Source organism: Mesorhizobium sp. M0698, assembly GCF_040320455.1.
In the GTDB taxonomy this organism is placed as follows: domain Bacteria; phylum Pseudomonadota; class Alphaproteobacteria; order Rhizobiales; family Rhizobiaceae; genus Mesorhizobium.
On the sequence record NZ_JAMYPQ010000006.1, the window covers coordinates 1 to 112,986 of the forward strand.

A 112,986-nucleotide genomic window follows, 5' to 3' on the forward strand; every position below is an offset into this window, starting at 1 on the left:
AATCGGAACACCGGCCGGAATGAAATCGGAATGACTGGCCGGCTTCAAATCGGAATCGATGGCCGGCTTCATCGGAATACGCAGTTAAAAACGGCGCTGGAGTGAACCGCCATGCCTTGACCAGCGGCACGGCGTAGGGAAAGCGGAAACGGCCATCGGCATCGAAATCGCGTGGGTCAAGGTCTTGACGATCAATGAGGTCGAGCGTGCGAAGGGGTTCAAAACCGATCTCCCCCATACCAAGCAAGCGCCCTCGGTTTTCTTCGTCGGTCCGCGCTGTCTGTGTGCCGACAAAAACGAGGCGGTCTCCGCGATCTGCCAGTCGCAACAGTCGTTGCTGATGCCCCTCCATCGTAAACGTCGCAAGCGGTATGCGCCCGAAGCTCGTTCCCCAAACTCTGGTTGCGAAAAGTCTCATCGCCATTCTTTACGCGAAATAGGTTTCTAACCTCTGATACACCTCACATATCGGAGCCTACCAAGCCCCTCTTCCTTCCGTCAGAAACCGGAACGGCCGGCGGATTTTGGAAGCTCTTGGCAGCGCCGAAATCAACCTCATGGTGAGTAGCTGGGGCAATGTCCCGATCTTTGTCCTTGCCCCACTTGGCGCAGCTACAGTCCGAGCAAAGCAGGAAGCCCGACAAGGCGGCTCGGTTCGTCCGCATTCTCTGCGAACGCTTCAAGGTATTTCAAACAAGTCTTAGTAGGTTGAAATCGAAAGGTCGTCGCGGCTACGCGCCGCCCGATGTCTAAGGTGTTTTGGAGAAAGCCCTGAACGTCGCGTCAAACCAGTGGCAGATCGTCCGAAATCAGGTCTTGGAGCGCGACGGCTATCGTTGCGTGTCGTGTGGTGTTGCGTTGCGCTCGGCGGACACAGACATTCATCACCTGCTTCCCCGATCCATGGGCGGCACTGACGAAATGTCGAATTTGGTCTCGCTATGCGACGGCTGTCACGCGCGCCACCATCCAACCTTGGCTGGCGGGTTGGCGCGGCGCGCAATGGAGAGGTGGGCCGTGCGGTTGGCGCGATGGCTCGACCGCGTAGGCATCGTCAACGAGGCAACCGGAAACTTCGGTCCCGCCTTGCGCCTGTTCGGCTTGGAGCGTTTTCGGCATGGCCAATTGCCAATAGTCCTCGCGGCGCTGTCGGGGAAGTCCGTGCTGGTTGTCAGCCCCACCGGCTCCGGTAAGACCCTCTGCTTTCAGCTCCCGGCGTTACTGAGAAACGGAGTGACGCTAGTCGTTTCGCCCCTCAAGACCCTGATGTCCGAGCAGGTGTCAGACCTTCTCGGCAAAAAAATACCGGCGACCTTCATCAATAGCGATTTGAGCCGGGAAGAAAAGGAGAGGCGGTTCGCACTCCTTGCGCGCAGTGCGATCAAGCTCCTTTACATTGCGCCGGAACGATTTTTCGTACGCAGCGAGGACGAGCGCAGCCGTCTGAAGCGCAGTCAGCCGTCGTTTCTGATCGTGGATGAAGCGCATTGCGTCGATCAATGGGGACAGGACTTCCGGCGCGAATACGGGCGTTTGCGGGAGGTCCGCGAAAAGCTCGGCTCCCCGCCGGTGTTGGCCTTTACCGCAACCGCCGGGAAAGAAATGCAGGACCGCATTTTGGCGTCGCTCGGCATCCCCGACGCGATAGTTTTCGTTCGCGATGTGGACCGCCCCAACATTGCGTTGCTCCGCTGGCGCTGCGATCCAGAGCGTCGAGCACAGGAAATCGCGTCGATGTTGTTATTGCCCCAGTTGAAGGGGCAGAGGGTCATGATCTTTGTGCCATCGGCGAAAGTTGGCGACGAGCTGAAAGGCAACCTCGCAGAGTTGGGATTAGAGGTCCCGTTCTATCATTCGAGGCTGGGCACGTCTTGGGAACGGCAGGAACTCGTGAAACGCTTTCTCGGCCAGAGCCGCCCGGTGGTCGATCACATCATTTGCACGAACGCCTTTGGCATGGGTCTCGATGTTCCGAACGTGCGGCTCGTCGTTCATTGGCAGCAGTCTGCATCAGCCGAAGACCTTTTGCAGGAGTTGGGTCGGGCAGGGCGAGACAGAAAGCCATCCGTGTCGGTGATCTTCCATGACGGGCCGGGTCGTAGCGACACCGGGCGGCTCAGGTTCATGGCAAAGAAAACTGTCGAGGCCGCTCCCCTAGATGAGCGCGAGAAGGCCACCATGCTGGAGCAGCGGTCGCGGCGGATTGATCAGGTTGCGGCGATGCTCCGCTCCTCATCCTGTTTTCGAGCTTCGGTCCGTGGCTATTTCGGTGGCGGGAACGCTCCGCAGAAACTCAGCCTTGCCCAGCGCATTCTCGAGTGGGTTTTCGGAACACGCGCGCCGTCAACACGACGCATGGCTTGTTGCGACCATTGTGACGCCGAGCTGGTCAAGAAACATGGCGCATTGACCTATCTGGCTTGGATAGTGGGCGGCAAGAGCGCTCAGCTATGAAAAGCCTACATGAACAATCCGGCCAAAGCCCCGACAGCAGTGGGCGTGTGTTGCTTTACGAACCTGATGCCCGACTTTATCCGTCTGTGCCGTTTGATGGCTTCCGTTATGTCGGAACGATACTCTTGCGGGTCTGATCGACCATCGCGGTAGTGATCCATCACAATGTCGGCCATGCTGCCGATCAAGGCGATTGTCTCGTCCTCGGAAAGGCCCGCAAGCGAGACATAGAAGTAGTCGTCCTCGCCCTCGTAGTTCTCAAACAGGATGACGGGCAGGTCCCCCGACCCGATCCCTTGCTGATCAATCACGTGGCGGGACAAGTCGATACCGTATCCGTCCTTAGAAAGCGGAAGGTCGATTGCATAGCCGCCGCTCATATAGGGGATCAGCATGTGCCAAGCACTGCCAACATGTCGGTCAAATCCGCGTTTCGCTCCCAAGACAAGTTCGATGTTCTTGGTTGTGTATCCGCTATCGAGAAACCACGTCACAAGCGCACGTTGTTTCTTGAAAGCCTCCAATTGTTTGACGTTGGAAATCGTCAGCATCGCATCCCCTCCGCTCGACCACTCGTAAGCAAGACACTCCCGAAGAACGCTGCCTGCGTCAAGCTCATGGGACCGGGCGCATTCCAAAGTTCTCCCGTCAGCGGTGACCGGCGCGCGGAGCAGCAAAACACATTTTGAAGGGGCATTGTCGTCACGCTCCCCAAGGTTGAAGACGATCAGGAGAGACGGGCAGAAAACCATCCCCTTGAACGGGGCTGCATTAGCGATTCTGGCAACGCTGAGAGAAGCCTCGGCGGGCAAAGGATTTGTATTTCCGGCCGCCACGGGTGAAGGTCATTATGTAGGCACTCCACGGATATGGTCATCATTGCGAAAACGCATTGGCCTTTCGGAAGTACGGCTGCATGACCTGAGGCATTCCTTCGCAAGCGTCGGGGTGACGGCTGGCACACCTCTTATAATTGTAGGAGCGCTGCTTGGGCATAGCGACCACGCCACGACATTGCGATACGCTCATCTGGCGGCGGACCCAGTTAGTATGTCAGCCGAAGATATCGGTGTTCTGCTCGCAGAAGCGCTGAATCCGGCCGCTCAAGTTACGGCCGAGTCAATACCAGTTGCGCGGCCCAGTCCGACCCTGACGGTCACCTCTTTCACCTCTTCTTGAATCTCTATCCGTCTGAAAACTCCGATGGGCTCTGCGCGGCTTGAAAAACCGGCTCGCCGAGTTCGGGCGCACCTTTGTGTCAGATCCGAATGTGGCACCCAATCATGACTGGCGGCATCGCTTCAAAACAATTGGCATGGAAGCTGGAATTGCACTCCGCATTCTCGATGCGATTCAAGGTCAGGCCGCTAGGACGGTTGCCGATACTTATGGGGAAGTAACGCTGAGGACAATGGCTGGCGAGATCGCGAAATTGCCCTCCTATTCATTAGAAACTCAATGACCGGTGGCTGTGATTTGCTCAGGAGGTCGCCCCTCGTGTTCGAATACCGCTCTCTCCGCCAGATTTGCAGCCCAGTCTATTGTTTTTGCTGGGAAATATGAAATGACGCCGGATTTACTTGCACCTTGCCTTGCACCTTCGGCGTGGGCTGTCGTGACTTCAGTCCTCGACGCCTCTTCGCGGCATTCGGCTCCGAGCCACCATCAGCCGTCAAGAAATTCCGCACTCAGACTGCCTTGATGGGCTTCCAACCACGCCTTGGAAGCCTCGAAGTCAGGGACGACGGTCCGGAGGAAATCCCAGAACGCAGGACCATGCGAGCGATGCCGGAGATGGGCAAGTTCATGGGCAACGACATACTCCAACACCTTCCTCGGCGCGAAAACGAGATGCCAGTTGATGAGGATGTTACCCTCGGGACCACACGATCCCCAGCCGTTTGCGAAATCGGCGACGCGGATGAAGCGCGGCGAGAGACCGAACCGCGTCTTGTAGCCTGCGGCGATCTCCGTCACGTCACGCCGAACGCGCCGCTTCAACCACAGTTTGAGTTCGCTGGCGACGAGGTGGTCGGTATCGTCGCCTACCCATGACGGAAGATCGACGATGAAGCCGTTGTGGTAACTGGTCTCGATCCGCTCGCCATCGCTGCGTCGAACGGTGAGCCGCATCCGGCGGCCCCGGAAGGGTATCTTCGAACCAGTGATGAAGCGCGGTACCGCATGCCGGTCGGCGGTGATCCGCTCCATCTCGCGGACGGTGTTGAATACCCATTGCCGCTTGCGTTTGAGAAACGAGTTGATCGCCACATCGTCATCTGTGGAAAGAGCCAACACCTCGACGCAGCCGGGCGTCACGGTGATGCGGCGCTCCGACGCCGTTGCCGAGCGGCGAAGCTCATAGGCGATTTCGGCGCAGCCAATGCGCAGCGATGGCATCAATGGCCTCCGACATACGCGTGGACGGCGAACTCCTCCACCGCCTCGCGGATGGCCTTGCTTTCGCCAATGCCATGCTCGGAAAGGATGCGTCGAACCTGCTGACGCAGACTGCGCAGGTATTCGGGCATGAAGGTGAAGGCTGGCTGGCTCGCCTGCGCCCCGGCATAGATCGTTCCAATCCCAATGGCGGCGTCCTGTAGTGTGCCGTGGCCGGTGTCCGGTGCCAGTGCTTCCATGATGCGCAGGATCGAGAAGGCGCGCTCGTCCATGCCCAGTTCGGCATGAGCGCCCTGTTCGTCATTGATGCCGCCGGTCAAGTCTTCGAACTCGCGCAGACCCTCGGCGGCAGCGATCTGCCCTTTCTCGAAGCGGCGGATGATCTCCAGCACGCGCTCGGAGAAACGGCCATATTGCGCCGGGTTCTTGTCTACCAGTTCGCGCGTGACACGGCGAAGCTCGGCGGATTTTCGGACGAACGCTTCCTGCAACTCCGCGTCCGTCTTCTCCTCGGTCACAAAATCGTCGGCGAAGTTCGGATCGGTCATCGAGCGCAGCCGGATCGTGGTGGACAGGCCAGTCGCATGGACATGAGCTTCCAGCATGTCCCTGATTTTGCCGGTGTAGTGGCGATGATCGAGGCTCTCGTCCTTGGCGATCACCTGTGTGGCAAGCCGGAGGAAGGCAGCTGCCCATTTCACTTCGTCCGTGAAATCGAGAATTGCCGGGTCGGGTGAGAGATCGCCATAGACGCGGATGAAATTGCGTGCGAGCCGCTGAAGATCGAACCATTCATCCTCGCGGCCATCGGCGGCGAGCTTGCCGACGGCATAGGCCGCCGCCTTCTCGTCCATGCCTTCCAGCCCCATAGACCGTTTCTGAGATCGGTAGCGGGCGTGCGCTTCCTTCAGATCGTTGCGCAGGATGGCGATGTCGCGCAGCGCATTCTCGACATCCTCGAAGCGATAGGATTGCAGCGCCTCGTCGAGATGGTTGGTGACGCCGATATAATCGACGATCCGGCCATGCGGCTTGGTGATCTCGATCCCGTTCGGGCGCTTCAGCGAGCACGTGCGATTGGTCCGGGCAATGGCCTGCAGCAGACCGTGCTCCTTCAGCGGCTTGTCGAGATACATCACCGCCTCAATCGGAGCATCGAAGCCGGTGAGCAGCTTGTCGCAGACGATCAAGAAGCTGGGTTCCTGCCCGAACGCCTTGAACGCCTTCTTCGCTTCCTTCTCGGCGGCGTCATCCAAATACTGCTGTTCAAGCACGGTGCGCAGGGCGGCGACGTCCGGGTCCTCGGAAGGCTTGTTGTCCTCTTGGCTCTTGGAATAGACGCAGGCAATCATCGCGTCGGCCTTGGCTCGGGCAGGCTCGGTGTCCATTCCGCCCTTCGCCAGATCGGCGGCGATCACGCTCGCAAGCGCGGCGCGGTAGAGGATCACCGCCTCGCGGTCCACGGCGACGATCTGCGCCTTGAAGCCGTCGGGTGCGCAGACCTGCTTGAAATGCTCCCAGATGTCCAAGGCGACCAGCCGGACCCGCTCAGGATGCTTGGCGATGGTGGCGAGCGTCAGCCCCTTACGCTTCAGTTGTTCCCGCTTGTCGTCGGGCAGATCGACGAACCAGCGGTCGAACAATATATCGATCTCGGCCTCGTTGATTGCCCAGTCGGTTTTTCGGCCCTCGTAGAGGATCGGCACGGTCGCGCCGTCGCGCACCGCATCGTCGATACCATATTTGTCGAGATAGCCCTCGCCCTCGATGCTGAACCGGGCATAGGTGTCCTTGTCGGTGCTCTTGATCGGCGTGCCGGTGAAGCCGAAGAAGACGGCGTCGGGCAGCGTCGCCTGAAGATAGGCCCCAAGGTCTTTTTCCTGCGTGCGGTGGCATTCGTCGACCAGCACGATCCAGTTCTCGGAGTTGGGGATCGGATCGCGGGAGCCTGCGAACTTGAAGATGGTCGACAGCAGGATTTGTCCGTTGCCGCCGCGCGCCACGGCTTGGCGAAGCTCGGCGACCGATCCCGCCTGTTTGGGATTGGGCAGGCCACAGGCGACGAAGGTGCTGCTGATCTGGGTGTCGAGATCGATCCGGTCAGTCAGCACCAGAATATTGGGATTGGCGAGGGCCGGCGCGTCGAGAGTCAGGTGGGTCTTCAGCTTCACAGCGAGGAACACCATCGTCAGGCTCTTGCCCGATCCTTGCGTGTGCCAGACCAGCCCCTTGCGGTGGACGCCCTCCGCGACCCGCTGCACGGCTTTGTTGACCGCTCGGAACTGCTGATAGCGGCAGACCTTCTTGATCTTGCGCCCTGTCTCCGGGTCAGTCTCGAAAACGATGAAATGCGCGAGAAAGTCGAGCAGTCGGGACGGGTCGCACAGGCACCACAAATCCTTGGCGAGATCGTCGGCGAACTCGGCGCGGACACGCGGCCATGCATCGGGCCACGGCGCATAAAACGATGACGGAGCGCCGGTCGCCCCATAGAGCGTGACGATGCCGTCCGTGACGATGTTGAAGGCGTTGGACGCGAACAATCGGGGAATGTCGCGCTCATACTGCTTGATTTGCTCGAACGCCTCTCCGGCCTTGGCAGTGGCCTTCAGCGGCGATTTGGCTTCGAGTACCACCAAGGGGATGCCGTTCACGAACAGCACCATGTCGGCGATGCGCGGGCGCTGGGCGGCAACCCGGAACTGACGGACGACGTGAAAGCGGTTGTTCGCCGGAACCTTGAAATCGATCAGCGCGATGGGCTGGTCGCGGTTCTTGCCGGCGAGGCGGCGCGAGTAACCGCCACGCAGCTTTCTCTGCCAGTCCTCATTGTCGGACAGGGTGGCGAGGTCGTTGTAGATCGCCTCGGCGTCGTCCAGCCCGATGCCGTTCAGGGCCTGCACCGCCTCGATCAGTAGCGGCTTCAGGATGACGCGGTTCTCTTCCTGCCGCATCGCCAACGCCGCTTCGGGTGAGAGCGGCTGGTATCCCAGCGCCGCCAGCACATCGAGCGCAGGCTTTTCGGCGAGGCGATACTCGCTCACGCAGGCACCCGAACGCGACCGGAGAGAAGGTCGGCGCGAAGCATTACCTTCGAGCGTTCAATATGGTGCTGACCATGCCGGCTAGCTTTGATGGCGGACTGAATAGCCGACATTTCATCGGCGAAGTCCTGTTGATCGCTCAAAGGGGGCAATGGAATTTTAGTAGTTCGAACTATGGTCTGGGAAATATTGGTCTGAGAAGCCGCCATGCCGGATTTTGTTCGATTGAAATTCTCTTGTGCCAGAGTGCTACTAAGTAACTCGCTAACATAAAGCGGCACCGCTTTCTCACGATCAACGCGGATGCGTATGAGCTTATCAGACAACATTCGGCGACCGGCTGTATTATCTACAATCGCAACAACGCCAGTTCTTTCGACGGGCCCCGCTCGTGTGATCAGTATGTCGTCGGTCCGAACCTCGAGGTTTGGACGTGGTTCCAGTTGATCGGGGAGCCGCTTGTTTTCAGTGTCATCGTAGCCATCCCAAACGACTGAGCTAGTCTTGAGGATTGACCATTCGCCTTCAGAAGCTGGCGAGGTTTCACAATCCGGGCTCCACCCAGCATCTATGGTATCGATGATGGTATTGACTTCGATAAGAGCATGTTCTCGGAACCGCTCCACAGCCGCTTCCCGACATAACACCTTGGCATTCTCAAGCTCTTCGAGTGCAGTGCGAGCGGTAGCAATTGCCTCATCCACCGACCGCAGCACCTCAGCGATGCGTCGCTGTTCGTCGATGGGCGGTATTTTGGTCTTAAACTTAACGAGTTCAGATTTCTTGATGTGAACAAGGCCGCCACCTCCGTGGGCTTCCGCCTCAATGGCAGCGGTCATACCCTCCAGTAGAAAGTAAGCATAATCAAAATCAAGACTATTCGAGACGACACAACGAAAAATGTGCTGATTTAAATAGCCTAATGGTCCGTTCCATCTTCTTGCGCCAAAGGATGTCCCACGGCTTCCAGACCAACAAAATAGTAGATCGCCCTCCCTGACATGATACCTCGCCGGGATCATCCCTTGGAAGAAGTTAAAAACACCTGATCCGTTCAGATTTTGGATGCGGATGATAGGAGTGCCCCTATCTTCCCAATCCTCCGGCTTGAAGGGATAGCCATTTACGAAATCGATCAGTGAACCAAGATTTGTCGCGGTCCACTCATCAGGCGCTTCACGAAACATAGCCGAGCCTCTTGAGGTGCCCGAACATCATCGCCTCGGCCTCGTTGCGCTTGGCGATCAGGTCTTGCAGCTTGGCGACCTCCTCGGCAACATCGACCGCCTCGGCATCGCCGTTGGTCTGTACATAGCGGCTGATGTTGAGATTAAACCCGTTGGCTGCGATCTCTTCGACCGGAACGAGGCGCGCCAACTTGTGGATGTCGGCAAAGCCATGCACCGCGTCGGCGAGCGTCTTCAAATGGTCGTCGGTCAGGAAGTTCTGCGCCTTGCCGGGCTGGTATGTGGCGTCGCCATTGACGATCAGAACCTTGCCACGCCGATCTTGCGGCTTGTTCTTCCGTGCGATCAGGATCGCCGCCGGAATGCCCGCGCCATAGAATAGGTTGGGCGCAAGGCCAACGACAGCCTCGACCACGTCAGCGTTCAGCATGCCTTCGCGAATGCGCCCCTCGGCCCCGCCACGAAACAGCACGCCGTGCGGCACGACGACGGCGAGCATTCCGTCTGACTTCAGGCTCGACAGCATGTGCTGGACGAAAGCAAGGTCGCCATAGCCCTTGGGCGGGCAGCCGTACTTATCGCGTCCGAACGGATCGCCATTGGCCCAGACCTCATAACCCCAGACTTTTTCGGAAAAGGGCGGATTGGCGAGCACGCGGTCATAGGCCCCGACGCCCTCGACGAATTCTCTGGTTTTGGGATCGTATCGCTTGGGCGACAGGATGGTGTCGCCCTTAGCGATGAAGGCGTCGTCCACGTCGTGGAGGAACAGGTTGATCTGGGCGATGCCCCATGTGCCGAAGTTCTTTTCCTGCCCGTAGAGCGACAGGCTCCGGGCATCCTCGCCCCGATCCTTGAGATATTGTACCGCCTCCAACAACATGCCGCCTGACCCGCATGTCGGATCGTAGATCGACATACCGGGGCGCGGCTCGACAATTTCGACCATCAGTCGAACGATCTGGCGTGGTGTATAGAATTCGCCGCCCTTTTTGCCCGCGCCCTCGGCGAACATCTTGATAAGGTAGAGATAAGCGTCGCCGAGCATGTCGGCAGGCACGTCGGCATTGCGCAGGCGATGCTTCTCGAAATGGGCGAGCAGTTTTTCCAGCAGCGCATCGGAGAAACGGTCCTGATTGGCGAAGTCGACATCGCCGAACACGCCGCGCAGCCGCAGGTTCGCATCTTCGATAGCTGCCAGCGCGTTGTTCAGCCGCTGACCGATCTGGGTTGATTGCTTGCGCACCGCGTCCCAGCGATGCTCGGTGGGAATGTGAAAGCGATGCTCGTCCGGGTCAGCGGCCTCCTCGCGGTCGCCAGTCTCGGCGAGGAGCTTTTCATACTCCTCGGCCCAAACGTCACAGAGACGTTTGTAGAAAAGGAGGCCGAAGATGTATTGCTTGTAGTCTCCGGCATCGACGGTGCCCCGGAGGATGTCGGCAGCTTGCCATAAGTGACGTTCGAGGGTCTGCTGGGAAAGGGTGGGCATGAATTGGTGCTACACTTTCAAACATCCGCCAACCTGACGGCGACGTCCTCTCTCATAGGCGGGTAGCCCCCGTTTGGTCCAGATTGCAGAGCGACAAACTCACACCTTATGTGCGTTGGCAACTCGCGCACTGGGCGCAGTTGTCATCCAGAACGAACGTTGACATTGAGCAAGAGCACTTGCAGAACCTCCGGCTCAAAACTGCTCAACTTGCGAAGGCATAATGACTGAACCGGCCCCTACGACCCGCAAAGCGCTTTGCTCCGAGTGCGGAGGTTTACGGAATTGCGATGTGCTCGCACATCACCAAGAAAGTGGTCAAGAGGGCGACGGTTACATTCATTGGTGGGTAGACTGGTACATTCTGCAATGCCGTGGTTGTGAATACATCTTTGTACAAAAATCTTCCACTAACTCAGAGGATCTTCATCAATATTATAATGAGGCCGGCGAAACAGAAAGCGAACTAATTGAGACGCTTTCATATTGGCCTGCGCCGTCCAAAAGGCCTAAGCCCGAATGGTTGGGTGACTTCGGTGTTCACATTGCGACGCAGATCAACTGGAGCAGGCCATACGGGAAGTTTATGGAGCGCTCGATGCTGACCTTCCCATTTTGGCGGCCATTGGCATGCGTACATGTTTCGACGTGGCTGCAATTTTGCTCGGCGTCGAGGGCGACCTTCCATTCACCAAAAAGTTGGACGAACTGGTCCAGCGTAAAAAGATCGGCGGCGTCGATAAGGACCGCTTGGCGCTGCTGGTGGATGCGGGAAGTGCGTCTGTGCATCGCGGATGGAAACCAAAGCCCAAGGAACTGGATACCTTGGCAGAGATCTTGGAACACTTTGTGTTTGAGGCGTTTGTAGCACCATCCCGCCGCGGCCGCCTTGATGCAGATGCGAAGAAGCTCGAAGGAAACGTGCCGTCTCGGAAGCGCAAGATCGTTAAGGATGGTGCCAAGGCTCCGTGATCGTGCCCTCTGCCGCTATGACAAGAACGGGATCGAGTGGGATCAATTTCTCGGTCTTGCTGGTCCATCGGCCTTGCCGGGCGGGGCCGGGGCATCGCAGCGCCGAATGACGACGGAAGGCGGTGGACGGGAGTTTCGCTTCGCCGGTTGTTCCTGGCGCTGAATGCCTCCTCCTAAATTTTGTGCGTCAGCGTCTTGCGCGCTGCTTTCGGCGCAGGCATCAGAAGGATCAGAACTCGGATAGCGGGCAAATGATCGTGCATCAACCACCTGAGCCCCATCCGCTGGATTTCGATTGGAGGTATACGCCCGACACAATCGCCGCTCTCTCTAAGATGCTGCCGGTTGAGGGGCCTGTCCTCGCGGTCGGCGCTCCGAATTTGGCTCGGCATTTGTCTACCCTTGGCCGGAACGTGATGCTGATCGACAGGCAGCCGATGCAACAAGTCTCCCAGCATCTTGCAATCGATATCGACGTGAGCACGCCTCTTCTTAAAGGGTATAGGGCGGCAATCGTGGACCCACCTTGGTATGTTCAACATGTCCGCTGCTGGCTCGCTTGGACGGCCAACTGCTTGGGGCTTGACGGTGAGATTTTGGCGACGATCTGGCCGGCTGGAACGCGACCCGATGGTGAGATAGAGCATCAATTCGTAATGGAGTGGTTGAGCCAATGGGCAACTGCTCAGCAGTCCTCATTCAGCCCAACCTATGAAACGCCAATCTTCGAGCAACACGCAGAAATCGCAGCGACAGGAGGGGAGTTGTCGCGCAGCCCTCGTCGGGGCCGCTTACTAAGCATCCGAGTTAAGAAACTGCCAAAAATTCCCTCCCTCGAAGAGCCACCTCGGCAATGGTCAAGGTTCGTCCTAAATGACTATCAACTCGCTCTGAGAATGCATCCAGAGAATGGGGAACCTCTTGAAGTTCTGCCACATCCCCAAGCAATCGGGTGGACGTGGCCATTCGTGAGCAGGCGAGCGCCGGGTCGCGGAAATATTGACCTATGGAGTTCGCGCAACGAGGTGGCGTTAGTTAGAAATCCTGCTGCTTTAGCCAGAGTTCTTCGGAGATTGGCCGCGTCCGACAACTCTGCATCGTTCAACTCTGAGATTGATCGGCTTCCCCAGCTTGCAGAATGGGCCATTCCAAAGCCCCCATATTGGAGATTTCTCGAATGGTCTCACCAGCAATAGCGCTACGGTTTCGGGACACGACACCGGACGTCGATACAATTCAATCTCACCTTGAGATCTTGAAAAGAGAGGGGGCGGTTTGGTGGGGATGGTGGAAAAAAGGCTTCGAGGACGACCATATTGATTTCTTCAAGAGCTTGCCCGAGGGGCACGAACTGAATGTCCTGATACTGGATCGTTCAACTCAGCGGATGTTCCAAGCAACATCAATAGCTCAACAGATCGGAGAAGGTGCCAAGCCTGATCTTGAGCTTGTGCCCTCCTATTATCGCGGCAATTCGCACAAGATCTTCGGCTGGTTCTTACTAACCTCGCTCGAACAGATCGACTATATCGATGGGATTGGGGAGAGGTTCGGCGACAGCAGTTTGGTTGATTTATCTAATAGGCAAGACCAATCAGTCCCAGCGGTTGGTGAGGACAGTAGTAGGAGTAAAAAGTCGAGCATCCTGCACCTTTCTGATCTGCATTTCGGGGCTCACTACGGCTTCCTAGTTCAAAATTCCAGACCAGAAATTGGTGATCCGAGAGGGACCCTAACGGACTGCATCCTTGCCGACTTGGCACGGCTAGGGCTAGACGACGACATCTGCGCTATCCTCGTCACAGGTGATTTCACGTCAAATGGCGACTGGAGCGATAAGCTCGTTGGCGATGTGGTGAATGAGCTTCAAGCGTTGCAGAGGGCGCTTGGTGTCGAGGCGACCCACATAATTGCCCTCCCGGGAAATCACGATGTCGAAAGATATCCTGAAGGGGTGCAGATAAATATTGCTGAAATTTCGGTTGGCAATCAGAGCACATACCGGCACGAAGATCGGTTTCGTTTGTTCATTGACAGGTTGACCGGGAGGTCTTGGAAGGAACCTCTCGATTATATCCAACGGATTAAGCTCGCCGAAGCTGACGTGATCGTTGCCGTCCTTAATTCCTGCCGCATCTTGGCGACAAAGTGGACGGAGTACGGATATGTAGGCCCAACTGGCCTAGACATTATCAAGGCACTTGGGAACGAACCTGTCGAAGTGCCGACGTTTCGGCTCATGGCATTGCACCACCATTTGCTTCCTGTAACGGATGTCGAAACCCCGAACGAAAAGGGCGTTACCTTGTCGCTTGACGCGGCCAAACTGCTTGATATGGCGCAAGAGGCAAGGGTTCATTTGGCGGTACACGGACACCAGCATGTGCCTCGGTTGTCCCGCTACCAAACTGTCCCGCTGATGGGGGGCGCATTGAACGCTCCAATGACGATAATTTCGAATGGTAGTACTGGCGTTTCGGCGGATCGTCGCCCCGCAGGCGAACGAAACACCTACTGCGTTTTTTCCTTCACCAAGAGCGAAGTGCTGTTGCGAATGAGAGAGTTGCGCCCTGACAAACGCTCTGGCGCTGAACTCTACAGTGGTCCGTTGGAGACGGGTCCTGCTCTTCCCGCGCAGTACAAAGGGAACTAATAGATCCGGGCAGGCCGGGTCATACTGCCCTTCAGCGTCGTAGTTCAGTCTTCCAAAGGGCGAATAAAGGCGAATGAAGGAGACGTTACCCGAGGGGCCCACATTGCGGGACGTGAACTGTGCGCTGAGTCTCGTTAAGTATCGAGTCCCGCGCACAGAGGAACGGCCATCCCCTTATTCAGCCTTGTTGAGGCGAGCTTATTCGCTCAAAGCCTTGGCATCCATGGGCTTGTTTTTAAAGGCGGGATGAACAACCCATCAGGGTATGCCCTGAAGTGACACAACATGATCCGCTTTGGGCGATGTAACATCTGGGTTGACAGCGACTATTTGTGACAGTGTAGCCTCGGGCCTAAACCTTAAGGTGACACCACATGAGCCGGATTGGGTACGCCCGCGTCAGCACCGTTGATCAAGATCTCGAAACTCAAATTGCCAAGCTGAAGGCCGAAGGGTGCGGCATCATTCGCTCTGAAAAGGTCTCTGGGGCGAGCCGCGATGGTCGAGCGGAACTTGCGACGATCATCGACTTTCTTCGGCCAGGAGACGAGCTGGTGGTCACCCGGCTTGACCGGCTCGGCCGCGACACCCGCGACGTTCTCAACTTGATCCATGAGTGCGAGCAGAGGGGGGCTTTCGTCACCGTCCTGGACCCGCATGTATCTACCCGCGGCGAGATGGGGCACATTGTGCTGACGGTGCTCGGGATGGTGGCGCAGATGGAGCGCCGCTTCATCAAGGAGCGGCAGCGTGAAGGGATTCAAAAGGCGAAATCGGCGGGGACCTACAGAGGGGGCAAGGCGCGTATCGACCATAGCCGAGTTGTAGAGATGCATAGAAAACAGGAAGGCATTTCGGAGATCGCCAAGGCACTCGGGTGCTCGAGGATGCAGGTATATCGCATTCTTAACGGCCAGAACCGCTCGGAGTCTATTGTGGCGAGATAGGCGACGACTCGGTCCTACCAAGTAGGCCAGCGCTGGTACCCGTTCGATGATGATATCCAGTTCTAGATGTTGACGACGCCAAAGCCAAAGCCGATTGGATTGCCGCCGAGCAAGCGTGGTTACCGCGCACTTGGCGGCAAAGGCTTTGCGAGAGAAGGCCGACAAAGCCTTTGCGAGGACGCGGAGCGCGCTTCGCTTTCGAGCCGCCCGCAGACTTCTCCATCTGCGCTTCGATGGCCGCCACGCCGGTTTCGATCTCGTCGAAGACCAGAGCATACTGTTCCTCGCTCAGCGCGCCGGTCCGCAACCTTTCGGAGCGGCTGCCGAAGCGCGCCCGCTCCAGCATCTTCACGACCGCCGTCAGTCGTGCGATCCGCTCATCGGCGCTCTTGTTGACCAGCTCGAGATGGAGGTTGCGCTCCTCGAGAAGGGCGGCCTTTTCGGCCATGGCAATAACCATCGCCTTGAGCGCGTCAACGTCGTCCGGGAGCGCGAGTTCGGGTGCCGACATGGCCAAAATCAGAGCATATTCGCGGGCAATTTTCCCGCTTTTTCAGCTCCCTGATTCATCATGCCGCAGGGTTTTACCCAACCGATTGCGGCCGCCTGACGGTCTCCGTCCGAACCCGTTTCCAGTCCATTCCGTCGACCAGAGCCATGAGCTGAGCATGATTGAGCTGGACCCGGTGGTGGCCGATCCGCGGCCAGCAGAACTTCGCGTCGTCCAGTCGCTTGGCATAAAGACACACGCCGCTGCCGTCCCACCAGACGATCTTGATCCTGTCCGCTCTTTTCGCGCGAAAGACATAAAGCGCGCCGTTGAACGGATCCGAACCGGCATCGCGCACCAGTGCCAGAAGGCCGTCGGGACCTTTTCTAAAATCGACGGGATGACTGGCGACCAACACCTTCACGCCGGCCGGGATCATGCCTGGCGGACCGCCCGGATAATCCTGGCCAAATGATCCTGGCCGACGTCGGCGCCGGCCCGAATGACCACATCGCCCAAACAGATCTCCACTGCCGAAGACGCCGCTTGGGTGACCTCGACAAAGCCAAGCCGATCCGCATCTCGCCGCGGCGTGACCGCACCGCTCTTGATCGCCTTGCTCCGCCAGCCGAACAGCTGGGCTGGCGCCATCCCCGCTTGTCTGGCGATGGCCGATACATTCGCGCCCGGCTTCAGTGTCGCCTCGATCAGCCGCGACTTCGCTTCCGCCGACCAGCGCCGCCGCGGACGCTGCGGGCTTGCCTCCAGCCGGTTCGGGACCGCCTCAAGGACATGGAAACTTCTATCATCAGGCTTAGGCGCAGACATAGAAATTGACACTGTAAGCTCCTCGGCTTCTTCAGTGTCACTATCTCTCGCTCATCACCTCAAGCCGCGCCAGATGGGGTCGGCTTGGCGCTTACGCTTAACCTGTCGATGCTGACGGTCCAACCTTGGCGTAATGTCCGGTACGTAACCGGCGTTGCGATATCCGGCCCACTCGTCGCACTGCTGATCGGATCGCTGATCTATTGGGCGGCATCCGGCTTTGGTGGACCTAAACCGGCCGCCCCCTCACGCGAGTCTCAGCGCTGACCCCATACCTTTTCGAGCAGGTGAGCCGCACAACTTGACTGCCCCAGCCCTCTATGGCCTTGGTTCGGACGCGCTGCTTGTGGGTCAACACCAAGTGTGGTTACTTCCGGCCGGGTTCCAACCGGGAGGGTGTCAATGGATATCAGCAAGCTCAGTGAGAACGGCCTGAAGGCTTTTCACCAGTCGGTCCGGACAGTCGCCGCAGCCGACGCCGCAAACCCGCAAAAGAACGACCCGTACTACGGGGTAGCCGAATATCCCGATTGGGCACAGCACCGCGACGAAATCGAGGCTGAGCTGAAAAGCCGCGGAATCCCGTTCAACCCTGTTCAATGGTAGGAAAAACTCTCCCTCTGCCTTGCCTCATGCTAGCGCATAGAGAGTCTGGCGTCAGGAGCACCTAACCCGATTCCGAAGGGACGCATTTTGGCAGCCGACATCACAGAACATGAATTTCACGACGTTCTTGAACATCTTGCCCAACGCCCTTTTTCCACAATGCAGTTCATCAAAAAGCTGGGCCAATGCTATCCAAGCAAGTGGAGAGCGATTGAGGCAGAGTATGGGGCGGGCGGCGTCGGGGCGAAAACCTACTTCAGCGCGTATTCTCGAATAGCTCACACCTTGGCGAGATTTGCCCGGGCGAACATCGTAGAGAAATTAGATTATCGACCGGCTCCGAGAGGATGGGGTAGTCCGGTCATCCGCTACTGGACTGATCAAATTGGATCGGCGGGTCAGCTTTTCCCCGATCAAGTTGGGGACGAAGACGGGTTTTGGGAGGGCGCGCGAACGAAGGTCTTCGTAAATGCGTACGAACGAAATCCTGAGGCAAGAGCGAAATGCTTAAGACTGTTCGGGCTGGCTTGCATGGCCTGTGGAGAGGATTTCTCGAAGAAATACGGCATCCATGGCAGGGGGTTCATCCACGTCCACCACCTTACCCCTCTGAAGAAGATCGGCCGGGCTTATCAGGTGAACCCAGCTAAGGACCTGCGGCCGGTGTGTGCCAACTGTCATGCCATGATCCACCGTCGCGAACCCATGCTTACAATCGAACAGCTAAGGGCATTGGTCCAAGCCGCGGTAGAACGTTGAGGGCACCGACATGGCAGTAATTCGACCGCTTCTCAGACTACGGGTTGCGGCCGTTGGGCTGCTGCAGACCAAAGCGCGGACACGCTGCCTTTGTCAATGTCGCAGTAGTGATACCAAGTCTGCCTGAGCCGTATGAGCATATAGGAGTGCTCAATGCTGTAGCAGACGCGCTTGACCACGCTGCTGTCCAGTTCGCCGGTGCACTGAAACAGCTAAGTCCATCGGCGCGCGATTTTCACGTTCGCTGTCTCGGCGAGGACAGGCCCGGGGTCATTACAAGCCCGCGCAGCGAGGTAGCTAATGGCCTGCCTGCGAAGTGTAGCCGAATGGCGCTGTCGGAAAGGCAACCGCCCAATTTTACAAAGAGCCCTAGGTGTGCAACCTCTACAACATCACCACCAGCCAGGAGGCGATCCGCGAATGGACCCGCGCCTTGCGCGACATCCTGGGCAACCTCGAGCCGTCCATCGACATCTACCCCAACCAATTCGGCCCGGTGGTGCGCAATGCACCGGATGGCGCGCGCGAGCTTGCGAACCTGCGGTGGGGAATGCCGATGCCGTTAGAGGATAGGCCCAACAAAGGTATTAAGCCGGGGTAAGCTTCTTCGGATCGTCTTTCGATAGACGGCGCTGCCACATGGCGTATTCAGCCTTTGCGTGGTTTATGGCCTTGTCCCTGAGATAGTCCTTGTAGCCTTTAAAAACCGGGTAGTCGTTGACCGATAACAGGCTATCCAGCTTGGTTGTCAAATCTGCCATTCTTAGCGTCTTACCGCGAATGGCGCTGGATTCGGCATAGAGCAGAAACTGTTCACATAGAATATGCAGGATATAAAGCTCGTCACTGTCGAGGTAATTCTTGCCTATCTGCGCTTCGGTAATAGACGGCATGTTCCCTCCGAAATGTACCACGCCCATGTTGGCGGTCTTCCGGTCGGCACGGCCCAAAATAAGCTGAGACGCGGTGCTCTGAGTAACCGCATACAGGAACTTGTCCTGCATCAACGCGAAAAACGAGCGACAGGCAGAAGACTGGTTGTCGTAATCAGAGGAAGCCTCTTTGAAGCATTCGCGGACAGCAGCATATATGTTCTTTTCGTCGGAACGAAGCTCACGGATTCTGGCGGCCAGCTTGCGCAACGCTGCCGGGCTGTCCTTGAGACGGGCTTCGTTGATCGCATAGCCATCAACGATATAGGAGCGCAGGGTAGCTGTGGCCCATTTGCGGAACTCTGTGGCCTTTGGCGAACTGACGCGGTAGCCGACCGACAGGATCATATCGAGATTGTAATGGGTGACTTGGCTGGGTTTCCCGCTTGGACCAATTTGTGCAAATTTTGCACAAACTGCGCTTTCCTCCAGTTCGCCTTCCTCGATAATTTTACCAACATGCTTGGAAATGACGCTGCGCTCGCGCTCAAAAAGCGAAGCGATCTGGTCCTGTGTCGCCCAGATAGTTTCGTGGTCAACGTCAAGGTTGAAGCTGATCGCGGTTTTGCCGAGCTTGAACTGCACTAGTTCAAGCTCCAACTGTTTGGCCGCTTCTTTGGTTTTCTGCGCAATGGTCTTCTTCGGTGGGGTTGCCATCAACGATTCTCTCCGATTCGAATTACGCAACGTAACACGACCGGAGCGTTCTTGTTATGATCTGCTAAAATATCTCCAAGCTGAATTCCGCCCATTCCCCTACGGCTGGCTGTATTTGTCTTTGATCCTGGCTAGCCTGTCAGCCTCTTTTCGGGCGTATTCACGCTCAAGTTCCTCTTTGCGCCGTTTTGCCGTTGATTGTTCAATGTGAAGCCAGAGAAGAAACCCGCCGAAGAGCACCGCCCCGATGATGGTTGACATCGAAATGAACACGTAAGTCTCCTAGGGCTGGGGTAGCGCCCCAGCATGGAATTAGGGGTATTTGCTTCCTGCAAGCTGTCTGGCACGGCCTTCGGCAGTTGCCGATTTGCGCGTGAGCGGGTTACACCTGATCACCGTTTGCCCGGTAGCATCAGAATACATCATGCAGGATTTATTTGGTGTGTCTGGGATACAGGCATTAATGTTGATTTTTATCCACTTGCCCCCTCCGCTGAACGCGGCATAGCTGGGGTAGTTCTTGCAAGTTCCCTTGCTCGAATAAGGAACATTCGCTTGGCTAGTGCATGCGGTTGCGCTAGCGGCAATGGCTACAACGATTGCTATGCGGATCATGTTTCCTCCAAACACCTCGCGGACAGGTAGCATCGCGAGACCTTTAGGGGAAATCGGGTTTGTCAAATATATAATCGCCCAAGATTCATTTTCCGGTTGCTACGCAGCCGATGGCGCTTATGACGAAGGTTCAAGGTACCCGCCATGACCGAGCCTTTTGCCGCTCGGGGCCAATGCCGACTTTCGTCGTCAGCGCGGCCGAAAGCTTGGTTTTGCCGGGCGCGCCGCGCTACCAAGTGGCTGGCGCGCGCTGGCGGCCCCTGTGCGGCCCGAAAAACAGCTATTTGAAGGCCGCGCCGGGGTAGCTTCGGCAGTTAAAACTGTTTTTAGGCCCGCCGGGCACGGCTCGCTTGTGGCAAACGCGGATTTCCGCCCACGAGCATCATGCACCGATGATCAAGTCTCGCATCCGCTGAAACTGCTCCTTTTCGATGACCCCGTCATCGAGCAACTTCTTCAGCCGCTCCAGTTTCTCAATAGGGTCATGGTGCGCCGGTGCGGGAGAGAAAGGTGGCGGCAACATCGATGGATTTTCCAGCCGCACCCGCTGAACGTCGTTGGCAAGAAGGTTCAATCCAGATTCGCCCCCATTAGTGCCATTTGGATCGTCGGCAATATGGACCGCTTTGAACGCCCAGATAAGGCAGCCCAGCCAGACGATACCCGTCCCTGCAAGTGCCGTGCACAGCACCAGGATCAACCATCGGTTTGGATGCCCGCGGAGAAACGCAATGATCGCTGGCAGTTCGTAGATTATCGCAACGAGAAGCAGAAAGATTCCCATTATCGCGTAGCCAGCAGTAGCATCGTCATTAGCTGCATAAGCAGAAGTCGACAGCAGAACGACCGGCGTCGCCAGAGCCCACATCCGCCACCCTCTGAGCAGCGTCGGTCTCATTGTGTTGACAACGCCCCTGCGCCCATCGCGTAAACGACGACGCTCACCAACCATATCCAAAGTGGCGTCAGCGGTGTCGCGGCGACATACCAACGGCGGAGGAAATAGCCGACGGGCATCAACAGCATGAAGGGCAAAAGCCATCGGTGTTGCGGGTTGCGTCCGGCAGCGTTGATTGTGCTGGCGTCTTTATAGGCGAGCACGAAACTGCCAATTCCGCACCACAGCGTGGCACCTCGGGCTTGGGAACTTCCCCCATAGGGATCAATTCCAACCGAGGCGAGGATAATATCCACCGCCAAGAAAATCAGTGGCGAGCATGCCAACCACATGGCCCATTTTTCGGTGAGGGTATTCGAACAGACAATGGCTGCCTGACCGCTTGCGACAGGCGGCGCTACCGCCGCGACAGGGTGTGGTTGTGAGTTTGCACCCTGCGGAAGGGGTGGTGGCGTAGTTGGGGCAGGCATCTGCAGCTGCGTCTCGAACGCGTGCTTCCAAGCTTGGCCGAAGCTCGCGGTCCATACTCGGGTGCTCGGATCAATTAGGCGATTCGCAAGCATCACGTTGAGGTCGACCTCGGCGACCGGCCCACGATGTGTCCCATCCTGCTCGTAATACCACTCTGCCATTGCTACCCGCCTCCCTCTCGTTTTCGATTTACATACTATAGTTGATAAACTCAACGCTCGAATTCCTAGATTGGTGGTCGCATGGAGATGCGAAAACTGGTCGGGGAGAACTTTGCGCGGTTACGTGCGGCCAGCGGCCTGACGCAGGAGCAGGTGGCCGAGCGGTCAAACCTCAGCCAGCAGTATTTGAGTGACCTCGAAAGGGGTAAGAGAAACCCGACGATTGAGACCTTGCAGGCCATCGCTCGTGCGCTCGGGGTCAGTCATCTCGATCTCGTCAAACCGACAGATCAAGAGATTCGACCGCCTGATGCTGTACCTCCCGGGTCATCGACAACAGGATAGCCGTCACCAGTTCGGACTCAGGATCATTGCCTTCAAAGATGCCAAGCAGGTAGGTTGCCTTGTCATGGCGCTCGGTATCGTTCGCGGCAGAATGGTGGCACAGCGCAAGTAGCAACTGCTCCTCAAGATCAGTCGCTGCATCCAGGCGGCTGAGTTCGTCGACGGTCGCCGGTCGACCAATAGCCACAGCGTCAGTTTCGCGAGAGATTTTGCGCAGGCCTGCGTAAGCGGCGCAGTGAGCGCAAATAGTTCTGATCAACTCAGGCGAAACATCATCGGAGCCAAGGTGAGCTACGTCGCCGTCTGGCCGGTCCGATGCATCAGTAACCGAAGGCATTCCAGGCGCAATCGCAAGGGCGGGCAAAGCGGCCAGCAGAGTCCGGCGGGAAAGGGCTCGCCCCAGCATCAGTATTCCTCGCCGAGCATGATGGTCAGAACGCGAGTGGTGACCGACGGGTCGGCTGGATCATCTGACCCAAAGGACATCGCCAGATCGTAGTAGTCGACTCTCCAAATCACGATGATACCTCCGACCTCCAGCACAGCGCAGTCGTGTTCGCCGTGCGGGTCGTTGTCGGCATCGAAAGCCTCGAAGGCAGCCACCGCCGCCAAGATCCCAGCAATGACGGTCGCGTTCATCGCGGCAATTCCGGCCGTCATCACGAAGCGCCCGCCATGACCTGTTCTGCGCAAACTGTCGTTCAGTTGCGCGATGCGCTGCTGGCGACTGCCAAGCGCACATTTATCAGCCAAGCTGCATTCCAAACCCATTTGCGAATCCTTCATCCAGGCCGCCACAGCGACCGTTTTCAAACGATGAATTTTGAGAGGGTGGGCGGCTGCCTGAGCTGCGCGCCCGAGGCCAAGCAGGCGTCAGTCGGTATGCTCGGGATGAAGCAGGGCAATGTGGATCAGCTTGCGGGTGAACACCGGCATGTCGAGCCAGTCACGCCAACGAAGGGTGTAGACGCCCTCAGGGCTGATCTTCACGACCTGCGCCTCGAACCAGCCTTGATAAGCACCTTCGGTGGCAAGGACCAAGCTGCCGATTTCTATCTTACTCCAGTCAGTCGGCCGCGATGGTTCGGGGCGCTTGGGACCGCTTTCGGGCGCGCCGGTGGCGTTGGCCTTCTTCGACTTGGCAGCAGGCGGCCGGTCGTCGGCGACGCGAACTGGGAATTTGTATCCGGCAGGAAGATGCGTCGCGATAGCCTCATAGAGATCGCGCTTTACAAACGGCACGAAGGCACGGCCACTTTCGAATACCTTTCCCCGCGGCAAACGCCCGGCCAGCTGCCTCAGATCGTCAGCATCGACTGGCAAGGCAGCCATGCCCATCATGCCAGCCGCCTTTTCGGCTAAGCCGGTATCATTGTCACCGAACCATGAGGCGTGGGCTTTGCCGCCGTCATCGAGGCCCAGAACGATGACGGCAGGCGAGGCGAATCCCGACGAGGCGGCAGAGGGTACTCCATTGGTCATTCAGGTCTCCATAAAGATAAAGGCCCCGAATTGGGGCCTCAGTGGCTGAATTTTCAGAAGTGGCGAAATAGCTCACTCACCCACCTTTTCGGTCGTTTCGACGGCGAAAACCGCTCATCTGAACAACCGCACTATATCGGGCGGCAGGCCTTTTGTCAAGAGATTTCTCTTTAAGATCAAAGAGTTACCTTTTTAGAGCACTTGGAAATCACACCGCAGCCCTCCATTGAGACCTGCTGGTTTGAAGGCTGACTGCGGGCTTTCGCGGGCGAATCTCGATGGTTTGCGCGCTGAATTCACCTCTCGACGGTTCTTGTCGGGAGGCTGCGGCCGCGCGGTGCTCACATGCGGGCCGCACCCCGTCAACGCATACTTTGGGGCTCCCAAATGGCCCTCACGCTATCAGCGATGATGGCAGCAGAGATACGCTTTTCAAATCGCGGCGGCAGCGGACAGGAGGGCCGCAGTGACGTCGCGCGCACCTTCCTCGGCCCAGACTCCATCATCTAAAATGAACCGCCAGCTGTTTGTGTGCTCAACCCGCTTTGAGCGACGCGCTACGACGGCATGAGGAATCACGATGGCCTTGGTGACCCGGTAGCTTTCGTTGAACAGCACGGCAGCCAAGAAGTCAAAGGTGTCCTCAGGCAGACGCCGGATTGCGCTAAGCTGGCGGGAGGCATTCCTGAGCGTCACCCGACGGCTCTTTATCTGGTATCGCAGGCCCGCGGCATCCGTTGCATCGTGACCGTTAGAGGAATTGTTTTCCAACGACCAACCAAACGCCGTTGCAAACAGAAGCTCAGCATAGTCACCAAGAGGCGCGTTGGCGGTGCGCACGATCTCCCGATCCCGCAGCTCGTCCATGATCTGGCTGTGAAGGATCAGCAGCTGTGTCACGCCTGCTGTTCGAATGATTTCCGGTCGGTCGGACACGGCTGCTTGCTCGATAATCTGAGGGACAGCCAAGCCGATTTCGTACTCTACCGCTGGAACCACCCGCCGCAACATATTGCCGATGATCATCCGTTGTTGGCCGGGGTTCAGATGCGAATATCGAGTTTGTTGGTCGATCCCATAACGCCCAGCCACCTCGTACAACCGAGCTAGATCAAGCTGACCGTCCGGCCCTCTAACAAGCGGGTCAAGCCAGAGGTTAAAGGGGCTTTGGGCTGTGTTCTTAAGCCAAGCGTCACGTTGCTCGGATGTAATTCGCATTAAGGCTTGCCCCCAAACAATGAACCTGCCTGCTATGGCACCTCTAATAGAGGCGTTCCATCCTACGCCGAAATCTCTCGTCGGCGCGCTTGATTCTCGCTCGTGTGAGAGCCAGTGCTTTCCTCCAAACGGCGGTACCTTCACCGGCAGAGAACATCAGCATAGGCAAACTCCGCTTTCCCATAACGGTCGCCATCTTGACGGCCTCGCCGGGTCGAAGACGTTCCTTTTTTTGGATCCACTCTCCTGTCGCGCCTACGGTGATTTCCCCGGTGTCGGGGTCAGATGTTTCCCCTTTTCTTGGATACACGCGATAGTTTTCGAGGGCTATCTTCAGCATATAAAAGATCCGCTTGGCGGCCGTATGGCCCGTCATACGACGAGCATGAGCGGGAGGTCGGCCCGGGATCAGTGGTTCGCATACCGCGTTAACTCTGTCGGCCAAAGTACCTATCCGGCGGTCTGAACATCCCCACACAATTGCATGGACGTGCCAAGAGACCATTGCGCTCCGGCGGCCGGGAACCGGGTTGTAATTGCTGTAGTAGGCAGCCTCGATCATCCCCACGTAGTTGAAGCCCCGTAGCTGATCCTTCGCCCAAGCCTTCAGCGTTTTCTGTTCAAACGTTGGCGCTATCGCGATGGGGACTGCGAACTGTTTCGGGGCCAGCGTGACGAAATAGAAGGCGTCGTCGGGGCGGCGTGAAACGACCTTGTCAAATTCGCGATCTGCGGCACTCGCCAACTGAATTCGGCTGCGGACATTTATGGCGAAAAGTGAGATGGCTTTCCGTCGTTCCATGCGTTGCAACATTTCGGCGTCAAGCGCTTTCCGCCCTCGCGCTGTCGTTGAAAAATCGCGAAGCATAGTTTCGAATTTTCGATGCACTTTTCGGAAAACTGCGAGGCTAAGTATCCTCATGACGCACGCTATCTTTCAGTTGGTTGTGGGGTTGTGGAGCAGGCGCGCGTTATGCCGAAGGTCGCTTTAAGCGACCCAGCTGAAACTAAATTGCGGTGTTGACGACGCGCGTAGTGCGCCGCCAACTCCTGTTCACATCGGTCTTGAAACACGCGCTCTTGAGCTGTGGCCCAATGCCTATCGTGGTTTCACCACCTTCCGGTGGTTGCCCATGCTCTCACTGCGTTTCGGTTTCGCCGCCGGTAATCTCGGTTGGGTACCGTCGTCGTTTGCAGGCTTGCTGCGGTTTGACAGCTTTTGCGGTGCAAACGGTGTGTTACAAGGGTTCGGGCGCATCCAAGCGATCAACTTCTTACTCGCTCGCCAACCAATCAGCTGAGCATCAACACGGTTACCAGTGACTTTCCGGACTTCCAGTTTCACGTTCATCTGAAATGGCGTGTCTCGATCCAAGAATTGATATGTGCGGTCCAAGGGGAGCCGAAATGTCACATAGGCCTGCTTATCGGATTTGGCGCTTCTCCTGACCTCGGCGTTCGCGCTTTTCAGGCTCTCAAATCCACCGCCTTCCCGAAGTTTCCTAGGTATGTCGGCGGGCGATACGCCCTCAGCGAAAAAAGATTTCAGCGCGCCATAAAGCCTGTCAACCCGCCTGTTCTTGGCCTTTTTTGCCTTGGGATTGTCTGCAAATCCAACGGCAAAACGTATGGCATAGCGAAGGGCATCCGATCTGTCAGAATCTTTTGGCCTGTTCCTAAAAGACCCCCAATCGGTGTGGTGGCAAAACGTCAGCCACTCATCCTTATCGGCTCTCAAAACCATTCCGACGGCGTAAGCCCGACTGACCTCCTGGTACAGAGTCTTGCGGTGTTCACTTGCCAGCGTGGAGAGACCTCTGCGCACTTCGGCCAGTACGTTCGCAGCGCCTTGCTTAATGACATCGGCGGGGTCAGGAATTTCCGGACGCTGATCGGTCATTGCTTGATTTGCTGCAACGGGCTTTCGATAGGTCCGGTCGGTTTTCCGACCAGTGCTGTAGCCGCTTTTTGTACGCCCAATGGGTTTCCTGGCCATCATATGCCTCCGCAGTCGCTGGTGCTCTTGCGAACACGCGCGTTTACGAAAGACTTGAGTTCGCTGAGACGGTACGAGACGGTTCCCACGCTTCGGCAGGGGTGGTCGCCCACGAACCGCTGCGTGGAGGACTGGCGGCGTTCCTCCCAAACCATAGATTTTTTTGGTGTGATCATTGTGTGCTCCTGGAAAGGAGCCGAACTGACAGCGGGGGTGGTTTTTCATACCGCCCGCCACAGTCCGACTCTTTATTGAGTGGACTTTCGTGGCGGAACGGCCGGTAGACCACCGGAGCTCACCTTCCGATGAGCGTTGATTCACCACTCGCCGGTCGCGCGATTAGTGGTGGACTCGCTGTTCCTGAGCGGTCCCGAAGGCCGCCGAACAAGCCAATGACACTGTGTCTATGACAAGGCGAGCCATGCGTGGCTCACAACAAACAATTGTTAATTGGGGAAGCGAATTGCAAGAGCCTGAGTTACGAAGTATGAAATTTTGTTTCTCGAGCTCGGCCTAGTGCCCGTCGTCAGACCCAATCTCCCATAATAGCCGGACCTCATATCGCAGCAGCGCTTACTGCTTTACCCGAAGACGTTCCGCGCCTCTGCCCTCAATCCGATCAGGCCGCCAACAGTCCGTAATGTTCCAAATTGTAACCGGATGCCAGCAACAACAAGGCGTGGCGACATCGCGCGTCTCGACTATGCCCCACGCTGGTGCTACACAGGCGGCGCAAAGTGGTTAGCCTTGTCGCTGATTTCGTTGTCTTTTTTAAGCGATCTGCCCATTCCTCTTCTGGGCACCAAATTCCCGTTTCGAACCGATTGATGCGGTTTCAGAGACCCAAGAAAAAGCCCGGTTTGCCGGGCTTTTTCTTGATCCAATGCTCTAGGCTGCCCTACCGTCAGCCATGGCATCCACAAGATATCTAACAATTATCCGTCCGGGTTAGGCAGCGATCTGTCATTGCGGCAGCGCAGCAGCGGAAGGACTTGGCCCGAGATCACTCTGGTGATCTTCTGTTGCTTGGCGTTGGTTACGACGTTCATGCACGCACATCCGTAGCCGTGACCCGAACCAGGTACATTGGTCTCGACGAATTGCCGCTCGTCAAAGGCCGGCACATTGTCGATGCCTTCGGGATCCGGGCGTCCCTGCATCTGGATCCACCAATCCCCGTCACTGTCGGTCAGGACGAGGTTGCCGGGTGTCGGGCTGGAGTACCAACCACAACGGCGCTCGGCATGGGCGGTCGCAGGCAAGGACATGATGACCAGGCCGAAACAGATAGCGAACAGCGGGCGCATGAGAATCTTTGCCTCCCTGAAGTAAGCAGGTCATGCCGCGAGTAATGTACGTTGGCGCCGGTGGCGAGGCGCATGATTTGTAAGTCTTATGGCTTCAACTTCGTGTCCACATGTTCTTCGATCAATCCGCAATGAAGCGTCACAGGCTTCCTTTGGACATCACTTAGTGAACCGTCGATGAAGTCGCAGCTGAGCAGATTGTCCGGACTGCTCTTGCGCGCCGACGCAATGTTGACGTTGACGTTGGCCGGCCCGGCAAGCCAGTCGAGACGCTTCGCGTCGACCTTTGCGCCGCTGACGTGGGCGTGGCCCGCTGTGCCCGCTATCTCGACCTCTTCGTCCTGCGGCGTGAGATCGATCTGGCCGACTTCGTTGGCATGCTTCTCGGCGCTCCGCTTCGGGTCACCGTAATAGGAGGCGAAGACAACGATCCTCTCTTTGTCAGCCGCGAGCTTGGCGGCTGCTTTCTTGGAAAGCGTGACGTTAACGTCGAAGCTCATGTCAGTCTGGGCTGTTGCCGGCACGGCACATGCCAACAGTACAGATGCCGCAATTGTCATTGCGAGCGACGATCCATAGCGTTTCACAATCCACCTCCCTCAAGTCCCTCACGCAATGATGATGCCCCTCGCATCCTTTCATGTCTGGCGGCGACGTCACGCTCGCCGCCGGCTTCATCGTGATCCGATCAGCTGTGGCATGTGTCAGTTCGCGGCCGGAACAGGGCAGCTCATGTCACCTTCCTGGCATTTCAGATAGCCTTCGAAACCTTTGACACGGGATTGTGTCAGGCCGTCCTTGCACTGCGCGATGAGCATTGGCATCATGCTTCCTCCGGCCGCGCCTGCGGTCTGGAAACTGCACTCCGCGTCGCGAAACTTGCCCCAATCCCGCTGTGCCTGAACAAGAAGCTTCTTGGTATCCGCATCGTCCTTCAGGCGGGCTTCGATCTGCTTGTAAAGCTCATTGAGCTTCTTGTCGGATTTCTGGAACTCGGCACCGAAGCACTGGTTCATGGTGGCCTGATCCTTGGCCTCGGCGCACTTGTCCTTGGCAAGGGCGAATGTCGGCGCAGCCAGAACCGCGGCAGCAGTCAGTATCGCTATTTTCATCGATTTCCCTTTCCGGTTGCAGTCAAGCTCTTAAGTTGCTCAGCCCCGCCCTATGTTCTCTTCAGCTATCCGTCATTGCCACGGTCGGCCGTGCCCATGGCCTGATTATCTGGTTTTCATTGGATCAGCTTTGCCACCTTCGGCGACCGTGACGCTGCCGACCTTTCCTGAGCCGGTCAGTCTGCCGCCCTCCTTGACCGTGACTTTGCCGGAGACCTCCCCGTCAACGACAAGCAGTCCCGAGACGGAAACGTCACCAGTCAACAATCCGGTCACGCGCAACTCCGCCCCAGACGCCACTTCGGTTATGCCCGAATATTTGTTCTTTCCGCTCAGGGTCAGCTTGCCGCCGGCGACCACGAGGCCGCCGCTGTCGCCGGCGTCATCATAGTTCGCGATGGTTCCATCAAATTGCCCGTCGGCTTCTGTCAGGATCAGTCTGCCCGCACCCAGATAGACCTCGCCTTTACCGCTAAGGTTGCGAATGGCCGTATCGTTCAGGGAGTGCGCCACCCCCCAGGGCTTCAGATAGTTTCCTTTCTGATCGATGTTGAGCACACCGTCGACCATGACGCGCGAGGAATGCTCGATGTTGCCCGGCCCGGCCAGAGTAAGATACCCATCGGCCGCGATATGGGTTGTGCCGGTGTAGGTATTGGCCCCGGTCATGCGCACGTCCGCGTCCTTCTCGATCGTGAAGTCGCCGGCGCCGGAGATTATTCCGGCCAGTCCGAGCCAGCCTTTGCTTCCACCATCGCTGGTCGCGCGATTCAGCTGCACTTGATCCTCGGCAGCCGCGTCTGTCGTAAAGTTAGCAGCGCTGACAAAATAGGGTGAATATGCGGTCGTCTTGTTCTCCAGATCATACATTACGGAATTTGACTGGAAGAAGGGTAGCCCGACAACAACTCCATTGCCCCCCTCCTCATCGCTTTGTCGATCCATAACGACATCGCTGTATTCCTTGTTGTTGAAACTATCTTCAAATCCCAAAATCCTAAAATCGACTACCGTATAATCATATTCATCAAGCTTAAATCCTTTCGAGCGAAGCTTATTAAAAAAGCCTTCTGTGGTGATACCGAGAAAGGTCGACGATCCAGTATCCAATAAAACAGGTCCACTGAAATCAACCGATTGCTTCTTTCCCTTATGATCAAAAGAAATTGTATAATGGTAAGACCCTTCGTAGTGATTGGATGCGTTCGCGCCTGATCGCGGGAATCGTCTCTGGCGGAATTCATAATCCAGTTCGCCCCAGGGCATCAGGGCCGTAAACTGGGATCTCAGACTGGGGGACAAATTCAGCGTCAGGCAGGGAGCGCAGCCCGGTGTCGTCTTCTTTCCAAGATTTGCATTGGCCGAGACCACATAGCCGCTTTGTGTCTGACTGGCGGGAGCGGCGGCCTCGTCCCCCTCATCGAGAAAATCGCCGGCTCCAAAGACACCGTAAAACGTCGTCGAACCACCGGGTTCGCCATTCTGCATGCTCTTGCGCGCATTAAGATCCGCATAGACCGGCGTATCGCCGCGGTGGCCAACGGGCTTTTGCGTCAATTTCATATCCTTGAGATAGCCGAAACCCTTGGTGAAGACGTAATCCACCACCCGACCGGCGCCATAGCCACCGTCGAAGGTTACGACAGGCTGCGAGGGATCATCCGGATCGTAATAGGACAGGCTGTCGAACCGGACCTGCTGTACCCAATCTCCATAGGTGCCGTCTCCATAGGCGTACATTTCGGGCTTGCTGCCGTGCACCGGCTCTACGCCAGGGACACTCGAATCGATCTCGGCGTTGAATTCATCCGACCCGGTGTCGAATTCGAACAGACGAGGCTTGGCACCATTGATGCCCAGCGCAATCCCGAGATTGTGATAAACGACGTCAGCGCTTCCGTGGCCCCTAACATGTTGCAACGGAATAGGTATCGGGTCGGCAGCCTGGGCAAGGCCGGTCTGGCCGTTCTCATCGGCCACGGCAGGTACCGCATGTGATGTGTTCGCTGCCGGAACGGGGCAGCTCGCATCGCCTTCCCTGCATTTCAGGTAACCCTCGAAATCTTTGACACGGGATTGCGTCAGGCTGTCCATGCACTCCGCGATGAGCGTTGGAATTACGCTTTCTCCGGCCGCTCCTGCGGTCTGGAAACTGCACTCCGCGTCGCGAAATTTGATCCAATCCCGCTGTGCTTGAACGAGAAGCGTCCTGGTATCCGCATCGTCGTTCAGGCGAGTTTCGATCTGCCTGTAAAGCTCGTTGAGCTTCTTGTCGGATTTCTTGGACGCGGCATCGGCGCACTCGTTCGGGCCGGCCTGATCCTTGGCGGCGTCGTAGCACTTGTCCTGGGCAAATACGAAAGCCGGCATGCCCAGAACCATGGCAGCGCTTAGTATCACGGTTTTCATCGATTGCCCTCTGTCCAGAACTGCCGGCACGGTCGGCCGCTAGTTGGCATCGTCATCGTCCGATCCGTCAGCGTCGTTACTGTCATCCGACGCATCGTCATTACTGTCGGTGCTGTTTTCGTCTTCACCATCTGCCGACGGGTCGTCATCGTCATTCTGATCGCTGGAATCGTCCTGATCGTCGGAATCATTGTTGTCAGTGCTGTCATCCGACGCATCGTCATCCGTGCTATCGTCGTCGGTGTCGGTGCTGTTCTTGTCATCATCACCGTCCGTTGAGTTTTCATCGTCGTTCTGATCGCTCGAATCGTCCTGATCGGAACTGTTGTCGTCGGTACTGTCGGCCGGGCTATTGTCGTCAGTATCGGTGCTGGTATCGTCGTCGTCAGCATCGGGAGAAGACACATTTGCGTCCGGATTGGCGTCGCCAGGCTGCGAGTCGTCCTCGCGATAGCTCGTATCATTGAGGCCCGTCTCCATCTCGTCGTCATACTCATCGACGATCTGCGTCCACTCCTCTCGATTGTCGACGCTCGTCCATTGCGAAATATTGTCGACCGAGATGTTGGTGTTGAAGTTGTTGACGGTGATGTTGGTGTTGACCTCGACGACATCTGCGACTTCTGTCCCGCGGTTCACGCCAAACAGGAAACTGGTGGCACTCACGGCAAGGGCGGCCCAAACGAGTCTGTCGACATCAACCGGCGTCGAAATCGGTTGATGCCGCACTGTGGCAAGCACGTCACCCGGTCGGATACCTTGCCGCGCGGCAATGCCATGGGGTGCAACAGCCAGGACATACACCCCGCGAAGTTTTGGCGGGATCTGGTAGCGGTGCCGAGAGGCGTGATTGATCGGTATCAGAACCGCATCAAGAGCCCGGGAGACGTAGGGTTTCGGCAGATCATACTTGCTGGCATGCGCAATATTGATCGTTTGCGGGACGGTTACGCTTACGACGGCCGTCATTTTCACTGACGTTGCCAATGCACGGGCGAACTGCACGATCAGTCTGGATTTTCGAAGACTTTGCATTTTGCACATCCTGCAGCTGATGATTGGAGTCGATCTCAGAGCCCCGGCGCCCCGGAGCGCTCACCAATCATTCTCCCCCTGCACCAACGGTCAGCGGCAATTTCCAGCGATCATCACCGTCGTTCCGTAACTTCCTCGGCAAAACACTTTGCCAGGTCTTGCGGCGCTCCGAGCTTCTTCGCCCAGGATACCAGTTCAGGTTTTTCCGACGGCTCGGCATAGCCGCCCCACACGTCGCGAAACTGCTTCTTTCCGTCGACTGTCTGGAAGAACATCACGCCGTCGTCGCTCACCGGCGTGGAGACGTAGGCGGCGCTCCAGCTGCCGCTCTCCATGATCGAGAAGAACTTTGCCTGAGCGGGCTTGAACTTATTGGTCATCGCCGAGACGACGAGAGGGGCATATTCCTGCTTGCGCGCCTTCGTCACTTCGACCTTTATACCGTCACAGGCGTTATTCGCAGCGAAAGCGGACGTCAGCGCCATTCCCAACCCCGCAAGGCCGACCATGACGATTTTGACACGTCGACGGATGAGACCGTTCAATTCAGACATGAGTGGCTATCCTCTTCGTTGTTCGCTGCAGGGGCCATTAATCGGAATCGTCGTCGTCTGATGAATTGTCATCGTCCGGTGTATCGACCTCGCAGCCGATGCCGCGGCAGCCTTGGTAGTTGCCTTGCGTATCGAAGTTCGGATTGCCTTCTTTGTCGTACTGCGGTCTGTCGTCGATGCTTTGATCCCCGTCATCAGGATCGTCGACTTTACATCCGAGCCCATGGCAGCCGATGTAACGGCCCCTGGTATCGAAGTTGGGATTGCCGTTCCTCTCGAACTGCGGCCGGTCGTCTATCTTCCGGCTCCCTTTATGGGACCGATCAACCAGGCAGCCCTTTCCGCGACAACCATCGTAGTCGTCGGTGGTACAACCGACGATCGCCATCAAAGCAGTGGCCAAGGCCGCACAGATTACGAGTTTCCATGATTCATTCCTCCGACTGGCTGGCGGCGGACATCGTCCATATCGGAAGGCCATTGCAGGCGGCGATCCTCGCTTTTGCCGCGAAGGCTGGCGCCAATCGGAGGAGGGCAAAGCTTCGCCGGCCATCAAACGAGAGCCAGGCTGTGGGCGATGCATTCGACGACTTAGCCGACGGTTGCCGTAATCTCTTACGTGGGAGGGAACGCTCCCAGCGGGGGCCGCCGCATTAGCGAGTGTCAATATTCCTCTCCATGCTTAGTGCCCCGTCCGCCCAAGCATGTTTCAACGATCCGCTGACGCGGCTGTGCTTCCAAGAAATGCATCCGAGGCAGCCTATGACAAGGACAAATCCAAATATCGCAGGATTGAATTTTGCAAATGCTTAATAATTCGGAATCAGCACGGGCTATCTTAGCAGATACTGAAATGTGATCAGTAGCAAGATTCAGGAATTCTTCCTTAGTTTTGTTCTCATTAAGCCGAGCTAGTACAAGTAATATTCTATGTTGTTGTGAATTTTGCGCCAGCTCTACAAAAAAGGCGCGACGATACCACATCTTATACAATCTCCCTAATCGCGATCTATTGTGGTATTTTTTCAAACCCAGCCAACCGTTGCGAGGGCCGAAAGAAACGCGCCCCTTTGCCCGACTTTTCAACGCTGCGGCGTGCCAAATAGGGGCGCAGTGGGGGCGCCGCGGCCGCGTTGTGGGCATCTTCCCAGTCGGATTGTCATCGGGTAGCGTGCAGGGGCGGCACGTGAAGGCGCTCTCTTTGGCGAATGCACTGCTGCACCTTCAGCAGTTGCCCGTCAGAAGATGGGGCTGGTGTCACAACCAGGTGCTTGCCGCGACAGATTGTTCCCGTCGCGGTTCATTTCAGCACCGAAGCGAGGGGGAAGAGATGCAGAACCGATTTCGGCAGTGCTTGCGGAAAGTGTCGCTGGCGGCATTGACGATGCTGGCGCTAAACATCCCGGTCCACGCGGCTGATCTCGTCATTGCAATGCCGAACTGGCCGTCGGGCCAGGCGACGGCAAATATCCTCAAGGTCAGCCTGAAGGAAAATTTCGGGCTCGATGCCGACGTGCGCGAGATGGGGACGCTTATTGCCTTTGCCGGTCTCAATTCGGGTGAGGTGGATATTCATCCCGAAATCTGGCTGCCCAATCTGGACAATCTGGTGAAGAAGTATGTGGACGGGGCCGGCACGGTGGCCATCAGCCCCATTGGAGTGCCGGCCTGGCAAGGCATTTGCGCGACGCGTGAGGCAGCCGACAAATTTGGAATTCACGACGTTTCCGACCTCAGCGATACGAAGAAAACCGCCGCGTTGGATACTGATGGCGACGGACGTGGCGAACTCTGGATCGGCGCTGAGGGTTGGTCCTCGACCGCTATCGAGCGCGTCCGCGCCAACAGCTATGGTTATGCCAAGACGATGACCTTGCTGGAGACGCCCGAGGATGCCGGAATGGCGGCTGTCGATGCCGCGGTCGCCACGGATCATCCAATGGTGTTTGCCTGCTACGCGCCGCACTACGTCTTTGAGCTGCACGACATTGTCCGGCTTACCGAGCCGCCCTTTGATCCGGCAAAGTGGAAGATCGTACTGCCGTCAGAAGATCCGCTCTGGGTCTCGAAGTCCAGCGCGCCGGTGGCATGGGATACCGCACATTTTCATATCGCCTACGCCACCTCGCTGCGCAAAAAATATCCGAAGGTTGTGGCGTTCCTGGAACGGGTCGACCTGAGGCCCGAGGAAATCACCAAGATGAGTTATGCGCTCCAGGTAGAGCGTCAGGATCCTTACGAATACGCCAAACAATGGGTTGCCGCACAAGGCGCACGGGTGCACGGGTGGGCAAATCCATGAGCGGAAATCCTATGTTCGCGGAACGCGGCACCGTCCGGCGGCGCTCCCTCACGGCAGTCGTCGCCGCGGCGTTCGGTCTTGTCGCGGTGGCGGCGCTGGCTGCGGGAACACAGGTTTTCGACCCGAAAAGCCACAAATGGGTGGACTACGATCGCACCAAGGCACGCAAATACTACGCCGCGCATAATGAGGTGCCCGAGGCATTTCGTCCGCAGATGGTCAAATTCCGCACCGCGGAAGTGCCAGGCACGATCATCATCGATGGCAATCAGCACTTTCTCTATCTTGTGCAGCCGGGTCAGCGGGCCATGCGCTACGGCATCGGCGTGGGCCGGGAAGGGTTTGGATGGGCCGGCATCGTGCGCGTCGGCCGCATGGCGGAGTGGCCGACCTGGACACCTCCGGCCGAAATGGTCGCTCGCGATCCGAAGGCGGTGAAATACGCTGGAGGCATGGAGGGAGGGCCCGACAACCCGCTCGGCGCAAGGGCGCTCTATCTCTATGAGCGCGACCAGGACACGATCTACCGGATCCACGGTACCCCGGAGCCTTGGACGATCGGGCTCGACGTGTCATCGGGGTGCATCCGTATGAGGAACGACGACATCGTCGATCTCGCATCCCGCGTCAAGGTTGGGGCCAAGGTCATCGTTCTCATGCAGGGGGCCGCCCTCTACAAAGGTGTATGAAGCGGCATTCGGAGAGGGACAAGCAATGTCGGGAAAAAATGCAGTGAGAACTTCGATCCGGGGGACAGCAATCGGATTCCTGGCTGGAGCCGTTAGCGCTTGTGTCAGCACGCCACCGCCGCCGCCTCAGGACCAGATGTCCAGGACCAAGGTCGAGACGGCCCCGGCGGACCTTCAACTGCTTTGCGCCAATGCGGTCGCCAAGGCGAGCGGTGTCGACAGCACGAAGATACTTCCGGTTTCATCGAGCAAGCTCGATTCCAAGACCTATCAGGTCGAACTCGATGCCCGTGGCAAGAAGACAAGCTGCCTCGTGGATACCGACGGCAACGTCAAATCGGTTGAGCCCGTCTGATCCGCTCTGGTTGACGAATTCGCAACCAACCTGACGATGCGCCCTGGCTGCAGACATGACGATGTTTGGGGCGGCCAGCCGCGATGAGCGGTTTGGAGAGCCTGGCAAACCGCGCGCCTGCCTCACCCCAGCCCGATCCGCTTGGCGCCTTGCCGGAACAGCGCCTCGGCGTCCGGCTCGAAGCGGAACGTGCCGATGAAATCGTCGGCGCAGTAGTTCGGCAGCATCTTGCGCAGCGCAGCGGCGAAACTTCGTGCCTCGTCCAGCCGCCCCGCCAGCGCAAGGCAATGCGCGGCAATCGCGAGGATGATGGCGTGGGCGTTGGGACGCGCGGCTGCTTTCAGCGCCCATTCGGCGGCTTCGTCGAACTGGCCGAGCCGGACATGCGACATCGCCCTGGCGCCCAGCATACCGAACAGCAGCGGATCGAAGGGGCTCAGATGCCTGGAATGGTCGGATGAGCCGATCGCAGCCTGCGGGTCGCCGGACTGCGAATGGACGAAAGATAGCGCATAGTGGCCGAGCGCGAAATTCGGGCTGAGGTCTACGGCGCGTTCCAGCTCGATGAGGGAGCCGTCCTGCTCGCCGCGCAGCCACAGCGCCCGCCCCATGGCCCAGTGAGCGGCCGGATTGTGATCGTCGACGAGCAGGCTCTGGCCGGCTGCCTCGAAGGCCAGGGCGCTTTCGTGGTCGCGGTCGCCCCAGCGCTGGAAGGCATTTTGCCAATGGGTGAAGGAGAGGCCGGCATAGGCGCGGGCGAACGTCGGATCGAGCTTCAAGGCTATGTCGAAGAAATGCCGGGCCTGCTCGTTTTCCGCGCGGGTGAAGCGATACATGTGCCAGAGACCGCGGTGGTAGGCTTCCCAGGCGTTGAGCGAATTGGGCGCCTTCAACATGGCGCGGTTGCGCTCGACCGTCTCGATCTCGGCCGAGATCGACGAGACGATGCTGTTGCCGATGTCGTCGAGCACGGCAAAGATGTCGTTCGGCTTGCGCTCGAACGTCTCGGCCCAGACGATCCTGGCCGTGCGCACTTCGACCAGCTCGACCGCGACGGTGACGCGGCCGGCCTGGCTGCGTACCGTGCCGGTGGCGACATAATCGACATTGAGCCGACGGCCGGCATCCTCCGGCCCAATGTTTTTTTCGGCGAGCGCAAACACCGAACCGCGCGCGATGACGAAGAAATCCCTGAGCTTGGCCAGGCGGGTGATGATATCGTGGGTCAGGCCATCGGCGATGCCTCCGCGTGGGCCGCCGTCAGCCGTCTCTTCGGCAAACGGCATCACCGCAAGCGAAGCCTTCTGCGATGCAGCAGTGTCGGAATTGGGAAGCACAATTGACGCGTGAGGGGCCGCGGGTACGAGTGACGGTCGCGCCCAGAGCGTAGCGGCAGGTCGTTCGTTGCGGATCGTGCGCCATGCCTCACGAACGGGTCCGAAATCCAGATCCTCCGAAGCAAACAGCTGCGCTGCGGAAGCGAGATGTTCCTCGCAGGCGTCAAACTGGCCGCGCTGCGCCAGCCCTTTCAGAAGAGCCACATGCGCGCGCCCGTCGAACGGAGCGAGTTCCAGCCATTTGTCCAGATGCGAAGACAATCTGTCGGCATCCACCGGAAGCTTGTTGACGAGATGTTCCAGGATTGCGGCGTGCCAAGAGCCGAAGCGGCGGCGCTGGGCGATCAGCCAGCTGTTGAAATGCGGGCTGCGGTCGATCTCCAGCCCATCGAGAAAGTCGCCGGCGAACATTCCGGAAAGAGCCTGCAGCCGCTCTAGACCGAGCGTCTCAACGCCCTTGGCGGCGGCCGAGGCTATGTCGACAGCGTCGACGGAAGCACCTCTCAGATCAAGCGCGATCGTGTCGCCTGGTGTCTCGACCCTGCGATGATGCGGTTCATCGAGGATGCCTCTAAGCTTGCTCAGGCACCAGCGAAGCTCGCCGCGCGGGTCGTTCGGCACATCCCACAAAAGCTCGCAGAGGCGGCTGCGGCCGACCGGATGCGGCGCCAGCGCCAGATAGGCGAGCAGCGCACACAGCTTGCGCGATTTTGGGAGCTGGATGATGATGCCGTTGCGTGCGATCGTCAGCGGTCCGAGCAGACGCACGGAAAAGCCGGCCACCTCGCCGTGGAGGCTCGATCGGGCGGATTCCACGAGCGTTTCCACGCCTGCTCCCACGCTGGCCAGTCGGCCTTTGTTTTATCACCAAACGCGACACGGTGCATCCGGCAACGAATTCCCGCTCCGGATGCTGGCATTGCCGGAGGCAAATGTAGCGCGGCAAGGTCTCGAAACCTCGCCGCCCAAGCCACCGGTCTGTAACCGGCCCGTGACGACAAGAGACAACGACAAGGCGAGGAGATCGACATGTTGCATCAACAGAAAATCAGAACCACCGCCGGGCGCGGCCGTCTGTTCGACAGCATTCTCGACACGGTCGGCGATACGCCGGTGATCCGCATCAATAATCTCGGACCGGACCATGCCACGATCTATGTGAAGGCCGAGTTCTTCAATCCCGCCGCCTCGGTGAAGGACCGGCTGGCGCTCAACATCATCGAGGAAGGCGAGCTCAGCGGCGCTCTAAAGCCTGGCCAGACCGTGGTCGAGGCGACCAGCGGCAACACCGGCATCGGCCTTGCCATGGTCTGCGCCCAGAAGGGCTATCCGCTGGTGGTGACGATGGCCGACAGTTTTTCCATCGAACGCCGCAAGCTGATGCGCATGCTGGGCGCCAAGGTGGTGCTGACGCCGCGCGCCCAGAAGGGTTTCGGCATGTACAAGAAGGCGGTGGAGCTCGCCGAAGCCAATGGCTGGTTCCTGGCCCGCCAGTTCGAAACCAAGGCCAACGCCGCCATTCACGAAGCGACGACGGCGCGCGAGATCATCAACGATTTCGCCGGCTCGCGGCTCGACTGCTTCGTCACCGGCTACGGCACGGGCGGCACCGTCGCCGGCGTCGGACGCGTGCTGCGCCGCGAGCGGCCGGAGACCCGGATCGTGCTCGCCGAACCGGCCAATGCGCAGCTTATCGGCAGCGGCAAGCCGCAGCAGCGCGGCACCGGCGGCGCGCCTGCCGCCAGCCATCCGGCGTTCGAGCCGCATCCGATCCAGGGCTGGACGCCCGACTTCATTCCGGACGTGCTGCAGGAGGCGATAGACGCAAGCCTCTATGACGAGGTGGTGCCGATTGCCGGGCCCGAGGGCATGAAATGGGCCAAGGCGCTGGCGCAGAAGGAAGGGATTTTCACCGGCATCTCCGGCGGAGCGACCTTCGCGGTGGCGCGGCAGATCGCGGAAAAGGCGGCGCCCGGCTCGGTGATCCTGTGCATGCTGCCCGATACTGGCGAACGCTACATGACGACACCGCTGTTCGACGGCATCGAGGCGGAGATGGACGCCGAGGAGACTGCGCTTTCGCAGTCGACGCCCGGCTGCCAGTTTCCGGCGTGACGGCGGCATATCGGGAGCGACCTGCATGGACACGCCGTCTGGATTGCCCGCCACGACCGCCGAGGAAACGCTTGACCCCTCGGACTGGGGAGATGTGCAGGTCCTGTCGCATCGGGTCGTCGACGATGCCGTCGCCTACCTGCGCGATGTCAGAGAGCGGCCGGTGTGGCAGGAGATGCCTGGAGATGTGAGGGAGTTCTTCACCGCGTCCCTGCCGCAATCGCCAACGCCGCTGGCCGATGTCTATGGCGACGTTGTCAAGAAGCTGATGGCCTATCCAATGGGCAATATCCATCCGCGCTTCTGGGCCTGGTACATGGGGTCGAGCAATTTCACCGGGGCGCTCGGTGATTTCCTGGCGGCGATCCAGGGCTCCAACCTCGGCGGCGGCAACCACGCCGCCGCCTTGATGGACGGCCAGGTCGTCGATTGGCTGAAGCAGATGCTGGGCTTTCCGCAATCGGCCAGCGGCACGCTGGTCAGCGGCGGCTCGATGGCCAACATCATCGGGCTGACCGTGGCGCGCAACGCCAAGGCCGGCATCGACATACGCGAGCACGGCGTTGCCGGCATCGACAAGCCGCTGCGTTTCTACGGCTCCGACCAGCTTCACTCCTGTCACCGCAAGGCGATGGAAGTGCTCGGCCTCGGCAACCGGGCGCTGCGTCGCATCCCGAGCGATGCCGGGCTGCGGATCGACATCGCTGCGTTGCGGGCGGCGATCGCCGAGGACCGCGACGCCGGCTTCAAGCCGGCCTGCGTAATCGGTACGGCCGGCACGGTGAACACCGGCGCAATCGACGATCTGCAAGCGCTGGCTGACCTGGCGGCAAAAGAGGATCTGTGGTTTCACGTCGATGGCTGCATCGGCGCCTTGCTTGCGATTGCGCCAGACAATTCGCATCGCGTTGCCGGCATCGAGCACGCCCACTCGATCGCGCTCGATCCGCATAAATGGCTGCACGCGCCATTCGAGGTCGGCTGCGCGCTGATCCGGGATGCCTCCGTGCATCGCGGCACGTTCGCGGTGACGCCGGAATATCTGGAATCGACGCCGCGCGGCCTGGCCTCCGGCCAATGGCTGCACAATTACGGCCTGCAGACGACGCGCGGCTTTCGCGCTCTGAAGGTGTGGATGGCGTTGCGAGAGCACGGCATCGAAAAGTTCGGCCGGCTGATCGACCAGAACATCGCGCAAGGGCATTATCTCGGCGCGCTGATCGCGGCCGAACCGGCACTCGAACTGGTAGCGCCGGTGAGCATCAACATCGTCTGCTTTCGCTACCGCGCGGACGGACTGGGCGGGGAGCGCCTGAAAGCGCTCAATACCGAGATCATGCTGAGGCTGCAGGAAGAAGGCATCGCCGCCATTTCCGACACGACGGTGCATGGCCAGCATAGCCTCAGGGTGGCGATCAACAACCACCGCACCCGGCGCGACGATCTGGACCTGCTGGTGCGGGAGACCGTGCGGCTTGGACTGGAGATTTCAAGGCCTGGCGTGGCTCTTCCTTCTCGCCTTGTGGGAGAAGGTGGACGCGAAGCGGCCGGATGAGGGGTGTTCCAGCTTGATACTGACGGCACTCCGTCCGCACCCCTCAACCGTCTTGGCGCTGCGCGCCAATCCACCTTCTCCCACAAGGGGAGAAGGTGGAAGGAGCGGCGCTGGCCCCGACAATTGGTCGTCTGCAAGGCTACGCCTCGAGCCAAACCTTCTCGAAATGCTGCTCGAGCGACTGGTGCTGCTCGCAGCCATGCACGCCCTTGCGGTAGGTGCGGTAGACCGAGCGCCAGTAGGGCTGGATGATGACGCCGGAATCGCGCAGATTCTGTTCGATCTTGGCCATGAGCTCCTTGCGGGCGCCGGGATCGGGCATCGCCAGCGCCTTGTCGAGCAGACTGTCGAATTCCGGATCGGCGTAGGCGCTCTCGTTCCACGCGGCGCCAGACTTATAAGCGAGCGCCAGCACCTGGACGCCGAGCGGCCGGCCGAGCCATTCCGTGCAGGAGAAAGGATATTTGCTCCAGTCGTTCCAGAAGGTCGCGGCCGGCAGCACGGTGCGCTTGATCTTCAGCCCGGCCTCGCGCATCTGCGCGGCGATGGCGTCGCCGGTGCTCTTCTGCCAGTCGACGTCGACCGAGATGAGTTCGTATTCGTGGTCGGCCTTGCTGGCCTCGGCGAGCAGGGCCTTGGCTTGATCAATGTTGCGGACGGCCGGGCCGATATCGGCATATTCGGGATGCATCGGCCCGACATGATGGTTCTCGGCAGGCTTGCCGCGGTTGTCCATGCCGATCTTCAGCACGGCGGCATTGTCGACGGCAAGTTGGGCGGCGCGCCGCACCTTGATGTCGTCATAGGGCGGGTTGCCGACGTTGAAACGCGCCACGATGGTCGAACCGGTGGCGATCTCGGAATTGCTCAGGCCCATGGACTCGGTCTGCGCAACCGTATCGGAGGCGGTTTCGTGGTCGGTGTCGATCTCGCCCGATTCGAAGGCCGACAGCATGGCGTTGGGGTCGGAGCCGTAGTCGACCCATTTGATGCCGTCGAGGTAGAACTCGCCCTTCCACCATGGCTTGTCCTTGCGGCGGACTTCGGCGCCGACCTCGGCGTCCCATGCCACGAGTTCGCAAGGCCCGGTGGTGATCGCCAATGCCTTCAGCGGATCGCCGTCGCCTTCATAGCTGCGGTGCATGATCAGCGCCGGATAGTCGGCCATGCCGGCGATCAGCGAAATGTCGGGCTTGGGCAAATTGAGCCGGACGGTGAAATCGTCGACGCGCTCGATGCCGCCGTCGACGGCCTTCTTGGTATCGGCGTTGACCAGTGCGCCCATGCGCGCGGCCACCGAATTGCCGGCGACGGACGCATCGCACCAGCGCGTCAGATTGTGGATCACGTCGTCGGCGTTGAAGGTGTCGCCGTTCGACCAGGTGATGCCCTTGCGGACATGCAGCGTCAGCACGCGGGCGTCGTCGCTGGTTTCCCAGCTCTCGAGCAGCCATGGCTCGAAGGTGAAGTCGCGCTTCCAGCGCACCAAATATTCGTTGCACTGGCGGGCGACGTTGGACATCTCGACGCCGTCGAAGGTGCGCGGATCCTTCCAGCCCTTGACGTTCATGGCGACGCGCAAGATGCCGCCGCGCTTCGGCTCCTCGGCCCTGGCCGGTGACGGCGCAAGCCCGCCGAGCGCCAGCGCGCCGGTAGCGCTGACGCCGAGCGCAGCCATGGTGGCGAGATATTCGCGCCGGTTCATCTGGCCTTTCTTGAAGCCATCGGCGACGGGCTCGGCCTGCGGATGCAGTTTTCGATCGGTCAGCATGAACTTCATTGTCGTCATTCCCCTGTTGTTGGGCACCTCTGCCGATCGCCAAACGCGGGGGACGGATGCGATCGCCGGAGCGCCATTGCCTCGGGGATGATAGGGCGAGCTCCCGTGGGGGAGTGTTCGGACTTCCGCAGTTCTTGTGCGCTGTTCCGCAAACGGAAGGTCCCCCTCACCCGGATTGCCAACCGAATTACGAAGAGCAATACGGGGCAATCCGACGTCTCCCCCGGGGGGAGAGGAGGTCGCCAGCGTTGATGCCAGCCTCTTCTCCCCAGCGGGGAGAAGGTGGACGCGAAGCGGCCGGATGAGGGGGCCTTCGCAACCTCAGTAAGGCCAGTCGCCTTTGCCGAGCGCGGCGATGGCCGCAATGATGCGCCCGAAGGCTTCGCCGGCTCGCGGCACGGTCTCGCGGGCGCGTAGAAAGCCATGCACGAGGCGCGGCTCCTCATGCCACCAGGCGCGACCGCCGGCGGCCAGGATGCGGTCGCGATAGGCCTCGCCTTCCGAGGACAGCGGGTCGCATTGCGCGGTGACGATGACCGTCGGCGGCAGCCCGGAGAAGTCGGTGTCGCTGAGCGGCGAAAAGGTCGGGTCGTCCTGCGACTGTCCCTTCGCCGACCGGATCTGGCGATAGAACTCGATGTCGCGCAACGTCAGCAGCGGCGCTTCGGCGTGCTCGACACAGGAGCCGGCGCTCTCTTTGCCAACTGGTTCCGGGCCGCCGAGCTCGGGATAGATCAGCACCTGGCCGATCGCATGGCGAGGATGGCGGCGTGTCGCCTGTGCCACCGCAGCGGCCAGATTGCCGCCGGCGCTTTCGCCGCAGAGCACTATCGGCAGGCCGGCCGTCGCCGTCGCCCATTCGAATACGGCCAGCGCATCGTCGAAGGCGGCCGGATGCAGATGCTCGGGCGCCAGCCGGTAATCGGCGGACAGCACGGCAAAGCCGGTGCCGGCGCATATCTCGGCGCAGGTGTCGTCATGGCTGTCGAGCCCGCCAAGGACGAAGCCGCCGCCGTGATAATAGACAACCATCGCTTGCGGCGCCGTGCCCGCCATCTGGTAACACCGGACCGGGATCGCACGGTCGCCGGCAGGAACCGCGCTGTCGCTGGCCTTGACGCCGGGTGGATAGGGCTCGCGAAACGCCCGGCACATGGCATCATAGACCGCCCGCTGCCTGTCGATCGGCATGTAGACGATTTCGGGCGGATACCACTCGTTGACCCGATCGATATAGGCCCACAGCTCCGGATCGAGCAGCGTTTGGTATTTTCCGCGCCCTCTCGTTCCGGGTCGCTCGGCCTCGGTGATCATCGCTGCGCGATCCCGCTCAGAGCTCGGCGTAGAGCCGGGCAGCATTTTCATAGCTGAAGCGCAGCGGCACCGAGCCCTCGACCTGCCAGGCTTCGACCGTCTCGCCTGCCAGCAGCCGGCAGGCGCCGTCGGTGGTGGTGACGGCACCGCCATAGAGCCGGTTGGCAAGGTTGAGGATGGCCGTCTGGTGCATCGCCGTGCTGCCGCTGCCGCAGGCATCCTTGACCAGCAGCACTCGAAACCCGAGCGCCACCGCATCCTTGACGGTGGCATCGATGCAGGCCTCGGTCCAGACGCCGGCAACGACCAGCCACTCGATGCCGTCGGTCTTCAGCCGCTCGGCGGCAGGCCCCGTGCGGAAGGCGCTGGCATCGGTCTTGACCAGCATCATCTCGCCTGTCGCCGGGCCCACTTCCGCGCAGATCGCAGTCAGCGGATCGTCCTTGTCGGAAAACGCCGACTTGCCGCTGGCCTCGACCGGGTGGAGCGGCCGCGCCGTGGCGAGATCGACGATATAGGCCCAGTGGTAAAGGGGCACATTGTTGGCCCGCGCCGCCTCCTGCAGCCGCTGGACGTTGGCGAGGATGTCGCCATAGCCTTCGACCAGATAGCGCTTGTCCCGCCGATGCTCCTCCTGGAGATCGATGAACACCGCCGCCACCTTGCCGCGCTTGATCGAGATCGGGCTTTTCATGCAAAACTGCCTGTCAACACTCAAACATGCCTGTCAAGGAAAACATCCTCATAGGGGAAGCGCGACAGGAGCTCGGTGCCGGTCTCGGTGATCAGGATCTCGTCTTCCAGCTTGACGCCCTCGCGGCCGCCCTTCTCGCCGATATAGCTTTCGACGCTGACCACCATGCCGGGCACGATGACCCCGTCGCGGCCATAGGTCTCGTAGTCCATGGCGTGCGCTATGAACGGCGTTTCGCCATGCATGCCGACGCCGTGCATGACCGAGGTATAACGCTGGTCGACGAAGCGGTCCGGTATCTTCCAGGCCCTTTCGGCAATCTCGCGAAACGCCATGCCCGGCTTGACGACCCCGATATTGTGCTGAACCTGGTCGTGCGCCATGCGGTAGAGCGACTTCTGATAGTCCGTCGGCTTGCCCGGTCCGCAACGGAAGGTGCGCGAAAAGTCCGAATAATAGCCGTAGCAGCCGATCGTATCGGTATCGAGCGCCAAGAGTTCGCCCGGCCTGATCTTGCGGCCGCTCGCCTCGTTGAACCACGGATTGGTGCGCTGGCCCGAGGTCAGCAGCCGGGTCTCGATGAACTCGCCGCCTTGCCGGATCACCTCACCATACATGATGGCGAACAGCTCGTTTTCGGAAACGCCAGGCTTGATCGCCTCGCGCACCGCATAGACCGCAGCCTCGGCACCAGCCATCGACACCTGCAGGCATTTTACTTCCTCGGGCGTCTTGACCGCGCGCACCGCCAAAATCTCGCCCTGGCAATCCCGCACCTCGCAGCCGCGCTTTTCCAGCGCCAGTGCCTGCAGATGGCTGCAGCGGTCAAGGCCGAGCTTCATCGAGCCGCCGCCATGCGCCTTGAGCAATTCGGCGATCTCATCGGCGAACGGGCCGGCGGTCTCGTCGTCGCGGCCTGACACCGATGACCAGACCAGCTTGGACGGACGCGCCTCGTCGATCGTGTCGAGCACCATCGAGACATGGTAGCTCTGCGGATATTCGAACAGCACGATCGGCCCTTCGGTGGGGATGAAGAAGTAGCGCGTCGAGTTGCGCAGGAAATAGCCGAACATGTTGCGCGAGCCGGTGGCGTAGCGCTGGTTGTAGGGGTCGAACAAAACGACGCCGCCATAGCCGGCCTCGCGCATCCAGGCGCGCAGCCTGGCCAGCCGGCCCTTGCGCAGCGCGTCGGCGTCGATGAAGGACGGCTCGGTGTCCGACAGCCACATGCCGCCGGCCGGATCCGCCGCCGCCGGATGGCGCATGCGGTCCTTGAAGTCGACATCCTCGGTGCTGTCGGGGTCAAAAACGACGATGCTCATGGGTGCCTCCTGGAAGCGGCGAGGATGGGCTATGCGCCGCGTAGAGGCTGTGCGAGATGCCGCATATGTTGTGCCGGATGCCGCAGCCCCGACGCGCCGGCGATCCTTCGCGCCCCTCTCTGTCCTGCCGGACATCTCCCCCACGAGGGGGGAGATCGGCAGCTTCGCCGATGGCGCTACTCTCGCGATGTTGGCAATTGGCGAAAGCGGAGGCGACGGCCAATCTCCCCCCTTTGTGGGGGAGATGCCCGGCAGGGCAGAGAGGGGCGCTGTCCCGCCAACATCCGAAATACCTAATGCCTCCGCATCACCTTCGGCGCATGGCCATGCTCCTCCCGGAACGCCCGCGCAAAGCTCGACATCGAGGCGAAACCGCAGGCCAGCGCGACGTCGCGCACCATCAGCGTCGAATGCGCCAAGAGGTCGGCGGCACGCTTCAGCCGCAGGCGGCGGTAATAGCCGTTGGGCGAGATACTGAGTTCGGAGCGGAAATTGCGTTCGAGCTTATCGGAGGAGACACCAAGTCGCCCCGCCAGTTCCGCCATGCCGAGCCGCTCCTCCACCGCATCCTCCATGATGGCGATGGCCGACAGCACCAGTTCGTTCTGCACGCCGGTCCGCAGCCTGAGCGGCATCAGCTTGCGGTCGACGCTGGAGCGTAGCGGGCTGTGCACAAACCATTCGGCGACGCCGGCGGCCAGTTCGGCGCCATAATCGCTGGTGATGATCTCCAGCATCATGTCGAGGCTGCCGACGCCACCGGCCGAAGTGAAGCGCTTGCGGTCGATGACATAGAGATCGCGCCTCAGCTCGATATCCGGAAACGCTTCGGTGAAGGCAGCCTGGCTGGTCCAGTGCAAGGTGCAGGCATGACCGTCGAGCAGGCCGGCCCGAGCCAGGAAGAAGGCGGCATCCGCCACCGCACCGATATGGGCGCCGTCGCGCAGGCTCCTGCGGATCCAGCTCACCGCATCGTGCGCGACGAGATGATCGGCATCGCCGCCCGAGCAGACGACGACGCGATCGACCTTCGGCGCGTCATGGGCGGCAAAGCCGGGCTGGATGACGACGCCGTTCGAGGCCTCCACCGGGCCTTCGGCGGCGCCGACGATGATCCAGCGGTACCAGTCCCGCTTGGCCAGCACGTTCGCCGCGCGCAGCGGCTCGATCACCGAGCTGAACGCCATCATCGGAAAGCCGGGGAAAACCAGCACGGCGAAGGTGAGGGGCTCGGTAGGTTTGGGTGCGTCGCGCGTGGCCATGGGGGTCCGGAGCCGGGAGGGTTGCGGCGCTACAATTCGGGCAGATGGGGCTTGGGGTCAACGGGGTTGGCGTGATCACGAAGCGCCGGCGCTGCCCCTCACCTGCCTGCCGGCATCCTCTCCCCGTATAGTGACGGGGAGAGGAGCGCTCTCATCGACGGGTTCGCCAATCGCCAACATTGCAAAGAGAGCGGCGGCGTTGCGGCCATTTCCCTTCTCCCCGTCCCTATACGGGGAGAAGTGCCCGGCAGGGCGATGAGGGGCAGCGCCAACATTGGCGGTCGATCGCCTTTGGTCGGGCGCTTTCTAACTCGCCAGCGCCTGATCCAGATCCGCGATCAGATCGTCGCCGTCCTCGATCCCGGCCGACAACCGCACCAGCGAATCCGAAATCCCGATCTCGGCGCGTTTTTTCGCCGGGATCGAGCCGTGCGTCATCAGCGCCGGGTGCTCGATCAGGCTTTCGACGCCGCCGAGGCTTTCGGCCAGCGTGAACAGTTGCGTATGTTCGAGGAAGCGTTTGGTGCCGGCGAGGTCGCGGTCGAGCTCGACCGTGATCATGCCGCCGAAGGCGTGCATCTGCCGCCTGGCGATGGCGTGCTGCGGGTGGCTGGGCAGGCCGGGATAGATGACACGGCGGATGTCGGGACGGGTCTCCAGCCAGTGCGCGATCTTCTGGCCGTTCGACGAATGACGCTCCATCCTCAGCGCAAGCGTCTTCAGTCCGCGCAGCGCCAGGAAACTGTCGAACGGCCCTGAAATGGCGCCGATGGCGTTCTGCAGGAATTTCAGCCGGTCGGCGAGATCCTTGTTGTCGCCGACCACGGCGACGCCGCCGACCATGTCGGAATGGCCGTTGAGGTATTTCGTCGTCGAATGGACCACGATGTCGATGCCGAGCTCCAGCGGCCGCTGCAGATAGGGGCTGCAGAAAGTGTTGTCGGCGACTGAGAGCACGCCTTTGCGCCTGGCAAGTGCTGCGACGCCTTCGAGGTCGACGACACGCAGCAGCGGGTTGGTCGGCGTCTCGACCCAGAGCATTTTGGTTTCCGGGCGGATCGCCGCCTCGACCGCGGCAAGGTCGGTGAAGTCGACGAAGTCGACCTGCAAATTGGCCGAGCGCTTGCGCACCCGTTCCAGCAACCGGAACGTGCCGCCATAGATGTCGTCGGTCGCGACGATATGCGCGCCTGAATCGAGCAATTCGAAAATGGTTGCGATCGCCGCCAGCCCCGAAGCGAAGGCGAAGGCGGCTGTGCCGCTTTCGAGGTCGGCCACCGCGCGCTCGAAGGCGAAGCGGGTCGGGTTCTGGCTGCGGGCATATTCAAAGCCCTTGTGCACGCCCGGGCTCTGCTGACCGTAGGTCGAAGTGGCATAGATCGGTACCATCACCGCGCCCGTCGTCGGGTCGTGGCTCTGGCCGCCATGGATGGTGCGCGTCGAAAAGGCGAGGCGGTTTTTGCCCGATACGGTGGCTTTGACGGTCATCGGGCGCGCCTCAGATGGTTGATCAGGTCGATGCGTGTTATCAGGCCGATGAATTCGTCGCCATCGAAGACGATGGCGACCTCGTTGCGATCGAAGACCGGCAGCAACGCGTCCAGCGTCTGGCTGGCTTGCAGCGTGTGCAGGGTAGAGGTCATAGCCGTACTGACCGGGGCCTTGAAGCGGTCCCAGCGGCTGTCATAGGGGCCTTCGACCTTGGCGAGGATATCGCTTTCGTCGATGATGCCGACGAGCTTGCCCTCGTCCAGCACCGGCAGCTGCGAGACATCCGATCGGCGCATGCGGCCATAGGCGTTGAGCAGGCTTTCGTCCGGGCCGACGGACACGACATCGCCGGTGCGGAGCGTGCGCATGACCAGGTCGCGCAGGTCGCCATGCTGCTCCTGCTCGGCCAGGCCCTGCTCGACCAGCCAGAAATCGTCGAAGACTTTCGACAGGTACTTGTTGCCGCTGTCGCAGACGAAGGTAACGACGCGCTTCGGCACGGTCTGCTCGCGGCAATAGCGAAGCGCTGCCGAAAGCAGCGTACCGGACGACGAGCCGGCGAGAATGCCTTCCTTCGAAAGCAGGTCGCGCACCGCAAGCATGCTCTGCTTGTCGGGGATGGAATAGGCCTTCCTGACCAGCGACAGATCGGCATTGGGCGGCACGAAATCCTCGCCGATGCCTTCGACGGTCCAGCTTCCGGCCTCTACCATCTTGCCGGTCTTGATCAACGGGGCCAGCACCGAGCCGACCGGATCGGCCAAAATCATCTCGGTCTTCGGCGAGACTTTCGCAAAATAGCGGCCAAGCCCGGTCAGCGTGCCGCCGGAGCCGACGCCGACGACCACCGCATCGACATCGCCTCCGAGCTGTTGAAAGATTTCCGGCCCGGTCGTGGTTTCGTGGGCCAGCGGATTGGCCGGGTTGGCAAACTGGTTGGCGTAGAAGGCGCCGGGCAACTCGGCGGCGATCTTTTCGGCCATGTCCTGATAATATTCGGCATGGCCCTTGCCGACATCGGAACGCGTCATGCGCACTTCCGCGCCGAGCGCCCGCAGATGCTGGATTTTTTCGCGCGACATCTTGTCGGGCACGACGAGGATGATGCGGTAGCCCTTGGGGATGCCGACCTGGGCGAGACCAAGACCGGTATTGCCGGCGGTCGCCTCCACGATCGTCCCGCCGCGTTTCAGTTTGCCCTGTTTTTCGGCGGCGGCAATCATCGACAGCGCGATGCGGTCCTTGATCGAGCCGCCGGGATTCTGGCTTTCGAGCTTGATGAACAGCCGGCACTTGCCGATGTCGAATTTGGTCAGCTCGACGACCGGCGTCTGCCCGATCAGGTCGAGAACCGAGGCATAGGGCGGGCGCAGGCGGGACGATGCATCGTCCGGTGCCACGATCTTGTGCTTGCTCATGTCAGATGCTCCGTTGCCAGAATGAGCAACCGCCCTGGAAGACGGCAACCTACCGTCTTTTCCAGCCGTTTGCAGTTGGAAAGAAGATAGATCGTGCCAATCCGGCCGCCAGCAGGGGAATGGAATTTCGCGAAAGCTTCGTCGGCCTGCAGGCAGGGCAAAAGATTTGCAGAACCCGCTTAGGGTTCAGGCGATCGCCGCCTGGGCTTCGATCTCGATCAGAAAATCCGGATTGCCGAGGCCGGCGACGCGCAGCACCTTGATGATCGGCGGCGCGCCACGGTTTGCCCAGAAGGCCATCCAGGCGCCGAAGGCCGGCCCTATGTCCAGGTCGCCGGCGATATAGACCGAGAGGCTGACGAGGTCTTCAGGCTTTGCCCCACCGGCTTCGAGCACCTTTGCCAGGTTGGAAAGCGCCTGAGCGGTCTGTGCAGGGAGATCGTCCCTGGCGACGATCCGGCCTTGCGCGTCGACGCCATTCTGGCCGCCGACCAGCACGATGCGCGCGGATGCCGGCAGCGACACGCCTTGCGAATAGGCCGGATTGCTGTGCATGCCCTCGGGGTTCAGCCTCACCGCGCTTTTCCTCCTCTTCAGCAAAAATTATCCCGTGGCCGCCCGGCCGCCCATAGGGATCAACGGCAATCGTGCGGCCGTTTCAACGCACCATCTCGTTCGTTGCGGCCGCCGATTCCGCCATGCTACCCGGCGCTGGGCGAACAGCAATGCAAGGAATGGCCGATGAAGATTCTTGCCTATGACAATTTCAAGCCCGGCGTCACGCTCGACGATTTGCGGCCTTATCTGCGCGACGAAGTGTCGAATGTCTGGCGGCTCTGGAAGGCGGGGATCGTGCGCGAGAATTATGCGCGCGGCGATATTGGCGGCGTCATCATCGTCTTCGAGCTCGACAGCGTCGCGGAAGCGAGGCGCTACACCGAGGACTTCCCGCTGTCCAAGGCCGGGATGCTGGAATGGCACTTCATCGCCTTCGACGCGCCATTGCCGCTGGAATTCCTGTTCGACCCGACGGTCGATATCGCCAAGCCATGGGACCGGACGGCGGCATGATCCGGTCGAGCGACGGGATCGAAATTTCGGCCAGCCTGGCTGAGTGGTGCGATCCACGCCGCACGGCGCTGGTGGTCTACGATATGCAGGTCGGTATCTGCCGCCAGGTGGCCGGCGCCGCGACCATCGTCGAGTGTACCGGCACGGTGCTGGAAGCGGCGCGCGGGGCCGGAATGCGGGTGGCGTTCACGCGCCATCTGTCGCTGCCGCGCAAATGGATGGGCGCGACGCAGCTGCGCACCGCCATGGCCTGGCAGCGGCGCGACAGCCCCGACATGGTCGAGCCGTGGTTCCCGCGCGACGCCGAAGCGACGCGGATCGTGCCCGAGCTGGAACCCCGCGATGACGAGGCGGTGTTCGACAAGCTCACGATGTCGGCCTTCGATTCCACCGCGCTCGGCTTTGCCTTGCGCGATTGCGGCGTGCGCACGATAGCGCTCGCTGGCATCGCCATGGAGATCGGCATCGAGCCGACCGTTCGCCAGGCGACCGACAATGGCTTCGTCGCCATGGTAATCGAGGACGCCTGTGGCTTCGGAAACCGCGAAGCGCGCGACCGCTCGATGGCGACGCTACGCTTCCTCGGCGAAGCCGTCGTCACCGACGTCGCAAGCTTCTGCAGCGCGCTTGCCGGCGCGGGTTGAGGGCAATCGGCTTGCCGCGCGACCCACCGTTTCACGGCAACGCCGAACCGCTCCATCGCTTTGTCTTCACACATTGCGGACGGAAAACCGCTCCGCGCTTTTCCCGGAATTGATCTAGGTGGTGGCTGCGCTGTCGGTGCGAAAGCGCACACCCTCGGCGCGGCCATGCACGCTGCCCCAGTCATAGAGCGCCTGCAGCGCGGCGGCGAGATCACCGCCGCGCCCGGTCAAGGCGTAGCGCCCCTTGCCGTCCGGCGACGTCTCGAGCGTGACGAAGCCGATCTCGACAAGCTCGGCCAGGCGCTGCGTCAGCATCTTGTCCGAGAGTGAGGGGATCAGCCGGCGCAGGTCGGAATAGCGCATCGGCTGTTCCTTGATCCGCGCCAGGATCACCGTCTTCCATTTGCCGCCGAGCGCGTCGAGCGCGAACTCGACCGGACAGCCGTACAGTCTTCCGCGTTGGGTCATGCGCCAATGCTAGGCAAGGCACGGTGACAACGGAAGCAGAATTTGCCCGGTCATCTGGCCAGGGTCGCGGCTCACGGCCTGGCCGGCTACAAAATCCATGGAGGAGAACGAAGATGGGCGTCCGCGACACCAATACGGTCAATGCGAGACAGCCGAAACGTGTGGCGTCATCGCCTGGCTGTCTCGACCACCACGGGCTGGCCGGTCGGCTCTGGTGGAGCGAGCTCCCGCACCCCTGGTTCGTCTTCAGCGAACGCGTTTATGCCGTCGAGGTCTTTTCACCCAACGGCGGCGGTCTTGCGTCCGAATTGCGCCAAGACGAAGGGAGCCTCATCCGAGCAAGCGCTTGCTCAGCCGCGCGCACTGCACGCGAATATCGGGAATGGCGTCGATTTCGAAGAAGGTGCCGCGCGTCAGTGGCCCGACGGCGAGGATCTTGGCGGATACCGTGCCGTCGCCGGCGATGACCTCGCAGTTCGCGGTCACGTCGAGGCCGAGGCGCAGCGGATCCGGCCGTGCCAGCCCACGCTCGACCAGCGACCGCACCACGCTGTTCGAGGTGGTCGAGATGTCCCTGGCGATGCCTGTGCAATCATAGATGCGGGTGACGTCGAACCTTTCGAGCTGCTGCGTGTGGCGCGACTGGACCTGTACGCTGAAGCCGTCGCCGGCGGCGATCTCGACGACGCGCCCGGCGACAAGGCGGATGCGGCCCGCTTGCACCGCCTCGGCAACGCGGGTGTAGACTTCCGGCGCCATGCGATGGCGGTGGATGTCCCACCAGGCCTTGGTGTGCTCGACGAAGCGGCGCTTGGCCGAGGACGGCCAGTTCTGCCAGATCTTCTGGTTGAAGGGTCTCAGACCGTCGACGACGTCGCGCCAGTCGATGCCGGCCTTCTGGTTTTCCCGGATCAGGTCGCGGAACCAGCCGACGAAATAGGAAAGCTGGGTGCCGAGCGGAATGTCGGCAACGTCGAGCTTGATCGGATTGCCCTTGCGATGCGGCGAAGGCAGCAGGCCGCGCCGCGACACCGCGACGATCGCGCCGCGGTGGCCGCGCTGCTCGAGCGACAGGAAGGCATCGACCATGCTCAAGCCGGTGCCCAGGACCAGGACTCGGGCTTCGGGGTCGAGCGCAGTATCCGCCTCGGATCCCATCCTGATCGCATGCCCCTGCCCCGCCCCCGGCTCTTCGTCGTGGCCGGTGGCGAGCACGGCAAGATGCGCAACCACGCTGGTGCCGTTGGCCAGCGCCACTTCGACGCCTGACGCGGTCGGCGAGATCGACAGGCTCTCCTCGCGGATTAGGCGCAGCCGGCCCGTCCGCTGCTCACGCGCCTCGAGCTCGTCGAGAAGCTCCTTGAGATAGCGGGCGTAGACGCTGCGCGGCGCATAGACCGGCGCCTGTTCCGGCGTTGCCAGGCCGCGTTCAAGCAGCCAGCGCGAGAAATTGCCGGGATCGTCGGCATAGGCGCTCATGCCCGACGCGCTGACATTCAGCACATGCGCCGACAGCAGCGTTGAATAGGCCATGCCTTGCCCAAAATGAGGGCGTTTTTCGATCAAGCTGACACGTAGATCGGGATTGGGCGACTTCAGCAGATGCGCGGCAAGCACGACGCCGCTGGCACCGCCACCGACAATGATGATCGAACTTGGCGTAGCGCGCACGGTCATGCGCACACCAGCTGTCCTGGCGATCGTCGCCGGCTCAGGAGAGATTGGTTCAGGCCTGGATTTTCAACGCCGCCGAAAAATCCTCGTCGCCGGCGATGTCGCGCATTTCGGCGAGGCTGCGCTGGTCCAGCACCTCGGCGATGGCCTGCCGGACCTCCAGCATCAGGTGTCGGACTTGGCATGTCGCCTCGTTGCAGTCTTCGCAGCGCTGATACTGGGTGCGGCTGGCGCAAGGAATGGGGGCAAGCGGTCCGTCGAGCACGCGCACGACGTGGCCGACCTTGATCTCGTCCGCCGGGCGTGCCAGCCGGTAGCCGCCCTCCTTGCCCTTGCGGCTCTGAACGAAACCGGCATTGCGCAATTCGCCAAGGATGGCATCGAGGAACTTCTTCGGAATATTGTTTCCTGTGGCGATGTCGTTGACGAAGGCGAGCTGTCCAACCGGCAGGCGTGCCAGATGGACGAGCGCCTTGAGGCCGTATTTACCTTTTTTTGTGAGCATAACCCGAACGTTTCTCTGTCATGCGATGGCGCAAGGCCACCGGTTGCGAAACGCCTGGCGTGCCTCCCCGCCGCGTCCAAGCTGTCACTACAGATAAATTCTAGTGACATGATATACAAGCCGAGAAACGTTGATTTTGCTTCGTTTTCACGCCGCAATGGCCATTTTGGCCGGGGCTTGTGCTTTTGGAAGCACAGAAGCCGCCGCCAATGGCGTACCGCCAAACTGGCCGGCGGCAGGAATGTCCCCATCGGCGAGAACACCGACAGCAGTTTCTGCCCCTGAATTTGAAGGCCAAAGCATGCCGCGCGCGGCAACAAGGAGGGTGGCGTCGCTCATCGTCCTCTCCAATCCTTCAATGTCGATAAGGATACTAGACTTAACCGCGAACACAGGGAACTTGTTTCCAATTTCTTGGCTACTCGCAGCATGGTTTGCCGATGCAGGGGCGAAAACGGGAAAATCCTTGGTGCGCGCATGGACGACGTGGAAGAGGTTCCCCGGGCAAGGACGATGGTTCTCACCCGGGCCGTCCCGTCACCCAGAAGCGTGCGAATGTGCAACTGCCATAGCCAGATGACTTTTTCTAACAAGACCGAACCGATTGGAAGGATTTAACTCTACAAGAACGATAGAGTTAGGTGACTATGAAACGCAATCCGGGTTTTTCTCGTTTTCCAAGGAGCCTTTCATGTCCACCATTTCGCGACGTATCGTTCTCTTGTCCTCGGCGGCCTTGGCTGGTGCGGCCTTTCTCGGCCCAGCCGATGCGCAGGACCTCAAGATCACTATCGGCTACCAGACGGTCGTCGAACCCTCGAAGGTGCCGCAGGCCGACGGCGCCTATGAGAGCGCGACCAAGTCGACAATCGACTGGCGGAAATTCGATTCCGGCGCCGACGTGATCGCGGCGATCGCTTCCGGTTCGGTCGACATCGGTTATGTCGGCTCGAGCCCGCTGGCGGCGGCGGCGAGCCACGAGCTTCCCATCCAGACAATCTTCATTGTCGGGCTGATCGGCGAATCCGAAGCCCTTGTCGCCCGCAACGGCGCCGGCATCGAGAAGGCCGCCGACCTTGCCGGCAAGAAGGTGGCGGTGCCCTTCGTTTCGACGACGCATTACAGCCTGCTTGCCGCGCTGAAGCATGAGGGTGTCGACCCGAAGTCGGTCGATATTCTCAATCTACGGCCACCGGAGATCGCGGCGGCATGGGCGCGCGGCGACATCGACGCCGCCTATGTCTGGGATCCGGCACTCGGCCAGATCAAGACGACGGGCAAGGTCGTGCTGGATTCCTCCCAGGTCGCCGCCTGGGGCGCGCCGACCTTCGACGCCTGGATCGTGCGCACCGACTTCGCCGAAAGGAACCCGGAAGCGGTGCGCGACTTCGTCAAAGTGACGGGCGCTGCCTATGCCGACTTCCTGGCCAAGCCGGATCAATGGTCGGTGTCCTCGCCGCAAGCGGCCAAGATTGCCAGGATCACCGGGGCCAAGCTCGAAGACGTGCCGCAACTGCTGAGGGGCTATGTCTTCCCGACGCTCGAGGAGCAGGCCTCGGACAAGTTCCTCGGTGGCGGCACGGTCAAGGCGGTCGAGGCGACATCGGCCTTCCTCAAGGAGCAGGGCAAGATTGACGCCGTGCTGCCGGATTATTCGAAATACGTGTCGTCGAAATATGTCAGCGAAGCGCTTGCCTCGAACTGACGCCAACGCGCGCGGTTCTCCTTCCCTGACGCCGCGTGCTCCCTGCCCCGAACCGCTTGCGAGGAGCGGCTTCGGGGCAGACAGATTCGGAATATCGGCGAGGTTCCCATGACGCATCTCGTGCTCGACAAGGTCTCGGTCCACTATGACGGTCAGCCGGCGCCGGCGGTCGAAAATGTGTCGATTGAAATCGCCAAGGATGACTTCGTTGTCCTGGTCGGCCGCTCCGGCTGCGGCAAGACCTCGTTGCTCAACGTCGCTGCGGGCTTGGTCGAGCCTGTGCGCGGACGCGCCACGATTGGCGGCAGGCCGGTCACGGCGCCAGGCTCTGACCGCGCCGTCGTGTTCCAGAACGACGCGCTGTTTCCGTGGCTGACCGCGCGGGAAAATGTCGCCTTTGCGCTCAGGCTGCGCGGTGTCAGGGCGGCTGAACGGGCGCGGCGCGCCGACAAGCTTCTGGCGCTGGTGAAGCTCGACGGCGCCGGCGATAAGCGCATCTGGGAGCTTTCCGGCGGCATGCGCCAGCGGGTCGGCCTGGCCCGGGCGCTGGCGGCCGAGCCGCAATTCCTGCTGCTCGACGAGCCGCTGGGCGCGCTCGATGCGCTGACACGCGAACGCATGCAGACAACGCTGCTCGATCTGTGGACGGCAAGCCAGGTCGGCGTGCTGATGGTCACGCACGGCATCGACGAAGCGCTGGTTCTTGCCACCCGCATCATTGTGCTCGCTCCCGGCCCTGGCCGGGTGGTGCAGAGCTTCGAGACCGGCTTCAGCCGGCGCTATGCAGCCGGCGAGGCCATTCGCAGCATCAAGGCCGATCCCGCCTTCGCCGCGGCGCGCGGCGAGCTGACCGACGCGATCTTCGAAGGGGAGGCAGCATGACCGTTACCTCCTATACCGAGCGGCCGCAGCGCTCCAAGGTCGACGACGGAGCCGACGGGTTGTCGGTGCCATGGTCGCGGCCGCGGCCGAGACGCAGCCGCGTTTCGGCCCGCGTGGTTAGCGCGATCACCATTCTGATGATGCTGGCGGCGTGGACGGCATCGGCCCGCCTGCAATTGGTGTCGCCGGTTTTCCTGCCGTCGCCTGTCGCAGTCTGGAACAAATTTGTCGTCGTCGCCCGTGACGGCTTTGTCGACGCGACGCTGCTCCAGCATATCGCCGCCAGCCTGTGGCGGGTGTTTGCAGCGCTGATCGCGGCCGTTTTCGTCGGCGTTCCCATCGGGCTGGCTATCGGCATCAGCACGATCGGGCGCGGCATCTTCGATCCGCTGCTCGAATTCCTGCGGCCGATCCCGCCGCTCGCCTATCTGCCGCTGATCATTATCTGGTTCGGCATTGGCGAGCCGTCCAAGATCCTGGTGATTGCCATTGCCATGCTGGCGCCAGTTGCGCTGTCGACGGCATCGGGTGTTCGCGGCGTATCGAAGGACCGCATCAATGCAGCGCGCTCACTTGGCGCCACGCGGCGCCAAGTGATCAGGCACGTCATCCTGCCCAGCGCGCTGCCCTCGATCCTGACCGGCCTGCGCATCGCGCTTGGCGCCGGCTGGTCGACGCTGGTTGCCGCCGAGCTGGTGGCCGCGACGCGCGGGCTCGGATTCATGATCCAGTCCGCTGCCCAGTTCCTCGTCACCGACGTGGTGGTGATGGGCATACTGGTGATCGCGGCCATTGCCTTCGTGCTCGAATTCATCATCCGCAGGATCGAGCGGGTGCTGGTCCCGTGGGCGGGGCGGGAGTAACCGGACCGGAGACGTGACGATGCCCCATTCCACCGCTGTATTGTTTGCGCATTTCGGCCATTGGCTCCGCCTGATCAAGGCCGGAGACAAACAGCCGCCTGACGACGAACGCAAAACGCCGACGCCGGTGCATCTGGACGCGGAGCGCAACCGCTTACCGCCGCGCGACGAAAGTTTCTACTGGGGCTGGCAGTACTGGTCGCGGTGACCGGGCTGCCACGGTCCGCTGTGTGCTGCTCCGGCCAATGCCTGAGGATCGACGCCTGCTCAACCACGCGAGCGGTTCGCCCAGGCCAGCCCGGCCAACCAGCGCGGTGACGATGCCGACATAGAGCCATTGCGACTGGCCGGTCATGAAGCTGCCACCGATAAGGCCGATGCCTTGCAATGACCACAGCACGCCGGTGGCGAGCACAATCAAGGCCAGCAGATTTTTGATCAATCTCATTGCTGAAACTCCTTTCCAAGTCGATCGTCAGCCGCGTTCCGGCCGGAATGGAACAGCTAAAAGAAGCGGTTCGGTCACGCCAACTTCTACTTGGATGCTAACCTCTGATCCTGCGCAAGACATGCGGAGATCGGTGCAACGATCATCAAAGAAGCTGTGTCGTGCTGCGGAAACTCTCTGACAAATTGTTTCGCACCGACTCCAAACGTGTAACATTGTCATGGAACCGACAGATCATTGCCGCATTTGCTGCCTCATTCGCCCCTAACCGCTGCGGGTCTGTCAACGGAGCCAGTCCCCAACACATGAACAAAAGCAACCGGACCGCGCTTGTCGCGGCCATGACCGCGGCTGGCCTGATGGTCGGCGCATCCAGTGCCAGCGCCGCCGCGCAGTGCGGCCGTGCCTCCTGGTACTCACTGCATTCCAGAACCGCTTCCGGCGAACGCATGAACCCGTCGGCGCTGACCGCAGCGCATCGCAGCCTGCCGTTCGGCACCAAGCTGAAGGTGACCAACCGCAACAATGGCCGCAGCGTCGTCGTGCGTATCAACGACCGCGGCCCGTTTATCAGGGGCCGGATGCTCGATCTGTCGAAGGGCGCCGCCAGCCAGCTTGGCTTCATCAGCTCGGGTCACACCGCTGTCTGCATGGCACGGGTCTAACGGCCGCCACGGCCGGACACCGCCTCCGACGCTCATCCCCAATAGCCGTGCTGCTTGCCAGGCCTTCGCAGGTGCACATTGAGCCGGCTGTTGCCGTTCCAGGCGGATTCTCAACGCCTTGGACGAAAGAACGAGCATAAATCACGCAAGTTGACGTATTGCATCGCAGCAGATTGTTGCTAACTTCCCCGCAAGGCATTCAAGGCTCGGCGCTGCTCGTCGGCCCTTCGATCGCAGTCGGCAGCGGGGTTCTCGATGTTCTACCAGCTCTACGAACTGAACCACGCCGCCTTGCAGCCGGCCCGCCTCTATGCCGATGCGATGCGCCTGTTCTACTCCAATCCGCTCAATCCGGTTTCACACACGTCCTGGGGCCGCTCGGTTGCGGCAACGGCCGAACTGTTCGAGCGCACGACGCGCCGCTACGGCAAGCCGCAATTCGGCCTGACCAAGACCGTGGTCGACTGGAAAAACGTCGAGGTCAGCGAACGCACCGTCTGGTCGCGGCCGTTCTGCAACCTGGTTCGTTTCGAGCGCGCGGTTCCGGCCGGGCGCCGGCCGGATCCGAAGCTGTTGATCGTCGCGCCGATGTCGGGCCACTACGCGACGCTGCTGCGCGGCACGGTGGAGGCGATGCTGCCCTATGCCGACGTGCATATCACCGACTGGGTCGACGCCCGCATGGTGCCGCTGGCCGACGGCAGCTTCGATCTTGACGACTATATCGACTACATCGTCGACATGCTGCATGCGCTGGGCCCCGACACCCATGTGATGGCGGTGTGCCAGCCTTCAGTGCCGGTGCTGGCGGCGGCGGCACTGATGGAAGCCAAGGGTGATCCGTTCGTGCCCTCGACGATGACGCTGATGGGCGGGCCGATCGACACGCGCCGCAATCCGACGGCGGTCAATCTGCTGGCGCAGGAAAAGGGCATCGACTGGTTCCGCGACAACGTCATCATGCGCGCGCCCTGGCCGGTGCCGGGCTTCGGCCGCGAGGTCTATCCTGGCTTCCTGCAGCTTTCGGGGTTCATGAGCATGAACCTCGACCGCCACATCATCGCCCACAAGGACTTCTTCATGCATCTGGTGAAGCATGACGGCGACAATGCCGAGAAGCACCGCGAGTTCTACGACGAATATCTGGCGGTGATGGATCTGACGGCGGAATTCTACCTGCAGACCGTCGACACCGTGTTTGTCCGCCAGGCCTTGCCCAAGGGCAAAATGACGCATCGCGGCGTGGCGGTCGACCCTTCGGCGATCCGCAATGTCGCCCTGTTCACGGTCGAGGGCGAGAACGACGACATCTCCGGCCTTGGCCAGACCAAGGCTGCGCACGACCTGTGCATCAACATCCCGGCTGACAGGCACGCCCATTACATGCAGCCGGCGGTCGGCCATTATGGTGTGTTCAACGGCTCGCGCTTCCGCTCCGAAATCGTGCCGCGCATCGTTGATTTCATTACCAGCTATGGCCGTCAGAACCGCGTTGCGGTGAAGCCGAAACTGGTCCGGACCGGCAAGAAATAGGCGACCAGCGATGATGCCGCGCCCGCGACCTCGCGTCAGGTCGGCCAACGCTAAAATTACCGGTTGGAATCGGTGTAGTCCATCCGAGCTGTTGCACAATAGTCGCGTTGGCGCCACGCGGGTAACCATGCCGCAAAATCAATCCATCCTCATAATTGACACGGACTGTAAATACCCCTTAACGTTTCGTTAACAACAAGGGACAAGCGGGGACAATGATTTCCTCACCAATGGCGAGAACGCTGCGCCTGTGCGCGCTGGCCGGACTTACTGTGGCGGCAGGTTGGGCCGGTTCGGCCTCGGCAGCCAGCCCGATGATAACAGGTGGCCCGACCTCGCAGCCGATCGGCCATTATGATTTCTGCAAGAGCTACGCGTCCGAATGCTCGATCCGCCCGAAGGATCTGTCGCCCGCCAGCCTGACAGGCTCGCTGTGGCGCAAGCTGCTCAGCGTCACGGCAAGGGTTAACGCCGCCGTCAAGCCGGAGAGCGACTTCGACATCTACGGCAAGGACGAGGTCTGGGCCTATCCCGACAAGGGCGTCGGCGATTGCGAGGACTATGTCCTGGAAAAGCGCCGTGAGCTGAACCGGCTGGGCGTCTCGTTTTCCGATCTGCTTATGACCGTCGTGCGCAAGCCGGATGGCGAAGGCCACGCCGTGCTGACGGTGCGCACCGACAAGGGCGACTACATCCTCGACAATCTGACCGACCAGGTCCGCTCCTGGGACCAGACCGGCTATCGTTTCCTCAAGCGGCAGGCGATTGACAATACCGGCCGCTGGGTCTCGATCCGCGGCGGCCAGCAGGTGCTGGTCGGCTCGGTCCAGTAACAAGGCAACTCATTTCGGCTGTGCCAGCGCGGCGCGGATCGACGCAATGATGCGGCGAAGCTCGGCTTCGTCGAGCTTTTCGATGTTGTCGGCCAGGAGATTGGCAAGCTCGGTCGCCGCCGGGCTAAGACCCGACGTGTCGAGCTTGACGCGCGGATGCGAGGTTTCGGCCAACCGCGCCAGTTCCTCGGCCTCGTCCCAGATGATGTTGAAATAGCCGATGATCTTCTGGATCAGCGTCCAGCTCGGCGCACCGCGGCGGCCGTGTTCGAGCGCCGAGAGATAGGCCGCGCTGACGCCGATCGCCTTGGCCATGTCCTTCTGGCTGACGCCGCGCTCGTTTCTCAGCACGCGAAGCTTTTCGCCGAATGGGGTCACAAGCGCACCTTCATGGGTGCATCCTCATAGGTGCGTCCCTCATGGGCGTGTCCTCATGAGCGCGCCCGCCGCAAGCGGATATAGAGCGCACCCGAGCCGCCATGTTTGCGGGCGGCATGGTCGTGGCTGGAGACGAGGGGCCGGAAGGCGGGTGTCGACAGCCATGACGGCACGGCGCGCCGCAAGACGCCATCGCCGCCCGACGAGGAACCCTTGCCGGTGATCACAAGGACGTAGCGGATGCCGCCGGCATGCGCCCGGCACAGGAAGGAAAACAGCAGGGAATAGGCTTCAGCCTGGGTCAGGCCATGCAGGTCGACGCGGCCCTCGATCGGCAGCCGGCCCTTCGACAGCTTGTCCAGCGTCGGTTCGTCGAGTGCGTGGGAGACATGCTGCGCCTTCGGCTTTGCGGCCGTGGCAGCATTGCCCGCGACCTGTGCCGGCGGCGGCGCCTGCCTGGTCTCGTCGATCTCCGGCCCGACGTCTGGAATTTCGACGGCGGTTTTGCCCTTCAGCGGCTTTGCCGTGCGCGCCACCAGGTTCCACAGCACCCGGTCGTCCTCGCTCAGCCTGTCGATGCGCCGGGTCATCGGCCTGCTCCTGAAACAAGCGACCGGGGGATCAGCGCATAAAAATCGGCGGCGTTGCGGATAACGCCGGCGATCTCGCCGGCCGCATCGCCCGACCCGGCAAACAGATCGCCGCGGGCCGGCCCGGTGATCGCCGAGCCGGTGTCCTGCGCGATCATCAGCCGCCGGAACGGTTTTCCGTCGAAAGCGGTCAGCGACGGCGCATCGATATGGAAGGGCGTGCCGAACGTGTGCAGCAGCCGGTCGACGGCGATCGAGCGGCCGGGTGTCAGCGCCACCTTGGCGGCAGCGATCGGGCCGAGCTCTGGGTCGTCGACGCCCATCTCGCGGAAGAAGATGTAGGAGCGGTTGCGCCAAAGGATCTCGTCGACGCGTTCCGGATGCGCCTTGAACCAGGCACGGATCGACTGCATCGTCACTTTCTCCAGCGGGATCTCGGCTTCCTCGCTCAGGATCTGGCCCGGTCCGGTAAAGCGCTGGCCGGATTTGGCGGCATAGGTGATGCGGCGAAGCCTGCCGTCGGTCATCTTGAGCCGCGCCGCGCCCTGCACGTGAATGAAGAAGGCGTCGACCTTGTCGGCGAGCCAGGCAATTTCCAGCCTTTTTCCGGCAAGCACGCCGCACTCGATCTCGCCGCGGTCGAAATATTCGACCGGGCCGTTCGGCGCCGCACGTGCGAAGGCGAGATAAGGATCCATGCCGGAAGGACGATTGCCGTCGTCGACGTCGACAAGATCGGCCGGGCGCGACAGCAACGGCACCGAAAACCGTTGCGTGCGTACCGGCGAGGCTTCGACCTCCGGCTCGTAAAAGCCGGTGACCAGGCCGGGACCACCACCTTCGGCATCGATACGGGCCGGCACGAAGTGGCGCTCGAAAAAGCTTCGGGCCTGCAACCGATTCGCCGGCGAAACGGTGCGCGCTTCGGCATAGGCGTCGGCAAAGCCATTGTAATCGACGCCGAGCGCGCCGGAGCGGTAGGGTTTCGTCAGGATATGAAAGGCCGAGCGGCGAAAGGCGTCAAAGGCAGGGAGATGGTCGTCCTCGCCCCAGCCCGGCAATTCGCCAAAGGATTTTTCGCTGAAGGCTCGAGAAAGCGACACGACAGCCTCCGCCGCCGTCCAGTTCAGTCTTCTTCTTCGGTGGCGACGAGCTTCCAGTTCGGATCGCGCGAGCGCGCGTCACGAGCGAAGGTCCAGACATCCTTGACCTCGGCGACGGTTTCGGGATCGCCGTCGATGACGGCGCCGGCCTTGTCGCGGGTCGCCGAAATCAGCTCGCTGACAATGCGCAGCGTGATGTGCGCCTCGCTGCCCTTCATCTCGGCCGAAACGATGTCGGCCTTGTCGATGCCGACGAAGGAGGACTGGATCTTTTCGGCTTTCGCCTCACGGTCGCCGATGGCCGCGACGAAGCCGTCATAGACCTCGCGCGACAAAAGGTTCTTCAGCGTTTTGCGGTCGCCATCGGCGTAGGCGATGAGGATCATCTCGTAGGACATCTTGGCGCCGTCGACGAAGGTCTTCGGATCGAAGGTCGGATCATTGTCCTTGATCGCCCGCAGGCCCCGGTTGAGATCGGTGTCCGGCTTGGCAAAGGCATCGATCGCCACATAGGCATCGGCCGCCGGCTCTCCCGCCAGGCGCTTGCGCGGCAGCGAGACCACGTTCTCGGGTTTCTGGGCGGCATCCTTGTCGTTTTTGCGCGCTGCCGTATATGGATCGAAGGGTGGGCGCTCGTTGCCCGTGCGTCGGCCAAGCACGTTGCGCAGCTGGAAGAAGATCACCACCGCCGCAATCAGAAAGAAAATCGTGCCGAAGTCGAAGAAGCCCATATCTTGCGCCAATCAATCCCTGCTTTGGCCGGACCAGCGGCCAAGCAAGGGCCGCGATCACATAGCGTTCGGTATCCAAAGCATATAGAACGCATGGCGCAATCATTCAAATCAAAGGCAGCCATACCTATCTAACAGCTCTGGTGCCAGCGGCGATTGCTCGCCGGCCGGCAAAACATCGAAACGATCGGTCAAGATTTGCGTATCTCGCTGTTTCCCCTGTTCATTCTAACGCTTCCGCTGCTGGAGATAGCCGGTTTCGTCATTGTCGGCCGCCAGATCGGCGCGCTGGCGACGGTCGGGCTGGTGCTGGCCTCGAGCATTGCCGGCGCCTTGCTGCTGCGGCACCAGGGTTTTGGCGTGATGGCCAGGGTCCGTGCCGAAATGGATGCCGGGCGTGATCCGAGCGGCCAGCTTGCGCATGGCGCCATGATCGTGCTGGCCGCGATCCTTTTGATCATCCCCGGCTTCATCTCGGATATTTTCGGCCTTCTGCTGTTCCTGCCGCCGGTGCGCGATCTTGCCTGGCGGATGCTGAAAGGCCGCATCGTGCTGGCCACCGATTTCAGCAGTGATTTGCGGGCAAGGCAACGCGGCAAGACCATCGATCTCGACGACGGCGACTATTCGCGGGCCGACGACCATACGCGCGGACCGGGTTCTCCCTGGCGCCGCCTCAAGGACGAGTAGCTGCAAGGCAACCGGCGTCTTTTGCAAACTTGTCTTGTCGGGCCGGCCATGATAGCGAACGCCCGAATTTCAATCCGGTCAGCAACGCTGCCCAGGCAAAAGGACCACAGCTTATGGCCAGCAACGACGACGCGCCGACCGGCGCAGCCAACGGTAATGGAAATGCGGCGCAGCCTTCGCTCAACGTGCTTGCGCAATATGTGAAGGACCTGTCCTTCGAAAGCCCGGGCGCACCGAACTCGCTGCGCGGCCGCGACAAGGCTCCGGGCATCGCCATCAATGTCAACGTCAACGCCAATCCGCTTTCCGACAAGCAGTTCGACGTCAATTTGACGCTGAACGCCAAAGCGTCGTTCGACCAGGAAGTGCTGTTCAATGTCGAACTGGTCTATGGCGGCGTCTTCTCCATCAGCGGCTTCCCGCAGGAGCACATGCTGCCGATCCTGTTCATCGAATGCCCGCGGCTGCTGTTCCCGTTCGCCCGGCAGATCATCGCCGAGGCAACACGCAATGGCGGCTTCCCGCCGCTGATGCTAGACCCGATCGATTTCGCGCAGATGTTCCAGCAGAAGTTGGCCGAGGACCAGGCTGCCGCCAAGGTCAAGGTGAGCTGAAGCGGTTGTCTCGCTAGCGTTTGGAAAAACCCGGCCTTGCGCCGGGTTTTTTATAATGATGTCCCGCCCGAAAGGCTGAAGGCCAATCGGACGCAAGCGTCGATGGTTCTCTTCAGCGGCAAGTCGAATATCTTCGAGATTAGCCGAATATCACCACGTCTTCGTCATCCCAGGGCGGAGCAGGAGCGAAGCGACGTCGCGGAGACCCTGGGATCCATGCCGTTACATCAGCCGAAGAATACAGCGGCTCAGAACGGCGCTTGTATCCGCAACTGTGCCAGCTACCCTTCAGCCATGACCGGCTATACCTACATGACCGCTAGCCAGAAGCGCGGCACGATCTACATCGGCGTCACCAACGATCTCGGCCGCCGCATGCCGGAGCACAAATCCGGCCAAGGTTCGCGCTTCACCGGCCGCTACGGCGTGCAGCGCCTGGTCTGGTACGAGGAACATTTCGACATTCGTGACGCCATTCAGCGCGAGAAGTCGCTGAAGCGCTGGCCGCGGCAGTGGAAGATCGAGCTGATCGAGAAGACCAATCCAGAGTGGTTCGAGCTTTTTCGCGGAACGGGGTGGTAGTTCGGTTCTGGTCCGCAGGCGCACTGCCGCGTGGTAACGGCATGGATCCCAGGGTCTGCGCCGCGTCGCTTTGCTCCTTGCTCCGCCCTGGGATGACGAATTGGAGGGATATTTCAGCCAATCTCCAAGGTTTGCGATTTGCCACTGAACGGAACTATCGACGTTCGCTGCCGATGACCGCAACCTGTCAAAATCACTATGCGGCGGAACTCGCTTCCGGGGGGACGCGCAGCCACAGCGCCTTTTCGCCCAATGTGCCAACCATGCCCGCGTGCGCGGTGCGCTCGGCTTCGGTCAGGCGCGACGGCAAGGCGATCGGCCGCACACCGATCGAAATATCGATGTCGTCGACATTCTGCCTTCCGCCCGCCGGAGTCAGGATGCTGTCGAGGATGAGGCTTGCCTGCTTGCCGCCGATGAGCTCGATATAGACCTCGGCCAGCAATTCCGAATCGAGCAGCGCGCCGTGCTTGGTCCGGCGGCCGTTGTCGATGCCGTAGCGGCGGCAGAGCGCATCGAGCGAATTGGGGCCCATCGGATGCTTGCGGCGCGCCAGCGCCAGCGTGTCGACGATCCGTCCCGGATCGATGGCCGGATGGCCAAGCCGGCCGAATTCGAGATTGAGGAAGCCGATGTCGAAGCCGGCATTGTGCGCGACCAGCTTGGCGCCGTCGATGAAGGCCAGAAACTCCTCGGCGATCTCCATGAAAGTCGGCTTGCCCTGAAGATCGGCGGCGCTGATGCCGTGCACGGCCTGCGCCTCGTGATGGATCTGGCGGCCTTGCGGGTTGATGTATTTGTGGAAGGTTCGGCCGGTCGGAAAGCGGTTGACCAGCTCGATGCCGCCAAGCTCGATGACGCGGTCCTCGCGCGTGTCGAGGCCGGTGGTTTCCGTATCGAAGATGATCTCACGCATCGAATCAGTCCACTGGTTCCGACATCATTCTAGCCGAATCACACCAGGAACAAAATGGCAACAAGTAATGTGGGTCTGCAAGCCTCTTAACCAGGCCTGGCTGCCTTATCCACGACTAGTTCGGCGACGATCGCCTTGACGGCCGCGCGAGCGGCGTCAAAGCCCTGACCGGTGTCGATGACAAAGTCGGCGCGCCGGCGCTTTTCGGCGTCGGCAACCTGCCTGGCCAGGATCGACGCCAGTTTCTCCTCGTTCATGCCCGGCCGTGCCAGCACGCGGGCGCGCTGGACTTCAGGCGGCGCGGTGACGACCACGACCTTGTCGACGCGATCGCGGCCGCCGGTCTCGAACAGCAGCGGTATATCGAGCACGACAAGAGGCGCGCCGGCGGCACGATGTTCAGCCAGGAAGGCATCGGCGTCGGCACGGACCAACGGATGGATGATCGCTTCCAGACGTTTCAGGGCGGCGGCGTCGCCGAGCACCCGCTCCGCCAGTGCCGCACGGTCGACCGCACCGGATCTGGTGGTGCCGGGAAAGGCCGCCTCGACCAAGGGCGCGGCCTTGCCGGCATAAAGGCGATGCACAGCCTCGTCGGAATCATGGACCGGCACGCCGGCTTCGGCAAACATCTTGGCCGTGGTCGATTTGCCCATGCCGATCGATCCGGTGAGGCCGAGCACGATCATTTTATCGCGCCGATATCGGCGATGATCATTTGCCGCAGTTCGGCGGTGACCTGCGGCCTGGTGCCGAACCAGCGCTCGAAGCCGGGCACCGCCTGGTGCAGCAGCATGCCGAGCCCATCGACGGTTCTCAGGCCGCGCGCTTTGGCCGCGGCAAGGAGCGGCGTCTCCAGTGGCACGTAGACGATGTCGGTGACGATGGCGCCGTCCGGCAGTCTGCGGGGATCGGCGGACAGGCCTTCATTGCCGTGCATGCCGAGCGCTGACGTGTTGACCAGCAGGCCGGCATCTTCGAGCAATTCGCCGGTCGCCGCCAAGCCATGGGCGGAGACGCCGGCACCGAAGCGGTCGCGCAGCTCCTGCGCCCTCGCAAGCGTCCGATTGACGATGCGGATGTCGGCGACGCCGCGCTGCTTCAGCGCATGAATAACCGCGCGAGCGGCGCCACCGGCGCCGAGCACCACGGCGCGGCCGTTGGCCGCCCAGCCCGGTGCATATTCGTCCAGATTGGCGGCAAAGCCATGGGCGTCGGTATTGCCGCCCCACAATTCGCCATTCTCGAACCACAGCGTATTGACCGCACCGATCTGTTCGGCGTCGGCGTCGCGGCGCGCCGCCAGTGCGAAGGCGGCTTCCTTGTGCGGGATGGTGACGTTGCCGCCGCGATAGCCTTGTGCCTGCAGCGTCTGCAGGAATTCGGCAAACGCCTCTGGTGCAACGTCGATGGCCTCGTAGACGCCGCCGATGCCATATTTCGTCAGCCAGTAGCCGTGGATCTTCGGAGACCTGGAATGCGCGATCGGGTGGCCCGTGACAAACGCCTTTTTCGTGGCCTCAGCCATCGATCGCCCCGAACTCACGCAGCTTGGCCAGCACCGGCAAAAGTGGCAGGCCGACAATAGTAAAATAGTCGCCTTCGATTTTTTCGAACAGCTGGATGCCTTCGCCTTCGATCTGGTAAGCGCCGACGCTGGACAAGGCCTTGGCGCCGACGCGCGCAAGATGGCGGCCGATGAAGGCCGGATCGAGCTTGCGCATGGTCAGGCTCGCAATGCCGACATGCCGCCACAGAACCTGGCCGTCACGGCCGAGCACGACGGCGCTGTTGAGATGATGCGTCTTGCCCGACAGCGCCAGCAGATGACGGCGCGCTCCTTCCATGTCGGCCGGCTTATGGAACAGCTCGTCGCCGAGCGACAGCGTCTGGTCGCAGCCGAGCACCAGGGCGCCGGGCTTGCGCTCGCTGACGTCGGTGGCCTTGGCTTCGGCGAGCACCAGGGCGACGTCCTCCGGCGACACGCCACTATTCTGCAGCGGCGCCTCCAGCGCGCGCTCATCGACTGAAGCCGGAACCGCTTCGACTGCGACGCCGGCATTGACGAGCAGCGCCTTGCGGAACGGGCTGCCCGAGGCAAGGATGATTTTTTCGGCCATTTTTTTCGCCTGATCTTTCCTTCTCCCCTTGTGGGAGAAGGTGGATTGGCGCGCAGCGCCAAGACGGTTGAGGGGTGTTGGACGGAGCATTGTTGGTGCCAAGCTGGAACACCCCTCATCCGACCGAGCTTCGCTCGGCCACCTTCTCCCACAAGGGGAGAAGGTAAGGACCACCCACAGCACAAGCGTCCAAACCCTACCGCGTCTTGCCGCGCAGGGCAACGATTGCCGCCGCCGTCTCCTCGATCGAACGGCGGCTGACGTCGATCATCGGCCAGCCATGCCGCGTGCATATCTGGCGGGCATAGGTGAGCTCTTCCGCGATCGCGGCGCGGTCGACATAATCGGTCGGCTCATAGGCGCTGGTGCCGAGAATGCGGTTCTGCCGGACTTGCGATATGCGTTCGGCGGTGGCGACCAGGCCGACGATCAGCGGTCTCCTGGCATTGACCAGGGTTTCGGGCACCGGTACGCCGAGCACAATCGGAATGTTGGCGGTCTTGATGCCGCGATTGGCGAGATAGATGCTGGTCGGGGTCTTCGAGGTGCGTGAGATCCCGACAAGCACGATGTCGGCATCGTCCATATTGGCCGGCAGCTGGCCGTCATCATGCTCCATGGTGAAATTGAGCGCGTCGATGCGGCGGAAATATTCGGCGTCCAGCACATGCTGGGCGCCGACGCGGCGGCCGGCCGGCGTGCCGAGATAGGACTGGAACACCGTCAGCACCGGCTCCAGCACCGAGACGCAAGGCAGGCCCATGGCCGCGCAGCGTTCGTCGATACCGCGGGCAAGCTTCTGGTCGACCACCGTGTAGAGGATGATGCCCGGCTCCTCCTCGATGTCCTCGAACACCTTCGTCACCTGCTTTTCGGTGCGGATGAGCGGGTAGATATGTTCGATGGCGCGCGCATCCTTGTATTGCGCGGAAGCCGCGCGGCCGGCGGCCAGCAGCGTTTCGCCGGTGGCGTCGGAAATCAGATGAAGGTGAAAGAAGCTCTGCGGTTTGTTCACAGGATACATTCCAGGCTGTGGGCCGATGTGGATAAGCCGGGCGGAAAACTCGGCCACCGCAAAGCGACTGTATCAGATGCCGGTTTGTCCACAATTCGATGTGCTGTCGGCTTCTCCGGGCGGTTGGGGACAAGTCCGGGGACGGAGCTTTTTGCCTTCGCTTCATCCACAGGGGCAATTTCCCTGGCGTGGCGGCAACGCATTGACTCCAGTCGTAAATTCCCGATTTTCCACAAAGTCCTGCAATCCCGCTGGAGAAGCGCGCGACAATATGCTGGCTGGTCTTTTCGAGGGCAAAGCGGGACAGGAGACAACCACCACAACCAACAGACTCTTAGAATCATAAGATTCCTAAAAATAGAATATTTAATTATAGGGAAGCCTGGAAAGGCGAGCGCTCAATGCCTCAAGACCGGATCGTGCTGGACGTGTTGAGAGGCAAAGCGGCGTTTCCGCCGCCGCTCTGGATGATGCGCCAGGCCGGCCGCTATCTGCCGGAATACCGGGAGACGAGGAGACGGGCCGGATCCTTCCTCGATCTTTGCTACGACCCGGATCTCGCCGTCGAAGTGACGCTGCAGCCGATCGAACGCTTCGGCTTCGATGCATCGATCCTGTTTTCCGATATTCTTGTCGTGCCGCATGCGCTCGGCCGCGACGTGCGCTTCGAGGAAGGACGCGGCCCGCTGCTGACGCCGATCACGGCTGCGGAAATTGCGGCTCTCGACGGCGAAACGTTTCACGTGAATCTCGAGCCGGTCTACGAGACGGTGCGGCGGTTGCGCGCCAGACTGCCTGATGAAACGACGCTGATCGGCTTCTGCGGTGCGCCCTGGACGGTGGCGACCTACATGATTGCCGGCCACGGTACGCCCGACCAGGCGCCGGCCAGGCTGTTCGCCTATCGCGAGCCGGCGGCCTTTCTTAGGCTGCTGAAGGTGCTGGCCGATCATTCGGGTGCTTATCTGATCCGCCAGATCGAGGCCGGCGCCGACGTGGTGCAGATCTTCGATTCGTGGTCAGGCGTACTCGACGAAGCGTCTTTCGAGTTGTTCTGCGTCGAGCCGGTGGCCTCGATCGTCCGGCAAGTGAAGGCTGCCCATCCCAATGTTCCGATCATCGGCTTTCCCAAGGGCGCGGGAGATCACTATCGAAGCTATCGCCAGAAGACCGGCGTGACCGGGCTGGGCCTCGACTGGACCGTGCCATTGTCGACGGCGAAGGAATTGCAGCGTGACGGCGCCGTGCAGGGCAATCTCGATCCGCTGAGGCTTGTAGCCGGCGGCAAGGCGCTTGACGACGGCGTGGGGGCGATCTTGAAGGCGCTGGGCGACGGGCCGCTGATCTTCAATCTCGGCCACGGCATCACGCCGGAGACGCCGCTCGCTCATGTCGAGCGGATGGTCAAGCTGGTGCGGAGCGCATCGTGACGATGATGGGCGCGGACAATGCGAACGGCACCAACACCGGTAAGGGCGCGATGCGCCGCGCGGCAATCGCGATCGCCATTTTCCTGGTGCTGGCCGGGCTGCTGTTGCTGTTCGGGCCCGATGATTTCTATCCTTGGGCGAAGGCGATCCATGTGATTGCCGTCATCTCCTGGATGGCGGGCATGCTCTATCTGCCGCGCTTGCTGGTCTATCATGCCGATGCCGAAAAAGGCTCCGTCCAGTCGGAGACCTTCAAGGTGATGGAGCGCCGGCTGCTGCGCGGCATCATCAATCCGGCAATGGTGATCACCTGGGCATTCGGCCTGTGGCTTGCCTGGAAAGGCTTTGGTTTTCAAGGCGGCTGGCTGCATGCCAAGATCGCTGCGGTGGTTGGCCTGTCGGCCGTGCATGGCTATCTCGCCGGCGCCGTCCGGAAATTTGCCGAAGACCGCAATGAAAAATCGGCAAGGCACTGGCGGATCGTCAATGAGATCCCTACATTGCTGATGATCGTCATCGTCGTCCTGGTTATCGTGAAACCGTTCTGACGTCTTCGGTTGCCCGCAAAAGGCGGCTTGCTCTTTCAACCGACCGACGATAAAAGACGGGTCTTCCTTCCCGTCATGCGCCGCCCATTTATCGCTTCGGCCGCGCCCGGCATTTGTCGCATCCCGCCGATATTTTTCCCAAAGCTTACTCAGAGTCCGTCTAATGATGCAAGAAATGAAACTCACAGAGTTCAAGAACAAGAAGCCGCCAGAGCTGATCGCTTATGCGGAATCGCTCGAAGTCGAGAATGCCAGCGTCATGCGCAAGCAGGAGCTGATGTTCGCGATCCTGAAGAGGCTGGCGACCCAGGATATCGAGATCATCGGCGACGGCGTCGTCGAAGTGCTGCAGGACGGCTTTGGCTTCCTGCGCTCCGCCAATGCCAACTATTTGCCAGGTCCCGACGACATCTATATTTCACCGTCGCAGATCCGGCGGTTCTCGCTGAAGACCGGCGATACGGTCGAAGGGCCGATCCGCAGCCCGAAAGAGGGCGAGCGCTATTTCGCGCTGCTCAAGGTCAACACGATCAATTTCGACGACCCGGAAAAAATCCGCCACAAGATCCATTTCGACAATCTGACGCCGCTTTATCCGACCTCGCGGCTGAAGATGGAGATGGAGGTTCCGACCTCCAAGGATATTTCGGCGCGCGTCATCGACCTGGTGGCGCCGCTCGGCAAGGGCCAGCGCGCGTTGATCGTGGCGCAGCCGCGCACCGGCAAGACGGTGCTGCTGCAGAACATCGCCCATTCGATCACCACCAACCATCCGGAATGCTATTTGATCGTGCTTCTGATCGACGAGCGGCCGGAGGAAGTCACCGACATGCAGCGCTCGGTGAAGGGCGAGGTGGTGTCCTCGACCTTCGACGAGCCGGCGGTGCGCCACGTCCAGGTCGCCGAAATGGTCATCGAAAAGGCCAAGCGCCTGGTCGAGCACGGCCGTGACGTGGTCATCCTGCTGGACTCGATCACCCGCCTCGGCCGCGCCTACAACACCGTCGTGCCGTCGTCCGGCAAGGTGCTGACCGGCGGTGTCGACGCCAATGCGCTGCAACGGCCGAAGCGCTTCTTCGGTGCTGCCCGCAATATCGAGGAAGGCGGCTCGCTGACCATCATCGCCACGGCGCTGATCGATACCGGCAGCCGCATGGACGAGGTCATCTTCGAAGAGTTCAAGGGCACCGGCAATTCGGAAATCGTGCTCGACCGCAAGGTGGCGGACAAGCGCATCTACCCGGCCATGGACATCCTCAAATCCGGCACCCGCAAGGAGGACCTGCTGGTCCCACGCCAGGACCTGCAGAAGATCTTCGTGCTGCGCCGCATCCTGGCGCCGATGGGAACGACCGACGCCATCGAGTTCCTGATCGACAAGCTCAAGCAGACCAAGACCAACGCGGATTTCTTCGATTCGATGAATACGTAAGGGGTTGGCCGGCGCCGTCCTTCCCTTCTCCCCTTGTGGGAGAAGGTGGATTGGCGCGCAGCGCCAAGCCGGTTGAGGGGTGCCGGACGGAACTCCGTCGGCGCCAAGCTGGAACACCCCTCATCCGACCGAGCTTCGCTCGGCCACCTTCTCCCACAAGGGGAGAAGGGGGAGCCGCGTTGGACTCATTGCCGGTGCAACAGCCGCTCAAGCTCCTCGGCACTAGTCACCACCGGCAGGCAGACCTGCCCCGTGCAGAGCCAGGCGCCGGGCTCGGCCGTTGGCGGCAGGACGCCGCCTGGCAAGGCCGGCAGATTTGTCGCCGATCCGACAGGCACGATGGTGTCGATCCGGCGCGGGTCTGGATTTCGATTCGCAACCGGAACAAGCCTTGGATTCTCCGGTCTATCCACGATCACCAGCTTCAGCGGTTCAAGCGACAAGGCACAGGCATTGACTATACCCGCCTGGCCATAGCCCTGGTGCTCCGCCCGCCCGCCCGCGTGCTCTGCGACTGTCCAGGCTTTTTCCCAGAGATCGAGATCGCCCGAAAGCGACGACAATCGGACCAGGGCTTCGATGATCTGGCCGGTAGCGGAAGGAATGGCTTCGTCGACATCGCCGCGGATGCGGATCGGCACATCCGCGCTGTCGGACGCGGTCAGATAGTAGCCGGTCTTGTCGCTGTCCCGGTGCCAAAGATCGAGTTGCTCAATGAAGTTCCCGGCGCGATCGATATAGCCGGGATTGCCGGTCGCCTCGAACAGTGAGATGGCGGCGTTGGCCATGGCGGCATAGTCGCTCGACAGAGCCGGAAACAGCTTCTTTGCGCCGAGCATCGAATGCGGCAGGCGCCCGTCACGTCCGGCAGCCGCAATTGCGGCAAAGGCTGCTGCCGCCGCTTCGATCCAGTCGGATCGGCCAAGCGACCGTCCGGCCTCGGCAAGGGCTGCGATCATCAAGCCGTTCCAGTCGGTCAGGGCCTTGCTGTCACGCCCAGGCCGCACGCGCTGTTCCCTCGCTGCCAGCAGCCTTTGCTTGAGCGGAACCAGAAGGTCACGATCGACGACGCTCTGCGCCTGTTGAGCATCAGTCTGGCAAATGATCGGCTTGCCTTCCCAACCATGCGGACCGGCAAGCGTGAAGTATTTGAAAAACAATGCTGAATCGTCGCCAAGGGCTGCTTCGAGCTCATCCCTGCTCCAGGTGTAGAACAACCCCTCCTCACCCTCGCTATCGGCATCAAGGCTGGCGGCAAAGGCATCGCCCTCGACGCGCATTTCGCGCAACAGCCAGGCAATCGTCTCTTCGATTCGCAGCCGGAACAATTCCTTGCCGGTTGACGCATAGGCCCAATTGCACAAGCGGATGAGCTGGGCATTGTCGTAGAGCATTTTTTCGAAATGCGGGACCAGCCATTCGGCGTCGGTCGAGTAGCGGCTGAGTCCGCCGCCAATATGGTCATAGATGCCGCCGGCCACCATCTTTTCGAGGCTTAGGAGAACAGTGTCGCGGTGGGATGCGGTGCCGTCGCGCAGCCAGGACAGCCAGAGGCTCTGCATGAACGGCGCGTTGGGGAATTTCGGCGCGCCGCGCAGACCGCCCAAATCGCGGTCGATCATGCCGTCAATGCCATTGGCGAGGTTCGCCAGCATGCCGCGGTCGAGCACGGCCTTGCCATGGCTGCCCGCCAGCCGCGTCTCGACATGCGTGGTCAGGCCGTCGGCACTCTGGTTGAGGCTTTCTTTCTTCTCCCGCCAAGCCTTGTCAACCGCCTCCAGCACCTGGACGAAGCCCGGCCGGCCGTAGCGGGCTTCGCGCGGAAAGTAAGTGCCGCCCCAGAACGGCTTGCCGTCCGGGTTCAGGAACATGGTCAGCGGCCAGCCGCCTTGCTCGCCCATCGACGACAGCGCCGCCATGTAGATCTGGTCGATGTCGGGGCGCTCCTCGCGGTCGACCTTGATATTGACGAAGAGACGGTTCATGACGGCGGCGACGTCGTCGTTCTCGAAGCTCTCATGCGCCATGACGTGGCACCAATGGCACGCGGCGTAGCCGACAGAGAGCAGGATCGGACGCTGCAGCACCTTTGCTTCGGCCAGAGCGGCGCGCGACCATGGCCGCCAGTGCACTGGATTGCCGCTGTGCTGCTGCAGATAGGGGCTGGCCTCTTCGGCAAGCAGGTTTTGTGCAGGCAATGTCACGGCGCTACTCGATGGCGGATTGAACAAGCATAGCTAGGGCGCTTCGGCAGAGCGGGCAAATGATTTCAAAAGACTCCATCGTGGCGCTGTCGAGCGGGCGCCTGCCGGCCGGCATTGCAGTGATCCGGATTTCGGGGCCGCAGAGTCGATTCGCTGTCGAAACGACTGCGGGATCGAAGGTGCCAAACCGCGTTGCCACCTATCGCAAGTTCCGGGCGCCCGACGGATCGGTGCTGGACAGCGGCCTGGTCGTCTTCTTTGCCGGCCCCGACAGTTTTACCGGCGAGGACGTTGCAGAGTTCCATGTGCATGGCGGGCGCGCCGTTGTGGCGAGGATGCTGGAAACGATCACCTCCTTCGACGGCGTCAGGCATGCCGAGGCTGGCGAATTCACCCGCCGCGCCTTTCTCAACGGCAAGCTCGATCTGGTCGAAACCGAGGCGCTGGCCGATCTCATCAACGCCGAAACCGAGGCGCAGCGGCGCTTTGCCGTTCACAACGCCCAAGGCGTGCAGAGCGAACTCTATCTGGGCTGGCGCCGACGGCTGATCCACGCCCGCGCGATGATCGAGGCCGAGATCGACTTTGCCGACGAGGATGACGTGCCGGGCTCGGTCGCCGATACAGTCTGGTCCGATGTCCGGGCGATGATCGGGGAAATAGAGCGCCACGTCGCCGGCTTCCGCGCTGCCGAAATCATTCGCGATGGGTTCGAAGTGGTAATCCTCGGCGCGCCGAATGCCGGCAAGTCCAGCCTGTTCAACGCCTTGGCGCAGCGCGAAGCGGCCATCGTCACCGACGAGCCGGGCACGACCCGCGACCTGCTCGAGGTGGTACTGGACCTTGAGGGGATGCGGGTCAGGGTAACCGACACCGCCGGCCTGCGCGAGGCGCCTGGCATGATCGAGGCGATCGGCATCGAGAAAGCCAGGACCAAGGCGCACAGCGCTGATCTGCTGTTGCTGCTGGAGGATCTGGCAGACCCAATCGCGATCGGTGTGCTGACGAGCGACATTCAGGCGCTGAGGGTCGGAACAAAAATTGACCTGTTGGGGGGCAAATCGGCCTCGCCCGCGGCGCACTATGATTTCGCTATCTCGACGCGGGACGGCACGGGTCTGGCCGAACTGCTGGACGAGATCGGGCGTCGTGCCGCAGTCCAGATCGGCAAGGCCGGCGATATCCTGCCGTCGCGGCTGCGGCACGTCGAGCTGCTCAACGAGACGAAACGCTTCCTGCTTGCGGCAGTGGCAAGTAGTGATCGCGGACAGGAGCTGCGGGCCGAAGAACTGCGCCTGGCGGCGGACCGGCTTGGACGAATCGTCGGGGCGGTCGATGTAGAGGATATGCTGGACGTTATCTTTTCGCAGTTCTGTATCGGCAAATGACTCACGTGAAACATAGGGGAGGGAGCACCGGCGGTGATTCACGTGAAACACGGGTCCAGGAATAGGGGGACTGTTTCACGTGAAACGATCCCGCTCGTAGCGTCTCCCCTTCTCCCCTTGTGGGAGAAGGTGGCCGAGCGACGGTCGGTCGGATGAGGGGTGTTCCAGCTTGGCATCACCTGCACTCCGTCCAGCACCCCTCAACCGTCTTGGCGCTGCGCGCCAATCCACCTTCTCCCACAAGGGGAGAAGGGAAGACAAAACGGCGCCAGGCGATCTCTGTCTGCATTGTCGGGGGCAGTCATGCGTCTGAAGCGCCCTGCGTCCTTGACAGCGCGTGCCTCCAGGGACATGTGTCGGTCCACTTGAATTCGGGATTCTGAAATGACCAATCACTATGATGTGGTTGTGGTGGGCGGCGGTCATGCTGGTTGCGAGGCAGCCAGTGCCGCTGCGCGGGCTGGCGCCAGGACGGCGCTGGTGACGCTGCGCTTCGACACGATCGGCGTGATGTCCTGCAATCCGGCGATCGGCGGCCTCGGCAAGGGCCATCTGGTTCGCGAGATCGACGCCATGGACGGGCTGATGGGGCGCGTCGCCGATGCCGCCGGCATCCAGTTCCGCCTGCTCAACCGCCGCAAGGGGCCAGCGGTGCGTGGTCCGCGAACGCAGGCCGACCGAAAACTCTATCGCCTCGCCATTCAGGCGGCAATCCGCGAGCAGGCCGGCCTCGATGTCATCGAAGGCGAGGTGCTGGACTTCGAAATCAACGACGGGGAAATCGACGACGGACGCATCGCGGCGGTGCTGCTGGCGGATGGAAGCCGGCTCGCCTGCGGCGCCGTGGTGCTGACGACCGGCACTTTTTTGCGCGGGCTGATCCATATCGGCGAAAAGAAGATCGTCGCCGGCCGCATGAACGAGCAGGCGAGCATCGGCCTGTCGGCGACGATGAGCCGCGCCGGCTTCAGGCTCGGGCGGCTGAAGACCGGCACGCCGCCGCGGCTGGACGGCAGGACGATCGATTGGGCGTCACTGGAGAGCCAGGCGGCGGACGAGGACCCCGTGCCGTTCTCGCTGCTGACCGATCGCATCGAAAATCCGCAGATCCATTGCGGCATCACCCGAACGACCAATGCGACGCACGAGCTGATTCGCACCAATCTCGGCCGCTCGGCCATGTATTCGGGGTCGATCGAAGGCGTCGGGCCGCGTTATTGCCCGTCGATCGAAGACAAGATCGTCAAGTTCGGTGACCGCGAAGGCCACCAGATCTTTCTGGAGCCGGAAGGGCTGGACGACGACACGGTGTACCCGAACGGCATTTCGACCTCGCTGCCCGAGGACGTGCAACTCGACATCCTGAAGACCATTCCGGGGCTGGAGCGGGCAACCATGCTGCAGCCGGGCTATGCCATCGAGTATGACCATGTCGATCCACGCGAGCTCAAGCCGACGCTGGAAACCAGGCGGATCGCCGGCCTTTTCCTCGCCGGCCAGATCAACGGTACCACCGGCTACGAGGAGGCCGGCGCGCAAGGGCTGCTTGCCGGCTTGAATGCAGCGCGCAAGGCGTCGGCGAGCGAGGAAATCGTGCTGAGCCGCACCGAAGCCTATATCGGCGTGATGGTCGACGATTTGACCAGCCGCGGCATCGCCGAGCCGTACCGCATGTTCACCTCGCGGGCCGAGTTCCGGCTATCGCTGCGAGCCGACAACGCCGATGAGCGGCTGACGCCACTGGCGATAAGGCTGGGGATTGCCTCGCCGGAGCGGATGCAGCGGTTCAACAATGGTATGCAAGACCTTGAGAAGGCGCGACAGCTCGCCCTCGGCACCACCATGACCCCCAATGAGGCAGCGCGCCATGGGCTCGAAATCAACCGGGACGGCGTCCGTCGCTCGGCCTATGAGTTGCTGGCCTATCCCGGCGTCGACATCGCTTGGCTGGCGCGGATCGAGCCGGCTTTCGCCGCGATCGACAGCAAAACGGCCGAACGTCTTGAAACGGAAGCCAAATATTCTGTCTATCTCGACCGCCAGCAGGCCGATGTTTCGCAGATCAGGCATGAGGAGAGCAGGCTTATTCCCGAGTCGCTCGACTTTGCTTCTGTTCCCGGCCTGTCGAACGAGTTGAAGCAGAAGATGCTGGCACGCCAGCCGCGCTCGATTGCCGATGCGCAACGCATGGAAGGCATGACGCCGGCGGCGCTGGCGATTATTGTCGCCCATGTCCGCAATGCCGAGGCGGCCGCGCGAAAGCAGGTCGCGTGAGCGCTGCGTCCTGGGCAAACCTGCAGGCGGCAGCGGGCCCGGTTTCACGTGAAACATTCGATCGCCTGGTTGAGTTCGAGGCCGTCTTCCAGAAATGGAACCGCCGGATCAATCTGGCCGCGCAATCGACGCAGGACGATGTCTGGCGCCGCCACATCCTCGACAGCGCGCAGCTGGCGCGAATCAAACCAGAGGCGAAGCGCTGGGTCGATCTCGGCTCCGGCGGTGGGTTTCCCGGCCTTGTGCTGGCCTTTTTGCTTGCCGAGCGGGACGGCGCCGGTATCGACCTGGTTGAAAGCAACCGGAAAAAAGCATCGTTCCTGCAAGCGGTCATCGGACAGTTCAGCCTGCCCGCCAAGGTTATCGCGCGCCGCATCGACGACAGCTATCCTCTTGTTCCTGCACCGCAAATCGTCACAGCCAGGGCACTCGCCTCGCTGCCCGACTTGCTCGACCTGGCGGCACCGTGGCTGACCAAGGGGTCGCGCGGCCTGTTTCACAAAGGCCGGGATTACCGCGCCGAAGTGGCAGAAAGCGCTCAACGATGGTCTTTCGATCTGGTAGAACATGCCAGTGCAACCGACGCGCAGGGCGTCATTCTCGAAGTATCCGACTTGCGACAGCACCCTGGCTTGTGACCGGCGACCCAAATGAATTTCTGGCATAGACCCATGATGAAGAACGGCCCCCGAATCATCACCGTCGCCAACCAGAAAGGCGGCGTCGGCAAGACGACGACCGCCATCAATCTGGCCACGGCGCTCGCCGCCATAGGCGAACAGGTGCTGATCGTCGATCTCGACCCGCAGGGCAATGCCAGCACCGGGCTTGGCATCGACCGGCGCGACCGCACCGTCTCGTCCTATGATGTGCTGACCGGCGAGCTAGATCTCGAAGCGGCGGCGATCCCGACGGCGGTGCCTGGCCTGTCGATCGTACCGTCGACGCTCGACCTGCTCGGCATCGAGATGGAAATCGCCTCGGCGCCGGATCGGGTGCTGCGGCTGCGCAACGCTCTACGGGCTTCGGCCGAGCGCTCGGCCAATTTCGGCTATGTGCTGATCGACTGCCCGCCGTCGCTCAACCTGCTGACACTGAATTCGATGGCTGCGGCCGATTCGGTGCTGGTGCCGCTGCAGTGCGAGTTTTTCGCGCTGGAGGGCCTGAGCCAGCTTTTGGAGACGGTCGAGCAGGTGCGCCGCTCGATCAACCCCGACCTGACGATCCAGGGCATCGTGCTGACCATGTTCGACGGGCGCAACAATCTCGCCAACCAGGTGGTGCAGGATGTGCGGGCGCATATGGGCGACAAGGTCTATGAAACCGTCATCCCGCGCAATGTCCGCGTTTCCGAGGCGCCGTCCTACGGCAAACCGGCGATTCTCTACGACCTCAAATGTTCGGGCAGCCAGGCCTATCTGCAGCTTGCTTCGGAAGTCATCCGCCGCGAGCGCAATTGCGTGCCGCTTAACCGTTGTAAACAATAAACCCGATTCGATACCGAAACGATCTGGACGGACGATGAACGAAGACCCTTCGAGAAAAAGACTGGGCCGGGGACTGGCGGCGCTGATCGGCGAAATCGATCGCCCGGCGGCACCGGAAAAGCCGGGCCTGGCGGCCGACGGCAAGGTGCCGATCGAGTTCCTCAGCCCTAACCCGAAAAACCCGCGCCGGCATTTTGGCGACGCCGACCTGACCGACCTCGCCCAGTCGATCCGCGAACATGGCGTGGTGCAGCCGGTGGTGGCGCGGCCGTCGAAAACCCAAACGGGCCGCTACGAGATCATCGCAGGCGAGCGTCGTTGGCGTGCGGCGCAACGCGCCGGGCTGACCGATATCCCGATCATCGTGCGCGACGTCAACGATCGCACGGCGCTCGAGCTGGCGATCATCGAAAACGTCCAGCGCACCGACCTCAACCCGGTTGAGGAGGCGCTGGGCTACCAGCAACTGATCGACGACCACGGCTATACCCAAGCCGATCTCGGCCAGGTGATCGGCAAGAGCCGCAGCCATGTCGCCAATACGCTGAGGCTGCTGAAGCTGCCCGACGTCATTCGCGACATGCTGGTCGACGGCGCGCTCTCGGCCGGCCACGCCCGTACCCTGGTGACGGCCGACGACCCGGCCGGACTTGCCAAGCGGATCATCGATGAGGGGCTTTCGGTGCGCCAGGCCGAGGCCTTGGCGCAGCTGCCGGTCGGCGCGCCGGCGGCAAAACGCCAGCCCGCCGCACCGCCGCAAAAGGATGCCGACACGCTGGCGCTGGAGCGGCTGATGACCAGCACGATCGGCATGATCGTCACGATCGAGCACAACCAGCGCGGCGGCGTGATCAGCGTCGCCTACCGGACACTGGAGCAGCTCGACGAGCTTTGCCGAAGGCTGAAGCGGGAGTAGGTAGGTTGCTAAAATTAGCCGGCAAATAACGTTTTGCTGCCGCGCGGTGATTGGCGAAATCGTCGAAGTAGTTAATCTCCCCCCTTGAGGGGGAGATGGCCGGCAGGCCAGAAGGGGTCGTCAAATTTCAAGCGCCCACGTCCTCTGTCTTCGCGGAAGGGGCTGGTGTTCTACGCGCCTCTGTCGCCTTTGGCGACATCTCCCCCTCAAGGGGGGAGATTAGGTGCGCTGCGCCAGCCTGGCACTCTCCACGGTAATGCCGAGCAGGGCCTGGCGTGCCAGCGCGACCGACAGATCCGGCCGCCGGCGTGTCTGCAGGATCGCCGTCTGCAGGCGGTTGAGGGCGCGGCCGAGCGCTTCGCTGCTCCACCGTTCGAGGGCTTTCTCGACCAGCTTGCGCCGCGAAAAAAAAACCGGCGGGCGCGCCGCGGCTACGACCGAAGCGGCATTGCGGCCGCCGGCGTCCATCTGGCCGCGCATCGCCTGGATCGCCTGCAACTGCCGCATCGCCGATGAAAGTACCAGAAAGGGCTGGCCGCCGGACTGGCAATGGCGGGTGAAGGCGGTATCGAAGTCGGCGATCCTGCCTTCGAGCAGGGCGTCGACCGCCGCATCGAAGGAGAGGCCCGAGACATCGCCAGACGTCGCCTTGACGTCGTCGAGGCCGATTTCGGCCTGGCCATGCGCGTAAAGCACCAGCTTTTCGATCTCGCCGCGCGAGGCCAGCCGGTCGCCGCCGAGATTGCGGCGCAGCGCCTGCCGCGCCTCCAGTGTCATCGACATGCCGGCCTTGCGCAGTTCGTCGTCGATGACCGTATCGATATCCCTGGCCTCATCGGCATAGCAAGGCAATGCCATGGCATTGTCCGCCGCCTCCACCACGGCGCGCAGGCCGACACCCTTCTTCAAGTCGCCGGCCTCGATGAGAATGATCGCGTCCCGCGCGGGCTCCGACGTCAGCGCCTTGACGTCATCGGCAAGCGCCTTCTGAGCGCCGGCATTGCGCACCCATAGCAGGCGCCGCTCCGAAAACATCGGCACGGTGCGGGCCTCGTCGAGCAGGCGGCCCTCGTCGCGATCGACTTCCGATCCGTCCAGCCTGACGACCGAGAACGGATCGTCAAGCGGCAGGCCGGTCTTGCCGGCAAAGGCCTTTGCCCGCTCGGCAACCAGCCCGCGATCGGGACCGTAAAGCAGCACGATCGAGACGCGCGGATCCGGCTTCGCGAGCCATGCATCGACCTCGTATGCTTTCTTTTGTGCCATAGGCGCTGATTAGCATGACGCGGGCGCGGGGTGAACGGCGCCGCCCTCCTTTCCTTCTCCCCCTTGTGGGAGAAGGTGAATTGGCGCGTAGCTCCAAGACGGTTGAGGGGTGCCGGCCGGAGTGCTGTCGATGCCAAGCTGGAACACCCCTCATCCGACCGAGCTTCGCTCGGCCACCTTCTCCCACAAGGGGAGAAGGAGGTGCTCGCGCCGACCAACCCGACGCATTGCCTTATCTGGCGGGAAACCCGGCGCAATCATCTCCCAAATTGCGCGCCGATCCGGAAGATCGACAAGAAATTTCGCCGACATATCTCCATCCTGTCTGCCGCGGGCAGCAGCCAGCGGCAGCGAAGCCTCGCCCGACGAATTGGCACTGGTCTGGCGGTGTGCAAATATCCTAGCCGGGCAACAGTGGAGGACCGAGATCATGGCCGATGCCGGAATGCTGCGCTTCCATGTTCCGGAACCGGAAGTGCGGCCGGGCGGGACGCCGGATTTCTCCAATGTGAGCATTCCAAAAGCTGGCTCGGTGCCGCGCCCGAAGATCGACGTCGACCCGCGCGACATCCGCGATCTGGCGTTCTCGATCATTCGCGTGCTCAACCGCGCCGGCGAGGCTGTCGGGCCGTGGGCCGGCCTGCTTTCCGACGAGGAACTGCTGGAGGGGCTGCGCCATATGATGACGCTGCGCAGCTTCGATGCGCGCATGCAGATGGCGCAGCGCCAGGGCAAGACCTCTTTCTACATGCAGCATCTCGGCGAAGAGGCGGTGAGCTGCGCCTTCCGCAAGGCGCTGTCGCGGGGCGACATGAATTTTCCGACCTATCGGCAGGCAGGCCTGCTCATCGCCGACGGCTACCCGATGGTCACGATGATGAACCAGATCTATTCGAACGAGGCCGATCCGCTGAAAGGGCGGCAATTGCCGATCATGTATTCGTCGAAGGAGCACGGCTTCTTCTCGATCTCCGGCAATCTGGCGACGCAGTACATCCAGGCGGTCGGCTGGGCGATGGCCTCGGCGATCAGCAATGACCAGAAGATCGCCGCCGCCTGGATCGGCGACGGCTCGACTGCCGAGTCCGACTTCCATTCGGCGCTGGTGTTCGCCTCGACCTACAAGGCGCCGGTCGTGCTCAACGTCGTCAACAACCAGTGGGCGATCTCGACCTTCCAGGGCATCGCCCGCGGCGGTTCCGGCACGTTTGCCGCCCGTGGGCTCGGCTTCGGTATTCCGTCGCTGCGCGTCGACGGCAACGACTATCTCGCCGTCCATGCGGTGGCCAAATGGGCGGCGGAACGGGCGCGCAGCAATCTCGGGCCGACGCTGGTCGAATACGTCACTTACCGCGTCGGCGCCCATTCGAGCTCCGACGACCCGTCGGCCTACCGGCCGAAGGCCGAGTCCGATGCCTGGCCGCTCGGCGACCCGATCGTCAGGCTGAAGAACCATCTCATCCAGCGCGGCGTCTGGTCGGACGAACGCCACGCCCAGGCCGAGGCCGAAATCCTCGACACGGTGATTTCGGCGCAGCGGGAGGCCGAGCGCCATGGCACGCTGCATGCCGGCGGCAAGCCCTCGGCGCGCGACATGTTCGAGGGCGTCTATGCCGAGATGCCGCCGCATCTCAGGCGCCAGCGCCAACACGCAGGGGTCTGACCATGCCGCGACGGACCATGATCGAGGCAATCCGCGACGCCATGGACGTGTCGATGGCGCGCGACAGCCAAGTCATCGTGTTCGGTGAGGATGTCGGCTTCTTCGGCGGCGTCTTCCGCTGCACGCAAGGCCTGCAGGCGAAATACGGAAAGAGCCGCTGCTTCGATGCGCCGATCAGCGAATCCGGCATTGTCGGCGCGGCCATCGGCATGGCCGCCTACGGGCTGAAGCCTTGCGTCGAGGTGCAGTTTGCCGACTATGTTTATCCAGCCTATGACCAGATCGTCTCGGAAGCGGCGCGGCTGCGTTACCGGTCGAACGGCGATTTCACCTGCCCGATCGTCGTGAGAATGCCGACCGGCGGCGGCATTTTCGGCGGCCAGACCCACAGCCAGAGCCCGGAGGCGCTGTTCACCCACGTCTCCGGCTTGAAAGTCGTGGTGCCCTCGAACCCGTATGACGCCAAAGGCCTGCTCATCGCGGCGATCGAGGATCCCGACCCGGTGATCTTCCTGGAGCCGAAGCGGCTTTATAACGGCCCCTTCGACGGTCATCACGAGCGGCCGGTAACGCCATGGTCGAAACATGAGCTCGGCGAGGTTGCCGACGGCCATTACACGGTGCCGCTCGGCAAGGCGGTGATCCGACGGCCGGGTGCGGCGGTCACCGTGCTTGCCTACGGCACGATGGTCTATGTCGCCCAGGCGGCGGCCGAGGAGACCGGCATCGATGCCGAGATCATCGATCTGAGGACACTGCTGCCGCTCGACCTCGAGACGATCGTCGCCTCGGTCAACAAGACCGGGCGCTGCGTGGTCGTGCACGAGGCGACGCTGACATCAGGGTTCGGTGCCGAACTTTCGGCGCTGGTTCAGGAGAACTGCTTCTACCATCTGGAAGCGCCGGTGGCGCGGGTCACCGGCTGGGACACGCCCTATCCGCATGCGCAGGAGTGGGACTATTTTCCTGGTCCTGCCCGGCTAGGCCGCGCGCTGGTCGAAACGATGGAAGCCTGAGGGGGAACGATGGGCGAATATGTCATCAAGCTGCCCGATGTCGGCGAAGGCGTCGCCGAGGCCGAGCTCGTCGAATGGCAGGTCAAGGTCGGCGATCTCGTGCGCGAGGACGCCGTGCTTGCCGCTGTCATGACCGACAAGGCGACAGTCGAAATTCCGTCGCCCGTCGATGGCGAGATCGTCTGGTTGGGCGCCGAGATCGGCGACACGGTGGCGATCGGCTCGCCGATTGTCAGGTTGAAGGTGGCGGGCGAGGGTAATGTCAGGGATGCTGCGTCGCAGGCCACTGAGGCGGGCGCCAAGAATACCCCCACCGGGCGCAGTACCCCCACTCCTAACCCCTCCCCACAAGGGGGAGGGGGACGTGCCGCAACCTCCAAGGCCGAACCCGAGACCGCTCCACGATCATCTGGAAAAACACCAACGCATAAGGGACTAAGTGCGGCGGGTGGCGACTCCCCCTCCCCCTTGTGGGGAGGGGTTAGGGGTGGGGGTACTGCGCCGGCTTTCGGGGGTATAGCGCCGGTCGGTGCGCTGCGCCCCGAGGGAGAAAAGCCACTGGCCTCGCCGGCCGTCCGCCTCAGGGCGAAAGAGGCCGGCATCGACCTTCGGCAGGTCCCGGGAACCGGCCCAGCCGGCCGCATCCGGCACGAGGACATCGACGCCTTCCTGGCACGCGGACCGCAGCTCGCGAAGGCCCCTGGCCTCGCCCGCAACGAGGCGGTCGAGGACATCAAGATAGTCGGGCTCAGGCGAAAGATCGCCGAGAAGATGACGCTGGCCAAGTCGCGCATCCCGCATATCACCTATGTCGAGGAGATCGACGTCACCGCGCTCGAGGATTTGCGCGCCGCGCTCAACAAGGAGAAGCGGCCGGGCGCGGACAGGCCGAAGCTGACGCTGCTGCCGTTCTTGATGCGGGCGATGGTCAAGGCAATCGCCGACCAGCCCAATGTCAACGCACTGTTCGACGACGAAGCCGGCATCGTCCACCAGCATGGCGGCGTCCACATCGGCATCGCCGCGCAGACGGCTTCCGGGCTGATGGTGCCGGTGGTCAAGCACGCCGAGGCGCGCGACATCTGGGACTGTGCAGCCGAGGTTGTCAGGCTCGCCGAGGCGGCAAAATCCGGCACGGCGACGCGCGACGAGCTCTCGGGCTCGACCATTACCATCACTTCGCTGGGCGCCATGGGCGGCGTCGCGACGACGCCGGTGATCAATCATCCGGAAGTGGCGATCGTCGGCGTCAACAAGATGATGGTGCGGCCGGTATGGGACGGCAGCCAGTTCATCCCGCGCAAGATGATGAACCTGTCCTCCAGCTTCGACCACCGCGTCATCGACGGCTGGGACGCGGCGGTGTTCATCCAGCGGATAAAGACGCTGCTGGAGACGCCGGCGCTGATTTTTGTGGACTGATGAGATGAACAGAGGATCGCAGGGGCGTGAGATGAGAGCAGTAGCGATCCTTCGCGCCCCCCTCTGCCCTACTGGGCATCTCCCTCAAGGGGGGAGATCGGCCGTCATCCCGCCTTTCGCCAATCTCCAGCTTTGCAGGACTAAGCCGAACGCGAAAGCTGCCAATCTCCCCCCTCGAGGGGGAGATGTCCGGCAGGACAGAGGGGGTGTTGCCCCGCCGGCTCGTCGAACTAAGGTGCAATGATGAAGGAAATCTCCTGCAAGCTGCTGGTCATCGGCGCCGGTCCGGGCGGCTATGTCTGTGCCATCCGCGCCGGGCAGCTGGGCATCGACACAGTGATCGTCGAGGCAGGCAGACCGGGCGGCACTTGCCTCAATGTCGGCTGCATCCCGTCAAAGGCGCTGATCCATGCAGCCGAAGAGTTCGAAAAGCTCTCGCACATGGCCGGCGGCAAAAGTCCACTCGGCATAACGGTCGCGGCACCGTCGCTTGATCTGGCGGCGACCATTGCCTGGAAAGACGGCATCGTTAGCCGGCTGAACAACGGCGTCGCCGGCCTGCTGAAGAAAGCTGGCGTGAAGACGGTGCATGGCTGGGCGACATTTCGCGACGGCAAGACCGTTGCCGTCGAGACCGAGATCGGCATGCAGGTGATCCGCGCCGAAACGGTGGTGATAGCGACCGGCTCGGCGCCGGTCGAGCTGCCATCGCTGCCGTTCGGCGGTCCGGTCATTTCGTCGACCGAGGCGCTGGCGCTGAGCGAAGTTCCGGAGAGGCTGGCGGTGGTCGGCGGCGGCTATATCGGGCTGGAACTCGGCATCGCCTTTGCCAAGCTGGGCGCCAAGGTGACCGTGGTCGAGGCGTTGCCGCGCGTGCTGGCGCAATATGATGCGGAACTGACCCGGCCGGTGGTGAAGCGGCTGGCCGAACTCGACATCGAGGTGCTCGTGAACGCCAAGGCCAAGGGGCTGTCCACTAAGCGCGACGCGCTGCTGGTCGAGACGAATGGCGGCAAGAACGGCAAGATCGCTGCCGACAAGATGCTGGTCACGGTCGGTCGCAAGCCGGTGACCGAAGGCTGGGGGTTAGAGCAGATCGACCTCGACATGGCCGGACCCTTCATCCGCATCGACGACCAGTGCCGCAGCTCGATGCGCGGCATCTTTGCCATTGGCGACGTCACTGGCGAGCCGATGCTGGCGCATCGGGCCATGGCGCAAGGCGAAATGGTCGCCGAGATCGTCGCCGGCCACAAGCGCAGCTGGGACAGACGAGCGATCCCGGCTGTCTGTTTCACCGATCCGGAGCTGGTCACCGCAGGCCTGTCGCCGGAGGAGGCCAAGACCCGTGGCGAGATCAAGGTCGGACTGTTTCCCTTCACCGCCAATGGCCGGGCGATGACGAAGTTGGGCGAGGACGGATTCGTCCGGGTAGTGGCGCGGGCGGACAACCATCTGGTGCTTGGCATCCAGGCCGTCGGCCAGGGCGTGTCGGAACTGTCGACGGCGTTTGGGCTGGCGCTGGAGATGGGCGCGACGCTGGAGGACATCGCCGGGACGATCCATGCCCATCCGACACAGGGCGAGGGTTTTCAGGAAGCGGCGCTGAAGGCGCTGGGGCACGCACTGCATGTCTGATGGCTCGCGCTCTCCCCCCTTGAGGGGGAGATGGCCGGCAGGCCAGAGGGGGTCGGTTCGACTGGATGCGACCTCCCTTGCGACAGATGGAGGTTGGCGCTCTACGCGAGGCGATCCCCTCTGTCGCCTTCGGCGACATCTCCCCCTCGAGGGGGGAGATTACGCAGCTCACCCCGCAAGCCGGCTAACCATTTCGTGCTGCGCATAGGCGCGGCCGAAGCGGTTGGCCAGGAACGCGTCGAGCGCGATGTCCTCCTGCTTGATGAAACCTCTTGCCGGCAAGGTGCCGTCGGCGAGCATGTCGAGCACCGCGCAGATCGCCGATGCGGTGGTGATCTGGATGGCGCTGCGCACCGTTTCGCCGTCGCGCCTGGCGTAGATCTTGTTGGCGTAGGTTTCCTGCAGCAGACGGCCGTTCCTGCGGCCGCTGACGGTGACGAAAACGATGACCACGTCCTGCAGCGTCGCCGGCAGGGCGCTTTCAAAGATGTCCTTCAGCACGTCGCGGCGGTGCCGCAGGCCGAGGTCGTTGAGCAGCGCCTTCATGATCGCGGCGTGGCCGGGATAGCGAATGGTGCGGTAGTTCAGCGTGCGCACTCTGCCCTTCAGCGTTTCCGCCAGCGTGCCCAGCCCGCCCGAGGTGTTGAACGCCTCATAGGTGACGCCGTCGAGCGAGAATTCTTCACGCTCCTCCAGCGGCGGCACTTCGATCAGCTCGCCTTCGACGATCGCCTCGCAAGGCTCGCAATATTCGTTGATGACGCCGTCGGTGCTCCAGGTCAGATTGTAGTTCAGCGCATTCGACGGGTACTGCGGCAGCGCGCCGACCCGCATGCGCACGCTTTCCAGCGTGTCGAAGCGGCTGGCGAGATCGTTGGCAACGATCGAGATGAAGCCCGGCGCCAGACCGCATTGCGGAATGAAGGCGCTGCTGCCGGAACGAGCCAGTTCCTTGACCCGCCTGGTGCTGACGACGTCCTCGGTCAGATCGAGATAGTGCACGCCGGCGCTGGCCGCCGCCTCGGCGATGCGCGTGGTCAGATGGAAAGGCGCGGCGCTGAGCACCGCGAATTTGCCGGCCAAGGCCGCTTCGAGGGTGCCGGCGGCCTCGATGTCGAGTTCCAGCGTCTCTACGCCGGCCGGCAGTTCGGCCGCGCCGAGCTGCGCCGCCGAGCGGTCGATGAGCGTGACATGGTAGTTGCCCGTGGAAGCCAGCATCTCGGCAATGGTCGAGCCGATCTTGCCGGCGCCGACGACGATGATTTCCTTCATGACCGGTCCCTCGCACCAATGCTAAATTCACGGTTAGAATCGCAGCTTGCCTGTCGAAAGGAAGCGTGAGATTGTACGAAACGCAGCCTCTCTTTGGGCAAGATGCCGGTAAGGTTCGTCGAAATGCTCAGCGATGCCGACCAGGCTCTGCTTTCCCTGCTGCGCACCAATGCGCGCGCCTCGACCGCCGAACTGGCGCGGCGGCTGGGCGTCTCACGAACGACGGTGCAAAGCCGGATCGAGCGGCTGGAACAGCGCGGCATCGTCGCCGGCTACGGGGTCAGGCTGTCGCCGGATTACGAGCAGGGGCTGGTCAGGGCGCATGTCCTGCTCACCGTCACCCCCAAGCTTGCCGACAAGGTGGTGCGCAGCCTGCAGGCGCTGGCACCGGTTCGCACGCTGCACTCGGTCAGCGGCAATTTCGACATGATCGTCATCGTCGAAGCGCCGTCGATCAGGGATCTCGACACGCTCCTCGACCAGATCGGCGCCATGGACGGAGTCGAGCGCACGTCGTCGTCGATCATCCTGTCGACGCGGATCGACCGCTGAGCGGGCTGGTGTCGCGGGTCCAGACGCTGGCGCGAAGGATCACCGAGCGCAGTGATCGTTCTGGCGCTCTCGCGGCAAAGCGATATAGGCTTCGAAAATGTTGGATGAGACTCGCAGAGAGGCCGCGTCCTCTCGCGCCAAGCTGACAAGTCGCGCGGTCACGCAACGATTTCCAGAGGAGGCCTCCTTGCCCAAGCAGTGTTTTGGAAAATCCCATGTGCCGTTGTCGCCGGCGGTCAGGGCCGGCGATTTCGTCTATGTCTCAGGCCAGGTGCCGGTCGGCACAGACGGGCTGGTGGTCAAGGGCGGCATCGCCGAACAGACCGAGCAGGTGCTGTCGAACGTCAAGGCGGCACTGGCGCTGGCCGGCTGTACCCTGGACGACGTAGTCAAGACGACGGTCTGGCTCGAAGACGCCCGCGATTTCGGCATCTTCAACACCGTCTATGCCAGGCATTTCCCGAAAGACCCGCCGGCGCGCACGACAGTTGAGTCGCGGCTGATGATCGACATCAAGATCGAGGTCGAGGCCGTTGCCTACAGGCCGGCCTGACGGGAAAGTGGAGACAGGCGCGATGCAATTCGATCTCCTGATAAAAGGCGGCCGCCTCATCGATCCGGCCTCCGGCCTCGACGCGCAGCGCGATCTGGCGATTGCCGACGGCCGTATCGCCGCGATCGACACCGAAATCCCTTTCGAACGTGCCGCCCGCGTCATCGATGCCACGGGCTCGATCGTCGCGCCGGGCCTGATCGACCTGCACAGCCATGTCTATTGGGGCGGCACGTCGCTCGGCGTCGATGCCGACCGGCTCGCCGCAAAGAGCGGCACCACCACCTTCATCGATGCCGGAAGCGCCGGCGCCGGCAATTTCCTCGGCTTTCGCCGCCACGTCATCGAGCGCTCGAAAGTCCGCATCCTGGCCTATGTCAACATTTCCTTTGCCGGCATATTCGGCTTCTCGCAGACCGTGGCGGTCGGCGAGTGCAGCGACCTCCGGCTCTGCGAACCGCGCGAGACGGTAGCGGCGGCTCGCGAGCACGCGGACGTGGTTGTCGGCGTCAAGGTCCGCTCGGGTCGCCATGCCGGCGGCACCAGCGGCATCGCGCCGGTCGATCTCGCGCTCGAAGCCGCCGACAAAGCCGGCCTGCCGCTGATGGCGCACATAGACGAGCCGCCGCCGGGCCGCTCGGAAGTGCTGCCGCGGCTGCGCAAGGGCGACATCCTCACCCACTGCTTCCGGCCGTTTCCCAACGCGCCGGTCTTCGCCTCGGGGGCGGTGCGGCCAGATATGCGGCTGGCGCGCGAGCGCGGCGTCATCTTCGATATCGGCCACGGCATGGGCTCGTTCGATTTCGAAGTGGCCAAGGCGATGCTCGGCGAGGGGCTGGCGCCGGACGTGATCAGCAGCGACGTGCATCTCTACTGCGTCGACGGGCCGGCCTTCGACATCCTGGTCTGCATGTCGAAGCTGCTGGCGCTCGGCATGCCGCTGGTCGAGGTGCTGCGCGCCGCCACGCAGCGCCCTGCCGAAGCGATCGCCAGGCCCGATCTCGGCAGGCTTGCGGTGGGTGCGGTCGGCGACATCGCGGTGTTGCGGCTGCGTCCGGGCCGCTTCACCTTTGTCGATTCGGTCGGCGCCTCGCTGGTCGCCGAGCAAAGGCTGGTCTCGGACGGAATCGTGGTCGGCGGCAGCTGGTGGCCGAACGAGGCGGTGGACGATCTCGGCGAGACCGAACGCTTCGAAGCGCATGCGCACGACACGCATGTCGACATGGTGAGCCGGCATTTCGGGCGTGGGTGATCTCCCCCCTTGAGGGGAGATGTCGCCGAAGGCGACAGAGGGGGTCGGTTCGACCGGGCTCGTCTTCCTGCAACGGATGGAGGTTGGCGCTCGACGTGCGGCGACCCCCTCTGGCCTGCCGGCCATCTCCCCCTCAAGGGGGGAGATCACAGCTTCACCCCCGGCGCTCCATAGACCGGCGTCGCAATGCCTTCCATGCGCGCCTTGATCTGCAGCGCGACGTACTTCGAATAGAAGCGCGACAGCGCCAGATTGCCGCCGTGGAACCACAGCGCTTCCTGTGCCGTCGGCTTCCACATGTTGCGCAATTCGCCTTGCCACGGACCCGGGTCGCCTTTCACGCCCGAGCCAATCCCCCAGCACGGGCCGACCTTGTCGGCGACTTCGCGCGAGACGATCGCCGCCACGGTTTCGTTCATCGAGAGATAGCCGGTGCAGGCGATGATTGCGTCGGCCGCCAGTTCGGTGCCGTCGTCGAAGAGGATGCCTGTCTGCGTCAGCGACTTGATCCCGACGCCGCTGCGGATGCCGATCTCGCCGTCGATGATCAGGTCGCAGGCGCCGACATCGATGTAGAAGCCCGAGCCGGTGCGGTAGGCCTTCATCAGGAGCCCGGTCTCGTCGTCGCCGAAATCGATGGCGAAGCCGGCGCCGCGCAAGCGATCGTAGAAGGCCGCGTCGCGCGCCTTGATGATGTCGTAAAGCGCCCGCTGGCCTTGCGGCAGCAGCGCGAACGGCGTCGAGGCGACGATCATGTCGGCCTTCTCGGTGGTGATGCCGCGGGCCAGCGCCTTTTCCGAAAAGATCTCGAAACCGATCTCCATCAGCGTGTCCGACTTGACCACCGTCGTCGGCGAGCGCTGGACCATGGTCACCTCGGCGCCGCTCTCCCAGAGGTCGACGCTGACGTCATGGCCGGAACTTGCCGCGCCGATGACGGCGACCTTTTTGCCGCGGAATTTCTCGCCGCTGGAATACTGGCTGGAATGCAGGATCTCGCCGTTGAAGACATCGGCACCCGGCAGGTCGATGCGCCTGGGCGGGCCATAAGCACCGGTTGCAAAGACGATGTGCCTGGGCTTCAGCGTGATGTGCTCGCCGGCGCGGTCGAGCTCGACCGTCCAGATTTTTTCGGCGTCGTCGTAGGACGCGCTGACGCATGTCGTGGAGGTCCAGTAATTGAGCTCCATGACGCGCGTATACATTTCCAGCCAGTCGCCCATCTTGTCCTTGGGCGTGAACACCGGCCAGTTCTCGGGAAACGGGATGTAGGGCAGATGGTCGTACCAGACCGGGTCGTGCAGCACGAGCGAGCGGTAGCGATTGCGCCAGGAATCGCCGGCCTGAGTGTTCTTCTCGATGACGATGGCCGGCACGCCCAATTGCCTGAGCCGCGCCCCCAGCACGATGCCGCCCTGGCCGCCGCCGATGACCAGGCAGTAGGGCTGTTGGCTAACGCCGAGGTCACGCGCCTCGCGGCGCCTCGCCTCCAGCCAGGTCTCGCGTTCCGGGTCTGCCTTGTGGCGGACGCCCAGAGGCCGCGCCGGGCCCTTGCGCTCCTCCAACCCCTTGAGATCGCTCATCGCCGTAAACAGCGTCCGGCACTTGCCGTCCCTGAGGCGCATGACGCCTTGCCCCCACGCCGATGACGTCTCGAAAGAAAACCAGGCCTCGATCACGCCCTCGTCCGAAGTCGCTTCGCCGCTGAGCTGCCACCGGGCAGGCTTTGTCGTTGCCAGCGTCGCCGCCAGCATGTCGCAGATCGCGGCGCGGCCCTCCATCGTCTTGATGTTCCAGGTGAAGGTCAAGAGATCGCGCCAGTAGCAGTCCTCGACGAACAAATTGGTTGCCGCCTCGACGTCGCCGGCCTCGAGCGCCCGGGCAAAGGAATCGAGCCAGGTGGCTGCCTGTTTCGTCGGTGCGATGTCGAGCATCTGTCTTCCCTAACTTCCAGTGACCTTTGCGCTGCCCTTATTCTTACCCTTTCCCTGTTCTTTGCGGGAGAGGGTGAGGGCAGCGCAAACAGTCCGGAAGCTAAGGGCGCAGCGTAGGCCGAAGCGACTGCCGCTGCTGTCAGGCGCGCGCGCGGGCCTGATCCGAACCGCTATCCAGCCATGCAAGATCATCCGGCGAAAGCGAAATGTCGAGCGCCTGGAGGCTGTCTTCCAATTCGTCGAGCGTGCGCGGCCCGATCAGCGGGACGGACGGAAAGGGCTGCGCCAGGACATAGGCGAGCGCGACGTGGATCGGGCTCTTGCCCAGCCGTCTGGCGAGCTCGATGGCACGGTCACGACGGCCGAAATTCTTCTCCGAGTACCAGACCCGGACCAGCTCCTCATTATCGCGCCGGTCGCGGCCGGCGCGGTCGGTGAAGAAGCCGCGGCCCTGGCTCGACCAGGCGAAATTCGGCATCTGCCGGGCGGCGAGCCAGGCCTTCCATTCGTCGCTGGAGGAGGTGACGCAGCCTGCCCAGATCGGCTCCAGCATTTCGGCCAGCGAGAAATTGTTGGAAAGCGCGCCGGGCTTCTGCTTCCCGGTGCGCTCGGCATAGGCAATCGCCTTGTCCATGCGTTCCATCGTCCAGTTCGAGCCGCCGAACGGACCGCGAATGCGGCCGGCCTTGACCTCGCGGTCCATCGCATCGACGAATTCGTCGACCGGCACATCCGGATTGTCGCGGTGCATGAAATAGACGTCGATATGGTCGGTCTGCAGCCGTTCGAGCGACTGGGTGAGCTGCTTGCCGATGACGTCGGGATAGCAGAGCGGCGAGTGCGCGCCCTTGCCGATGACCACCGACTGCTCGCGCACGCCGCGGTTCTTCAGCCACTGGCCGAGCAGCGTCTCGGTATAGCCGGAACCGTAGACGAAGGCGGTGTCGAACAGATTGCCGCCGGCCTCGAAATAGGCATCGAGCAGGATGGCGCCCGACGAAAAGGTGCGGAAATCCTCGAAGCCGAGCGCCAGGCACGAGGCCGGCCGCGGCAGGCCCGGAATGCTGCGCTTGGGGATGGCGGTTCCGCCGGAGCGCAGCTTCCGTCCGGAGATCGTGTTGACGCGCTTTGCCGGTTTCTCGATGTCGTATTCGAGCCCGATTGCCGCCCGCCATTTGTCGAGCACGCGCAGATTGCCGAGACTGTCGGCCCAGCCCATGCCGGGCCAGGTGAACTCCTGCTTTCCGCCGAGAATGGCCTCGCCGGCGGCGTCGACCTCAAATGCGTACAGCCAGCCGTCCTCCGTGACCTCGACCACCTCGGTGTCACCCGGACGGACGATGCGGATTTCGCCGGTGCCGCCTTGCTGGCCGCCGGCATACCAGAAATCCGCCACCTCGATGCGGCCTTTGCTGCCGACAATACGCAAGACATTGTCCTGAGCGAGCGAGATGCTGCAGGACACTTCCGCGACGATGCCGCCCGGAAAATGCAACAGCGCCGACGCCCATTCGTCGACGCCGGATTGGCCGAGATGCGCAGCGCCGACGACTTTGTCCGGCTCGGCGAAGGGCTTTCCCACTGCTGCGCCGGCAATCAGCCGCGCCATCGAGACGGGATAACCGCCGACATCGAGAATGCCGCCGCCGGCGAGATCCTTGGCGTAGAGACGGTGCTCCGGCATGAAGCCCGGCATGGCGAAGCCGAAGCTGGATTTGATCATCTTGATGTCGCCGATCGCGCCGGCCCTGATCACCTCGACCAGCTTGGCCGTCTGCGGATGCAGCCGGTACATGAAGGCTTCGCCGAGAAAGGTGCCGGCCTTGCGCGCGGCATGGATCATGGCGTCGGCTTCGAATGCGGTCAGGCCAAGCGGCTTTTCGCAAAGCACGTGCTTTCCGGCCGCGGCCGCCTTGATCGCCCATTCGGCATGGCTCGGATGCGGCGTCGAAATATAGATCGCGTCGACATCCGGATCGCCAACCAAAGCCTCGTAGCCGTCGAGGATGCGGGCGCCGGGGAAAGCCTCGGTGAGCCCCGCCTTGCCGGGATTGCGCGCCCCTAAGGCGACCAATGTGCCGGTGCGCGAATGGGCGACGCCCCCGGCAAAAGCCTTGGCGATGTTGCCGGGCCCGAGAATGCCCCAGCGAACTTTTTCTGGTTTGGACGTCATGTCAAATCTCCGTGGGGTGGCCGCGAGCAATCGCGATCGGACAAAAGAAAGATGGGTTAGCGAATGCGTGCGCCGGTGGCGTCGAAGAGAAGCGAGCGGTCGGCTTTGATCGACACCACCAGGTCGTCGCCGTTCGCGCGATGCCGCGAGGCCTCGCGCTCGATGATCAGTTCCTCGCGTCCGCCCCCGGTACCGGAATTGGCATAGACATAGCTCACCGATCCCAAGTGCTCGGCGACGTCGGCCTTGAGGGTAAGGTCGCAATCACCCTGGCCGGCGTCGAAGAAATGCTCCGGCCGCACGCCAAGCACAACATCGCCGCCTGTTGCAGGCAAGGCATCCGAAAGCGGCTTGCGCAGTCGCGCGCCGTGATGATTGACCAGTTCGACGACCGCCGCACCGTTGTCGGCCCCGACCATTTTTGCCGCCAAGAAGTTCATTTTCGGCGAGCCGACGAAGCCGGCAACGAAGCGGTTGGCGGGGTCGTCGTAGAGATCGAGCGGCGCGCCGATCTGCTCGATATTGCCGGCGTTGAGCACGACGATCCTGTCGGCCAGCGTCATCGCCTCGGTCTGGTCGTGCGTCACATAGACCATGGTAACGCCGAGCTCCTTATGAAGGCGCGATATCTCGACGCGCATCTGCACCCGGAGCTCGGCATCGAGATTGCTGAGCGGTTCGTCGAACAGGAACACTTGCGGCTCACGCACGATGGCGCGGCCGATGGCGACGCGCTGGCGCTGGCCGCCCGACAATTGCCGCGGCCGCCGCTTCATCAGCTCGGCGATGCGCAGGATTTCGGAAGCCCGCTTCACCCGCCGCTCGGTATCTGCCTTGGCGTTGCCGGTCATTCTCAGGCCGAAGCTCAGGTTCTGCTCGACCGTCATGTGCGGATAGAGCGCGTAGGACTGGAACACCATGGCGATGCCGCGATCGGCCGCCTCGACGTCGTTCACCACCTTGCCGCCAATGGCGATCTCGCCGTCGCTGATGTCCTCGAGCCCGGCGATCATCCGAAGCAGCGTGGACTTGCCGCAGCCGGAAGGGCCGACGAAGACGACGAATTCGCCGTCATCGATGTCGATATTGGCGCCGTGGACGATCTCGAAGACGCCGAAGCGCTTGATGACGTTTTTGAGTGTGACTGCCGCCATGCTGATCCTTACTTGATGGCGCCGGCGGCGATGCCGGCAACGAAATGGCGCTGCAGAAGCACGAACACGACGAGCATTGGCGCCGTCAGCATCACCGCGCCCGCCATGATGCCGCCCCAGGACACCTTGGTGAGACCGATCAGCGTGCCGAGCGCCACGGGCGCGGTCATTGCGCCCGGCTTGGAATTGATCAGCAGCGGCCAGAGATAGTTGTTCCAGGAGGCAAGGAAGAGGATGATGGCGAGCGCCGCCAGCATCGGCCGCGCCAGAGGCAGTGCGACGAACAGGAATATCCGCCATTCCTTGACGCCCTCGACCTTGGCGGCGTCGAACAGCTCGTGCGGCATCATCGAAAAACTCTGCCGCATGAAGAGCACGCCCAGCGAATTGAACAGCGGCGGCACGATCAGCGCCACCCAAGTGTTGGCGAGCTTGAAGTCGCGCGCCACCATGATGAATTGCGGGATCAGCACGACCGCATAGGGCAGCGTGATGGTGCCGAAGATGATGGCGACGACCATGCCCTTGCCGAAGAAGTTGTAACGCGCCAGCGCCCAGCCGGCCATCGAGGTCAGCATCACCGACAGGAAGGTATAGGTCACCGCCACGGAGACGGAGATGCCGATGGCGCCGATGAAATTGGTGCCGCGCTGCAGATTGCTGACATTGTCGAGGAAATTGCCATGCGGCAAAAGCTCGATGTCGGGGCTGAAGATGCCGTTGTCGGGCATCGTCGAAAAAACCACCATCATCCACAGCGGAAACAGCCAGACCAGCGCCAGCGGCGTCAGGAACAGATGCAGCGCGATGCTGCGTCCCAATCTGGCCTGGGAACGGCTGACTCTTGAGTGCGAGGTCATTTCGGTTCCCTCGTCAGCCATATCTGCACCAGCGAAATGGCAATCGCCAGCCCGGCCATGGTGTAGGCGACGGCCGAAGCGTAGCCGAAATTGAGCGACCGGAAGCCCTGGCGGTAAAGCAGCAGCCCGAGCGTTTCGGTGCCGCCGCCCGGCCCGCCGCGCTCGGTGATCAGGAAGGGCTCGGTGAACAGCTGCATGGTGCCGATGATCGACAGCACGGCGCAGAACACAATGATCGGCTTGAGCAGCGGCAGCGTGATGTAGAAGAACTGTTTGACCTTGCTGACCCGGTCCAGGGTCGCCGCCTCGTAGACATCCTCGGGAATCGACTGCAGGCCGGCGAGCAGGATGATGGCGTTGTAGCCGGCCCAGCGCCACGTCACCGCCATCATGATCACCGCCATCGCCGGGGTGACGTTGGTAAACCAGTCGACACTGGGCAGGCCGATGCTGTTCAGCAATTTGTTGATGATGCCGTAGTCGAGATTGAACATCAGCCGGAAAACCGCCGAATAGGCGACCTCGCCGACCACGACCGGCGCGAAGAAGGCAAAGCGGAACAGGCCACGGGCCTTGAGCAGTGGCGAATTCAAAAGCACCGCCATCACAATCGCCAGCGAAATCATCACCGGCACCTGGATGACAAGGATCAGCAATGTGTTCTTCAAGGCATTGAAGAAGGCCGGATCGCCGATCAGCCGGCCCCAGTTGAAGGTCGGCGCGAAGCGCCACGGCACGGTGCGCGTCGCCTGGAACGAGATCAGGAACGAATCGATGATCGGCCACAGCCAGAAGATCGAAAAAATCAGCAGATACGGCGCGAGGAAGCGATACGCCGTGGCGTTCTGGTAGCGCATCGTTTTCCTCCTTTCTGCTTTCAAGTTCTTGCCTTCTCCCCTTGTGGGAGAAGGTGGATCGGCGCGAAGCGCCGAGACGGATGAGGGGTGTTGGAAGGAATGCCGTCCGAGCCAAGCTGGAGCACCCCTCATCCGTCGCCTTCGGCGATCCCTTCTCCCACAAGGGGAGAAGGGGAGCCGCGCGCTCGGAGCCGCCTCGTCTAGATCACGACTTGACCGGCAGGCCGGTCGCCGCTGCGATCTGGCTTGCGGCATCGTCGAGCGCTGCCTTGGCGTCGGGATAGCCGCCGGCCAGATATTTGGTCTGCACCGCGCGGATGATGATTTCGGCGTCGCTCTGGAACGGCGTGCCGCGGCTGGGGACGACCTTGGGCAAGGTGCCGAGGATGTCCTTCCACACGGCTTGGCCACCCCAATAGGGCAGGCCTTCGGAGACATAAGGGTCGTTGAGCGCCGAGATCAGCGACGGCACCAGGCCGAAGCCTTTCAGCATGGTGATCTGGCCCTCATTCGTGGCAAGCGTGTATTTCAGATAGGCGTAGGCGGCTTCCTTGTTCTTCGATACCGAGGTGATGGCGAGCGAGGAGCCGCCGAGATTGGCGGCGCGCGGACCGTCGGCGGTCAGGCTCGGCATCAGATAGACGCCCCATTTGCCTGCCCCATCGGGCGATTCGGTGCGCACGGTGCCTTCATACCAGCCGCCATACATCTGCGTGGCGACCTTGCCGGCGGTGTTGTTGGTGATCTTGGTGCTCCAGTCGGCAGAGGAAATGATGCCGGCGTCCTTCATCTCCTTGATCTTGGTCATGGCATCGACGCATTTGGGCTGGTTGACCGTGATCGATTGCCCGTCGGCGGAGAAGTAGGCGCAACCCTGCTCGTTGGAGATCATGCGGAAGAATTCGGAATCGCCGTTGAAATCGGCGTTGGTCATCGTGACGCCGGGATTGGCGGCCTGGATTTTCTTGGCGGCGGCGATGAAATCGTCCCAGGTCTTGATCGAGGACGGATCGACGCCAGCCTTCTCGTAGAAGTCGCGGCGGTAGAACATCGCCACTGGACCGGAATCCCAGGGCATCGCATAGGCCTTGTCGTCAACCTCGAGCTCGGTACGCTTGAAGTCGGGGAATTTTGCCTGGTCTTCCGCGGTGTAGCCGAGCGTATGCAGGTCGACGAAGCAATCCGGGAACTGGCTCCAGTAGTTTTCGGCTTCGCCGTTCTCGATCGTAACGATGTCAGGCAGCCCCTCGCCGCCGGCAGCACAGCCGGCGATCGATTTGTCGTAGGTCGGCTGGTTGCCAAGGTCCTCGACCGTCACCTTGATGTCGGGATACTGCTTGTTGAAGCCCGCTATGGTGGCCTTCAGCGACGAAGCGGCGATATTCCAGCTCCAGATCGTGATTTCACCGGACTGCGCAAAGGCCGGGCTGGAGCCCAAGGCAAGCGCGAGCGCGGCGCAGGTCAATTTTATGCGCATTGAAATCCTCCCATTTCAGTTGCTCTCTGTTTGCGAGCGTGGCTAGACTAGGCCTCGGGAAAGCCTTGTCCGCGACAAAGGGAATAAGAAATGAGCGGAAAGTAAGATGCCGGAAAGGCCGTTTTACCAGCCTGGCGCCAGCAGCGTGGAGGGCCTGCCGCTGCTGCTGCAGATGTTCCACACCCAGCCCCTGGTGATGCTCAAGCCGCATTGGCACGCCCAGGTCGAGGTGAATTTCATCGTGCGTGGCGCCGTGCATTACCGCATGGACGGGCACGGGCTTTCGCTTTCTGCGGGCGAGATGTGCCTGTTCTGGGGCGGCCTGCCGCACCAGATGGACGAAGCCTCCGACGATGCCATCTATGCCGGCGCGCATCTGCCGCTGGTGCATTTCTTCCGGCTGCATTTGCCCGTGGAGGTGCGCAACAGGCTGATGACCGGCGCGACGCTGGTGACCGACGCCACCGACCGGTCGGACGACCACAATTTCGAGCGCTGGAACCGCTATGCCCGCTCCGGCGACCCGGTCAAGGCCGAGCATGCCGTCAACGAGCTTTTGCTGCGGCTGGAGCGGGTGCGCTTCGAGCCTTACCGGCTGGTGCCCGAAACCCCGGTCGAACAGGAGATAGGCAGTCCCTTCGATCAGCAATCGCTGCGCAATGTCGGGCGCATGTGCGACTTCATCGCCGAGAATTTCCTCTACGAGATTGATTGCGTCGACATCGCCGCGGCGGCCGATATCCATCCCAAATACGCCATGAGCATCTTCAAGAAATCGACCGGCATGACGCTCAATGAATATGTGAATTTGCTGCGCCTCAGCTACGCGCAGGCGCTGCTGATGCATCAGGATGCCAATGTGCTGCGCGTCGCCATGGAATCGGGCTTCGGCTCGCTCAGTGCCTTCAACAAGTCGTTCCGCAAGCTTTCCGGCATGTCGCCGTCGGATTTCCGCAGGGGCGTGGCCGGCGCCAGATAACGGCTGGATTCAGCCGATAATATCCAGGCGCCTCGGCAGGCGGTTCATCGGCGACGGCCCGTTGGCGGTGATCAGGAACTGGTCCTCGAGATTGAAGCTGGCGAGACCGTCGATGTAGAGCGGGATCTCGAATGCCAGCACCATGCCGGCCTCGATCACGACATTGCTGTCGGCCGAGATGAACGGCCATTGCTCTGAAAACACGGAATGGCCGACGCCGTGGCCGAAATGGCCGCGGCGATAGGAATGCAGGCCCTGGCGCGCCAGGCTTTCGCTGGCGGCGCGATGCACGGCGGCTAACGGCTTTCCGGGCATAAGCGCGGCAAGCCCGTCGGCGAAGGCGCGTTCGGCTATCGCATGCAATTCGGCCTGTTCGGGCGACGGCGGCCCGAAGGTGAAATTCCGCGACATATCCGAGGCATAGCCGTTCACGCTGCACACCATGTCGGCCTTCAGCGGATCGCCGGCGCCGGCGACGGCGTCGGCGCCTTTTGGGCGAGCGCCCAGCGTGACGTATTCCGCCGTCGAGATTTGCTGCGACGACCCGGCGGCTGCATCCGCGACGCCTTGCCGGTAAAGCGCGACCAGCTCAGACTGACGCATGCCGGTCGTCGCATGCTGCTGCAGCCGCGACAGGCCGGCTTCCGACAGGGCGATGCCCTGCTGCAGAAGGTCGATCTCGCTCTGCGATTTGATTGCCCGCAGCCTGTCGAGAACCGGCGAGCCGTTGACCAGGGCAGTGCCCGGCAACATCGCCTGCATCGCGGAAAAATCGCTGGCCGAGACGAAATCCAGCTCGATGCCGAGCGTCGCACGCTCCAGCCCGAATTCTGCGAGGATCGTTTTCAGCTCGCGGACGGAGCGGGCAAGCTCGAAGGTCGCCGGACGTGAAAAACCGGGGGCGCGGCCAACCAGGCCGGCCTCGATGCGCTGCGCAACAGGCCGGTCGGCCGTCGCAGGCTCGAGCGACGCCGATTCGATCCAGATCGCATGCGTGCGCAGCACGGCGCCGGCCATCGCCGCCCGGAGCTGGGCAGCCTGGAAATCCGCCACCACGACGCCGATCGGCAGGTCGCCTCGCTTGGGAATAACGACGAAACCGGCGCCGGCCCGCCGGAACAGGCCGGCCGGGCCGATCCAGGCACCAGTGGCATATTGGAACGCCTCGGGCTCGCAAAGCACCAGCGCCTCGATGCCGGCGCGCTGCATCAGGTCAGTTGCGCGCTCGCGGTCGACAAAGCCGGTCATGGGATCTCCTCGAATGCACTCGAATCCGACGCCGATGCGGCGGCGTTTGGCTTTAGCGTAGCTTCAGTGCCGCCGTGGAGCAGCTTTTTTCTGGAAGCGCTGTTCACCTTGAGAGTTCGTCGCCTGGAAACGAAAAAAGCCGCGGCGAACCACGGCTTTCAACGCGACAAGTGGTCTGTTTCGAATGCTTACTCGGTTTCGTCAGAGGTGTCGTCGGCAGTGTCTGCCGCGTCTTTCGCGGCCTTTCTATCCAGCGCTGCCTGCAAGGCCAGCGTAGCCTGCGGTGAGGCCGGTGTCGTGGCAACGACCGCCATTGCATGAGCAACGCCGGTCGTCGACTTGTCCTTGGCCGCGGCGGAAGTGGCGGCTCCGTGTCCCTGCGAGCCGGCCCCGGCCGAGTTTCCGCCGTTACCGTTGCTGCCGCCATTGCCGTTGCCATTGCCATTGCCCCCGGGAGCAGCGAGGACCGGAGACGCGACAAGGGTGAGAGCGGCTACAGTCGCGAATAGACGGGTGCGCGTTTTCATAGTTCCTCCTTCGAGTCGCCCTCCCGCCAGGATGGGTTCCAGATGAAAAACGTCAGGACTTCCGAATCCGAAAGTCGGCTGTTACCTAGCTTTGTTCAAATACAGTATTCTACAAGACGGACCTTGGTCCGAAATCGATACGCAAAAGTCCTGAATTTGTCGGCAGCGTACTTCGCGCGACCGCAGCGGCGGGATTTTGCTGCCGGCAGATCCAGCGCCGCTACAGCGCAGTGTGCGTCGGCTGACATGAGGCTAGGGTCGAGGAAACCTAGCTGCTCGGCCATCGGTGAGATCATTCAAGGCGATTGAGGAACATTCCACAGTTCGTGAAGTTGGAGGCGCAGGCGCGCTTTTGAGGTGCCAAAATGTTTGATGCCGGCGGTCTTTTGGGAGGAAGCCATGATCCGCGTCACGCCTGCATTTCGTGTTTCGCGCCGCCGCGCATTGCAGTTTGGCCTGGGAGCCACGCTCGCTTCGGCCACCGGCCTTGCCCCGGTTTCCCGGGCCTATGCGCAGGATGAGGTCAAAGACGACATTTTCCGGTTCGCCCTCAATCTCGAATATATGGAAGCCGAATATTACCTGCGCGGTACAACCGGAAAAGGGATCGAAGACTCGGATGCTGGCCCGAAGGCCGGCGCTGTCGTTGGCGGCAAACAGGTCAGCTTTGACACGCCTGCAATCGGCGAGTTCATGCGCCCATGGCGTCCAAAAAGCTAGTGAGTTCAAATGGCTCGCACGAAAAGATTCGAACTCCTGACCCCCAGATTCTGGTCTGAGAGTCGAGATCTAGGCGGTTCGAACGTGTCCCCTACTCCGTCAACGCTCCGGCTTCCCACCGCCAAGGCACATCATGGTTTAGGAGCTTGGCTTAGACGCTCGAAGTGAAGTACCCAGCCCATACCTTATTCCATTCTGGAGTTTCCACGTTGATCGTAGCGGTCAAGGCCGCCGAGAATCCGAGATGGTCAATACCAGTGAAATGATGCAGGTTCTTCTGGACCACGTGGCAAGCAGGCCGCTGAGCAGACGTAGCTTCCTGGTTTCAGCATATGGACCCTCTTTGTAATACGAATTGAAAATTGCGCCCTCATGTTTCAGAACAGGTCGGTAGACCCGCGAGGATGATTTCGAATCCTGCGGGTCGCTCACGGTCCTCAAGGCGAGAATTCTAAGAGACGTTCAACAATGACCCAGCACGCAGAAAACGCTCGAATTCTCATGTACAGCCACGACACGTTCGGGCTCGGCCATTTGCAGCGCTGCCGGACTATCGCGCATTCGCTGGTCGAGGATTTCCGCGGACTTCAGGTGCTCATCATTTCGGGTGCGACTATCGCTGGCGCCTTCGATTACCGCGCCCGTGTCGACTTCGTGAAGATCCCCAGCGTCATCAAGCTGCGCAACGGCGAATACACCTCGCTGGAAAAGGACATCGATCTGCATGAGACGCTAAGGATGCGCCAGTCGATCATCCGCCATACAGCTGAGACCTTCCGGCCGGATATCTTCATCGTCGACAAGGAACCGCTCGGCCTGCGCGGTGAGATTGAGGACACGCTGTCCTACCTCAAGACGCGAGGCACCACGCTGGTGCTTGGCCTGCGCGAGGTGATGGATGCGCCGCATCTGCTCGAAGCAGAGTGGGCACGCAGAGACGTGATGCGCAAGATAGGCGTCTTCTACGACAAGGTCTGGGCCTATGGTCCGCCGGATTTCTACGATCCGTTGACGGGCTTGGATGTGCCCCCGGCTGTCAGGGCAAAGATGAGGTTCGTCGGTTTCCTGCAACGGAGCCTGCAGCGGAACGAGTTGCCCGGCCACCGACCCGAGGGCGACTATATCCTCGTTACTACCGGTGGCGGCGGTGACGGCGCCGATCTGATCCACGACGTCATCGATGCCTATCAACAGGATCCGCAATTGCAGCATAGAGCCCTGATCGTGCTTGGGCCTTACATGCCGGCGCGCAAGCGCAACAAGCTGCTCAAGAAGGGGTCCAAGATCCCCTACATCAAGATCATCGAGTTCGACAACCGGATGGAAGACCTGATTGCCGGCGCCAAGGCGGTAGTGGCGATGGGCGGCTACAACACCTATTGCGAGATACTGTCTTTCGACAAGCCGGCGCTGATCGTGCCGCGCGTCGAGCCCCGCCAGGAACAACTGATCCGCGCACGGCGCGCAGCCGAACTCGGCCTCATCGAGATGCTTTTGCCGGAAGAAGCCGAGGATTCCGGGCGGTTTGCTGATGCACTGAAGGTGCTGCCGGACCGGCCCCGCCCATCGCAGAGCAATCCGCATCTGACGCTGGAAGGGCTGCCTCATATTTCCGAAATCGTCGCGGAACTGCTCGACCGGCGGGCCGGCCATCACCTTTCGGTCATTGAAGGAATGACCTGAGTTGCAACATCGCAAGATCGTCGTGGTTCTGAAGGGTTATCCGCGGCTGTCCGAAACCTTCATCGCGCAGGAACTGCTCGGTCTTGAGCGTGCGGGGTTCGACCTGATACTCGTCGCGCTCAGGCGGCCGACCGACGAAAAACGCCACCCCGTGCATGACGAGATCAAAGCGCCCGTCCATTATCTGCCGGAATATCTGCATGAAGAGCCGCTGCGCGTGCTTCGCTCGCTGTTTGCCTGTCTGCTGCGTCCGGGCTTCTGGCGCGCGCTCGGATCGCTGGCTGCCGATATGCCCCGCGACTTTACGCGCAATCGCGCGCGCCGCTTCGGGCAAGCGCTCGTGCTGGCGGCCGAATGGCCGGAAAACGCGGGCTGGCTGCATGCACATTTCGCGCACACGCCTGCATCGGTGACGCGCTATGCCAGCCAGCTTCGTGGCCTGCCCTGGACCTGCTCGGCCCATGCCAAGGACATCTGGACTTCGGCGGACTGGGATCTGGCCGGCAAGCTTTCCTCGGCGCGCTGGACGGTCACTTGCACGAAAACCGGCTTCGACCGTCTGAAAAAACTCGCTAACGGCAACTCGTCTGTGCATCTGAGCTATCATGGGCTCGACCTTGATCGCTTCGGCAGTTACGGCGAGGCGCGAAAGCAGCATGACGGCTCGGCTCTGGACGAACCGGTTGTCGTTCTGAGTGTCGGGCGCGCCGTTGAAAAGAAAGGTTACGATACGTTGCTGGAGGCCCTTGCCCTGTTGCCCGGCGATTTGGCGTGGCGTTTCGAGCATATCGGCGGCGGCGAAGAACTGGAACGGTTCAAGGCGCTGGCGCAAAAGCTCGGCCTGGATGGTCGCGTCTCTTGGAAAGGCGCGCTAGCGCAGGAGGAGGTGCTTGAGCACTACCGCCGCGCCGACATCTTCGCCCTGGCCTGCAGGATCACCGCAAATGGCGACCGCGACGGTCTGCCGAACGTTCTGGTGGAGGCGGCTAGCCAGCGGCTTGCCTGCGTGTCGACCGATATTTCCGGCGTGCCGGAGTTTTTATCGCCGGATGAAACCGGGTTGCTGGTTCCGACGGAAAACCCGATTGCCCTGGCACAGGCGCTGGAGCGCCTGATCCGTGATCCCGTGCTCCGCGACCGCCTCGGCGACGCCGCAGAGCGGCGCGTGCGCGGCAATTTCGATCATATGGCAAGCATTGGACAGCTCAAGGAACTGTTCGAGCGGGAGTGGCGGGCCGCCGAATGAAGCGGCTGCGCGCTTTCTTCTATGTCCAGCACCTGCTCGGCATCGGCCATCTCGCGCGCGCCAGCCGCATTGCGGCGGCTCTGGTCGATGACGGGTTTGACGTTACCGTCGTGACCGGCGGAGCGCCGATCGCCGGGTTTCCGGGACTGGGTGTACAATCTGTAACCCTGCCACCTGTCACCTCCGGTGATGAAGGATTTTCGGGACTTGTCGACCTGCAAGGCAACCCGATCGACGATGATTTCAAGAAATGGCGTTCAGAGATGCTGCTGCAGGCATTCCGGGATTGCAGGCCTGATATCGTCATTGTCGAGGCGTTTCCATTTGGACGCCGGCAGATGCGTTTCGAACTCTTGCCGCTGATCGAGGCCATCGACGCGACGTCGCCCAGACCGCTGCTGGCGACGTCCGTCCGTGATATCCTCCAGGAGCGCGTCAAGCTGGGCCGAAACGAGGAAACGGTCGATCTCATCAACAGGCATTTCGATCTTGTTATGGTTCACGGCGATCCGGCTTTCGCAACCATCGACAAGACATTTCCACTGGCTGGGGCGATCAGGGCCGAGGTCACCTACACGGGGCTCGTTGCCGCGCCGCCATCGCCCGCGGCCTCCGAGCGCTTCGACGTTCTGGTGTCGGTTGGCGGCGGGGCTGCCGGAAAGAGCCTTGTCAGATCCACCATCGCAGCGGCGCGGAATGCCAACAACGCTTGGAAATGGTGTTTGATCACCGGCCCAAACCTGCCGAAAGACGAGTTTGACGCGATCGCACGCGATGCCACGCCGGGCCTGTCCATCTTCCGGTTCCGCGAGGATTTCGCCAGCCTGCTGACCGGCGCCCGCCTGTCAGTCTCGCAGGCGGGTTACAACACGGTCTGCGATGTCCTGCGCGCGGGCTGTCGCTCCCTGCTCGTCCCATTTGCAGCCGGCGGGGAAACCGAACAGACGGTTCGCGCCCTGATGCTCGAAGAACTCGGTCTTGCAACGGTGCTGATGGAAAAGGACCTGACGCCTGAAGGTTTGGCGCAAGCGGTCGAACAAGCGCTTGTGGAACCGACGCCATCCGCGCATCGTCTCGATCTGGAAGGCGCGCGTCGCTCCGCGCAAATCCTGCGCGAGCGGCATCGAACATGGTCCCTAAACGTGGGGCCCGGTTTCGGAAAAGTTCATGATTAAACAGACGATAGATCCTAGAGCGGTTCATCGTTCCACGCAGAACCGCTCTGTCTCTTTGTTTTGACGCAATTCCGGACGGAAAGCCGTTTCCACACTTTCCTGCAAATGCTCTAACGCGCGTCGCGTCTGGTGAGATTCGTGCGACGCGCTTCAAGTCCTGTTTTTATGCGTGTCGTTGTCCCAAAACCGCTACGCGCTTTTGGGCGAAATGCATTAAACAGTTCCAATCAGCATGAAGCGCGTATAATTTTTTGTCGGCAGTTCGCCGGAGAACCGCACCTCCCGTAGCGCCGCCATTTCCTCGAAGGCTGCAAGCGAAGCCACGCAGTTGATGTGCGTCGGCTCGCTGAAATAATCGTTCGATTGCAGCAGTACATTCGTGCCCGGCGGAAGCAGAGCAAGCCAGGCGCGCAGATCGGCTATGTGTTCGCAGCTCGTATTGATCATCAGATCGGGCCGCCCGGCCGCATAGTCGAGTGCGTACATATCTGCCGTCAGCGCCCGGAACCGGTCGCCGGCTTCCCGGTTGAGGGTCCGGGCGACCGGCGCGACTTCGGGATCGATGTCGATGCTATCGACCGCCGCGATGTCGAAGCGAGCGTCGTTGAAAAGCATTGCCGGCAATACGCCGTACCATCCACCCAGAACCCATATGCGCCCGAAGCGGCCGCCGCCGCTTTCGAACAGCCTGTCGAGCGCCCACATCTTGCAGGCGACCTGCTTGTGGTTGAAGGCGTTGGCGATATCGGCCTTCGGATGCTTGGCGACGACGCGCGCCAGCCCTGCCACGAGAGGGCAGTTGACATAAGCAGCAATTCCCCGCGTGAGGTCCAAGGCTTGCTCGTGCCAGTCCATGGCATTGCGTGGTTGCGTGACATCCATCATAATTCGTCTTGTATGTTGGGATTTTGGGCGACACAACGCAATCTTGCCTTCCGCAAGACTGTTTGATTCCGCGGACGTGATCATGCTGCAAGCCGCTTGGCTATTGCCCGGTGCCGGAGAGAGCCTGTTGCATCTGTCCGGATCATCGGCGTCCATCCGCCAGCACCAGCCGCGCAGCTGCGGCCTCGTGCTGCTCGGCTGTTCGCCAAAGCCCTACGAAAGCCGCGGACCGTTTGGCCAGCTGCTTTCTTCGCCGATCAACAATGCCCATGTCGTTGCCATCGACCATGCGCCGGAACTGGATCGCGCCGCCTCGCAGGTTCCTTGCATCGTTGAGCGCAGGACAAGGTCCGTGCACAGCAGCTTCGAACTTGTCGTTGGCGATGAAGAAATTGCCGATACGCCATTCGCCAGCAGGTGCTTTTACATCCTGCATCCTTCCAACTGAAGGGTCCACAGTCGCATATGGAAGCCAGCCTAGCCCGCTATATCTGGACGCACACCAAGAAGCAGCAGCTCTGGATATTGATGATCGTCGTGCTTTCGATGATCCCGTATTTCATGTCCTTCGACCTGCCGAAGCTGATCGTCAACGGACCGATCCAAGGTCGCGGCTTCGAGCAACCGGGCGCGACCCAGCCATTCATGAGGCTACATTATAACCTGCCGTTCATTGGAGAGGTCCAGTTCTTCTCCGGTTTTCAGCTCGACCGCGAGGAGACCCTGTTTGCCCTGAGCCTTGTGTTCCTCTTGCTAGTCGTCATCAACGGCCTGTTCAAATTCTACATCAACACCTACAAGGGCCGCCTCGGCGAACGCATGCTGCGGCGTATCCGCTTCGATCTGGTCGACCGTGTGCTGCGTTTTCCGCCGGTTTACTTCAAGCGGGTGAAATCCGCCGAAGTGGCGACCATGGTGAAGGACGAGGTGGAGCCGCTGGGCGGCTTCATCGGCGACGCCTTCCTGCAGCCGGTACTGCTCGGCGGCCAAGCGCTGACGGCCATGCTGTTCATCATGATCCAGAACGTCTGGCTCGGAATGATAGCGGTCGTGATCGTGGCGATCCAGATCGTGCTCATCCCGCGAATGCGGCGGCGGCTGATCGTGCTCGGGCGCCAACGGCAGTTGACGGCGCGCGCGCTTTCGGGCCGGGTTGGCGAAATCGTCGACGGCATCGGCGCGGTTCACGTCCACGATACATCAAACTACGAGCGCGCCGACATAGCTGCCCGGCTCGGGCTCATCTTCAAGATCCGCTTCGATCTTTACCAATGGAAATTCATGGTGAAGTTCCTCAACAATTTTCTCGCGCAGCTCACGCCCTTTCTGTTCTACATGATCGGCGGGTATCTGGTCCTCCAGGGGCGGCTGGACGTCGGCCAGCTCGTGGCCGTGATCGGCGCCTACAAGGACCTGCCCGGACCGATGAAGGAACTGATCGACTGGGATCAGGATCGGCAGGATGTCCAGGTCAAATATCAACAGGTCGTTGAACAGTTCACCGTCGAAGGTCTCATCGCGCCGAAAATCGGGGTATTGACGATCGACGATCCCGATCCGATGACCAAGCCGCTGTCGGCGATCAATCTGTCCGTAGCAGACGATGGCGGTGCAATGCTCCTTAACCGTATCTCCCTCCAGGTCAAGCCGGGTGAGACGGTGGCACTGGTCAGTACCGCAACAGGTGGAGCGGAGGCGCTTGCAGAAGCCTTCGCGCGGCTGAACTGGCCGGACAGCGGAAGGGTCGCTTCGGGCACCGACGACCTGCTTGAACTCCCCGAAGCAGTAACCGGCCGGCGCATGTCGTATGCCTCGTCGGATGTTTTCCTGTTCCAGGCAAGCCTCCGCGACAACCTGCTCTACGGGTTGAAGCATGCGCCGCTGACATCGGTGCCTTATGACGGTGCTGCGGCAGATCAGCACCGCTGGAACATTCACGAGGCGCGCCGGTCGGGCAATCCGGATCTTGATATCCACAGCGACTGGATCAACTATGCTTCCGCTGGCGCTACCGGCCCGCACGACCTCTTTGAAGCCGTGCGCCGGGTGCTCGACGCGGTTGTTCTGTCGCGTGACATTCTGGATCTCGGCTTGCGCTCTTCGGCCGATCTCACGCGTCACACGGAGCTTGCCAGGCGGATCGTCGAACTGCGTGCGGCGCTGCGGACCCGGCTGGAACAAGAGGGGCTGAGCGGACTGGTGGTTCCTTTCGAACCGGGCGCCTACAACAAGGAAGCAACGATCGGCCAAAACCTGCTCTTCGGCGCTGCCGCCGGCCCCGAACTGGCCGATAGGGCCCTGGCGGCCAATCCCTATTTTGCTTCCGTGCTGAGGCAAGCCGGCCTCGACCGCACGCTCTACGAAATGGGCTTGGAGATCGCCAAACAGGCGATCGAGCTGTTTGCCGACCTGCCGCCCGATCACCAGTTCTTCCAGCAGCTCGCCTTCATGAGCGCGGAGGAGATACCCGCCTACGAAACCTTGCTGCAACGGCTCAAGAACCGTCCCTACGAGGCGGTTTCGGAGAACGATCGCGCCATGATCGTCACCTTGAGCTTTGCCTACATCGAGCCCCGGCACCGCTTCGGCCTGCTGAGCGACGAGCTGATGAGCAAGATCGTCGCTGCACGCAACCGGTTCTATGAAGACCTGCCGCCCGAGCTGCACAATGCGGTCGAACGGTATGATCCTGCCAAATACATTGCCGCGGCCACCGTCATGGATAATGTCCTGTTCGGGCGTGTGGGCAACAATCATCCCGACGCGCCCGACCGCATACGCTCCATCGTCTATGACATTCTTGACGAACTGGGGCTTTATGGCGAACTTCTGGATGTCGGCCTGGACTTCAACGTCGGCTCCGGCGGCAGGCGGCTGACCGGTGGACAGCGACAGAAGCTCGATGTTGCCCGGGCCTTGCTCAAGCGTCCCGATTTTCTCATTCTCAACCGGCCGCTGTCGGCGCTAGACCAGCGCATGCAGGATAAGGTGCTGCGAAATGTGCTCGAGGAAGCCAGGCGCGACGGCCATTCGCCGGCAATTGTGTGGGTCGTGACGAATCCGGCAA

At 61.5% G+C, this 112,986-nt stretch carries 108 protein-coding genes and 3 pseudogenes (1 of these 111 only partly in view); 48 read left to right on the forward strand and 63 right to left on the reverse strand.

Annotated features, from left to right (window positions below; translation table 11 throughout):
* Positions 1-418, reverse strand: a 418-nt coding sequence (locus NKI16_RS14930; RefSeq protein WP_352923120.1) for a hypothetical protein, incomplete at its 3' end; no start/stop codon positions are given.
* 341 nt (positions 419-759) lie between these two features.
* On the opposite strand from NKI16_RS14930, the gene NKI16_RS14935 reads away from it, so the two are divergent.
* Complete coding sequence (locus tag NKI16_RS14935; protein WP_352923123.1) at positions 760-2,454, forward strand: RecQ family ATP-dependent DNA helicase; 1,695 nt, start codon at positions 760-762, stop codon at positions 2,452-2,454.
* A 5-nt stretch (positions 2,455-2,459) separates the two neighbouring features.
* Here NKI16_RS14935 and NKI16_RS14940 read toward each other — a convergent pair whose 3' ends face one another.
* Entirely contained in the window at positions 2,460-3,290 is an 831-nt protein-coding gene (locus NKI16_RS14940) for a hypothetical protein (protein WP_352923230.1), read from the reverse strand.
* Between NKI16_RS14940 and NKI16_RS14945 the strand changes: the two genes are divergently transcribed.
* Positions 3,211-3,633 carry a tyrosine-type recombinase/integrase gene (locus tag NKI16_RS14945; protein WP_352923222.1) on the forward strand — a complete coding sequence of 141 codons (423 nt, stop codon included), beginning with the start codon at positions 3,211-3,213 and terminating at the stop codon, positions 3,631-3,633. The two genes, NKI16_RS14940 and NKI16_RS14945, sit on opposite strands and share 80 nt — an antisense overlap.
* Before the next feature lie 40 nt (positions 3,634-3,673).
* Positions 3,674-3,916, forward strand: a complete 243-nt coding sequence (locus NKI16_RS14950; protein ID WP_352923126.1) for a site-specific integrase — start codon at positions 3,674-3,676, stop codon at positions 3,914-3,916.
* A gap of 203 nt (positions 3,917-4,119) precedes the next feature.
* On the opposite strand, the gene NKI16_RS14955 is transcribed toward NKI16_RS14950, so the two are convergent.
* Genes NKI16_RS14955 through NKI16_RS14970 form a run of 4 tightly spaced genes read right to left on the reverse strand, consistent with a single transcriptional unit; the run spans position 4,120 to position 10,574 of the window.
* The gene (locus NKI16_RS14955) at positions 4,120-4,854 is read right to left on the reverse strand and encodes a M48 family metallopeptidase (protein WP_352923128.1); all 735 of its coding nucleotides are present in this window, start codon (positions 4,852-4,854) and stop codon (positions 4,120-4,122) included.
* Positions 4,854-7,898, reverse strand: a complete 3,045-nt coding sequence (locus tag NKI16_RS14960) for a type I restriction endonuclease subunit R (RefSeq protein WP_352923131.1) — start codon at positions 7,896-7,898, stop codon at positions 4,854-4,856. Before NKI16_RS14960 ends, NKI16_RS14955 begins: the two co-directional genes overlap by 1 nt.
* On the reverse strand, positions 7,895-9,085 hold the full coding sequence (locus tag NKI16_RS14965; protein ID WP_352923134.1) for a restriction endonuclease subunit S: 1,191 nt from the start codon (positions 9,083-9,085) through the stop codon (positions 7,895-7,897). Before NKI16_RS14965 ends, NKI16_RS14960 begins: the two co-directional genes overlap by 4 nt.
* Positions 9,075-10,574: a type I restriction-modification system subunit M gene (locus NKI16_RS14970; protein ID WP_352923137.1), complete on the reverse strand. Its 1,500-nt coding sequence runs from the start codon at positions 10,572-10,574 to the stop codon at positions 9,075-9,077. Before NKI16_RS14970 ends, NKI16_RS14965 begins: the two co-directional genes overlap by 11 nt.
* 573 nt (positions 10,575-11,147) lie before the next feature.
* On the opposite strand from NKI16_RS14970, the gene NKI16_RS14975 reads away from it, so the two are divergent.
* From NKI16_RS14975 to NKI16_RS14985, 3 genes are all read left to right on the forward strand, one after another.
* Entirely contained in the window at positions 11,148-11,546 is a 399-nt protein-coding gene (locus tag NKI16_RS14975; RefSeq protein WP_352923224.1) for a DUF4145 domain-containing protein, read from the forward strand.
* A 1,177-nt stretch (positions 11,547-12,723) separates the two neighbouring features.
* On the forward strand, positions 12,724-14,199 hold the full coding sequence (locus NKI16_RS14980) for a metallophosphoesterase family protein (RefSeq protein WP_352923139.1): 1,476 nt from the start codon (positions 12,724-12,726) through the stop codon (positions 14,197-14,199).
* Between the two features lie 374 nt (positions 14,200-14,573).
* Positions 14,574-15,146: a recombinase family protein gene (locus NKI16_RS14985; RefSeq protein WP_352923142.1), complete on the forward strand. Its 573-nt coding sequence runs from the start codon at positions 14,574-14,576 to the stop codon at positions 15,144-15,146.
* A 163-nt stretch (positions 15,147-15,309) separates the two neighbouring features.
* Here NKI16_RS14985 and NKI16_RS14990 read toward each other — a convergent pair.
* The 3 genes and pseudogenes from NKI16_RS14990 to NKI16_RS15000 all read right to left on the reverse strand — a co-directional run.
* Positions 15,310-15,657: pseudogene (locus NKI16_RS14990) on the reverse strand (transposase domain-containing protein); the annotation flags it as partial.
* Positions 15,658-15,730: 73 nt separating this feature from the next.
* On the reverse strand, positions 15,731-16,075 hold the full coding sequence (gene tnpB / locus NKI16_RS14995) for an IS66 family insertion sequence element accessory protein TnpB (protein WP_096453731.1): 345 nt from the start codon (positions 16,073-16,075) through the stop codon (positions 15,731-15,733).
* Positions 16,072-16,476 carry a transposase gene (locus NKI16_RS15000; protein ID WP_352578752.1) on the reverse strand — a complete coding sequence of 135 codons (405 nt, stop codon included), beginning with the start codon at positions 16,474-16,476 and terminating at the stop codon, positions 16,072-16,074. The genes tnpB and NKI16_RS15000 overlap by 4 nt, the downstream gene beginning before the upstream one ends.
* A gap of 390 nt (positions 16,477-16,866) precedes the next feature.
* Here NKI16_RS15000 and NKI16_RS15005 point away from each other — a divergent pair, with 390 nt between their 5' ends.
* The 3 genes and pseudogenes from NKI16_RS15005 to NKI16_RS15015 form a co-directional block, all read left to right on the forward strand.
* A complete protein-coding gene (locus NKI16_RS15005; RefSeq protein ID WP_352923145.1) occupies positions 16,867-17,070 on the forward strand; it encodes a hypothetical protein in 204 nt (67 codons plus the stop codon).
* Positions 17,071-17,157: 87 nt separating this feature from the next.
* The gene (locus NKI16_RS15010; RefSeq protein WP_352923148.1) at positions 17,158-17,829 is read left to right on the forward strand and encodes an HNH endonuclease; all 672 of its coding nucleotides are present in this window, start codon (positions 17,158-17,160) and stop codon (positions 17,827-17,829) included.
* 373 nt (positions 17,830-18,202) lie between these two features.
* Positions 18,203-18,397, forward strand: a pseudogene (locus NKI16_RS15015) (SOS response-associated peptidase); the annotation flags it as partial.
* Between the two features lie 19 nt (positions 18,398-18,416).
* Here the strand turns inward: NKI16_RS15015 and rhuM are convergent.
* From rhuM to NKI16_RS15040, 5 genes are all read right to left on the reverse strand, one after another.
* Positions 18,417-19,418: a RhuM family protein gene (rhuM, locus tag NKI16_RS15020; RefSeq protein WP_352923226.1), complete on the reverse strand. Its 1,002-nt coding sequence runs from the start codon at positions 19,416-19,418 to the stop codon at positions 18,417-18,419.
* Positions 19,419-19,517: 99 nt separating this feature from the next.
* On the reverse strand, positions 19,518-19,691 hold the full coding sequence (locus NKI16_RS15025; protein WP_352923151.1) for a hypothetical protein: 174 nt from the start codon (positions 19,689-19,691) through the stop codon (positions 19,518-19,520).
* Positions 19,692-19,730: 39 nt separating this feature from the next.
* Complete coding sequence (locus NKI16_RS15030; RefSeq protein ID WP_352923154.1) at positions 19,731-20,033, reverse strand: hypothetical protein; 303 nt, start codon at positions 20,031-20,033, stop codon at positions 19,731-19,733.
* 382 nt (positions 20,034-20,415) lie between these two features.
* Positions 20,416-20,901 (reverse strand): superinfection immunity protein, encoded by a 486-nt coding sequence (locus NKI16_RS15035; protein WP_352923157.1) that lies wholly within the window; start codon positions 20,899-20,901, stop codon positions 20,416-20,418.
* Between the two features lie 26 nt (positions 20,902-20,927).
* Positions 20,928-21,563: a DUF4339 domain-containing protein gene (locus tag NKI16_RS15040; RefSeq protein WP_352923160.1), complete on the reverse strand. Its 636-nt coding sequence runs from the start codon at positions 21,561-21,563 to the stop codon at positions 20,928-20,930.
* A gap of 81 nt (positions 21,564-21,644) precedes the next feature.
* Here NKI16_RS15040 and NKI16_RS15045 point away from each other — a divergent pair, with 81 nt between their 5' ends.
* Complete coding sequence (locus NKI16_RS15045) at positions 21,645-21,908, forward strand: helix-turn-helix domain-containing protein (RefSeq protein ID WP_352904732.1); 264 nt, start codon at positions 21,645-21,647, stop codon at positions 21,906-21,908.
* Here the strand turns inward: NKI16_RS15045 and NKI16_RS15050 are convergent.
* The 14 genes from NKI16_RS15050 to NKI16_RS15115 all read right to left on the reverse strand — a co-directional run bounded on the left by NKI16_RS15050 (position 21,841) and on the right by NKI16_RS15115 (position 34,005).
* Entirely contained in the window at positions 21,841-22,314 is a 474-nt protein-coding gene (locus tag NKI16_RS15050; RefSeq protein ID WP_352923163.1) for a hypothetical protein, read from the reverse strand. The genes NKI16_RS15045 and NKI16_RS15050 overlap by 68 nt on opposite strands.
* Positions 22,314-22,694, reverse strand: a complete 381-nt coding sequence (locus tag NKI16_RS15055) for a DUF3768 domain-containing protein (protein ID WP_352923166.1) — start codon at positions 22,692-22,694, stop codon at positions 22,314-22,316. Before NKI16_RS15055 ends, NKI16_RS15050 begins: the two co-directional genes overlap by 1 nt.
* Positions 22,695-22,781: 87 nt before the next feature.
* Entirely contained in the window at positions 22,782-23,390 is a 609-nt protein-coding gene (locus NKI16_RS15060) for a hypothetical protein (protein WP_352923169.1), read from the reverse strand.
* Positions 23,391-23,822: 432 nt separating this feature from the next.
* The gene (locus NKI16_RS15065; RefSeq protein WP_352923172.1) at positions 23,823-24,416 is read right to left on the reverse strand and encodes a hypothetical protein; all 594 of its coding nucleotides are present in this window, start codon (positions 24,414-24,416) and stop codon (positions 23,823-23,825) included.
* Positions 24,417-24,651: 235 nt separating this feature from the next.
* Entirely contained in the window at positions 24,652-25,530 is an 879-nt protein-coding gene (locus tag NKI16_RS15070) for a hypothetical protein (protein ID WP_352923175.1), read from the reverse strand.
* Positions 25,531-25,707: 177 nt separating this feature from the next.
* On the reverse strand, positions 25,708-26,604 hold the full coding sequence (locus NKI16_RS15075) for a hypothetical protein (protein WP_352923178.1): 897 nt from the start codon (positions 26,602-26,604) through the stop codon (positions 25,708-25,710).
* 935 nt (positions 26,605-27,539) lie between these two features.
* A complete protein-coding gene (locus tag NKI16_RS15080) occupies positions 27,540-27,911 on the reverse strand; it encodes a DUF4087 domain-containing protein (RefSeq protein ID WP_352620861.1) in 372 nt (123 codons plus the stop codon).
* An 86-nt stretch (positions 27,912-27,997) separates the two neighbouring features.
* Positions 27,998-28,498, reverse strand: a complete 501-nt coding sequence (locus NKI16_RS15085; protein ID WP_352923181.1) for a hypothetical protein — start codon at positions 28,496-28,498, stop codon at positions 27,998-28,000.
* Between the two features lie 117 nt (positions 28,499-28,615).
* Positions 28,616-29,023 carry a lysozyme inhibitor LprI family protein gene (locus NKI16_RS15090; RefSeq protein WP_352570169.1) on the reverse strand — a complete coding sequence of 136 codons (408 nt, stop codon included), beginning with the start codon at positions 29,021-29,023 and terminating at the stop codon, positions 28,616-28,618.
* 105 nt (positions 29,024-29,128) lie between these two features.
* Complete coding sequence (locus tag NKI16_RS15095) at positions 29,129-31,432, reverse strand: lysozyme inhibitor LprI family protein (protein WP_352785107.1); 2,304 nt, start codon at positions 31,430-31,432, stop codon at positions 29,129-29,131.
* A gap of 39 nt (positions 31,433-31,471) precedes the next feature.
* Entirely contained in the window at positions 31,472-32,467 is a 996-nt protein-coding gene (locus NKI16_RS15100) for a PDZ domain-containing protein (protein WP_156937405.1), read from the reverse strand.
* 113 nt (positions 32,468-32,580) lie between these two features.
* On the reverse strand, positions 32,581-33,021 hold the full coding sequence (locus NKI16_RS15105) for a hypothetical protein (protein ID WP_031212356.1): 441 nt from the start codon (positions 33,019-33,021) through the stop codon (positions 32,581-32,583).
* A 37-nt stretch (positions 33,022-33,058) separates the two neighbouring features.
* On the reverse strand, positions 33,059-33,409 hold the full coding sequence (locus NKI16_RS15110; protein ID WP_023678953.1) for a hypothetical protein: 351 nt from the start codon (positions 33,407-33,409) through the stop codon (positions 33,059-33,061).
* 275 nt (positions 33,410-33,684) lie between these two features.
* On the reverse strand, positions 33,685-34,005 hold the full coding sequence (locus NKI16_RS15115) for a hypothetical protein (protein ID WP_352923184.1): 321 nt from the start codon (positions 34,003-34,005) through the stop codon (positions 33,685-33,687).
* A gap of 151 nt (positions 34,006-34,156) precedes the next feature.
* Between NKI16_RS15115 and NKI16_RS15120 the strand changes: the two genes are divergently transcribed.
* From NKI16_RS15120 to NKI16_RS15130, 3 genes are all read left to right on the forward strand, one after another.
* A complete protein-coding gene (locus tag NKI16_RS15120) occupies positions 34,157-35,323 on the forward strand; it encodes an ABC transporter substrate-binding protein (protein WP_502897603.1) in 1,167 nt (388 codons plus the stop codon).
* Positions 35,320-36,012, forward strand: a complete 693-nt coding sequence (locus NKI16_RS15125; RefSeq protein WP_352570158.1) for a L,D-transpeptidase — start codon at positions 35,320-35,322, stop codon at positions 36,010-36,012. Before NKI16_RS15120 ends, NKI16_RS15125 begins: the two co-directional genes overlap by 4 nt.
* A gap of 136 nt (positions 36,013-36,148) precedes the next feature.
* On the forward strand, positions 36,149-36,367 hold the full coding sequence (locus tag NKI16_RS15130; RefSeq protein WP_352570156.1) for a hypothetical protein: 219 nt from the start codon (positions 36,149-36,151) through the stop codon (positions 36,365-36,367).
* 122 nt (positions 36,368-36,489) lie between these two features.
* Here NKI16_RS15130 and NKI16_RS15135 read toward each other — a convergent pair whose 3' ends face one another.
* Positions 36,490-38,532 (reverse strand): transcriptional regulator, encoded by a 2,043-nt coding sequence (locus tag NKI16_RS15135; protein WP_245274771.1) that lies wholly within the window; start codon positions 38,530-38,532, stop codon positions 36,490-36,492.
* A 201-nt stretch (positions 38,533-38,733) separates the two neighbouring features.
* Here NKI16_RS15135 and NKI16_RS15140 point away from each other — a divergent pair, with 201 nt between their 5' ends.
* Both NKI16_RS15140 and NKI16_RS15145 read left to right on the forward strand, forming a co-directional pair.
* Positions 38,734-39,819, forward strand: coding sequence for a PLP-dependent cysteine synthase family protein (locus tag NKI16_RS15140; RefSeq protein WP_023678947.1), 1,086 nt, complete (start codon positions 38,734-38,736; stop codon positions 39,817-39,819).
* 25 nt (positions 39,820-39,844) lie between these two features.
* Positions 39,845-41,374, forward strand: a complete 1,530-nt coding sequence (locus NKI16_RS15145; protein WP_352570154.1) for a pyridoxal phosphate-dependent decarboxylase family protein — start codon at positions 39,845-39,847, stop codon at positions 41,372-41,374.
* Between the two features lie 139 nt (positions 41,375-41,513).
* Here the strand turns inward: NKI16_RS15145 and NKI16_RS15150 are convergent, their stop codons facing one another.
* From NKI16_RS15150 to NKI16_RS15185, 8 genes are all read right to left on the reverse strand, one after another.
* Positions 41,514-43,154 (reverse strand): ABC transporter substrate-binding protein, encoded by a 1,641-nt coding sequence (locus tag NKI16_RS15150; RefSeq protein ID WP_023678945.1) that lies wholly within the window; start codon positions 43,152-43,154, stop codon positions 41,514-41,516.
* A gap of 321 nt (positions 43,155-43,475) precedes the next feature.
* Positions 43,476-44,468, reverse strand: coding sequence for an alpha/beta hydrolase (locus tag NKI16_RS15155; protein WP_352923187.1), 993 nt, complete (start codon positions 44,466-44,468; stop codon positions 43,476-43,478).
* A 16-nt stretch (positions 44,469-44,484) separates the two neighbouring features.
* Positions 44,485-45,162: an isochorismatase family protein gene (locus NKI16_RS15160; RefSeq protein ID WP_352784311.1), complete on the reverse strand. Its 678-nt coding sequence runs from the start codon at positions 45,160-45,162 to the stop codon at positions 44,485-44,487.
* Between the two features lie 20 nt (positions 45,163-45,182).
* Positions 45,183-46,487 (reverse strand): M24 family metallopeptidase, encoded by a 1,305-nt coding sequence (locus NKI16_RS15165; RefSeq protein ID WP_352570146.1) that lies wholly within the window; start codon positions 46,485-46,487, stop codon positions 45,183-45,185.
* A 293-nt stretch (positions 46,488-46,780) separates the two neighbouring features.
* Complete coding sequence (locus NKI16_RS15170) at positions 46,781-47,749, reverse strand: GlxA family transcriptional regulator (RefSeq protein ID WP_352570144.1); 969 nt, start codon at positions 47,747-47,749, stop codon at positions 46,781-46,783.
* Positions 47,750-48,055: 306 nt separating this feature from the next.
* Positions 48,056-49,237 (reverse strand): cystathionine gamma-synthase, encoded by a 1,182-nt coding sequence (locus NKI16_RS15175; RefSeq protein WP_352570142.1) that lies wholly within the window; start codon positions 49,235-49,237, stop codon positions 48,056-48,058.
* Positions 49,234-50,658, reverse strand: coding sequence for a pyridoxal-phosphate dependent enzyme (locus tag NKI16_RS15180; RefSeq protein WP_352570140.1), 1,425 nt, complete (start codon positions 50,656-50,658; stop codon positions 49,234-49,236). Before NKI16_RS15180 ends, NKI16_RS15175 begins: the two co-directional genes overlap by 4 nt.
* 186 nt (positions 50,659-50,844) lie before the next feature.
* The gene (locus NKI16_RS15185; RefSeq protein WP_352570138.1) at positions 50,845-51,234 is read right to left on the reverse strand and encodes a RidA family protein; all 390 of its coding nucleotides are present in this window, start codon (positions 51,232-51,234) and stop codon (positions 50,845-50,847) included.
* 165 nt (positions 51,235-51,399) lie between these two features.
* Here NKI16_RS15185 and NKI16_RS15190 point away from each other — a divergent pair, with 165 nt between their 5' ends.
* Together NKI16_RS15190 and NKI16_RS15195 are read left to right on the forward strand one after the other, a co-directional pair.
* Complete coding sequence (locus tag NKI16_RS15190; protein WP_352570136.1) at positions 51,400-51,729, forward strand: hypothetical protein; 330 nt, start codon at positions 51,400-51,402, stop codon at positions 51,727-51,729.
* Positions 51,726-52,373, forward strand: coding sequence for a cysteine hydrolase family protein (locus tag NKI16_RS15195; RefSeq protein WP_352570134.1), 648 nt, complete (start codon positions 51,726-51,728; stop codon positions 52,371-52,373). Before NKI16_RS15190 ends, NKI16_RS15195 begins: the two co-directional genes overlap by 4 nt.
* 114 nt (positions 52,374-52,487) lie before the next feature.
* Here the strand turns inward: NKI16_RS15195 and NKI16_RS15200 are convergent, their stop codons facing one another.
* The 4 genes from NKI16_RS15200 to NKI16_RS15215 form a co-directional block, all read right to left on the reverse strand.
* The gene (locus tag NKI16_RS15200) at positions 52,488-52,841 is read right to left on the reverse strand and encodes a winged helix-turn-helix transcriptional regulator (RefSeq protein ID WP_352570132.1); all 354 of its coding nucleotides are present in this window, start codon (positions 52,839-52,841) and stop codon (positions 52,488-52,490) included.
* A gap of 330 nt (positions 52,842-53,171) precedes the next feature.
* Positions 53,172-54,518: an FAD/NAD(P)-binding protein gene (locus tag NKI16_RS15205; protein ID WP_352784313.1), complete on the reverse strand. Its 1,347-nt coding sequence runs from the start codon at positions 54,516-54,518 to the stop codon at positions 53,172-53,174.
* A gap of 49 nt (positions 54,519-54,567) precedes the next feature.
* Positions 54,568-55,020, reverse strand: coding sequence for an RrF2 family transcriptional regulator (locus tag NKI16_RS15210; protein ID WP_023675902.1), 453 nt, complete (start codon positions 55,018-55,020; stop codon positions 54,568-54,570).
* A gap of 147 nt (positions 55,021-55,167) precedes the next feature.
* Entirely contained in the window at positions 55,168-55,359 is a 192-nt protein-coding gene (locus tag NKI16_RS15215) for a hypothetical protein (RefSeq protein ID WP_352923191.1), read from the reverse strand.
* A 352-nt stretch (positions 55,360-55,711) separates the two neighbouring features.
* Between NKI16_RS15215 and tauA the strand changes: the two genes are divergently transcribed.
* The 3 genes from tauA (at position 55,712) to NKI16_RS15230 (ending at position 58,470) form a co-directional block, all read left to right on the forward strand.
* Entirely contained in the window at positions 55,712-56,725 is a 1,014-nt protein-coding gene (gene tauA / locus NKI16_RS15220; RefSeq protein WP_352570126.1) for a taurine ABC transporter substrate-binding protein, read from the forward strand.
* A gap of 108 nt (positions 56,726-56,833) precedes the next feature.
* Positions 56,834-57,607 (forward strand): taurine ABC transporter ATP-binding protein, encoded by a 774-nt coding sequence (locus NKI16_RS15225; RefSeq protein WP_352570124.1) that lies wholly within the window; start codon positions 56,834-56,836, stop codon positions 57,605-57,607.
* Positions 57,604-58,470 (forward strand): ABC transporter permease subunit, encoded by an 867-nt coding sequence (locus NKI16_RS15230; protein WP_352697403.1) that lies wholly within the window; start codon positions 57,604-57,606, stop codon positions 58,468-58,470. The genes NKI16_RS15225 and NKI16_RS15230 overlap by 4 nt, the downstream gene beginning before the upstream one ends.
* A 154-nt stretch (positions 58,471-58,624) precedes the next feature.
* On the opposite strand, the gene NKI16_RS15235 is transcribed toward NKI16_RS15230, so the two are convergent.
* Entirely contained in the window at positions 58,625-58,918 is a 294-nt protein-coding gene (locus NKI16_RS15235) for a hypothetical protein (protein WP_352697404.1), read from the reverse strand.
* Positions 58,919-59,223: 305 nt separating this feature from the next.
* On the opposite strand from NKI16_RS15235, the gene NKI16_RS15240 reads away from it, so the two are divergent.
* The 3 genes from NKI16_RS15240 (at position 59,224) to NKI16_RS15250 (ending at position 61,949) form a co-directional block, all read left to right on the forward strand.
* Positions 59,224-59,583, forward strand: a complete 360-nt coding sequence (locus NKI16_RS15240) for a septal ring lytic transglycosylase RlpA family protein (RefSeq protein WP_352570118.1) — start codon at positions 59,224-59,226, stop codon at positions 59,581-59,583.
* Between the two features lie 255 nt (positions 59,584-59,838).
* Positions 59,839-61,116, forward strand: a complete 1,278-nt coding sequence (locus NKI16_RS15245) for a polyhydroxyalkanoate depolymerase (protein WP_352570116.1) — start codon at positions 59,839-59,841, stop codon at positions 61,114-61,116.
* 215 nt (positions 61,117-61,331) lie between these two features.
* The gene (locus NKI16_RS15250) at positions 61,332-61,949 is read left to right on the forward strand and encodes a transglutaminase-like cysteine peptidase (protein WP_352570114.1); all 618 of its coding nucleotides are present in this window, start codon (positions 61,332-61,334) and stop codon (positions 61,947-61,949) included.
* Between the two features lie 9 nt (positions 61,950-61,958).
* Here the strand turns inward: NKI16_RS15250 and NKI16_RS15255 are convergent, their stop codons facing one another.
* From NKI16_RS15255 to NKI16_RS15270, 4 genes are read right to left on the reverse strand one after another with little or no spacing between them, the layout of a single operon-like run.
* Positions 61,959-62,327: a helix-turn-helix domain-containing protein gene (locus tag NKI16_RS15255; protein ID WP_352570112.1), complete on the reverse strand. Its 369-nt coding sequence runs from the start codon at positions 62,325-62,327 to the stop codon at positions 61,959-61,961.
* Between the two features lie 53 nt (positions 62,328-62,380).
* Positions 62,381-62,917: a Smr/MutS family protein gene (locus NKI16_RS15260; RefSeq protein WP_352570111.1), complete on the reverse strand. Its 537-nt coding sequence runs from the start codon at positions 62,915-62,917 to the stop codon at positions 62,381-62,383.
* Positions 62,914-64,020, reverse strand: coding sequence for a murein transglycosylase A (mltA, locus tag NKI16_RS15265; protein WP_352784316.1), 1,107 nt, complete (start codon positions 64,018-64,020; stop codon positions 62,914-62,916). The genes NKI16_RS15260 and mltA overlap by 4 nt, the downstream gene beginning before the upstream one ends.
* Before the next feature lie 23 nt (positions 64,021-64,043).
* Positions 64,044-64,751 (reverse strand): Tim44/TimA family putative adaptor protein, encoded by a 708-nt coding sequence (locus NKI16_RS15270; RefSeq protein WP_352923228.1) that lies wholly within the window; start codon positions 64,749-64,751, stop codon positions 64,044-64,046.
* 198 nt (positions 64,752-64,949) lie between these two features.
* On the opposite strand from NKI16_RS15270, the gene NKI16_RS15275 reads away from it, so the two are divergent.
* The 3 genes from NKI16_RS15275 to NKI16_RS15285 all read left to right on the forward strand — a co-directional run bounded on the left by NKI16_RS15275 (position 64,950) and on the right by NKI16_RS15285 (position 66,637).
* Positions 64,950-65,441 carry an FxsA family protein gene (locus NKI16_RS15275; RefSeq protein ID WP_352570108.1) on the forward strand — a complete coding sequence of 164 codons (492 nt, stop codon included), beginning with the start codon at positions 64,950-64,952 and terminating at the stop codon, positions 65,439-65,441.
* Positions 65,442-65,554: 113 nt separating this feature from the next.
* Positions 65,555-66,055, forward strand: coding sequence for a protein-export chaperone SecB (gene secB / locus NKI16_RS15280; RefSeq protein ID WP_023675917.1), 501 nt, complete (start codon positions 65,555-65,557; stop codon positions 66,053-66,055).
* A gap of 294 nt (positions 66,056-66,349) precedes the next feature.
* Complete coding sequence (locus tag NKI16_RS15285) at positions 66,350-66,637, forward strand: GIY-YIG nuclease family protein (RefSeq protein ID WP_352570211.1); 288 nt, start codon at positions 66,350-66,352, stop codon at positions 66,635-66,637.
* Between the two features lie 196 nt (positions 66,638-66,833).
* Here NKI16_RS15285 and dnaQ read toward each other — a convergent pair whose 3' ends face one another.
* The 5 genes from dnaQ to NKI16_RS15310 form a co-directional block, all read right to left on the reverse strand.
* Positions 66,834-67,553, reverse strand: a complete 720-nt coding sequence (dnaQ, locus tag NKI16_RS15290; RefSeq protein ID WP_352784318.1) for a DNA polymerase III subunit epsilon — start codon at positions 67,551-67,553, stop codon at positions 66,834-66,836.
* A gap of 86 nt (positions 67,554-67,639) precedes the next feature.
* Entirely contained in the window at positions 67,640-68,242 is a 603-nt protein-coding gene (coaE, locus tag NKI16_RS15295) for a dephospho-CoA kinase (protein WP_352685122.1), read from the reverse strand.
* Positions 68,239-69,081: a shikimate dehydrogenase gene (locus NKI16_RS15300; protein ID WP_352685120.1), complete on the reverse strand. Its 843-nt coding sequence runs from the start codon at positions 69,079-69,081 to the stop codon at positions 68,239-68,241. The genes coaE and NKI16_RS15300 overlap by 4 nt, the downstream gene beginning before the upstream one ends.
* Positions 69,074-69,673 (reverse strand): Maf-like protein, encoded by a 600-nt coding sequence (locus tag NKI16_RS15305; RefSeq protein ID WP_352685118.1) that lies wholly within the window; start codon positions 69,671-69,673, stop codon positions 69,074-69,076. The genes NKI16_RS15300 and NKI16_RS15305 overlap by 8 nt, the downstream gene beginning before the upstream one ends.
* A 196-nt stretch (positions 69,674-69,869) precedes the next feature.
* Positions 69,870-70,688, reverse strand: coding sequence for a pyruvate, water dikinase regulatory protein (locus tag NKI16_RS15310; protein ID WP_352453668.1), 819 nt, complete (start codon positions 70,686-70,688; stop codon positions 69,870-69,872).
* A gap of 401 nt (positions 70,689-71,089) precedes the next feature.
* On the opposite strand from NKI16_RS15310, the gene hemE reads away from it, so the two are divergent.
* From hemE to rho, 3 genes are all read left to right on the forward strand, one after another.
* Positions 71,090-72,118 carry a uroporphyrinogen decarboxylase gene (hemE, locus tag NKI16_RS15315; protein ID WP_352685116.1) on the forward strand — a complete coding sequence of 343 codons (1,029 nt, stop codon included), beginning with the start codon at positions 71,090-71,092 and terminating at the stop codon, positions 72,116-72,118.
* 2 nt (positions 72,119-72,120) lie between these two features.
* Positions 72,121-72,666, forward strand: coding sequence for a protoporphyrinogen oxidase HemJ (gene hemJ, locus NKI16_RS15320; protein WP_031211566.1), 546 nt, complete (start codon positions 72,121-72,123; stop codon positions 72,664-72,666).
* Between the two features lie 166 nt (positions 72,667-72,832).
* On the forward strand, positions 72,833-74,098 hold the full coding sequence (gene rho / locus NKI16_RS15325) for a transcription termination factor Rho (protein ID WP_023675925.1): 1,266 nt from the start codon (positions 72,833-72,835) through the stop codon (positions 74,096-74,098).
* Between the two features lie 185 nt (positions 74,099-74,283).
* Here the strand turns inward: rho and NKI16_RS15330 are convergent, their stop codons facing one another.
* Positions 74,284-76,302 (reverse strand): thioredoxin domain-containing protein, encoded by a 2,019-nt coding sequence (locus tag NKI16_RS15330; RefSeq protein WP_352784322.1) that lies wholly within the window; start codon positions 76,300-76,302, stop codon positions 74,284-74,286.
* Positions 76,303-76,361: 59 nt separating this feature from the next.
* Here NKI16_RS15330 and mnmE point away from each other — a divergent pair, with 59 nt between their 5' ends.
* The 5 genes from mnmE (at position 76,362) to NKI16_RS15355 (ending at position 82,367) form a co-directional block, all read left to right on the forward strand.
* On the forward strand, positions 76,362-77,690 hold the full coding sequence (gene mnmE / locus NKI16_RS15335; protein WP_352784324.1) for a tRNA uridine-5-carboxymethylaminomethyl(34) synthesis GTPase MnmE: 1,329 nt from the start codon (positions 76,362-76,364) through the stop codon (positions 77,688-77,690).
* Between the two features lie 384 nt (positions 77,691-78,074).
* Entirely contained in the window at positions 78,075-79,964 is a 1,890-nt protein-coding gene (gene mnmG, locus NKI16_RS15340) for a tRNA uridine-5-carboxymethylaminomethyl(34) synthesis enzyme MnmG (RefSeq protein WP_352784327.1), read from the forward strand.
* A complete protein-coding gene (gene rsmG, locus NKI16_RS15345; protein ID WP_352570098.1) occupies positions 79,961-80,602 on the forward strand; it encodes a 16S rRNA (guanine(527)-N(7))-methyltransferase RsmG in 642 nt (213 codons plus the stop codon). The genes mnmG and rsmG overlap by 4 nt, the downstream gene beginning before the upstream one ends.
* A 33-nt stretch (positions 80,603-80,635) precedes the next feature.
* Positions 80,636-81,451 (forward strand): ParA family protein, encoded by an 816-nt coding sequence (locus NKI16_RS15350; RefSeq protein WP_352923196.1) that lies wholly within the window; start codon positions 80,636-80,638, stop codon positions 81,449-81,451.
* Positions 81,452-81,485: 34 nt separating this feature from the next.
* On the forward strand, positions 81,486-82,367 hold the full coding sequence (locus tag NKI16_RS15355) for a ParB/RepB/Spo0J family partition protein (RefSeq protein WP_352570097.1): 882 nt from the start codon (positions 81,486-81,488) through the stop codon (positions 82,365-82,367).
* Between the two features lie 219 nt (positions 82,368-82,586).
* Here NKI16_RS15355 and holA read toward each other — a convergent pair whose 3' ends face one another.
* Positions 82,587-83,633: a DNA polymerase III subunit delta gene (gene holA / locus NKI16_RS15360; RefSeq protein ID WP_023675932.1), complete on the reverse strand. Its 1,047-nt coding sequence runs from the start codon at positions 83,631-83,633 to the stop codon at positions 82,587-82,589.
* Between the two features lie 430 nt (positions 83,634-84,063).
* Here holA and NKI16_RS15365 point away from each other — a divergent pair, with 430 nt between their 5' ends.
* The 4 genes from NKI16_RS15365 to lpdA all read left to right on the forward strand — a co-directional run bounded on the left by NKI16_RS15365 (position 84,064) and on the right by lpdA (position 89,372).
* Positions 84,064-85,296, forward strand: coding sequence for a 3-methyl-2-oxobutanoate dehydrogenase (2-methylpropanoyl-transferring) subunit alpha (locus tag NKI16_RS15365; RefSeq protein ID WP_023675934.1), 1,233 nt, complete (start codon positions 84,064-84,066; stop codon positions 85,294-85,296).
* 2 nt (positions 85,297-85,298) lie between these two features.
* Complete coding sequence (locus tag NKI16_RS15370; protein WP_352784330.1) at positions 85,299-86,312, forward strand: alpha-ketoacid dehydrogenase subunit beta; 1,014 nt, start codon at positions 85,299-85,301, stop codon at positions 86,310-86,312.
* A gap of 9 nt (positions 86,313-86,321) precedes the next feature.
* Complete coding sequence (locus tag NKI16_RS15375) at positions 86,322-87,734, forward strand: dihydrolipoamide acetyltransferase family protein (protein ID WP_352784333.1); 1,413 nt, start codon at positions 86,322-86,324, stop codon at positions 87,732-87,734.
* A gap of 243 nt (positions 87,735-87,977) precedes the next feature.
* Positions 87,978-89,372, forward strand: a complete 1,395-nt coding sequence (gene lpdA, locus NKI16_RS15380; protein WP_352784337.1) for a dihydrolipoyl dehydrogenase — start codon at positions 87,978-87,980, stop codon at positions 89,370-89,372.
* A 168-nt stretch (positions 89,373-89,540) separates the two neighbouring features.
* Here the strand turns inward: lpdA and NKI16_RS15385 are convergent, their stop codons facing one another.
* On the reverse strand, positions 89,541-90,644 hold the full coding sequence (locus tag NKI16_RS15385; RefSeq protein WP_352782666.1) for a saccharopine dehydrogenase family protein: 1,104 nt from the start codon (positions 90,642-90,644) through the stop codon (positions 89,541-89,543).
* Between the two features lie 123 nt (positions 90,645-90,767).
* Between NKI16_RS15385 and NKI16_RS15390 the strand changes: the two genes are divergently transcribed.
* The 3 genes from NKI16_RS15390 (at position 90,768) to NKI16_RS15400 (ending at position 93,001) form a co-directional block, all read left to right on the forward strand.
* Complete coding sequence (locus NKI16_RS15390; protein ID WP_352620919.1) at positions 90,768-91,196, forward strand: Lrp/AsnC family transcriptional regulator; 429 nt, start codon at positions 90,768-90,770, stop codon at positions 91,194-91,196.
* Between the two features lie 187 nt (positions 91,197-91,383).
* Positions 91,384-91,749, forward strand: coding sequence for a RidA family protein (locus NKI16_RS15395; RefSeq protein ID WP_023675940.1), 366 nt, complete (start codon positions 91,384-91,386; stop codon positions 91,747-91,749).
* A 22-nt stretch (positions 91,750-91,771) separates the two neighbouring features.
* Entirely contained in the window at positions 91,772-93,001 is a 1,230-nt protein-coding gene (locus tag NKI16_RS15400; RefSeq protein ID WP_352784340.1) for an amidohydrolase/deacetylase family metallohydrolase, read from the forward strand.
* 146 nt (positions 93,002-93,147) lie between these two features.
* Here the strand turns inward: NKI16_RS15400 and NKI16_RS15405 are convergent, their stop codons facing one another.
* From NKI16_RS15405 to NKI16_RS15430, 6 genes are all read right to left on the reverse strand, one after another.
* Positions 93,148-94,935, reverse strand: coding sequence for an NAD(P)-binding domain-containing protein (locus NKI16_RS15405; protein WP_352784343.1), 1,788 nt, complete (start codon positions 94,933-94,935; stop codon positions 93,148-93,150).
* Positions 94,936-95,074: 139 nt separating this feature from the next.
* Positions 95,075-97,108 (reverse strand): aldo/keto reductase, encoded by a 2,034-nt coding sequence (locus tag NKI16_RS15410; RefSeq protein WP_352692095.1) that lies wholly within the window; start codon positions 97,106-97,108, stop codon positions 95,075-95,077.
* 56 nt (positions 97,109-97,164) lie between these two features.
* Complete coding sequence (locus NKI16_RS15415; protein WP_352692094.1) at positions 97,165-98,262, reverse strand: ABC transporter ATP-binding protein; 1,098 nt, start codon at positions 98,260-98,262, stop codon at positions 97,165-97,167.
* Positions 98,263-98,270: 8 nt separating this feature from the next.
* Complete coding sequence (locus NKI16_RS15420; protein WP_023675945.1) at positions 98,271-99,122, reverse strand: carbohydrate ABC transporter permease; 852 nt, start codon at positions 99,120-99,122, stop codon at positions 98,271-98,273.
* The gene (locus tag NKI16_RS15425; protein WP_254817930.1) at positions 99,119-99,979 is read right to left on the reverse strand and encodes a carbohydrate ABC transporter permease; all 861 of its coding nucleotides are present in this window, start codon (positions 99,977-99,979) and stop codon (positions 99,119-99,121) included. Before NKI16_RS15425 ends, NKI16_RS15420 begins: the two co-directional genes overlap by 4 nt.
* Positions 99,980-100,184: 205 nt before the next feature.
* On the reverse strand, positions 100,185-101,456 hold the full coding sequence (locus NKI16_RS15430; protein WP_023675947.1) for an extracellular solute-binding protein: 1,272 nt from the start codon (positions 101,454-101,456) through the stop codon (positions 100,185-100,187).
* Between the two features lie 106 nt (positions 101,457-101,562).
* Between NKI16_RS15430 and NKI16_RS15435 the strand changes: the two genes are divergently transcribed.
* Positions 101,563-102,435, forward strand: coding sequence for a helix-turn-helix domain-containing protein (locus NKI16_RS15435; protein ID WP_352620927.1), 873 nt, complete (start codon positions 101,563-101,565; stop codon positions 102,433-102,435).
* Between the two features lie 9 nt (positions 102,436-102,444).
* Here the strand turns inward: NKI16_RS15435 and NKI16_RS15440 are convergent, their stop codons facing one another.
* The gene (locus tag NKI16_RS15440; RefSeq protein ID WP_352620928.1) at positions 102,445-103,683 is read right to left on the reverse strand and encodes a M24 family metallopeptidase; all 1,239 of its coding nucleotides are present in this window, start codon (positions 103,681-103,683) and stop codon (positions 102,445-102,447) included.
* A 188-nt stretch (positions 103,684-103,871) separates the two neighbouring features.
* Positions 103,872-104,210 carry a hypothetical protein gene (locus NKI16_RS15445; RefSeq protein WP_352782294.1) on the reverse strand — a complete coding sequence of 113 codons (339 nt, stop codon included), beginning with the start codon at positions 104,208-104,210 and terminating at the stop codon, positions 103,872-103,874.
* 399 nt (positions 104,211-104,609) lie between these two features.
* Between NKI16_RS15445 and NKI16_RS15450 the strand changes: the two are divergent.
* The 4 genes and pseudogenes from NKI16_RS15450 to NKI16_RS15465 all read left to right on the forward strand — a co-directional run.
* Positions 104,610-104,909: pseudogene (locus NKI16_RS15450) on the forward strand (ferritin-like domain-containing protein); the annotation flags it as partial.
* Between the two features lie 489 nt (positions 104,910-105,398).
* Entirely contained in the window at positions 105,399-106,613 is a 1,215-nt protein-coding gene (locus tag NKI16_RS15455; RefSeq protein ID WP_352828561.1) for a glycosyltransferase family protein, read from the forward strand.
* 1 nt (position 106,614) lies between these two features.
* Positions 106,615-107,859: a glycosyltransferase gene (locus NKI16_RS15460; RefSeq protein ID WP_352782296.1), complete on the forward strand. Its 1,245-nt coding sequence runs from the start codon at positions 106,615-106,617 to the stop codon at positions 107,857-107,859.
* Positions 107,856-109,034 carry a glycosyltransferase family protein gene (locus NKI16_RS15465; RefSeq protein WP_352570090.1) on the forward strand — a complete coding sequence of 393 codons (1,179 nt, stop codon included), beginning with the start codon at positions 107,856-107,858 and terminating at the stop codon, positions 109,032-109,034. The genes NKI16_RS15460 and NKI16_RS15465 overlap by 4 nt, the downstream gene beginning before the upstream one ends.
* 213 nt (positions 109,035-109,247) lie before the next feature.
* Here the strand turns inward: NKI16_RS15465 and NKI16_RS15470 are convergent, their stop codons facing one another.
* Entirely contained in the window at positions 109,248-109,916 is a 669-nt protein-coding gene (locus NKI16_RS15470; protein WP_352470917.1) for a class I SAM-dependent methyltransferase, read from the reverse strand.
* Between the two features lie 130 nt (positions 109,917-110,046).
* Here NKI16_RS15470 and NKI16_RS15475 point away from each other — a divergent pair, with 130 nt between their 5' ends.
* Together NKI16_RS15475 and NKI16_RS15480 are read left to right on the forward strand one after the other, a co-directional pair.
* Positions 110,047-110,367: a hypothetical protein gene (locus NKI16_RS15475; protein ID WP_352570089.1), complete on the forward strand. Its 321-nt coding sequence runs from the start codon at positions 110,047-110,049 to the stop codon at positions 110,365-110,367.
* A gap of 17 nt (positions 110,368-110,384) precedes the next feature.
* A protein-coding gene (locus NKI16_RS15480) for an ABC transporter transmembrane domain-containing protein (RefSeq protein WP_352570088.1) crosses the window boundary here: on the forward strand, positions 110,385-112,986 show its 5' portion. 113 nt of this gene lie beyond the right edge of the window; 2,602 of the gene's 2,715 nt are visible here — the first part of the coding sequence; the start codon lies at positions 110,385-110,387; the stop codon falls past the right edge of the window.

What these genes read in the sequence shown, in the direction of transcription:
- NKI16_RS15400 (WP_352784340.1), top strand. Translation starts at nt 91,772, where the DNA reads ATGCAATTCGATCTCCTGATAAAAGGCGGCCGCCTCATCGATCCGGCC.
- NKI16_RS15075 (WP_352923178.1), bottom strand. Translation starts at nt 26,604, where the DNA reads ATGGCCAGGAAACCCATTGGGCGTACAAAAAGCGGCTACAGCACTGGT.
- NKI16_RS15225 (WP_352570124.1), top strand. Translation starts at nt 56,834, where the DNA reads ATGACGCATCTCGTGCTCGACAAGGTCTCGGTCCACTATGACGGTCAG.
- NKI16_RS15250 (WP_352570114.1), top strand. Translation starts at nt 61,332, where the DNA reads ATGATTTCCTCACCAATGGCGAGAACGCTGCGCCTGTGCGCGCTGGCC.
- NKI16_RS15390 (WP_352620919.1), top strand. Translation starts at nt 90,768, where the DNA reads ATGCTCAGCGATGCCGACCAGGCTCTGCTTTCCCTGCTGCGCACCAAT.
- NKI16_RS15410 (WP_352692095.1), bottom strand. Translation starts at nt 97,108, where the DNA reads ATGACGTCCAAACCAGAAAAAGTTCGCTGGGGCATTCTCGGGCCCGGC.
- NKI16_RS14965 (WP_352923134.1), bottom strand. Translation starts at nt 9,085, where the DNA reads ATGTTTCGTGAAGCGCCTGATGAGTGGACCGCGACAAATCTTGGTTCA.
- mnmG (WP_352784327.1), top strand. Translation starts at nt 78,075, where the DNA reads ATGACCAATCACTATGATGTGGTTGTGGTGGGCGGCGGTCATGCTGGT.
- NKI16_RS15145 (WP_352570154.1), top strand. Translation starts at nt 39,845, where the DNA reads ATGGACACGCCGTCTGGATTGCCCGCCACGACCGCCGAGGAAACGCTT.
- rhuM (WP_352923226.1), bottom strand. Translation starts at nt 19,418, where the DNA reads ATGGCAACCCCACCGAAGAAGACCATTGCGCAGAAAACCAAAGAAGCG.
- NKI16_RS15375 (WP_352784333.1), top strand. Translation starts at nt 86,322, where the DNA reads ATGGGCGAATATGTCATCAAGCTGCCCGATGTCGGCGAAGGCGTCGCC.
- NKI16_RS15110 (WP_023678953.1), bottom strand. Translation starts at nt 33,409, where the DNA reads ATGGCGATCGTCGGTTGTACCACCGACGACTACGATGGTTGTCGCGGA.
- NKI16_RS15095 (WP_352785107.1), bottom strand. Translation starts at nt 31,432, where the DNA reads ATGAAAACCGTGATACTAAGCGCTGCCATGGTTCTGGGCATGCCGGCT.
- NKI16_RS15080 (WP_352620861.1), bottom strand. Translation starts at nt 27,911, where the DNA reads ATGCGCCCGCTGTTCGCTATCTGTTTCGGCCTGGTCATCATGTCCTTG.
- NKI16_RS15090 (WP_352570169.1), bottom strand. Translation starts at nt 29,023, where the DNA reads ATGAAAATAGCGATACTGACTGCTGCCGCGGTTCTGGCTGCGCCGACA.
- NKI16_RS15065 (WP_352923172.1), bottom strand. Translation starts at nt 24,416, where the DNA reads ATGATCATCGGCAATATGTTGCGGCGGGTGGTTCCAGCGGTAGAGTAC.
- NKI16_RS15170 (WP_352570144.1), bottom strand. Translation starts at nt 47,749, where the DNA reads ATGGCCACGCGCGACGCACCCAAACCTACCGAGCCCCTCACCTTCGCC.
- NKI16_RS15115 (WP_352923184.1), bottom strand. Translation starts at nt 34,005, where the DNA reads ATGTGGTATCGTCGCGCCTTTTTTGTAGAGCTGGCGCAAAATTCACAA.
- tauA (WP_352570126.1), top strand. Translation starts at nt 55,712, where the DNA reads ATGTCCACCATTTCGCGACGTATCGTTCTCTTGTCCTCGGCGGCCTTG.
- NKI16_RS15230 (WP_352697403.1), top strand. Translation starts at nt 57,604, where the DNA reads ATGACCGTTACCTCCTATACCGAGCGGCCGCAGCGCTCCAAGGTCGAC.
- NKI16_RS15030 (WP_352923154.1), bottom strand. Translation starts at nt 20,033, where the DNA reads ATGATCCGCATAGCAATCGTTGTAGCCATTGCCGCTAGCGCAACCGCA.
- NKI16_RS15180 (WP_352570140.1), bottom strand. Translation starts at nt 50,658, where the DNA reads ATGAGCAAGCACAAGATCGTGGCACCGGACGATGCATCGTCCCGCCTG.
- NKI16_RS15240 (WP_352570118.1), top strand. Translation starts at nt 59,224, where the DNA reads ATGAACAAAAGCAACCGGACCGCGCTTGTCGCGGCCATGACCGCGGCT.
- hemJ (WP_031211566.1), top strand. Translation starts at nt 72,121, where the DNA reads ATGATGGGCGCGGACAATGCGAACGGCACCAACACCGGTAAGGGCGCG.
- rho (WP_023675925.1), top strand. Translation starts at nt 72,833, where the DNA reads ATGCAAGAAATGAAACTCACAGAGTTCAAGAACAAGAAGCCGCCAGAG.
- NKI16_RS15210 (WP_023675902.1), bottom strand. Translation starts at nt 55,020, where the DNA reads ATGCTCACAAAAAAAGGTAAATACGGCCTCAAGGCGCTCGTCCATCTG.
- NKI16_RS14970 (WP_352923137.1), bottom strand. Translation starts at nt 10,574, where the DNA reads ATGCCCACCCTTTCCCAGCAGACCCTCGAACGTCACTTATGGCAAGCT.
- NKI16_RS15200 (WP_352570132.1), bottom strand. Translation starts at nt 52,841, where the DNA reads ATGACCCAACGCGGAAGACTGTACGGCTGTCCGGTCGAGTTCGCGCTC.
- NKI16_RS15405 (WP_352784343.1), bottom strand. Translation starts at nt 94,935, where the DNA reads ATGCTCGACATCGCACCGACGAAACAGGCAGCCACCTGGCTCGATTCC.
- NKI16_RS14980 (WP_352923139.1), top strand. Translation starts at nt 12,724, where the DNA reads ATGGTCTCACCAGCAATAGCGCTACGGTTTCGGGACACGACACCGGAC.
- NKI16_RS15160 (WP_352784311.1), bottom strand. Translation starts at nt 45,162, where the DNA reads ATGAAAAGCCCGATCTCGATCAAGCGCGGCAAGGTGGCGGCGGTGTTC.
- NKI16_RS15245 (WP_352570116.1), top strand. Translation starts at nt 59,839, where the DNA reads ATGTTCTACCAGCTCTACGAACTGAACCACGCCGCCTTGCAGCCGGCC.
- NKI16_RS15235 (WP_352697404.1), bottom strand. Translation starts at nt 58,918, where the DNA reads ATGAGATTGATCAAAAATCTGCTGGCCTTGATTGTGCTCGCCACCGGC.
- NKI16_RS15105 (WP_031212356.1), bottom strand. Translation starts at nt 33,021, where the DNA reads ATGTCTGAATTGAACGGTCTCATCCGTCGACGTGTCAAAATCGTCATG.
- NKI16_RS15165 (WP_352570146.1), bottom strand. Translation starts at nt 46,487, where the DNA reads ATGAGCATCGTCGTTTTTGACCCCGACAGCACCGAGGATGTCGACTTC.
- lpdA (WP_352784337.1), top strand. Translation starts at nt 87,978, where the DNA reads ATGAAGGAAATCTCCTGCAAGCTGCTGGTCATCGGCGCCGGTCCGGGC.
- NKI16_RS15455 (WP_352828561.1), top strand. Translation starts at nt 105,399, where the DNA reads ATGACCCAGCACGCAGAAAACGCTCGAATTCTCATGTACAGCCACGAC.
- secB (WP_023675917.1), top strand. Translation starts at nt 65,555, where the DNA reads ATGGCCAGCAACGACGACGCGCCGACCGGCGCAGCCAACGGTAATGGA.
- NKI16_RS15125 (WP_352570158.1), top strand. Translation starts at nt 35,320, where the DNA reads ATGAGCGGAAATCCTATGTTCGCGGAACGCGGCACCGTCCGGCGGCGC.
- NKI16_RS15305 (WP_352685118.1), bottom strand. Translation starts at nt 69,673, where the DNA reads ATGGCCGAAAAAATCATCCTTGCCTCGGGCAGCCCGTTCCGCAAGGCG.
- NKI16_RS15445 (WP_352782294.1), bottom strand. Translation starts at nt 104,210, where the DNA reads ATGAAAACGCGCACCCGTCTATTCGCGACTGTAGCCGCTCTCACCCTT.
- coaE (WP_352685122.1), bottom strand. Translation starts at nt 68,242, where the DNA reads ATGATCGTGCTCGGCCTCACCGGATCGATCGGCATGGGCAAATCGACC.
- NKI16_RS14955 (WP_352923128.1), bottom strand. Translation starts at nt 4,854, where the DNA reads ATGCCATCGCTGCGCATTGGCTGCGCCGAAATCGCCTATGAGCTTCGC.
- hemE (WP_352685116.1), top strand. Translation starts at nt 71,090, where the DNA reads ATGCCTCAAGACCGGATCGTGCTGGACGTGTTGAGAGGCAAAGCGGCG.
- NKI16_RS15050 (WP_352923163.1), bottom strand. Translation starts at nt 22,314, where the DNA reads ATGCTGGGGCGAGCCCTTTCCCGCCGGACTCTGCTGGCCGCTTTGCCC.
- NKI16_RS15415 (WP_352692094.1), bottom strand. Translation starts at nt 98,262, where the DNA reads ATGGCGGCAGTCACACTCAAAAACGTCATCAAGCGCTTCGGCGTCTTC.
- NKI16_RS15270 (WP_352923228.1), bottom strand. Translation starts at nt 64,751, where the DNA reads ATGGGCTTCTTCGACTTCGGCACGATTTTCTTTCTGATTGCGGCGGTG.
- NKI16_RS15140 (WP_023678947.1), top strand. Translation starts at nt 38,734, where the DNA reads ATGTTGCATCAACAGAAAATCAGAACCACCGCCGGGCGCGGCCGTCTG.
- NKI16_RS15420 (WP_023675945.1), bottom strand. Translation starts at nt 99,122, where the DNA reads ATGACCTCGCACTCAAGAGTCAGCCGTTCCCAGGCCAGATTGGGACGC.
- NKI16_RS15205 (WP_352784313.1), bottom strand. Translation starts at nt 54,518, where the DNA reads ATGACCGTGCGCGCTACGCCAAGTTCGATCATCATTGTCGGTGGCGGT.
- NKI16_RS15350 (WP_352923196.1), top strand. Translation starts at nt 80,636, where the DNA reads ATGATGAAGAACGGCCCCCGAATCATCACCGTCGCCAACCAGAAAGGC.
- NKI16_RS15260 (WP_352570111.1), bottom strand. Translation starts at nt 62,917, where the DNA reads ATGACCCGGCGCATCGACAGGCTGAGCGAGGACGACCGGGTGCTGTGG.
- NKI16_RS15005 (WP_352923145.1), top strand. Translation starts at nt 16,867, where the DNA reads ATGGATATCAGCAAGCTCAGTGAGAACGGCCTGAAGGCTTTTCACCAG.
- NKI16_RS15060 (WP_352923169.1), bottom strand. Translation starts at nt 23,390, where the DNA reads ATGACCAATGGAGTACCCTCTGCCGCCTCGTCGGGATTCGCCTCGCCT.
- NKI16_RS15355 (WP_352570097.1), top strand. Translation starts at nt 81,486, where the DNA reads ATGAACGAAGACCCTTCGAGAAAAAGACTGGGCCGGGGACTGGCGGCG.
- NKI16_RS15365 (WP_023675934.1), top strand. Translation starts at nt 84,064, where the DNA reads ATGGCCGATGCCGGAATGCTGCGCTTCCATGTTCCGGAACCGGAAGTG.
- tnpB (WP_096453731.1), bottom strand. Translation starts at nt 16,075, where the DNA reads ATGATCCCGGCCGGCGTGAAGGTGTTGGTCGCCAGTCATCCCGTCGAT.
- NKI16_RS15175 (WP_352570142.1), bottom strand. Translation starts at nt 49,237, where the DNA reads ATGACCGTCAAAGCCACCGTATCGGGCAAAAACCGCCTCGCCTTTTCG.
- holA (WP_023675932.1), bottom strand. Translation starts at nt 83,633, where the DNA reads ATGGCACAAAAGAAAGCATACGAGGTCGATGCATGGCTCGCGAAGCCG.
- NKI16_RS15100 (WP_156937405.1), bottom strand. Translation starts at nt 32,467, where the DNA reads ATGCAAAGTCTTCGAAAATCCAGACTGATCGTGCAGTTCGCCCGTGCA.
- NKI16_RS15035 (WP_352923157.1), bottom strand. Translation starts at nt 20,901, where the DNA reads ATGTGGGCTCTGGCGACGCCGGTCGTTCTGCTGTCGACTTCTGCTTAT.
- NKI16_RS15300 (WP_352685120.1), bottom strand. Translation starts at nt 69,081, where the DNA reads ATGGCTGAGGCCACGAAAAAGGCGTTTGTCACGGGCCACCCGATCGCG.
- NKI16_RS15285 (WP_352570211.1), top strand. Translation starts at nt 66,350, where the DNA reads ATGACCGGCTATACCTACATGACCGCTAGCCAGAAGCGCGGCACGATC.
- mnmE (WP_352784324.1), top strand. Translation starts at nt 76,362, where the DNA reads ATGATTTCAAAAGACTCCATCGTGGCGCTGTCGAGCGGGCGCCTGCCG.
- dnaQ (WP_352784318.1), bottom strand. Translation starts at nt 67,553, where the DNA reads ATGCGTGAGATCATCTTCGATACGGAAACCACCGGCCTCGACACGCGC.
- NKI16_RS15465 (WP_352570090.1), top strand. Translation starts at nt 107,856, where the DNA reads ATGAAGCGGCTGCGCGCTTTCTTCTATGTCCAGCACCTGCTCGGCATC.
- NKI16_RS15470 (WP_352470917.1), bottom strand. Translation starts at nt 109,916, where the DNA reads ATGGATGTCACGCAACCACGCAATGCCATGGACTGGCACGAGCAAGCC.
- NKI16_RS15370 (WP_352784330.1), top strand. Translation starts at nt 85,299, where the DNA reads ATGCCGCGACGGACCATGATCGAGGCAATCCGCGACGCCATGGACGTG.
- NKI16_RS15150 (WP_023678945.1), bottom strand. Translation starts at nt 43,154, where the DNA reads ATGAAGTTCATGCTGACCGATCGAAAACTGCATCCGCAGGCCGAGCCC.
- NKI16_RS15040 (WP_352923160.1), bottom strand. Translation starts at nt 21,563, where the DNA reads ATGGCAGAGTGGTATTACGAGCAGGATGGGACACATCGTGGGCCGGTC.
- NKI16_RS15130 (WP_352570156.1), top strand. Translation starts at nt 36,149, where the DNA reads ATGTCCAGGACCAAGGTCGAGACGGCCCCGGCGGACCTTCAACTGCTT.
- NKI16_RS15045 (WP_352904732.1), top strand. Translation starts at nt 21,645, where the DNA reads ATGGAGATGCGAAAACTGGTCGGGGAGAACTTTGCGCGGTTACGTGCG.
- NKI16_RS15425 (WP_254817930.1), bottom strand. Translation starts at nt 99,979, where the DNA reads ATGCGCTACCAGAACGCCACGGCGTATCGCTTCCTCGCGCCGTATCTG.
- NKI16_RS15430 (WP_023675947.1), bottom strand. Translation starts at nt 101,456, where the DNA reads ATGCGCATAAAATTGACCTGCGCCGCGCTCGCGCTTGCCTTGGGCTCC.
- NKI16_RS15215 (WP_352923191.1), bottom strand. Translation starts at nt 55,359, where the DNA reads ATGAGCGACGCCACCCTCCTTGTTGCCGCGCGCGGCATGCTTTGGCCT.
- NKI16_RS15155 (WP_352923187.1), bottom strand. Translation starts at nt 44,468, where the DNA reads ATGATCACCGAGGCCGAGCGACCCGGAACGAGAGGGCGCGGAAAATAC.
- NKI16_RS15190 (WP_352570136.1), top strand. Translation starts at nt 51,400, where the DNA reads ATGAAGATTCTTGCCTATGACAATTTCAAGCCCGGCGTCACGCTCGAC.
- NKI16_RS14985 (WP_352923142.1), top strand. Translation starts at nt 14,574, where the DNA reads ATGAGCCGGATTGGGTACGCCCGCGTCAGCACCGTTGATCAAGATCTC.
- NKI16_RS15385 (WP_352782666.1), bottom strand. Translation starts at nt 90,644, where the DNA reads ATGAAGGAAATCATCGTCGTCGGCGCCGGCAAGATCGGCTCGACCATT.
- NKI16_RS15195 (WP_352570134.1), top strand. Translation starts at nt 51,726, where the DNA reads ATGATCCGGTCGAGCGACGGGATCGAAATTTCGGCCAGCCTGGCTGAG.
- NKI16_RS15055 (WP_352923166.1), bottom strand. Translation starts at nt 22,694, where the DNA reads ATGAAGGATTCGCAAATGGGTTTGGAATGCAGCTTGGCTGATAAATGT.
- NKI16_RS15440 (WP_352620928.1), bottom strand. Translation starts at nt 103,683, where the DNA reads ATGACCGGCTTTGTCGACCGCGAGCGCGCAACTGACCTGATGCAGCGC.
- NKI16_RS15435 (WP_352620927.1), top strand. Translation starts at nt 101,563, where the DNA reads ATGCCGGAAAGGCCGTTTTACCAGCCTGGCGCCAGCAGCGTGGAGGGC.
- NKI16_RS15070 (WP_352923175.1), bottom strand. Translation starts at nt 25,530, where the DNA reads ATGAGGATACTTAGCCTCGCAGTTTTCCGAAAAGTGCATCGAAAATTC.